The 113,464-nt window shown below is 72.6% G+C and carries 106 protein-coding genes, 1 tRNA gene, 1 pseudogene and 1 riboswitch (2 of these 109 cut by a window edge); of the genes and pseudogenes, 43 read left to right on the top strand and 65 right to left on the bottom strand.

The window, feature by feature from the left end:
* Window positions 1-354: the beginning of a S1C family serine protease gene (locus tag HA073_RS05070; RefSeq protein WP_176722725.1), read on the bottom strand. 951 nt of this gene lie to the left of the window's left edge; 354 of the gene's 1,305 nt are visible here — the first part of the coding sequence; it begins with the start codon at window positions 352-354; its stop codon lies beyond the left edge, outside the window.
* A gap of 211 nt (window positions 355-565) precedes the next feature.
* Between HA073_RS05070 and HA073_RS05065 the strand changes: the two genes are divergently transcribed.
* Complete coding sequence (locus HA073_RS05065) at window positions 566-1,216, top strand: O-methyltransferase (protein WP_255358665.1); 651 nt, start codon at window positions 566-568, stop codon at window positions 1,214-1,216.
* Between the two features lie 22 nt (window positions 1,217-1,238).
* Here the strand turns inward: HA073_RS05065 and HA073_RS05060 are convergent, their stop codons facing one another.
* Complete coding sequence (locus HA073_RS05060; protein ID WP_166455793.1) at window positions 1,239-2,717, bottom strand: M17 family metallopeptidase; 1,479 nt, start codon at window positions 2,715-2,717, stop codon at window positions 1,239-1,241.
* 143 nt (window positions 2,718-2,860) lie between these two features.
* The gene (locus HA073_RS05055) at window positions 2,861-3,028 is read right to left on the bottom strand and encodes a DUF3117 domain-containing protein (protein WP_013283866.1); all 168 of its coding nucleotides are present in this window, start codon (window positions 3,026-3,028) and stop codon (window positions 2,861-2,863) included.
* A gap of 190 nt (window positions 3,029-3,218) precedes the next feature.
* Here HA073_RS05055 and HA073_RS05050 point away from each other — a divergent pair, with 190 nt between their 5' ends.
* Together HA073_RS05050 and HA073_RS05045 are read left to right on the top strand one after the other, a co-directional pair.
* The gene (locus HA073_RS05050; protein WP_043326925.1) at window positions 3,219-4,037 is read left to right on the top strand and encodes a PaaX family transcriptional regulator C-terminal domain-containing protein; all 819 of its coding nucleotides are present in this window, start codon (window positions 3,219-3,221) and stop codon (window positions 4,035-4,037) included.
* Window positions 4,038-4,041: 4 nt separating this feature from the next.
* Complete coding sequence (locus HA073_RS05045; RefSeq protein ID WP_043326927.1) at window positions 4,042-4,833, top strand: enoyl-CoA hydratase/isomerase family protein; 792 nt, start codon at window positions 4,042-4,044, stop codon at window positions 4,831-4,833.
* 41 nt (window positions 4,834-4,874) lie between these two features.
* Here HA073_RS05045 and HA073_RS05040 read toward each other — a convergent pair whose 3' ends face one another.
* The 5 genes from HA073_RS05040 to HA073_RS05020 form a co-directional block, all read right to left on the bottom strand.
* Window positions 4,875-5,627, bottom strand: coding sequence for an SDR family NAD(P)-dependent oxidoreductase (locus HA073_RS05040; protein ID WP_043326929.1), 753 nt, complete (start codon window positions 5,625-5,627; stop codon window positions 4,875-4,877).
* A gap of 67 nt (window positions 5,628-5,694) precedes the next feature.
* Window positions 5,695-6,318, bottom strand: a complete 624-nt coding sequence (locus HA073_RS05035) for a hypothetical protein (protein ID WP_166455792.1) — start codon at window positions 6,316-6,318, stop codon at window positions 5,695-5,697.
* Between the two features lie 36 nt (window positions 6,319-6,354).
* The gene (locus tag HA073_RS05030; protein ID WP_113972362.1) at window positions 6,355-6,939 is read right to left on the bottom strand and encodes a DNA-3-methyladenine glycosylase I; all 585 of its coding nucleotides are present in this window, start codon (window positions 6,937-6,939) and stop codon (window positions 6,355-6,357) included.
* A 51-nt stretch (window positions 6,940-6,990) separates the two neighbouring features.
* Window positions 6,991-7,491 carry an SRPBCC family protein gene (locus HA073_RS05025; protein WP_043326933.1) on the bottom strand — a complete coding sequence of 167 codons (501 nt, stop codon included), beginning with the start codon at window positions 7,489-7,491 and terminating at the stop codon, window positions 6,991-6,993.
* The gene (locus HA073_RS05020) at window positions 7,488-8,102 is read right to left on the bottom strand and encodes a DivIVA domain-containing protein (protein ID WP_104115122.1); all 615 of its coding nucleotides are present in this window, start codon (window positions 8,100-8,102) and stop codon (window positions 7,488-7,490) included. Before HA073_RS05020 ends, HA073_RS05025 begins: the two co-directional genes overlap by 4 nt.
* A gap of 152 nt (window positions 8,103-8,254) precedes the next feature.
* On the opposite strand from HA073_RS05020, the gene folP reads away from it, so the two are divergent.
* A complete protein-coding gene (gene folP, locus HA073_RS05015) occupies window positions 8,255-9,124 on the top strand; it encodes a dihydropteroate synthase (protein WP_166455791.1) in 870 nt (289 codons plus the stop codon).
* Between the two features lie 30 nt (window positions 9,125-9,154).
* On the opposite strand, the gene HA073_RS05010 is transcribed toward folP, so the two are convergent.
* Window positions 9,155-9,532, bottom strand: a complete 378-nt coding sequence (locus HA073_RS05010; RefSeq protein ID WP_030501070.1) for an NADH-quinone oxidoreductase subunit A — start codon at window positions 9,530-9,532, stop codon at window positions 9,155-9,157.
* 188 nt (window positions 9,533-9,720) lie between these two features.
* Here HA073_RS05010 and HA073_RS05005 point away from each other — a divergent pair, with 188 nt between their 5' ends.
* The 3 genes from HA073_RS05005 to HA073_RS04995 all read left to right on the top strand — a co-directional run bounded on the left by HA073_RS05005 (window position 9,721) and on the right by HA073_RS04995 (window position 14,129).
* Window positions 9,721-11,058, top strand: a complete 1,338-nt coding sequence (locus tag HA073_RS05005; protein WP_281605179.1) for a hypothetical protein — start codon at window positions 9,721-9,723, stop codon at window positions 11,056-11,058.
* 196 nt (window positions 11,059-11,254) lie between these two features.
* A complete protein-coding gene (locus tag HA073_RS05000; RefSeq protein ID WP_113972096.1) occupies window positions 11,255-13,102 on the top strand; it encodes a 2-oxoacid:acceptor oxidoreductase subunit alpha in 1,848 nt (615 codons plus the stop codon).
* On the top strand, window positions 13,095-14,129 hold the full coding sequence (locus HA073_RS04995; RefSeq protein WP_043326944.1) for a 2-oxoacid:ferredoxin oxidoreductase subunit beta: 1,035 nt from the start codon (window positions 13,095-13,097) through the stop codon (window positions 14,127-14,129). Before HA073_RS05000 ends, HA073_RS04995 begins: the two co-directional genes overlap by 8 nt.
* A gap of 80 nt (window positions 14,130-14,209) precedes the next feature.
* Here the strand turns inward: HA073_RS04995 and HA073_RS04990 are convergent, their stop codons facing one another.
* On the bottom strand, window positions 14,210-14,857 hold the full coding sequence (locus HA073_RS04990) for an FMN-dependent NADH-azoreductase (protein WP_104115126.1): 648 nt from the start codon (window positions 14,855-14,857) through the stop codon (window positions 14,210-14,212).
* Window positions 14,858-14,943: 86 nt separating this feature from the next.
* Between HA073_RS04990 and HA073_RS04985 the strand changes: the two genes are divergently transcribed.
* Window positions 14,944-15,426 (top strand): MarR family winged helix-turn-helix transcriptional regulator, encoded by a 483-nt coding sequence (locus HA073_RS04985; protein WP_174536704.1) that lies wholly within the window; start codon window positions 14,944-14,946, stop codon window positions 15,424-15,426.
* 24 nt (window positions 15,427-15,450) lie between these two features.
* On the opposite strand, the gene HA073_RS04980 is transcribed toward HA073_RS04985, so the two are convergent.
* On the bottom strand, window positions 15,451-16,464 hold the full coding sequence (locus tag HA073_RS04980; protein WP_043326951.1) for a TrkA family potassium uptake protein: 1,014 nt from the start codon (window positions 16,462-16,464) through the stop codon (window positions 15,451-15,453).
* A 156-nt stretch (window positions 16,465-16,620) separates the two neighbouring features.
* On the opposite strand from HA073_RS04980, the gene HA073_RS04975 reads away from it, so the two are divergent.
* A complete protein-coding gene (locus tag HA073_RS04975; protein ID WP_043330676.1) occupies window positions 16,621-17,262 on the top strand; it encodes a helix-turn-helix domain-containing protein in 642 nt (213 codons plus the stop codon).
* 126 nt (window positions 17,263-17,388) lie between these two features.
* Complete coding sequence (locus tag HA073_RS04970) at window positions 17,389-17,979, top strand: ClpP family protease (protein ID WP_043326952.1); 591 nt, start codon at window positions 17,389-17,391, stop codon at window positions 17,977-17,979.
* Between the two features lie 44 nt (window positions 17,980-18,023).
* Here the strand turns inward: HA073_RS04970 and HA073_RS04965 are convergent, their stop codons facing one another.
* Both HA073_RS04965 and HA073_RS04960 read right to left on the bottom strand, forming a co-directional pair.
* The gene (locus HA073_RS04965) at window positions 18,024-19,811 is read right to left on the bottom strand and encodes an adenylyl cyclase (protein WP_166455789.1); all 1,788 of its coding nucleotides are present in this window, start codon (window positions 19,809-19,811) and stop codon (window positions 18,024-18,026) included.
* A gap of 120 nt (window positions 19,812-19,931) precedes the next feature.
* Complete coding sequence (locus HA073_RS04960; RefSeq protein ID WP_166455788.1) at window positions 19,932-20,708, bottom strand: HAD-IIB family hydrolase; 777 nt, start codon at window positions 20,706-20,708, stop codon at window positions 19,932-19,934.
* Between the two features lie 215 nt (window positions 20,709-20,923).
* On the opposite strand from HA073_RS04960, the gene HA073_RS04955 reads away from it, so the two are divergent.
* The 3 genes from HA073_RS04955 to HA073_RS04945 all read left to right on the top strand — a co-directional run bounded on the left by HA073_RS04955 (window position 20,924) and on the right by HA073_RS04945 (window position 23,301).
* The gene (locus HA073_RS04955; RefSeq protein ID WP_166455787.1) at window positions 20,924-21,661 is read left to right on the top strand and encodes a bifunctional 2-polyprenyl-6-hydroxyphenol methylase/3-demethylubiquinol 3-O-methyltransferase UbiG; all 738 of its coding nucleotides are present in this window, start codon (window positions 20,924-20,926) and stop codon (window positions 21,659-21,661) included.
* Between the two features lie 95 nt (window positions 21,662-21,756).
* Window positions 21,757-22,839 carry a family 43 glycosylhydrolase gene (locus tag HA073_RS04950; protein ID WP_166455786.1) on the top strand — a complete coding sequence of 361 codons (1,083 nt, stop codon included), beginning with the start codon at window positions 21,757-21,759 and terminating at the stop codon, window positions 22,837-22,839.
* 288 nt (window positions 22,840-23,127) lie between these two features.
* On the top strand, window positions 23,128-23,301 hold the full coding sequence (locus HA073_RS04945) for a hypothetical protein (RefSeq protein WP_013283846.1): 174 nt from the start codon (window positions 23,128-23,130) through the stop codon (window positions 23,299-23,301).
* Between the two features lie 108 nt (window positions 23,302-23,409).
* Here the strand turns inward: HA073_RS04945 and HA073_RS04940 are convergent, their stop codons facing one another.
* Window positions 23,410-23,886: a hypothetical protein gene (locus HA073_RS04940; RefSeq protein ID WP_043326959.1), complete on the bottom strand. Its 477-nt coding sequence runs from the start codon at window positions 23,884-23,886 to the stop codon at window positions 23,410-23,412.
* Between the two features lie 686 nt (window positions 23,887-24,572).
* On the opposite strand from HA073_RS04940, the gene HA073_RS04935 reads away from it, so the two are divergent.
* Window positions 24,573-25,145 (top strand): Ltp family lipoprotein, encoded by a 573-nt coding sequence (locus HA073_RS04935; protein ID WP_198033303.1) that lies wholly within the window; start codon window positions 24,573-24,575, stop codon window positions 25,143-25,145.
* Window positions 25,146-25,519: 374 nt separating this feature from the next.
* On the opposite strand, the gene HA073_RS04930 is transcribed toward HA073_RS04935, so the two are convergent.
* A tRNA-Arg gene (locus HA073_RS04930) sits at window positions 25,520-25,595 on the bottom strand.
* Between the two features lie 75 nt (window positions 25,596-25,670).
* On the opposite strand from HA073_RS04930, the gene HA073_RS04925 reads away from it, so the two are divergent.
* Window positions 25,671-26,147, top strand: coding sequence for a hypothetical protein (locus HA073_RS04925; protein WP_147265123.1), 477 nt, complete (start codon window positions 25,671-25,673; stop codon window positions 26,145-26,147).
* 422 nt (window positions 26,148-26,569) lie between these two features.
* On the opposite strand, the gene HA073_RS31085 is transcribed toward HA073_RS04925, so the two are convergent.
* Window positions 26,570-30,022 (bottom strand): M28 family peptidase, encoded by a 3,453-nt coding sequence (locus HA073_RS31085; protein ID WP_375336220.1) that lies wholly within the window; start codon window positions 30,020-30,022, stop codon window positions 26,570-26,572.
* Window positions 30,023-30,132: 110 nt separating this feature from the next.
* On the opposite strand from HA073_RS31085, the pseudogene HA073_RS04915 reads away from it, so the two are divergent.
* Window positions 30,133-32,964: pseudogene (locus HA073_RS04915) on the top strand (LuxR C-terminal-related transcriptional regulator); the annotation flags it as partial.
* Here the strand turns inward: HA073_RS04915 and HA073_RS31240 are convergent.
* The 3 genes from HA073_RS31240 to HA073_RS04905 form a co-directional block, all read right to left on the bottom strand.
* Window positions 32,950-33,069, bottom strand: a complete 120-nt coding sequence (locus HA073_RS31240) for an IS3 family transposase (RefSeq protein ID WP_223201434.1) — start codon at window positions 33,067-33,069, stop codon at window positions 32,950-32,952. The pseudogene HA073_RS04915 and the gene HA073_RS31240 overlap by 15 nt on opposite strands.
* 640 nt (window positions 33,070-33,709) lie before the next feature.
* The gene (locus tag HA073_RS04910) at window positions 33,710-34,861 is read right to left on the bottom strand and encodes a hypothetical protein (protein ID WP_166455784.1); all 1,152 of its coding nucleotides are present in this window, start codon (window positions 34,859-34,861) and stop codon (window positions 33,710-33,712) included.
* Between the two features lie 6 nt (window positions 34,862-34,867).
* Complete coding sequence (locus HA073_RS04905; RefSeq protein WP_231915649.1) at window positions 34,868-35,179, bottom strand: hypothetical protein; 312 nt, start codon at window positions 35,177-35,179, stop codon at window positions 34,868-34,870.
* Window positions 35,180-35,240: 61 nt separating this feature from the next.
* Between HA073_RS04905 and HA073_RS04900 the strand changes: the two genes are divergently transcribed.
* The 3 genes from HA073_RS04900 to HA073_RS04890 all read left to right on the top strand — a co-directional run bounded on the left by HA073_RS04900 (window position 35,241) and on the right by HA073_RS04890 (window position 37,403).
* On the top strand, window positions 35,241-36,092 hold the full coding sequence (locus HA073_RS04900) for a hypothetical protein (RefSeq protein WP_240925517.1): 852 nt from the start codon (window positions 35,241-35,243) through the stop codon (window positions 36,090-36,092).
* A 94-nt stretch (window positions 36,093-36,186) separates the two neighbouring features.
* Complete coding sequence (locus tag HA073_RS04895; protein ID WP_166455783.1) at window positions 36,187-36,753, top strand: hypothetical protein; 567 nt, start codon at window positions 36,187-36,189, stop codon at window positions 36,751-36,753.
* Between the two features lie 2 nt (window positions 36,754-36,755).
* Window positions 36,756-37,403: a nucleotidyl transferase AbiEii/AbiGii toxin family protein gene (locus HA073_RS04890; protein ID WP_166455782.1), complete on the top strand. Its 648-nt coding sequence runs from the start codon at window positions 36,756-36,758 to the stop codon at window positions 37,401-37,403.
* Between the two features lie 138 nt (window positions 37,404-37,541).
* On the opposite strand, the gene HA073_RS04885 is transcribed toward HA073_RS04890, so the two are convergent.
* From HA073_RS04885 to HA073_RS04865, 5 genes are all read right to left on the bottom strand, one after another.
* Window positions 37,542-37,841: a hypothetical protein gene (locus HA073_RS04885; protein WP_166455781.1), complete on the bottom strand. Its 300-nt coding sequence runs from the start codon at window positions 37,839-37,841 to the stop codon at window positions 37,542-37,544.
* A 214-nt stretch (window positions 37,842-38,055) separates the two neighbouring features.
* Window positions 38,056-39,495, bottom strand: coding sequence for an alpha/beta hydrolase (locus HA073_RS04880; RefSeq protein WP_158559964.1), 1,440 nt, complete (start codon window positions 39,493-39,495; stop codon window positions 38,056-38,058).
* A 340-nt stretch (window positions 39,496-39,835) separates the two neighbouring features.
* On the bottom strand, window positions 39,836-41,068 hold the full coding sequence (locus tag HA073_RS04875) for a hypothetical protein (RefSeq protein ID WP_166455780.1): 1,233 nt from the start codon (window positions 41,066-41,068) through the stop codon (window positions 39,836-39,838).
* Window positions 41,055-41,588 (bottom strand): SigE family RNA polymerase sigma factor, encoded by a 534-nt coding sequence (locus HA073_RS04870; RefSeq protein WP_166455779.1) that lies wholly within the window; start codon window positions 41,586-41,588, stop codon window positions 41,055-41,057. Before HA073_RS04870 ends, HA073_RS04875 begins: the two co-directional genes overlap by 14 nt.
* Window positions 41,589-42,294: 706 nt before the next feature.
* Entirely contained in the window at window positions 42,295-42,591 is a 297-nt protein-coding gene (locus tag HA073_RS04865) for a helix-turn-helix domain-containing protein (RefSeq protein ID WP_043326983.1), read from the bottom strand.
* Window positions 42,592-43,292: 701 nt separating this feature from the next.
* Here HA073_RS04865 and HA073_RS04860 point away from each other — a divergent pair.
* A complete protein-coding gene (locus HA073_RS04860; RefSeq protein WP_205796074.1) occupies window positions 43,293-43,784 on the top strand; it encodes a DinB family protein in 492 nt (163 codons plus the stop codon).
* A gap of 17 nt (window positions 43,785-43,801) precedes the next feature.
* Here HA073_RS04860 and HA073_RS04855 read toward each other — a convergent pair whose 3' ends face one another.
* Together HA073_RS04855 and HA073_RS04850 are read right to left on the bottom strand one after the other, a co-directional pair.
* Entirely contained in the window at window positions 43,802-44,371 is a 570-nt protein-coding gene (locus HA073_RS04855; protein WP_166455778.1) for a nucleotidyltransferase family protein, read from the bottom strand.
* A 14-nt stretch (window positions 44,372-44,385) separates the two neighbouring features.
* Complete coding sequence (locus tag HA073_RS04850) at window positions 44,386-45,006, bottom strand: TetR/AcrR family transcriptional regulator (protein ID WP_166455777.1); 621 nt, start codon at window positions 45,004-45,006, stop codon at window positions 44,386-44,388.
* A 111-nt stretch (window positions 45,007-45,117) separates the two neighbouring features.
* Between HA073_RS04850 and HA073_RS04845 the strand changes: the two genes are divergently transcribed.
* Together HA073_RS04845 and HA073_RS04840 are read left to right on the top strand one after the other, a co-directional pair.
* A complete protein-coding gene (locus HA073_RS04845) occupies window positions 45,118-45,804 on the top strand; it encodes an SDR family NAD(P)-dependent oxidoreductase (RefSeq protein WP_166455776.1) in 687 nt (228 codons plus the stop codon).
* Between the two features lie 28 nt (window positions 45,805-45,832).
* A complete protein-coding gene (locus HA073_RS04840) occupies window positions 45,833-46,486 on the top strand; it encodes an NADPH-dependent F420 reductase (protein WP_166455775.1) in 654 nt (217 codons plus the stop codon).
* Window positions 46,487-46,495: 9 nt separating this feature from the next.
* Here HA073_RS04840 and HA073_RS04835 read toward each other — a convergent pair whose 3' ends face one another.
* Together HA073_RS04835 and HA073_RS04830 are read right to left on the bottom strand one after the other, a co-directional pair.
* A complete protein-coding gene (locus HA073_RS04835; RefSeq protein WP_104115843.1) occupies window positions 46,496-46,693 on the bottom strand; it encodes a hypothetical protein in 198 nt (65 codons plus the stop codon).
* A 194-nt stretch (window positions 46,694-46,887) separates the two neighbouring features.
* Window positions 46,888-48,273: a glycoside hydrolase family 6 protein gene (locus HA073_RS04830; RefSeq protein WP_113972108.1), complete on the bottom strand. Its 1,386-nt coding sequence runs from the start codon at window positions 48,271-48,273 to the stop codon at window positions 46,888-46,890.
* 156 nt (window positions 48,274-48,429) lie between these two features.
* Between HA073_RS04830 and HA073_RS04825 the strand changes: the two genes are divergently transcribed.
* On the top strand, window positions 48,430-49,698 hold the full coding sequence (locus HA073_RS04825; protein WP_166455774.1) for a GAF domain-containing protein: 1,269 nt from the start codon (window positions 48,430-48,432) through the stop codon (window positions 49,696-49,698).
* 5 nt (window positions 49,699-49,703) lie between these two features.
* Here the strand turns inward: HA073_RS04825 and HA073_RS04820 are convergent, their stop codons facing one another.
* From HA073_RS04820 to HA073_RS04795, 6 genes are all read right to left on the bottom strand, one after another.
* Entirely contained in the window at window positions 49,704-50,771 is a 1,068-nt protein-coding gene (locus tag HA073_RS04820; protein WP_166455773.1) for a DUF2855 family protein, read from the bottom strand.
* Between the two features lie 94 nt (window positions 50,772-50,865).
* On the bottom strand, window positions 50,866-52,998 hold the full coding sequence (locus tag HA073_RS04815; protein WP_166455772.1) for a radical SAM protein: 2,133 nt from the start codon (window positions 52,996-52,998) through the stop codon (window positions 50,866-50,868).
* A gap of 10 nt (window positions 52,999-53,008) precedes the next feature.
* Window positions 53,009-54,406, bottom strand: coding sequence for a TfuA-like protein (locus tag HA073_RS04810; protein WP_166455771.1), 1,398 nt, complete (start codon window positions 54,404-54,406; stop codon window positions 53,009-53,011).
* Entirely contained in the window at window positions 54,399-55,565 is a 1,167-nt protein-coding gene (locus HA073_RS04805) for a YcaO-like family protein (RefSeq protein ID WP_166455770.1), read from the bottom strand. Before HA073_RS04805 ends, HA073_RS04810 begins: the two co-directional genes overlap by 8 nt.
* Window positions 55,566-55,595: 30 nt before the next feature.
* Window positions 55,596-55,970 (bottom strand): hypothetical protein, encoded by a 375-nt coding sequence (locus tag HA073_RS04800; protein WP_043327003.1) that lies wholly within the window; start codon window positions 55,968-55,970, stop codon window positions 55,596-55,598.
* A gap of 144 nt (window positions 55,971-56,114) precedes the next feature.
* Window positions 56,115-56,477 carry a hypothetical protein gene (locus tag HA073_RS04795; protein ID WP_124778775.1) on the bottom strand — a complete coding sequence of 121 codons (363 nt, stop codon included), beginning with the start codon at window positions 56,475-56,477 and terminating at the stop codon, window positions 56,115-56,117.
* A 334-nt stretch (window positions 56,478-56,811) separates the two neighbouring features.
* Here HA073_RS04795 and HA073_RS04790 point away from each other — a divergent pair, with 334 nt between their 5' ends.
* A complete protein-coding gene (locus HA073_RS04790; protein WP_158629852.1) occupies window positions 56,812-57,591 on the top strand; it encodes a MerR family transcriptional regulator in 780 nt (259 codons plus the stop codon).
* A 7-nt stretch (window positions 57,592-57,598) separates the two neighbouring features.
* Here HA073_RS04790 and HA073_RS30305 read toward each other — a convergent pair whose 3' ends face one another.
* From HA073_RS30305 to HA073_RS04755, 7 genes are all read right to left on the bottom strand, one after another.
* The gene (locus HA073_RS30305; protein ID WP_205796072.1) at window positions 57,599-60,631 is read right to left on the bottom strand and encodes an ATP-binding cassette domain-containing protein; all 3,033 of its coding nucleotides are present in this window, start codon (window positions 60,629-60,631) and stop codon (window positions 57,599-57,601) included.
* Window positions 60,632-60,655: 24 nt separating this feature from the next.
* The gene (locus HA073_RS04780) at window positions 60,656-62,839 is read right to left on the bottom strand and encodes an NHLP family bacteriocin export ABC transporter peptidase/permease/ATPase subunit (RefSeq protein WP_051611255.1); all 2,184 of its coding nucleotides are present in this window, start codon (window positions 62,837-62,839) and stop codon (window positions 60,656-60,658) included.
* Window positions 62,836-63,645, bottom strand: coding sequence for an HlyD family efflux transporter periplasmic adaptor subunit (locus HA073_RS04775; RefSeq protein ID WP_104115851.1), 810 nt, complete (start codon window positions 63,643-63,645; stop codon window positions 62,836-62,838). The genes HA073_RS04780 and HA073_RS04775 overlap by 4 nt, the downstream gene beginning before the upstream one ends.
* A complete protein-coding gene (locus HA073_RS04770) occupies window positions 63,642-65,147 on the bottom strand; it encodes a SagB family peptide dehydrogenase (protein ID WP_166455769.1) in 1,506 nt (501 codons plus the stop codon). Before HA073_RS04770 ends, HA073_RS04775 begins: the two co-directional genes overlap by 4 nt.
* Before the next feature lie 35 nt (window positions 65,148-65,182).
* Complete coding sequence (locus HA073_RS04765; protein ID WP_140946145.1) at window positions 65,183-67,459, bottom strand: TOMM precursor leader peptide-binding protein; 2,277 nt, start codon at window positions 67,457-67,459, stop codon at window positions 65,183-65,185.
* Window positions 67,460-67,598: 139 nt separating this feature from the next.
* A complete protein-coding gene (locus tag HA073_RS04760) occupies window positions 67,599-68,624 on the bottom strand; it encodes a hypothetical protein (protein ID WP_166455768.1) in 1,026 nt (341 codons plus the stop codon).
* Between the two features lie 151 nt (window positions 68,625-68,775).
* The gene (locus HA073_RS04755; protein ID WP_255481348.1) at window positions 68,776-71,640 is read right to left on the bottom strand and encodes a LuxR family transcriptional regulator; all 2,865 of its coding nucleotides are present in this window, start codon (window positions 71,638-71,640) and stop codon (window positions 68,776-68,778) included.
* Window positions 71,641-72,132: 492 nt separating this feature from the next.
* Between HA073_RS04755 and HA073_RS04750 the strand changes: the two genes are divergently transcribed.
* On the top strand, window positions 72,133-73,293 hold the full coding sequence (locus tag HA073_RS04750) for a peptidoglycan DD-metalloendopeptidase family protein (RefSeq protein ID WP_166455766.1): 1,161 nt from the start codon (window positions 72,133-72,135) through the stop codon (window positions 73,291-73,293).
* Window positions 73,294-73,332: 39 nt separating this feature from the next.
* Window positions 73,333-73,773, top strand: a complete 441-nt coding sequence (locus HA073_RS04745; protein WP_064448587.1) for a hypothetical protein — start codon at window positions 73,333-73,335, stop codon at window positions 73,771-73,773.
* Window positions 73,774-73,780: 7 nt separating this feature from the next.
* Here the strand turns inward: HA073_RS04745 and HA073_RS04740 are convergent, their stop codons facing one another.
* From HA073_RS04740 to HA073_RS04720, 5 genes are read right to left on the bottom strand one after another with little or no spacing between them, the layout of a single operon-like run.
* On the bottom strand, window positions 73,781-74,491 hold the full coding sequence (locus HA073_RS04740; protein WP_166455765.1) for an ABC transporter ATP-binding protein: 711 nt from the start codon (window positions 74,489-74,491) through the stop codon (window positions 73,781-73,783).
* Window positions 74,488-75,456, bottom strand: a complete 969-nt coding sequence (locus HA073_RS04735; RefSeq protein WP_166455764.1) for an ABC transporter ATP-binding protein — start codon at window positions 75,454-75,456, stop codon at window positions 74,488-74,490. Before HA073_RS04735 ends, HA073_RS04740 begins: the two co-directional genes overlap by 4 nt.
* Complete coding sequence (locus HA073_RS04730; protein ID WP_166455763.1) at window positions 75,453-76,319, bottom strand: ABC transporter permease; 867 nt, start codon at window positions 76,317-76,319, stop codon at window positions 75,453-75,455. The genes HA073_RS04735 and HA073_RS04730 overlap by 4 nt, the downstream gene beginning before the upstream one ends.
* Window positions 76,312-77,304 carry an ABC transporter permease gene (locus tag HA073_RS04725; RefSeq protein ID WP_043327026.1) on the bottom strand — a complete coding sequence of 331 codons (993 nt, stop codon included), beginning with the start codon at window positions 77,302-77,304 and terminating at the stop codon, window positions 76,312-76,314. Before HA073_RS04725 ends, HA073_RS04730 begins: the two co-directional genes overlap by 8 nt.
* A complete protein-coding gene (locus HA073_RS04720; protein ID WP_166455762.1) occupies window positions 77,301-78,899 on the bottom strand; it encodes an ABC transporter substrate-binding protein in 1,599 nt (532 codons plus the stop codon). Before HA073_RS04720 ends, HA073_RS04725 begins: the two co-directional genes overlap by 4 nt.
* Window positions 78,900-79,104: 205 nt before the next feature.
* On the opposite strand from HA073_RS04720, the gene HA073_RS04715 reads away from it, so the two are divergent.
* Window positions 79,105-80,373: a PP2C family protein-serine/threonine phosphatase gene (locus HA073_RS04715; protein WP_309227986.1), complete on the top strand. Its 1,269-nt coding sequence runs from the start codon at window positions 79,105-79,107 to the stop codon at window positions 80,371-80,373.
* Here HA073_RS04715 and HA073_RS04710 read toward each other — a convergent pair.
* Both HA073_RS04710 and HA073_RS04705 read right to left on the bottom strand, forming a co-directional pair.
* Window positions 80,353-80,694 carry an STAS domain-containing protein gene (locus HA073_RS04710; protein WP_231915651.1) on the bottom strand — a complete coding sequence of 114 codons (342 nt, stop codon included), beginning with the start codon at window positions 80,692-80,694 and terminating at the stop codon, window positions 80,353-80,355. The two genes, HA073_RS04715 and HA073_RS04710, sit on opposite strands and share 21 nt — an antisense overlap.
* Before the next feature lie 104 nt (window positions 80,695-80,798).
* Window positions 80,799-82,079, bottom strand: a complete 1,281-nt coding sequence (locus tag HA073_RS04705; RefSeq protein WP_064448591.1) for an MFS transporter — start codon at window positions 82,077-82,079, stop codon at window positions 80,799-80,801.
* Window positions 82,080-82,187: 108 nt separating this feature from the next.
* On the opposite strand from HA073_RS04705, the gene HA073_RS04700 reads away from it, so the two are divergent.
* From HA073_RS04700 to HA073_RS04685, 4 genes are all read left to right on the top strand, one after another.
* Window positions 82,188-83,606, top strand: coding sequence for a PLP-dependent aminotransferase family protein (locus HA073_RS04700; protein WP_166455761.1), 1,419 nt, complete (start codon window positions 82,188-82,190; stop codon window positions 83,604-83,606).
* Window positions 83,607-83,693: 87 nt separating this feature from the next.
* Window positions 83,694-84,203 (top strand): SigE family RNA polymerase sigma factor, encoded by a 510-nt coding sequence (locus tag HA073_RS04695; protein ID WP_043327033.1) that lies wholly within the window; start codon window positions 83,694-83,696, stop codon window positions 84,201-84,203.
* Window positions 84,200-85,039, top strand: coding sequence for a hypothetical protein (locus tag HA073_RS04690; protein ID WP_064448593.1), 840 nt, complete (start codon window positions 84,200-84,202; stop codon window positions 85,037-85,039). Before HA073_RS04695 ends, HA073_RS04690 begins: the two co-directional genes overlap by 4 nt.
* A 36-nt stretch (window positions 85,040-85,075) precedes the next feature.
* A complete protein-coding gene (locus HA073_RS04685; RefSeq protein ID WP_166455760.1) occupies window positions 85,076-86,668 on the top strand; it encodes a DUF4139 domain-containing protein in 1,593 nt (530 codons plus the stop codon).
* A 68-nt stretch (window positions 86,669-86,736) separates the two neighbouring features.
* Here HA073_RS04685 and HA073_RS04680 read toward each other — a convergent pair whose 3' ends face one another.
* From HA073_RS04680 to HA073_RS04635, 10 genes are all read right to left on the bottom strand, one after another.
* Complete coding sequence (locus HA073_RS04680) at window positions 86,737-87,006, bottom strand: GlsB/YeaQ/YmgE family stress response membrane protein (protein WP_043327037.1); 270 nt, start codon at window positions 87,004-87,006, stop codon at window positions 86,737-86,739.
* Between the two features lie 110 nt (window positions 87,007-87,116).
* Window positions 87,117-88,043, bottom strand: a complete 927-nt coding sequence (locus HA073_RS04675) for an ion transporter (RefSeq protein ID WP_043327039.1) — start codon at window positions 88,041-88,043, stop codon at window positions 87,117-87,119.
* Window positions 88,044-88,175: 132 nt separating this feature from the next.
* Window positions 88,176-89,282 (bottom strand): magnesium and cobalt transport protein CorA, encoded by a 1,107-nt coding sequence (locus HA073_RS04670; RefSeq protein ID WP_043327041.1) that lies wholly within the window; start codon window positions 89,280-89,282, stop codon window positions 88,176-88,178.
* Between the two features lie 58 nt (window positions 89,283-89,340).
* Window positions 89,341-90,021: a response regulator gene (locus HA073_RS04665; protein WP_043327043.1), complete on the bottom strand. Its 681-nt coding sequence runs from the start codon at window positions 90,019-90,021 to the stop codon at window positions 89,341-89,343.
* Window positions 90,018-92,564 (bottom strand): DUF4118 domain-containing protein, encoded by a 2,547-nt coding sequence (locus HA073_RS04660; protein ID WP_166455759.1) that lies wholly within the window; start codon window positions 92,562-92,564, stop codon window positions 90,018-90,020. Before HA073_RS04660 ends, HA073_RS04665 begins: the two co-directional genes overlap by 4 nt.
* 80 nt (window positions 92,565-92,644) lie before the next feature.
* Entirely contained in the window at window positions 92,645-93,526 is an 882-nt protein-coding gene (locus tag HA073_RS04655) for a potassium-transporting ATPase subunit C (RefSeq protein ID WP_166455758.1), read from the bottom strand.
* A complete protein-coding gene (gene kdpB, locus HA073_RS04650) occupies window positions 93,526-95,700 on the bottom strand; it encodes a potassium-transporting ATPase subunit KdpB (protein WP_166455757.1) in 2,175 nt (724 codons plus the stop codon). The genes HA073_RS04655 and kdpB overlap by 1 nt, the downstream gene beginning before the upstream one ends.
* Window positions 95,701-95,720: 20 nt before the next feature.
* Window positions 95,721-97,376, bottom strand: coding sequence for a potassium-transporting ATPase subunit KdpA (gene kdpA / locus HA073_RS04645; RefSeq protein WP_064448599.1), 1,656 nt, complete (start codon window positions 97,374-97,376; stop codon window positions 95,721-95,723).
* Complete coding sequence (gene kdpF, locus HA073_RS04640; RefSeq protein WP_036343797.1) at window positions 97,376-97,465, bottom strand: K(+)-transporting ATPase subunit F; 90 nt, start codon at window positions 97,463-97,465, stop codon at window positions 97,376-97,378. The genes kdpA and kdpF overlap by 1 nt, the downstream gene beginning before the upstream one ends.
* Window positions 97,466-97,649: 184 nt before the next feature.
* On the bottom strand, window positions 97,650-98,069 hold the full coding sequence (locus tag HA073_RS04635) for a hypothetical protein (protein ID WP_240925515.1): 420 nt from the start codon (window positions 98,067-98,069) through the stop codon (window positions 97,650-97,652).
* A 172-nt stretch (window positions 98,070-98,241) separates the two neighbouring features.
* On the opposite strand from HA073_RS04635, the gene HA073_RS04630 reads away from it, so the two are divergent.
* Entirely contained in the window at window positions 98,242-98,493 is a 252-nt protein-coding gene (locus HA073_RS04630) for a hypothetical protein (RefSeq protein WP_166455756.1), read from the top strand.
* A gap of 12 nt (window positions 98,494-98,505) precedes the next feature.
* Here the strand turns inward: HA073_RS04630 and HA073_RS04625 are convergent, their stop codons facing one another.
* Window positions 98,506-98,724 carry a hypothetical protein gene (locus HA073_RS04625; protein ID WP_030503492.1) on the bottom strand — a complete coding sequence of 73 codons (219 nt, stop codon included), beginning with the start codon at window positions 98,722-98,724 and terminating at the stop codon, window positions 98,506-98,508.
* Between the two features lie 84 nt (window positions 98,725-98,808).
* On the opposite strand from HA073_RS04625, the gene HA073_RS04620 reads away from it, so the two are divergent.
* Both HA073_RS04620 and HA073_RS04615 read left to right on the top strand, forming a co-directional pair.
* Complete coding sequence (locus HA073_RS04620; RefSeq protein WP_064448601.1) at window positions 98,809-99,564, top strand: cyclopropane-fatty-acyl-phospholipid synthase family protein; 756 nt, start codon at window positions 98,809-98,811, stop codon at window positions 99,562-99,564.
* 38 nt (window positions 99,565-99,602) lie between these two features.
* Window positions 99,603-100,028, top strand: coding sequence for an ATP-binding protein (locus HA073_RS04615; protein ID WP_043327055.1), 426 nt, complete (start codon window positions 99,603-99,605; stop codon window positions 100,026-100,028).
* Between the two features lie 15 nt (window positions 100,029-100,043).
* On the opposite strand, the gene HA073_RS04610 is transcribed toward HA073_RS04615, so the two are convergent.
* Complete coding sequence (locus HA073_RS04610; RefSeq protein ID WP_166455755.1) at window positions 100,044-100,886, bottom strand: DUF3152 domain-containing protein; 843 nt, start codon at window positions 100,884-100,886, stop codon at window positions 100,044-100,046.
* A 138-nt stretch (window positions 100,887-101,024) separates the two neighbouring features.
* On the opposite strand from HA073_RS04610, the gene HA073_RS04605 reads away from it, so the two are divergent.
* The 3 genes from HA073_RS04605 to HA073_RS04595 all read left to right on the top strand — a co-directional run bounded on the left by HA073_RS04605 (window position 101,025) and on the right by HA073_RS04595 (window position 103,924).
* The gene (locus HA073_RS04605; RefSeq protein ID WP_166455754.1) at window positions 101,025-102,215 is read left to right on the top strand and encodes a DUF2786 domain-containing protein; all 1,191 of its coding nucleotides are present in this window, start codon (window positions 101,025-101,027) and stop codon (window positions 102,213-102,215) included.
* A 99-nt stretch (window positions 102,216-102,314) separates the two neighbouring features.
* Complete coding sequence (locus tag HA073_RS04600) at window positions 102,315-102,677, top strand: YciI family protein (RefSeq protein WP_205796229.1); 363 nt, start codon at window positions 102,315-102,317, stop codon at window positions 102,675-102,677.
* The gene (locus HA073_RS04595) at window positions 102,674-103,924 is read left to right on the top strand and encodes an RNA polymerase sigma factor (protein ID WP_064448603.1); all 1,251 of its coding nucleotides are present in this window, start codon (window positions 102,674-102,676) and stop codon (window positions 103,922-103,924) included. Before HA073_RS04600 ends, HA073_RS04595 begins: the two co-directional genes overlap by 4 nt.
* 64 nt (window positions 103,925-103,988) lie before the next feature.
* Here the strand turns inward: HA073_RS04595 and HA073_RS04590 are convergent, their stop codons facing one another.
* From HA073_RS04590 to HA073_RS04575, 4 genes are all read right to left on the bottom strand, one after another.
* Complete coding sequence (locus HA073_RS04590; protein ID WP_043330702.1) at window positions 103,989-104,162, bottom strand: CsbD family protein; 174 nt, start codon at window positions 104,160-104,162, stop codon at window positions 103,989-103,991.
* 67 nt (window positions 104,163-104,229) lie between these two features.
* Entirely contained in the window at window positions 104,230-106,482 is a 2,253-nt protein-coding gene (locus HA073_RS04585) for a cation-translocating P-type ATPase (RefSeq protein WP_140946139.1), read from the bottom strand.
* A 17-nt stretch (window positions 106,483-106,499) separates the two neighbouring features.
* On the bottom strand, window positions 106,500-107,456 hold the full coding sequence (locus HA073_RS04580; protein ID WP_043327063.1) for a hypothetical protein: 957 nt from the start codon (window positions 107,454-107,456) through the stop codon (window positions 106,500-106,502).
* A gap of 35 nt (window positions 107,457-107,491) precedes the next feature.
* Window positions 107,492-107,698 carry a heavy-metal-associated domain-containing protein gene (locus HA073_RS04575; RefSeq protein ID WP_043330704.1) on the bottom strand — a complete coding sequence of 69 codons (207 nt, stop codon included), beginning with the start codon at window positions 107,696-107,698 and terminating at the stop codon, window positions 107,492-107,494.
* 80 nt (window positions 107,699-107,778) lie between these two features.
* Here HA073_RS04575 and HA073_RS04570 point away from each other — a divergent pair, with 80 nt between their 5' ends.
* From HA073_RS04570 to HA073_RS04555, 4 genes are all read left to right on the top strand, one after another.
* Window positions 107,779-108,078 carry a metal-sensitive transcriptional regulator gene (locus HA073_RS04570; RefSeq protein WP_013283780.1) on the top strand — a complete coding sequence of 100 codons (300 nt, stop codon included), beginning with the start codon at window positions 107,779-107,781 and terminating at the stop codon, window positions 108,076-108,078.
* 125 nt (window positions 108,079-108,203) lie between these two features.
* A complete protein-coding gene (locus HA073_RS04565; RefSeq protein ID WP_043327065.1) occupies window positions 108,204-108,413 on the top strand; it encodes an SHOCT domain-containing protein in 210 nt (69 codons plus the stop codon).
* Window positions 108,414-108,577: 164 nt separating this feature from the next.
* Window positions 108,578-109,861, top strand: coding sequence for a YibE/F family protein (locus tag HA073_RS04560; RefSeq protein WP_064448606.1), 1,284 nt, complete (start codon window positions 108,578-108,580; stop codon window positions 109,859-109,861).
* Window positions 109,862-110,015: 154 nt separating this feature from the next.
* A riboswitch (cyclic di-AMP (ydaO/yuaA leader) is annotated at window positions 110,016-110,147 on the top strand.
* A gap of 3 nt (window positions 110,148-110,150) precedes the next feature.
* A complete protein-coding gene (locus HA073_RS04555; protein ID WP_043327069.1) occupies window positions 110,151-111,176 on the top strand; it encodes a hypothetical protein in 1,026 nt (341 codons plus the stop codon).
* Between the two features lie 61 nt (window positions 111,177-111,237).
* On the opposite strand, the gene HA073_RS04550 is transcribed toward HA073_RS04555, so the two are convergent.
* The gene (locus HA073_RS04550) at window positions 111,238-111,897 is read right to left on the bottom strand and encodes a carbonic anhydrase (protein ID WP_043327072.1); all 660 of its coding nucleotides are present in this window, start codon (window positions 111,895-111,897) and stop codon (window positions 111,238-111,240) included.
* Window positions 111,898-112,056: 159 nt separating this feature from the next.
* On the opposite strand from HA073_RS04550, the gene HA073_RS04545 reads away from it, so the two are divergent.
* Together HA073_RS04545 and mycP are read left to right on the top strand one after the other, a co-directional pair.
* The gene (locus HA073_RS04545) at window positions 112,057-112,398 is read left to right on the top strand and encodes a MarR family winged helix-turn-helix transcriptional regulator (protein WP_043327074.1); all 342 of its coding nucleotides are present in this window, start codon (window positions 112,057-112,059) and stop codon (window positions 112,396-112,398) included.
* Between the two features lie 56 nt (window positions 112,399-112,454).
* On the top strand, window positions 112,455-113,464 hold the 5' portion of the coding sequence (mycP, locus tag HA073_RS04540) for a type VII secretion-associated serine protease mycosin (protein ID WP_233607771.1). It continues 229 nt past the right edge of the window; only the first 1,010 of its 1,239 coding nucleotides appear in the window; its start codon is at window positions 112,455-112,457; the stop codon falls past the right edge of the window.

Raw genomic sequence — 113,464 nt, 5'->3', positions numbered from 1 at the left:
CGGCACGTCACCGCCGCGCAGGAGGGCGTACGTCAGGGCGCTGCCCAGGGAACCGGCCAGCAACGCGGTGACCAGGGAAATCAGCACCATCTGGCGCAGTCCCGGCCGGGTCGGCAGGTCCGGATCGGTGACCGGCTCCGGCTCACCCGCGCCCGGTGTCGGCGCCGCCGGAACGACCACGGCGGCCGGCGCGTACGGGTCCCGCCACGGGTCGGCGAGCGCGTCCGACCACCACGGCGACGTCGCCTGACCCGGGGCGTCCTGCGCGGGTCGTCCCGGCGCCGGTCCACCCGGTGCCGGTGATCCGCCGGGCCGGCGCCAGTCCCAGCCGTCGGTCACGTCGGTGCCTCCCACTCCGTCCCCCTCGCCCCGCGCCGGAGACCGGCGGAGCCGGACGACCGTGACGCGCGGGACGCATCCAGGATTACACGGATGACGCGAATGGAGTCAGGGGTTGCCCTCCGTGACCGCTTCACAGCGGACTCGCGGCTGCGCGGGTACCGGCCCGCCTCTACGCTCACAGTGCATACCGCCCCTCGCACCAGTCCGCCCCCGGAGGTGTCCCATCGCCACGGTCGCCGGTCACGGCAGTTCGACGGCCCAGGCGCTTCACTTCGCCGAGTCGTACGTCACCGAGGACCTCGTGCTGCGCACGGCCCGCGCCCTCGCCCACGAGGTGGGCCTGGAGGCGGTCACGCCCGGGTCGGGAGCCGCCCTGCGGCTGCTCGCCGCCGCCGGCAACGCCCGGGCGGTGGTGGAGATCGGCACCGGCACCGGGGTGAGCGGCATCTGGCTGCTGCGCGGCATGCGCCCGGACGGGGTGCTCACCACGATCGACGTCGAGGTGGAGTACCAGCGCATCGCCCGGCGGCTGTTCCAGGAGGCGGGTTTCCCGTCGGGGCGTACCCGGATCATCACCGGCCGGGCCCTCGACGTGCTGCCCCGCCTCGCGGACGGCGCCTACGACCTGGTCTTCGTGGACGCGGCGGCCACCGGCTTCGCCGCGTACGTGGACGCGGCGCTGCGGCTGCTGCGCCCCGGCGGGGTGCTCGCGCTCAACGGCGCGCTCGCGGCCGGCCGGGTCGGGGATCCGGCCGCGCGGGACGTCGAGACGGTCACCGTGCGGGAGGCCATCAAGGCGATCCGCGAGTCGGAGAACTGGGTGCCCGCGCTGCTGCCGGTCGGCCACGGCCTGCTCGCCGCCGTGAAGAGCTGAATCATGCCCCGGCACGCCTGATTCAGCCCAGCGTCGCCAGCCAGCGCAGCAACCCGCGTACGCCCCAGCCGGTGGCGCCCTTGACCAGTTCGCCGTGCGTGTCGTCGGACCACGACGGCGCGGACATGTCCAGGTGCGCCCACCGGTCCCGCAGGTCACCGGTGAACTCCCGCAGGTACAGCGCGGCCACCACCGAGCCGGCGCCCTGCGCCGGTGAGCTGTGCAGGTCGGCGACGTCGCTGGCCAGGTGTTCGACGTAGTCGTCGGCGAGCGGCATCCGCCAGGCCCGCTCACCGGCCGCGGTGATCGCGTCGAGCAGGTCGCCGGCCAGGGCGTCGTTCTCGCTGTAGAGCGCCGCGTGCCGCTTGCCGAGGGCCACCGCGTTCGCGCCGGTCAGCGTGGCCAGGTCGATCAGCAGGTCGGGCTTCAGCTCGCGGACCGCGTACGCCATCGCGTCGGCGAGGACCAGCCGGCCCTCCGCGTCGGAGTTGGTGCTCTCGCTGGTCAGCCCGCCGTAGTGCCGGATCACGTCGCCGGGGCGGAACGCCGACCCGCTGACCATGTTCTCGGCGAGCGGGGCCAGCGTGGTGACCCGTACCGGCAGCCCCAGTTCGGCAGCGCCGAGCGTCGCGGCGATCACCGCGGCGGCGCCGGCCATGTCCTTGCGCATGAGCTTCATGGCGGGCACCGGTTTGATCGAGATGCCGCCGGTGTCGAACGTGATGCCCTTGCCGACGAGGACCACGTGGGTGCGCGCGTCGTCGGGCCGCCAGTCCAGCTCGACCAGGCGGGGGCCGCTGGCGGAGCCGCCGCCGACGGCCAGGATGCCGCCGAAGCCCTCGGCCGCCAGCTCCTGCGGACCGCGTACCCGCAGGTGCAGGCCGGTCCGGCCGGACGCGGCGCCGGCCACCTGCTCGGCGAACCACTCCGGGTTCTTGGTGGACGAGGGCGTGTTCGTGAGGTCCCGGGCCAGGCGGGTCATCTCGGCGGTGGTCCGGGCGGCGTCGAGCGTGCCCGCGAGCGCCTCCGGGTCGTCGACGAGCACCAGCGCCTCGGCCAGGGCCGGGCGTCCGCCGGACTCGGTGAGGCGGAAGCGGTACGAGCCGAGCAGCAGGCCCTCGGCCAGGCCGCGCAGCGCCTCGGTCGCCTCGCCGGGAAGCGCGATGGTGATCTGCGTCTCATCCTTCGCCGCGCGGGCCAGCGCGGCGCCCGCGGTGCGCCAGTCGCGCTCGTCGCCGGACCCGACGCCGAGCAGCCACAGCCGTGCCGGAGCGCCGCCGGGACGCAGGTGCTCGCGTACCTCACCGGCGGCGCCGGTGAGCCGGGTGGCGGGCAGCAGGGCGGCGGCCTCGGCCCGGACGTCGTCGCCGGGCGCGACGGCGGTCGGGACCAGTTCGGCCGGAGAGCCGGACGAGTCCGCGGAGTCGGGCTTCCCGGGACGGACGGGCAGGACGAGAGCGTCGGACCCCGCGGGCCCACTCACCAGACGAATGACCAGCACGCTGGACCGTACCTCCGAAATGGTTTCAACGGGGACGTTTCATCGCTCACCCGCAGAGGAAGGCCCTGAGCCACCGGCGGTGCCGGTGGCTCAGGGTATGACGAACCGCCCGCGCGGCGGACGCCACGCGGACACTCCTCGAATCAGCCCGCTGCCGCCTTCAGCGCGTCACCCAGCGCGGTGGCCTCGTCGGGAGTCATCTCGACGACGAGCCGGCCACCACCCTCCAGCGGGACACGCATGACGATGCCCCGGCCCTCCTTGGTGACTTCCAGCGGACCGTCGCCCGTCCGCGGCTTCATCGCCGCCATGTTGTCTCCCCTCAGACCTACACCAGGGTCGGTGAGTTGCCCCACAGCCACTTCGCCAACGCCAACCGCAACCATCACGGGAGGCTCGACCAACGATTTTCCCTGATGAACACCGCCGGACCCAAACCGAAGCAGCATTGATGTAACAGCATCTAGCTTATCTTGGATAGGCCTGTCACAATGTGCGGTCATGCAGGCACGGTCGGCACTCTTCGACCTGTACGGCGACCACCTCCGGGCCCGAGGTGGCCGCGCACCCGTCGCCGCCCTGGTCAAGCTGCTCGCCCCGCTCGGGATCGCCCCACCGGCGGTGCGCACCGCGGTCAGCCGGATGGTCCGCCAGGGCTGGCTGGAACCACTCCGGCTCGCCTCCGGACCCGGGTATTCGATCACCCCGAAGGCGGCCCGTCGACTCGACGAGGCGGCGTCGCGGATCTACCGGACCGGACGGCACAGCTGGGACGGACGGTTCGACCTCCTGGTGCTCACCCCGCCCGCGTCCCGCCGCGACCGGCAGCGGCTCGCCGCCAACCTCAGCTTCCTCGGCTACGGCACGCTCGACGACTGCACCTGGGTCGCCACCCGTGCCGGCGAGGACGTCGACCTGCTGCTCGACGAGGCGGGCGTGCGCTACGAGCGCTTCACCGCCGCACACACCTCCGGCACGCCCGGCGCGATGGGCGTGGTCCGCCGCGCCTGGGACCTGGCCGAGATCGGCCGGGCGTACGAGCGTTTCGTCGCCGAGCAGAAGCCGCTCCTGTCCGGCGTCACGGTGCGCAGCAGCGACGAGGACGCGTACGCGGCCCGGTTCCGGCTCGTGCACGCGTGGCGTACGTTCCTGTTCCGGGACCCGCAGCTGCCACCGGCGCTGCTACCCGAGCGGTGGCCGGGCACCAGCGCGGCCAGCTTCTTCGACCGGCACGCCGCCCGGCTCCGGCCGGCCGCCGACCGGTACGTCGAGCAGTGCCTCGACGCGAGCAACCGCCTGGCACGACAGAAGGGTCGTTAGAAACGTGACCGAGCCGCTGCTCGTCGACCGCACCGACGCCGTCGTCACCCTGACGCTGAACCGCCCGACGGCGATGAACTCGCTCGACGTGGCGCTCAAGGAGGCGCTCCGGGACACCCTGGCCGAGCTGGAGACCGACCGCTCCTGCCGGGCCGTGGTGCTGACCGGCGCGGGCGGCTCGTTCAGCGCCGGGCAGGACCTGCGCGAGCACGTGCAGACGCTGGACTCGGCCGACGCCGACCCGCTGGGCACGGTCCGGGCGCACTACAACCCGATCGCCGCCCGGCTGGCCAACCTGCCCAAGCCGGTGGTCGCCGCGGTGCGCGGCATGGCCGCCGGGGCGGGCGCCTCACTGGCCCTGCTCGCCGACTTCCGCATCGGCGGCCCGAAGACCCGTTTCCTGATGGCCTTCGCCGGGGTGGGGCTGGCCGCCGACACCGGCGCGTCCTGGACGCTGCCCCGGCTGGTCGGCCACGCCAAGGCCGTCGAGCTGCTGATGCTCGCCGAGCCGGTGAGCGCCGACGACGCCTGCCGGCTGGGCCTGCTGAACCGGCTGGTGGACGACGACGAGCAGGTGCTCCCGGCCGCGCAGGAGCTGGCCGCGCGGCTCGCCGCCGGCCCGACCGTCGCGTACGGGGCGATCAAGCGCCAGCTCTCCATCGCCGACGCCGGCACGCTCGCCGACGCGCTGGCCGCCGAGGCGCAGGCGCAGGCGATCTGCGGCGCCACCGCCGACCACCACGCCGCCACCAAGGCGTTCGTCAACAAGCAGAAGCCGGTCTTCGAGGGCCGCTGAACCGGGCCGGGGCGGGCGCCGGGCACCCCTCGCGCGCCCGCTCAGCGGGCCACGTAGCCGCCGTCGATGGGGATCGTGTGCCCGGTGACCCAGGCCGCGTCGTCGGAGGCGAGGAAGAGCACCACGCCCGCCACGTCGTCGGCGGTCGGGATGCCGGGCTTCGGGTTGAACGACTCCATCTGCCGGCGCATCTGTTCCGGGTCCGGCGCGTTCGCGATGAAGTGCTCCACGAGCGGGGTCATCACCACTGTCGGGGCGACCGCGTTGACGCGTACGCCCCGGGCGGCGTACTCGACGGCCGCGGACCGGGTCAGCCCGACGATGCCGGCCTTGGTGAACGTGTACGGCGAGATGTTGTCCTGCGCGGTCAGCCCGGCCGTGGACGAGGTGTTGACGATCGCGCCGCCGCCGGAGCGCAGCATCGCGTCGATGCCGTACCGCAGCACGTAGAACACGCCGTCGCCGTTGATCCGGCGGACCTTCTCCCAGTTCGCCAGGTCCATCTCGTGCAGCGCCTGCTGCTGCCCGTCGATGCCGGCGTTGTTGAAGATCACGTCGAGCCGGCCGTACCGCGCGACCGCCTCGGCGATGCCGCGCTCGACGGAGGTGGCGTCGCCGGTGTCCATGGTCACCGCGAGCGCGTCCGGCAGGCTCGACGCCACCCGTTCGGCGCCCTCGGTGTTGATGTCCGCGATCACCAGCTTGCCGCCCTCGGCGGCGAACCGGCGCGCCGTCGCCTCGCCCAGGCCGGACGCTCCGCCGGTCACCAGCACGACCCTGTCCCGGAACCGCATGGCACCCCCTTGCCCACGCCGGCCGGCGCCGGCCCTCGTCCCGGACGCTACCGCCCGGGACGGGGGGTCAGTCGTCCTCTTCGGGATCCTGGTTGGCCTCGACGCCGAGCACGAACGCCTGCATGGCCAGCTCGTCGCCGTAGGGCGAGACGAACGCCGGCAGCTCCCGCGGGCCCAGCTCCTGCACGTAGGACCAGAAGATCCGGACCGCCTCGGCCCGCGACGCCGCCTCGATCGGCAGGTCCAGGCTGACCAGCCAGGTGCTGCGGGCCGGCGGCGGGCCGAGCCGGTCGGCCAGCGCCCGCCAGCGGGCCGGGTCGAGCGCGACCATCGGTCCGTCCGGCGCCGGGCCGTCGACCGGAACCGGCTCGTCCAGCGCCCGCCGGGTGTACGCGACCACGAGCGGCCCGGCCGCCAGGTCGGACTGCGGATCGTCCGGGTCCTCCCGGGTCCCGGACGCCGCGAGCGCGACCCGGCCGAGCGCGACCAGCCGCAGCGGCTCGTCGACCAGCACCGCCACCCGGTCGCCGGGGCGCGGGCGAGCCGCTGCGGCCGGCCCGGTCAGCTCCAGCACGTCGTGGTGCACCAGCCGCTCGGCCTCGAAGCGCTCGGCGGGCAGCAGCACCGCCCAGGCGCCGGTAGTGGTCTCACCGTCGGTCGTCCCGCTCGTACGCGGCTCGGTGTCGGTCATGTCCCAATCCCATCACGCCGGAGGTGGCGCGCTCGGTCACACCCCGGCCCGGTCACCGCTCACGTGACAGTCGGCCAGGTGGTCGTCGACCATGCCGGTGGCCTGCATCAGCGCGTAGGCGGTGGTGGGGCCGACGAACCGGAAGCCCCGCTTCTTGAGCGCCTTGGCCATCGCGACGGACTCCGGGCTGGTGGCCGGCACCTCGGCGAAGGACCGGGGGCGCGCCGCCCGGGGCGGCGGCGCGAACGACCAGAGCAGCGCGGAGAGGCCCTCGGGCAGCTCCGACGCGGCCCGGGCGTTGGCGATCGCCGCCTCGATCTTGGCCCGGTTGCGGACGATCCCCGCGTCGGCCATCAGCCGGGCCACGTCGGACTCGCCGTAGCGGGCCACCGACTCGATCCGGAACCCGGCGAAGGCGTCCCGGAACGCCTGCCGCTTGCGCAGGATGGTCAGCCAGGACAGGCCGGACTGGAACGCCTCCAGCGTCAGCCGCTCGTAGAGCGCATCGTCGCCGCGCAGCGGCCGGCCCCACTCCTCGTCGTGGTAGACGGCGTAGTCGGGGGTGCTCGCTCCCCACGCGCAGCGCGGCAGCCCGTCGGGGCCGTTCACCAGGTCAGTCACGGCGTCCACGATAGGCCGGGCCACCGACAGCCCCGCCGCGCCGACCGCCGGTCAGGGCAGCCGGCCCTGCTCGACCAGCCGGGCGAACTTCTTCAACGCCTGGGTGAGGCTGAACTTCGAGCCGGGCCAGAGCACCGGCCAGGCCACCCGCCCGGCCGGGCCACCCGGCAGGTGGAACCACTCGTGCCAGACCACCTGGGTGCGGTCGCGGTCCATCGGGGTGCAGCGCAGCACGCCGGGGCCGCGCAGCAGCTTGCCGCAGTGCACCACGCCGACCTCGTACGGGGCGTCGACCCGGACCACACGCATCTCGTCCCGGAGCACGGCCGGGCCGAGCGCGGTGACCGCCTCGACCAGGCTGCCCTCGCCGCCGTCACCCTCGACCACCCGGACCCGGGTCAGCGGGATCCAGTCCGACTGGCGTTCCCAGGCGGTGAGCGCGGCGAAGACGCGATCGGCCGGCGCGTCGACGATCACGGTGGCGGTGACCTCGCCGGCGCCGCGCCGGGACGCCTCGGTGAAGTCGTCGGCCGGGCGGCCGGCGCCGGTCACGCGGACTCCGACCGGACCACCGAACCGCGCTCCCGGTCGTCGTCGGCCGAGCCGGCAGCGATCCCGTTCGCCGGGGAGACGGTGTCCTCGGTCGCCGCGGCGGCGGGGGCCTCCGCCACGCCCGGCTCGGCCGGGGTGCCTCCCGGCTGTCCGTCGGCGTCGGTACGGGACGGCTGCTCGGGCGCGGACAGGTCGATCACCACCGGCTCCGGGTCGGACGGGTCGACCGCCTGCTCGGTCTCGGGCCGGGTCGCGGCGGCCTCCTCGCGCGCCCGGCGCAGCGCGTCGGCGTCCTCGGTGCGGCCGTCGCGCAGGGCCGCGTTCTCCGCCTCCAACACGCTGATCAGCTCGGACTTGTAGCCGATGTCGTACGCCGCGCGGCGCAGCGCGGAGTCGACCTGGGCCATCCGGTAGCCGCGCAGCGCGGTGTCGAAGCGGACGCCTGTCACGTCCGACTCGTCGAGCGGACGGCTGCCCGGCAGGGGCACGGCCCGCCCGTCCGGCTCGGCCGGTGTCAGGCCCGGATCCTTGCCGGAGACCAGCACCGTCACGCCGAACACCACCGCCGCGACTGTCAGCGCGACGACCAAGAGGAGCAGAACCTCACCCATGCACAGATCGTGGCATGCGGGCCGGGATCGGGCGAGCCCTCCGGGACGTCCGGTCGGTAAATGCGTCCGACGCACGGGACCGGCAGGGGTGGCGCGCACGGGACCGGATAGCGTCGGACCGGCCGGCGAGCGCGGGCGACGAGGAGGCGGGCATGACCGGGGCGTTGCGGCTGGGCGGACGGACGTTCGGCCCCGGTGAGCTGGTGGTGATGGCGATCGTCAACCGCACGCCCGACTCGTTCTTCGACCGGGGCGCCACGTTCGCCCAGGACAGCGCGCTGCGCGCGGTGGAGCGCGCGGTCGACGAGGGCGCCGAGATCATCGACATCGGCGGGGTCAAGGCCGGCCCGGGCGACGAGGTGGACGTGGCCGAGGAGATCCGGCGGACGGTGGACACCATCGCCGCGGTCCGGTCCGCCTTCCCCGAGGTGGTCGTCTCCATCGACACCTGGCGGGCCGAGGTGGCGGTGGAGGCGGTGGCGGCCGGCGCGGACCTGCTCAACGACACCTGGTCGGGGGCGGATCCGGCGCTGGCCCGGGTCGCCGCGGCGACCGGCGCCGGGCTGGTCTGCTCGCACGCCGGCGGGCTCGCGCCGCGTACCCGGCCGCACCGGGCCCACTTCGACGACGTGGTGGCCGACGTGCTCGCCACGGTGACCGGGCTGGCCGAACGCGCGGCCGGGCTGGGCGTACGCCGGGACGGCATCCTGATCGACCCGGCGCACGACTTCGGCAAGAACACCCGGCACTCGCTGGAGATCACCCGGCGGCTGGCGGAGCTGACCGACACCGGCTGGCCGCTGCTGGTGGCCCTGTCGAACAAGGACTTCATCGGCGAGACGCTCGACCTGCCGGTGCCCGAGCGGTTGGAGGGGACGCTCGCCGCCACCGCGGTCTCGGCCTGGCTCGGCGCCCGGGTGTTCCGCGCCCACCAGGTCCGCGAGACCCGCCGGGTGCTGGACATGGTGGCCTCGATCCGGGGCGACCGGCCGCCGGCGGCGACCCGGCGCGGGCTGGCCTAGGAGGTCAGGTGACGCGCGGCGCCTGACGGGTCAGGTCCAGCGCAGGACGCCGCGCCGCCAGGCGTAGAGGATGCCGAGCGCGACGATCGCCACGAAGACGCCCATCTCGACCACGGTGGTGGCGCCGAAGCCGGGCCGGTCGAACACCAGCGCCCAGGGGAACAGGAAGACCGCCTCGACCGCGAAGAGCACGTACAGGTAGGCGTAGACGTAGTAGCGGATCTGCATCTGGGCCCAGTCGCCGCCGACCGGGTCGATGCCGCACTCGTACGTGGCCCGTTTGCCCCACGGCTCGGCCGGGCGGCTCGGACGTAACACCCGGTTCGCGGAGAACGCCGTCACGAAGAAGAGCACGGCGGCGAGCAGCAGCAGACCGAGCGTGGCGTACGAGCCGAGATATCCGGTCACGAGCGGAGCGTACCGGTCCCGTCCAGATGTCCCGGACACGTTACGAATTCGTTTCCTGGCAGGACTAGTGCCTGATGGCAAGCATCACCGAATAATGGGACACCTTGACCCGCCCCGGAGGACAGATGGCCCGCCTGCGCGTTCGACCCGTTCGGCGGGCCGCGCTCCGTCGTACCCTCGCACTGCTGGTGCCCGCGTTGGTCGCGGCGGCGGTGGCGGTGGTGCCGGCCGGAGCCACGGCCGCCACCGGAGGTCCGGCCGGCCTGGCCCGGGTGATCGAACCCGCCGATCCGGCCGGCGAGCCGACCGAACCGGTCCCCACCGCGGACCCGGGAACCAGCTCGCCCGCACCGCCGCCCACCGAGGCGCCGCCACCCCCGAGCACGCCTCCGCCGCCGGTCACCACCGCGCCGGCCCCGCCGGTCAGCAGCCCGCCCGTCGAACCGGCGCCGACCAGCGCGGCCCCGAACACCACCAGCGCGCCGCCGCCGGTCGTGCCGCCGGTCCAGCCCCCGCCGCCGCCCTCGGCCCAGCCGCCCGGCGGGCCGCTCGGGGTACGGGTGAACACCGAGGACGTGGTGCTCACGCCCGACTACTGGAACGCCGACAGCACGGTTGCCACGCTGCGGGTGACGGTGACGAACACCGGCGGCCGGGCGGAGCGGATCACGCTCGCCTACACGCTGCCGCCCGGGCTGACCGACGCGGGCACGCCGGGCTGCCAGCCGACCGGCGGCGCCAACCACAGCTGCGTCGGGTGGGACGCCGAGCCGGGCGCCCGGTTCAGCGCGACCATCCGGGTACGGGTCGACGGCGACGCCTGGCGGACCATGCCGCTGACCGGTTCCGTGCAGGTCACCGCCGTCGCGCCGGGGGTCAGCGGAGCGGCGTACGACGACGAGGGCTTCCCGGTGCTCTTCCCGCCCGGGCCGCCGGTGCCCGGGATCTCGCTGCGCGCCGACGAGGTGCTGTTCGACATCAGTGGCGCGCCCAGCACGCTCACCGTCCGGCTCGGCAACACCGGCGAGGTCGACGCCGCGGGCCGTGTCGAGGTGCTCCTGCCGGCCGGTGTGACTGCCGGCGACACCGGGAGCGGCTGCGCCGCGGTGACGCCCGACCGGACCCGGTGCGAGCTGGGCGTCCTGCCGGCCGGGCGGACCGCGACCCTGCGGCTGACGCTCGCCGCCTCGGCCGAGGCGCAGCGCCGTGCCCCGCTGGCCGGCGCGGTGATCGGCCGGCTGGACCCGCGCAGCGGGCGGGACCGGCAGGTGCAGATGAGCTTCCGGATCAGCGCCGCCGCGGCGGACGCCACCCCGCCGGTGGGCGTGCCGGGTCCGACCGCCTCGCAGGGCGTGCTCGCCGCCGGTGGCGGGCCGGCCGACGACGACGCCTCGACCCGGCGGACCGCGATCGCGCTGATCGCCGTGTCCGGCCTCCTGGTCGTGCTCGCGCTGACGCTGGCGACCCGCTCGCTGCGCCGCCGCAGTGACATCACGGTGCCGGAGCGGCCGGCAACCGACCGGTGATCATGAATACGTGGTGATCTGGGTTACGGACCCAGGTACTAAACGCTGCAAAGCGGGGCATACAGCGGCCCGAACCAGTCCCATACGTCGGACCTCGACCAAGGTGGCCCTAACGTGGCGACGTAGGCTCTGACGTGAGAATCGGAGCGGGCCGGGCCGGCAGGGGCGACGGCGCTCAGCGAAGCGAGGTGCGGGTGTGACCAAGCAGATCCGTCAACTGGACCGGGTGGTCATCCGGTTCGCCGGGGACTCCGGCGACGGCATGCAGCTCACCGGCGACCGGTTCACGTCGGAGACGGCGCAGCTGGGCAACGACATCTCCACGTTGCCCAACTTCCCGGCCGAGATCCGCGCCCCCGCCGGCACCCTCCCCGGCGTCTCCAGCTTCCAGGTGCACTTCGCCGACTACGACATCCTGACCCCGGGTGACGCGCCGAACGTGCTGGTGGCGATGAACCCGGCCGCGCTCAAGGCCAACCTGGCCGACCTGCCGCGCGGGGCGGACATCATCGTCAACACCGACGAGTTCACCCGGCGCAACCTGGCGAAGGTCGGCTACGCGACCAGCCCGCTGGACGACGACTCGCTCGACGGGTACGCGGTGCACCCGGTGGCGCTCACCTCGATGACGATCGGCGCGCTGGCCGAGCACGACGTCTCCAAGAAGGACGCCGAGCGCGCCAAGAACATGTTCGCGCTCGGGCTGCTGAGCTGGATGTACTCCCGCCCGTACGAGTCCACGCTGCGCTTCCTGGAGCGCAAGTTCGCGGCCCGCCCCGAGCTGGTGGCGGCGAACGTGGCCGCGTTCCGGGCCGGCTGGAACTTCGGCGAGACCACCGAGGACTTCTCCGTCCGGTACGAGGTCAAGCCGGCCAAGATGCTGCCCGGCACCTACCGGAACATCACCGGCAACGCGGCGCTGTCGCTGGGCCTGGTGGCCGCCGGGGTGCGCTCCGGGCTGCCGGTGTTCCTCGGCGCGTACCCGATCACGCCGGCCTCGGACATCCTGCACGAGCTGAGCAAGCACAAGAAGTTCGGCGTGGTCACCATGCAGGCCGAGGACGAGATCGCCGCGGTCGGTGCGGCGCTCGGCGCGTCGTACGGCGGCTCGCTCGGCGTCACCACGACGAGCGGTCCCGGTGTGGCGCTGAAGAGCGAGACGATCTCCCTCGCGGTGGCGCTGGAACTGCCGCTGGTCATCGTCGACGTGCAGCGGGCCGGACCGTCCACCGGCATGCCGACCAAGACCGAGCAGGCCGACCTGAACATGGCCCTGTACGGCCGGCACGGCGAGGCCCCGGTCGCGGTGATCGCGCCGAAGTCGCCGTCGGACTGCTTCCACGCGGCGCTGGAGGCGGCCCGGATCGCGCTGACCTACCGCACGCCGGTGATCCTGCTGTCGGACAACTACGTCGCCAACGGCTCCGAGCCGTGGCTGCTGCCGGACGTCGAGTCGCTGCCCGACCTGCGGGTCGAGTTCGCCACGAAGCCCAACGGCGAGGACGGCACCACCTTCCTGCCGTACCTGCGCGACCCGCAGACGCTGGCCCGCCCGTGGGCGGTGCCCGGCACGGCCGGTCTGGAGCACCGGATCGGCGGCCTGGAGAAGGCCGACAAGACCGGCGACATCTCGTACGACCCGGCCAACCACGACTTCATGGTGCGGACCCGCGCGGCCCGGATCGAGACCATCCCGGTGCCGGCCGTCGAGGTGGAGGACCCGGACGGCGACGCCCGGGTGCTGGTGCTGGGCTGGGGCTCCACGTACGGCCCGATCGGCGCGGCCTGCCGTGGCCTGCGCCAGCGCGGGCACTCGGTGGCCCAGGCGCACCTGCGGCACCTGGCCCCGATGCCGGCCAACCTCGGTGAGGTGCTGGCCCGGTACGACAAGGTGGTCGTGCCGGAGATGAACCTCGGCCAGCTCGCCCACGTGATCCGGGCGAAGTACCTGGTCGACGCGATCGGCTACAACCAGGTCCGCGGTCTGCCGTTCACCGCCGCCGAGCTGGAGACGATGCTGGAAGAGGTCCTGAAGAATGTCTGAGCCCGTCGCCCTCAAGCTCACCGCCAAGGACTTCAAGTCCGACCAGGAGGTGCGCTGGTGCCCCGGCTGCGGCGACTACGCCATCCTGGCGGCCGTGCAGGGCTTCATGCCGGAGCTGAACATCCCCCGGGAGAACATCGTCTTCGTCTCGGGCATCGGCTGCTCGTCGCGCTTCCCGTACTACATGAACACGTACGGGATGCACTCGATCCACGGGCGCGCCCCGGCGATCGCCACCGGCCTGTCGGTGTCCCGGCCGGACCTGTCGGTCTGGGTGGTCACCGGTGACGGCGACGCGCTCTCCATCGGCGGCAACCACCTGATCCACGCGCTGCGCCGCAACGTCAACCTGAAGATCCTGCTGTTCAACAACCGGATCTACGGGTTGACCAAGGGCCAGTACTCGCCGACTTCCGAGGTCGGCAAGATCACCAAGTCGACGCCGGTCGGTTCGGCGGACGCGCCGTTCAACCCGCTGTCGCTGGCGCTCGGCGCCGAGGCCACGTTCGTGGCCCGGACGATCGACTCGGACCGCAAGCACCTCCAGTCGGTGCTGCGGGCCGCCGCCCAGCACGAGGGCTCCGCGTTCGTGGAGATCTACCAGAACTGCAACATCTTCAACGACGGCGCGTTCGACACGCTGAAGGAGCCGGCCACCCGGGACGACTTCCTGATCCGGCTGGAGCACGGGCAGCCGATCACGTTCGGCAAGGACGGGCAGTTCTGCGTCGTCCACCCGCCGGGCGGCTTCGGCCTGGAGGTCCGGGAGACCGCGAACACGCCGGCCGAGGAGATCGTGGTGCACGACGCGGGCGTGGCCGACCCGGCGTACGCGTTCGCGCTGTCCCGGCTGCCCGGCCTGGATCTGAGCAACACCCCGATCGGCGTGTTCCGGTCGGTGGGCCGCCCCTCCTACGACAGCGTGGTGCAGGAGCAGGTCGCGGCCGCCAAGGCGAGCGTGGACAAGACCCCGGAGCAGCAGCTCGCCGCGCTGCTCGGCAGCGGCGACACTTGGACGATCCTCTGATCCGCCGCTGACGCGTCACGCGAGAGGGCGGGCCGTTCCCCCGTGGAGCGGCCCGCCCTCTCGCGTGTGACGCAGCCCGGTCAGGCGGCCGCCGAGGCGGGCACCCACAGGTCGTCGACGGCCCGCTCGGCCGCGGCGAGGCTCTGCTCGAACAGCGGGATCAGCTCGGCCATCGCCGGGTTGACCGGGGCCAGGGTCAGCTCGGCGCAGATGAACCGCGGCTCCAGGCCGGTCAGGGACAGGCCGTGCGGCAGCCACGGCTCGGCGTGGTCCCAGCCCTCGCGCGGGGTGCCCGGGCCGTACCCGCCGCCGCGGCTGACCAGGACGACGAACTGGCGGTCGCCGAGCAGCCCGGCGTTCGTCACCGGGTCGTAGGCGATGCCGGGGGCGATCAGGTGGTCGACCCAGGACTTCACGCTGCTGGGCGCGCCGTAGTTGTAGAGCGGGAGCCCGAGCAGGACCGTGTCGGCCTGCTTCACCTCGGCCACGACCTCCTCGGTCAGCCGCCAGGACGCCGCCTGATCGGGGGTGTGCTGATCCGGTGGCACCATGCGCGCGAGGCCGCTCGCGGTGTTCAGGTGCGGCAGCGGGTTCTGTCCCAGGTCCCGGTAGGTGACGGTGCCGTCCGGGTGGGCGGCGCGCCAGGCGGCGGCCGCGCGGGCGGTGAGCCGCCGGCTGATCGACCGCTCCCCGGTGATGCTGGAGTCGATGTGCAGCAGGTGTGCCATTGGTGATTCCTCCTCCGACGATCGTTCGTGTAGAACCAACTATTTATAGCAGGTCGATGTTCCTCGGAGCGCGTAAACTGGGTCACATGTCCGCCGCACCGGTCGAGGAGTCCGAGCGCCGCTCCGGGCCCCTGCTCGACCACCTGGCCCGGCGGATGCGGCTGCGCTCGGAGTCGGTGCTGGCCCCACTGGGCCTGCGCCCCCGCCACCTGGTGGCGCTCACCGTGCTGCGCGACTCCGGCGGCATCAGCCAGCAGGCGCTCGCCGGCACGCTCCAGCTCGACAGCACGAACGTGGTCGGGCTGCTCAACGACCTGGAGGCGGACGGCCTGGCCGAGCGCCGCCGCTCCCCGGAGGACCGCCGCCGGCACGAGGTACGCCTCACCGAGGCGGGCACGAAGCGACTGCGCGAGGCCGAGTGCGCGCTCGCCGGAGCCGAGGAGGAAGTTCTCGGCGCGCTGGCGCCCGGCGAGCGGGACCTGCTCTACGACCTGCTGCGACGGGCCACCCAGGGCCGGTCGTCGACCTGCGGCGAAGTGATGGCGGAGGGCGGCCCGGGCGCCTGCTGACCGCCGGCGCTCAGCGGAACCGGGTCAGAGCGCCGTGGTGGCCTGCGGCCGGTCGTCGCGGACGTGGACCAGCATGTCGCCGGTCTCGATCACCGCTCCGGCACGGTCGTTGAGCGTAACCACCTTGCCCCGGCGGACCAGCGCGATGACCAGCGACTCCAGCTCACGCGGAGAACGGCCCACCTCGTCGCGCTCGGCCGACCGCATCGCCAGCGCCATGCCCTGCCCCGGGGTGAGCAGGTCCTCCACCACGTCGATCAGGGGCGGGGCCGAGGTGGACAGGCCGAGCAGCCGCCCGGCCGTGGCCGACGAGACGATCACGTGGTGCGCGCCGCTCTGCTTGAGCAGCGGCGCGTTCTCCGCCTCGCGTACCGCCGCGATGATCCGCACCTGACCGGCGGTGAGCTGCCGGACCGTGAGCGCCACCAGCACCGAGGCGTCGTCGCTGTCGGTCGCGATGATGACCGACTTCGCGGTACGCACGTGCGCCTGCTCCAGCACCGACGAGCGGGTCGCCGAGCCCTCGATCGTCACCAGGCCGTTCGAGGTGGCCTGCCGAAGCGCCGGGCCACTGCGCTCGACCACCACGATCTTGGACTTGTCCGTGCCGTTCTCCAGCAGGGCGGAGACCGCGCTGCGGCCCTTGGTGCCGTAGCCGCAGATGATGACGTGGTCCTTCACGGTTCTCCTCCACCGCGACAGGCGACGCCCGGTGCGGTACTGCTCGGTCAGGACTTCCAGGGTGGTGCCGACCAGGATGATCAGGAAGAGCACCCGGGCGGGGGTGACGAACAGGACGTTCGCCAGTCGCGCCGACGAGCTGACCGGCGTGATGTCGCCGTACCCGGTGGTGGAGAGCGAGACCACCACGTAGTAGAAGCAGTCGAGCAGGCTCAGGCCGCTGTCGTCGACGTCGCGGTAGCCGTCGCGGTCGAGCCACACCACGAACACCGTGGCGAAGACCAGGCCGAGAGCGGCGAGCAGGCGCAGGCTCAGCGCGCTCAGCGGCCCTCGCCGCTGCGCGGGAAAATGGATCACCGTCGGTCCTGCTCCGCCACCTGCACGCCCACAAGATAACGGGTACGCGGGGACGCGGCCCGCCGGGTGACGATCGGAACCCGTCGGGGCCGCTGCCGGAGGCGTGGAGAGGGCATGATGGGTAAGTCCGGGGCGCCCGACCGCGAGGAGGCCGGTATGTCGTTGCTGCGACGGGTGATCGGTGGGGTGCTCCGGCGCATCCGCCTGCGCCAGGGCCGCACGCTGCGCGAGGTGGCCCAGGCCGCCGGCGTCTCCCTGCCCTACCTCTCCGAGGTCGAGCGCGGACGCAAGGAGGCCTCCTCCGAGGTGCTCGCCGCGATCTGCCGGGCGCTCGGGATCCACCTCGCCGACCTGCTCGAAGAAGCCCGTGACGAGCTGCGCCGCGAGCGGCCGACGCCGGTCGTCCCGGGAGTCTCGGCGGCCCGGTTCGACCGGGTGCCGGTCGCCCGCACCGGGCCACAGCTGCGGGTCGGCCCGCCCCGGCTGTCCGTCACGCGCCGTCCGGCCGTGTCGTCCCGGCCGCCCGTGTCCCGCCGGCCCGCCGTCTCGCTCCGGCCGCACGTCGCCCGTCGGCCGGTCACCGCCACGCCGCTGCTCGGCGGCACGCTGCGGCCCCTGGGCCCCGGGCCGGCGCCGCTCGGCGCGCCCCTCGGCGCCGCCACGCCGATCGGGTTCGGTGGCGGCATCCGGATCTGGCCGGCTCCCTCCGCCCCGACCGCCCGCCCCCGTCCGCGTACCTCCGTCACGCTGGCCCGGCGGCGGGCCCGCGCGGGCCGGCGGCGGCCGGTCGCCGCGTAGCTTCTGCCGAGGGCGGATCTGCCCCGGGCAGAAAGCCTGGGCCGCGACCGTGCGCCCGGCGGACGCTGGAGACCGCCGGGTTCCCGGGCGGTCCACCGCCCACCGGCGGTACGGAGGTGCGCGGTGATGGGTGGCATCTGGATGCTCGACGATCGGCAGGCGGTGTTCGACGACCGGGTCTTCGAGCGGTTGCTGAAGGAACGGATCATCTTCCTCGGCACCGAGGTCACCGAGGCGTCGGCGAATCAGATCTGCGCGCAGATCCTGCTCCTCGCGGCCGAGGACGCGGAGCGCGACATCTTCCTCTACATCAACTCGCCCGGCGGCTCGGTGAGCGCCGGCATGGCCATCTACGACACCATGCGGTACGTCAAGAACGACGTCGCGACGCTGGCGCTCGGGATCGCCGGCTCGATGGGGCAGTTCCTGCTCTGCGCCGGGACGGCCGGCAAGCGGTTCGCGCTGCCGCACACCCGGATCCTGATGCACCAGCCCTCCGGCGGGATGGGCGGCACAGCCTCCGACATCACCATCCAGGCCGAGAACATGCTGCACGTGAAGCGGACCATGCAGGAGCTCATCGCCCGGCACAGCGGGCGCACGCTGGAGGAGATCCAGCGCGACTGGGACCGGGACCGCTGGTTCACCGCCGAGGAGGCCCGCGAGTACGGCCTGATCGACCAGGTGCTCTCCCGCGTCGACCAGCTCGCCGGGTGAGCCGGGCGGCCCGGCCGGATCACCCGGCCGGGCCGCCGCTGACGTCACGGGTAGCTGATTACCTGGCTGGTGCCGTACGAGCCGACGACCGGGGTGCCGACGTCGTTTATCGTGCGCTCGATCCCGCCGCTGCCGTCGAGGAACACCGTGATGGCGTCGTGGAACCGCACCCCGGCCCGGCGCGGCGCCTCGATCCCCCTGTCACAGCGGATGTCCACGCCCTGGTTGAAGTACGAGTAGACGCCCAGTCCCCACGCCTCGTGCGTGCGGACGTGATCGGCCACCTTGTACGAGGCCCAGCCGTTGCCGGTCGGGCTGCGCCAGGCCGCCTGGCTCGGCGGGTCGTAGGGCAGCTCGCTCTGGTAGAACACGGTCCGGCCGCGCTCGCCGTTCCAGATCGTCTGCCAGCGCTGGTAGTGCTCGACGAAGAGCCCGTACGCGGTCACGTCGTCACCGTTGACGATCACGCCGGTGGCGGCGGTGTTCACGGTCCAGCCGATCGTGCCGGCCCGGCCGTGGTCGCCGCGCCAGGCCCAGATGTTGTCGATCAGCGTGTGCCGGCTATGCACCACCAGGCTGGTCACCGCCCGCCCGGCGTACGGGCCGCCGATGCGGAAGAAGACGTCCTGCAGCGAGATCGGGTTCGTGGCGTGCGACCGGTGGCAGTGCCGCGTACCGACCTCGACCAGCACCGGCGACTCGACCGGCCCGGCGTCCACCAGCACCCCGGCGATGCGGACCCCGTCCACGTCCTCGATCCGCAGCGCCGCGTCCCCGCGGTCCGGCACCAGGCTGGGCATGCCGAGGCCGAGCACGACGGTGTCCGGACGGCGTACCCGCAGGGCCCGGTCCAGGTGGTAGACGCCGGGGGTGAGCAGCAGGTGCCGGCCCCGGGCCAGTTCCGCGTTGATCCGCTTCGCCGAGTCGGTGGGCCGGGCCAGGAAGAACGCGGACAGCGGCAACGACGGCACCGGCGCGCCGCCGGTGGCCCAGGTGGTGCCGGCGGTGTTCCGGCGCAGACGCGGTACGGCGACCCGCCAGGCGCCCCGGGCGTCGACGAACAGGTACGGCTTCTCCCGGGTCACCGGGCTGGTCGGCAGCGTGGTGTACGGCGGGTCGGGGAAGCCCTGGGCGGGCGCGCCGATCACCCCGGAGAAGACCTGGTTCCACACGCCGTTGGTCCACTCGCCGCCGAGTTCGCTGTCGCGGGTGAGCCACTGCTGCTGGGAGCCGTTGATGGTGATGCCGTCCACCTTGGAGTCGGCGATGTAGCCGCCGCTGGAGTAGCCGCCGTTGCCGGGTTCCAGCCACAGCACACCCTTGACGTGCACCCGGCGCATCGGCGACGCCTGGGAGACGGCCCATTGGTTCGACCAGTCGGTCGGGGTGACCGCGAGGTTCTCCGCCGAGCGCCAGAAGTTGGTGAGCGCGGAGATGCCGGCGGGCGAGTTCGGGTCCGGCTGCCCGACCACCCGGACCGCGCCGTGGATCTCCACGTCGTCCGGGTGGGCGCCGAGACCGGCGACAGTCGTGTAGTAGCCGAGCCGGGCGTCCACCTCGTAGCGGCCGGGCTTGAACAGCACGGCGTACCTGTCGAAGCCCATCTCGTTGCGTTCCTGGGCGGTGAAGAGCCGGTCCAGCGTGGACTGGATCTCCTCGACCGGCGTGCCGGGGTCGTACACGAAGACGTTGGGGCCGAAGTCGGGCTCGCGTGCCGGGCGCGCGGCCGGGGACGCGGCGGCGGCGCCGGCCGGGAGGCCGAGGGCGGTGAGCGAGGCCGCGGAGGCGGTGAGCGTGAGGAAACGGCGGCGGGAGGGGTCGGGTGATCGCATCTGCCTGCCTGTTCGGTGATGGGACGGGAGAGCGCTCTCTCGGCTGTTCCTACCTCATCACCGTCGATACCGCCAGAGCCCGCCGGTTCCGGAACCGGCGGGCTCTGCGTCGCACGTCGGTCAGGCGCGCCCGGCGCGCTGCTTCACCAGGTCGTCGACGAGCCGCTCCACGTAGTCGGCGGTGTCCTCCCACCGGGTGACCGCGTGGCAGCGGATGTCCATGGCCTTGACCGGGTAGTCGTTGCCGCCCACGTCGAGCCGGTCGCCCACGAAGAGCACGTTGTCGATGGTCAGGTCCAGGTGCTCCAGCAGCTTCCGCATGCCGTACGCCTTGTCCACACCCTTGCGGGTGACGTCGATCGAGGTCGAGCCGCCGCCACGGACCTCCAGGTCGGGCAGCTTCGCCGCGACCGCGTCCCGCAGCCGCCGCTTCTTGTCGCCGTCCGGGTCCCAGCCGTACTTCTCCGCCGGCGGGGCGGACTGGCCCAGCGCGGAGAACGTGATCTGGCTGCCCCGGTCCTCGATGATGTCGCCCCAGGTCTTCGCCTCCCACAGACCCAGCGCCTGCGCCGACTCGGTGAGCGCGGTGATGACACGTGCCTTGTCGGCCTCGCTCAGATCCTCGGCGTAGACCTGCCGCCAGTCCCCGTCGGACCAGCGGTAGTACCGGGTACCGCAGGTGGGCATCAGGTGCAGCCGCTCGCGCTGCTGCTCGGTGAGGTCGAGGTGGGCCAGCACCTGCGACTGGAACTGCTCGAACCGACCACCGGAGATGATGAGTACGTCCACCTCGGTGAGCAGGTGGCCGAGCAGCTCCGCCATCCGACGATCGATCTGGGACTTGGAAATCGCCAGGGTGTCGTCCAGGTCGAACGCCACCACTCGAAGATCGTTCACGAATACCTCATGTCGTCGCGGACAGGCCAGAACTAGCAGGGTACCGACGCACCCTGGCGCCGACCTGGAGGGCCCGGACCGGAGGGCTCACCAGACCACGCGGCCCTCATGACGGAGCGTAACAGCGGCTCCGCAGCGGGTTCGGGCCTTCCGGAACCGGGCTCGACGGTGAAATGCGGTCGACAGCGTCCGGCGCCGATCGCCATGGTGAGCGGATGCGCCAGGACGAGATCTGGAACGCCGAGACCGCCGAGCGGTACGACACACCGGGCACGGGGATGTTCGCGCCGGAGGTGCTCGACCCGGCCGTGGACCGGCTCGCCGCGCTCGCCGGCGACGGGCCGGTGCTGGAGTTCGCCATCGGCACGGGCCGGGTGGCAGTCCCCCTGGCCGGACGCGGCGTGCGGGTCAGCGGCATCGAACTCTCCGTACCGATGGTGGAGCGACTGCGGACGAAGGCCGATGCGGCGACGATCCCGGTGGTGATCGGCGACATGGCCACCGCCACCTCACCCGGGGAGTACAGCCTGGTCTACCTCGTCTACAACACCATCTCCAACCTGCTCGAACAGGCCGAACAGGTGGCGTGCTTCCGCAACGCCGCCCGCCACCTCAAGCCCGGCGGCCGGTTCGTGATCGAGCTGGAGGTGCCGGAGCTGCGCGTACTGCCGCCCGGCCAGCGGGCGGCGGTCTTCGCTACCGAGCCCGGATACGTCGGCGTGGACACCTACGACGTGCTGCGGCAACACCTCGTCTCGCACCACTTCGAGTTCGGCGACGGCCGCGAGGCGCGCGTCTTCCGCAGCCCGCACCGCTACGTCTGGCCGTCCGAGCTGGACCTGATGGGCGAGCTGGCCGGCTTCACGCTGGAGCACCGGTACGCGGACTGGTCCGGCGCGGAGTTCACCGCCGACTCCCGCTCCCACGTATCGGTCTACCGGCTCCCGGCCTGACCGACGCACCTCGCGCCGCCCTGATTCATTGACTTCGATCGCTCGCCGTCGATAGCCTCGCGTCGACAATTACCTTCATCGATGGAGGCTGAGCGGTGAGATTCCTACGACTGCGCGAGGCGCTCGTCGCCCTCGTGGCGACCGCCCTGGTGACCGCCACGGCGGCAACGCCCGCCGCGGCCGCGCCCGGCAGCGACCTGTCCACGCTGGCGAGTTCGTCCACCTTCCCGCTGGCCGATCCGGACACGCTGCTGGCGAAGGACGGCTCCTACGTCACCTACGGCACCACAGTCGGCGCCGGCACCGGCGCGCGCTGCGGCGCGACCGGCAGACTGTACGTACCCGTCCTCGTCCACGGCTCCGGCAGCAGCGTCGGCATGGCCGACTGCGCCTCGCACGACGCGCTGCCGTCCGGCCCGGGCGCCTGGGCCGAGCCCGGCGGCGCGGTCTGGGCACCCGGCGTCGCCCGCTTCGGCAACCGGTTCTTCATGTTCTACACCGCCTCCCGCAAGGGCTCCGGCCAGAAGTGCATCGGACGGGCCGTCTCCGACAGCGCCCGCGGCCCCTTCCAGAACCAGGGCGAGTGGGCGTGCCCGGACGCCGGGCGGTGGGCACTCGATGCGAACCCCTTCGTGGCCGGCGGGAACCTGTACGTGACCTACCGGGACGACGCCATCGCCTCCGGCGCCGAGACCGGCATCTCCACGGTCCGCACCGACAGTGAGGGCCGCGCGATCTGGGACACCCGCCGGGACATGCTCAAGAGCACCGACATCACCTGGGACACCGCCAAGATCAGCGGCGGTACGCACGTGGTCGAGAACCCGGCGATGTGGAAGGCCGCCGACGGCGACTGGTACCTGATGCACTCGGGCAACAACTGGGACAGCGCGCGCTACTCCACCGGCATCGCCCGCTGCGGCGCGACTCCCCTGCCCGGCTCCCGCTGCACCCCCATCCGCGAAGGCGTGTCCCGGCCCTTCTTCGGCTACACCGGCAGCGCCGGACTCAACCCGATCCGCGGCCTGCCCGGCAACCACCAGGGCCCCGGCGGGATGGACGTCTTCGACGCCGCCGATGGCACCGCGCGCGTCGTGTGGCACTGGTGGAACGGCTCCACCCGCTTCCCGATGACCGGCGTCCTGACCCGCCCCTCCACCGGCTTCCTCGTCTCGTAGTCGGCGCGCTTGCCGACACGACTGCTCACCGTAAGCTTCGGGATGGTCACTTTCGGTAGAACTCGTTCACGGAAAATTGCATTTGGCAAGAGGTGGCACCGAAATTTTCTCGATGCGATGCATCTGCTTGTCAGGTACCCGACAGTGAATTGCCCGCTCTTGTGCTAGCTGTCCGGCGAGAGGATGCTCGAACCGTCGAACGGCACTGCGTCGCCTCACACGGAGGGCGGCGCCCGGCTGCCACCGGACGCCGCATTCGACTCCACCGCTGCAACGGAAGGAGTCACGTTGACTGTAATCCCTCACGGGTCAGACTTCGAGACACCAGAGGACGAGGACGAAACCGTTGCCGAGCCGACCGACCGGCACCGGCTCATCCTGGCGTACATCAAGACGCTCAGTCCGATCATCGCCGCCGTCGTCGCCTGCATCGGGACGCTGGTGGCAGCGCTGGTCCGCTGACCCGCCGGCCCCGCGCTCCGGCTCCGGCCGGACGCGGGGCCGTCCGCGTCACCGCCTCGTCGCCGGTTCGTCGTCCAATGTCGCCGGCGCGCCGCGTCGCGGCCACTGTCACCGGCGGGCTGCGTCGCCGTCCGGCAGCCGCCGGGACCTGACCTCCGCCAGGATCAGGACCGCCAGGAGCACCACGAACAGCCCTGCCGACCCGGCCACCAGGGGATTGACGTAACCGGGCACCAGGTCGGGGCCGCACGTGGTGTCGCGCAGCGGCCACATGCTCGACGACCCGTCAGCCGACGCGCCGATGCGGTGGCTGTAGCCTTCCGGCCGCCGCAGCATGCAAGCGTCATCGGGATCCAGGATCCCGAAGGTCGTCGCCGCCAACCCGCGACCGTAAGCGGCGGCCCCGGTGAACGCCGCACCGGCGGCCAGGAACCATCCCGCCCGCCTCAGCGCCCATGCCCTGCCCCGGAGGTGCGGGTCGCGACGGAGCGCCAACAGTGCGACCACCACGAACACGAGGGCAGCGGCCGCGAACACCGGCCAGGCCAGAGCGAGCAGCACAAGTGCGAAGAAGACGAGAAACATCGACGTGCAACCTACCGCTCCAGGCGTCGTCGTACCGGCCCCGATCACCTCGCCGGATGGTCAGCATGCGCAACTCTTGTCGCCGGGCTCGGACTTGACCGTGTGCGCATCGGCTATCTGGCCGCCCACCTCACCTGGCACCTCGCGACGGGCACTGTCACCTTGCTCGTTTGTGGCCCGGGAGAGTCGCCTACTCGCCGCTGGAACCCCGGGTGAGCACGTGAGCCGGGACGGCCGAACAGAGCGTGCCCCGCCGCCCCGGCCATGATCAGAACCGCGACGAACGGTCGGGAAATGAGTGAATGCAGGCACCGCCGGCAGGGTTTTCACCCGCTTCCGCACTGACCGGCAACGATTCCGAGACGGAGCCCCTTCGCGCGTCCTCTACACGGGTGGACGCTGCCGTCCCGTCGGGAACGAAGTGACGTACGGCAATCGCAACCGCACGTCCCGCGCCGGCCAACTCATGCAGCAGAACGCGTCAGCGGTCGGACGACATTCCACCAGCAACGGCTGAGGAGATCATCGGCTGAAGCGGGGATGGTTATAGATGGCCCGGCTGAGCAGACTCGCCGTATACGCGGTTACGCACAGTCTCCCGAAGGGTCCCATCAGTGAGCTACAGCGCTCCGCCGCCCCCCGGTTACCCAGCTACGCATTTGCAGCAGCCTCCGAAGAAGCGCCCCGTGCGGCTCATCATCGCAGCGGCCGTCGGCGGTGTCTTGGTGCTCTGCTGCGGCGGAGTGACCATCGCTGCGGCAGTCGGCGGTGGCGACTCACCCCCCGCAAGGAGCGCCGCCGCGGAGGCGACCGCTGCCGCGTCCGTCCCGGCAGAAAGCCCTACAGCAGCACCGTCGGTGGAGATCACCACCGCAGCACCCACTACCCCAACACCCACCACCGCAGCTCCTACGACAACAACACCGAAGCCGAAGCCGAAGGCCACCACCAAGGCGCCGACCGAGCCGAAGGTGTCCGTAGAGCAGGAGAACGCCATCAGGGCCGCCTCCGACTACCTGCAATATCAAGCGTTCTCCCGCTCCGGCCTGATCAAGCAGTTGGAGTTCGAGGGCTACCCGAGGAAGATCGCAACCCAGGCCGTGGATTCTCTGAAGGTTGACTACAAGAAACAGGCTGCCAAGATGGCGAAGGACTACCTCGACACCCAGCCGTTCTCTCGTTCGGGCCTGATCAAGCAGTTGGAATTCGAGGGGTACACGCACGCACAGGCCGTCTACGGTGTCGATCAGGTGATGTGAGAAGGGCATGCGGGTGCCTGTTGCGGCTTTGTCCATGGCGGGTGGCAGGCTCTGGCATGGCTCGCCGTGTCACCTACGGTCGACCGCAGACCATGTCAGTCGGTCGTAGGAGCGCCCCGCATCCGGCGCCTGCCTCGCGCCTCCGGCCAGTTCAAGGCCAGGTTCATCTAGTGGCGGCCGTTGGCGTCTGTGCGGAATTCGGGGTCAGCAAGGACGACCTGTTGCAGTTCTTCGAACGGGTCAGCGACGAGCGAGGGTGGCCGCTGCTGTCAGTCCCGCTCACACAACCGCGTTGCTGCAGCAGATCTCGGCGAGGCGATCGGGCACGCAAGCTCCGGAAGGCGGCACAGTGATCGTTGATCAAACACCTGACCTGGTGCCCCCGGCAGGATTCGAACCTGCGACACACGGTTTAGGAAACCGATGCTCTATCCCCTGAGCTACGAGGGCGCGAGTGCCCAGTCTAGCGGCCTGCCGGTTCACCCGGGGTGGCAGGGAGTGGCCCATCTGGGCCCGGTGACCGCGATGACCGTGACCACCACCCTCGTCGTGCAGGACCCCGTCGACGCCTACGAACTGTTCGCCCACGCCCGCACCACGCTCGGGCTGCCCCTGGACGGCCGATGGCACCTGGTCGACCACGGCCATGTCCACATGCTGCAGACTCTGCCCGGACAGGGCGCACCGGCCCTGGCTAGCGTGCACTTCTCCGTCGACGGCAGCCGGCACCCCGGCGAGCCCGACGCCGGGATCCCCGGCGGCTACGCCCTGCTCGCCTTCACCACCGACAGCGCTGACACCAACAGGACCCAGCGCCGGCACCGCGACCTCGCCGGCCAGACCGGCGCGTGGCTGACCCACCGACGGCTTCGCTGGACCTGGTCACACGCCGACGGGCCCTTCACGACCAACCACGCCGGCCCCATCCGCAGGGGCTTTAGTAACGATCTTGCGACCAGGGGCCAAATAGTTGATCTTTTTGGGGGTCTGCGCGGTCCCTGATCGCTGCCACGATGGTTGACCGCTGTGAGTCGATCTCCTCTGAGCATCGGCGAGCTGGTCGAGCACTGGACCCTTGTCCCTGCTGAGCTGGACCTGGTTGCGTCCAAGCATGGCGAGATACGGCCGGGTTCGCGCTGTTGCGGAGGTTCTACGACCGGTACGGCCGCTTCCCGCGAGGTTGGGCAGATCTGCGCCCGGAGGCGATGGACTTCGCCTCTCGCCAGGTCAAGGCGGAGCCGGGTTACTTGGCGTTCTACGGAGACCAGGGCCAGCGGATCCATCACACCCCCAATCGGCTAGATCAACCCGACAACGCACCCAGAATCCAATCCACGGATTCAGGCTAAGGTCCGGTCCGGCAGCGGAACAGGGGCGCAGGACCTGCGGCAGGGTGGGGCGAGCGCCCCACCCTGCCGTTGAACTCAGCCGATCTGCAGGGTCACGTCGTCCAGCACGAAGCTGGTCTGCAGGTAGGCGTCCTCGGTGCCGGTGAAGGTCAGCGTGACCGTCTGGCCGGCGTACGCGCCGAGGTTGACGGTGCGCTGCGTGTAGCCCGTGGCAGCGTTCATGTTGGACAGCGACGCCACGGTGGTGCCGTTGGCCTTGATCGTGAACACGTCGTAGGCGAGCGCCCAGTACTCGCTCGTGTCGATGTGCAGCCAGTAGGTCAGTACCGCACTGGTGCAGCCCGACGGGATGGTGACGGTCTGGCTGATGGCCTCGGTCGCGGTGTAGCCGTTTCCGCCGAGCCACGCGTACCGGGTGCCGCTGCGCGGCACCTGCCCGATAGAGGTGCCGATCACGCCGGTGGAGCCGGTCCACGGCGAGGTGCCGCTTTCGAAACCGCCGTTGAGGATCAGCTGGGCGGCGGTGCAGCCGCCCGGCCCGCCGGTCACGGTCAGCGTGTACGTGGTGCTGTGCGACACCGAACCCGCGCCGGTGATGGTGATGGTGTAGGTGCCGCCGGCCACCGACGAGCCGACCGCGATGGTGGCGGTCGACGAGCTGCCGGAGGTGACCGACGACGGGCTGAACGAGACCGTTACGCCCGTGGGGGCGCCGCTGGCGGTCAGGGTAACCGTCTGGGCGCTGCCCGAGGTGGTGGCGGTGCCGACGGTGGTCGTGGTGCTGGACCCCGCGTTCACGGTGCCCGACGCGGGGCTGGCCGAGATCGAGAAGTCGTTGGTCGGCGTCGAGGTGCCGACCGCCCGGTTCCACAGCGTGTAGGCGATGCCGTCGGCAGCCCGGTTCAGCGCGGTGGCGTCGATGTTGCTGAGGGTGTCGCACGAGGAGTGGTAGCAGGAGTCGTAGGACTGACCGGCCGTGCCGCCCCACTTCGACGCCTGGGCCGACGTCTTGGTGGCGCTGGCGCCCATCGCGTAACCGGAGGTCGGGATGCCCGCGTTCTGGAACGAGTAGTCGTCGGAACGGCCCTGGCCCTCGACGTTCTCCTCCGGCTGCAGGCTGAGGGAGTCCCAGTACGCCTTCATCGGCTGCGACGCGGTCGAGGTGATGTTGTTGATGAAGTAGCCGCCGTTCTTCGACGCGATCATGTCGAAGTTGTAGTAGGCCTTGATCGCCGTTCGCTGGGTACTGGTCAGCGAGTTGACGTAGAACTTGGAGCCGTTGAGGCCCTGTTCCTCGTCGGTCCACCAGCCGAAGCGGACCTTGTTCAGCATGGTCGGGTTCTGCGCGGCCAGCGCGAGGGCGACCTCGAGCAGCGCCGCCGAGCCGGAGCCGTTGTCGTTCATGCCCGGACCGGCCGAGACGCCGTCCAGGTGGGCGCCGAACATGTAGACGTTGCTCGCGTTACCGCCCGGCCACTCGGCGATCAGGTTCGGGCCTGCACCGCTGGTGCAGCCGGAGGTGCAGGGCTGCTCGGTGACGGTGAAGCCGGCGGCCTGCAGCTTGCCCTTGACGTACGCCACCGACTGCAGGTAGCCCTGGCCGGTCGAGCGGCGGGTGCCGCCGTTGTTGGTGGCGATGGTGCTGAGCTGTGTCAGGTGCGCCTGCACGTTGGCGACGTCGATGTCCGGCGCGGTGCCACCGGGGGTGCCGCCGTTGACCGTCAGCGTGTACTGGGCCGTGTGGGTGACCGACCCGGTGCCGGTCACGGTGATGGTGTACGTGCCCGCGGCCGCGCCGGACGTGGTCGCCACCGTCATCGTGGAGCTGCCGCCCGAGGTGACCGACGACGGGCTGAACGACACGGTGACCCCCGACGGGGCACCCGAGGAGGTCAGCGACACGGTCTGCGCGCTGCCGGAGACGGTGGCGGTGTTGACCGTCGCGGTCACCGAGGAGCCCGCGTTGACGCCGCCCGAGGTGGGGCTGATCGACATCGAGAAGTCGGTGCTGGTCGCGGTGCAGGTCGGGTCGCCGGTCTGGGCCGGGACCGCGACCGCGTTCCACGCGTCCTTGGTCCGGTTGAACAGGACGCACGAGGAGTCCAGGTTCTTCGCGGCGGTCAGGGTCGCGGTGCGGTACTTCTTGTGGGTCATGCCGGAGGTCTTGAGCAGCATGCCGCCGTAGAAGATCTTTCCGGCGGACTGGATGCCGACGCCGGTGACCGACGACGGGCCGCCCGAGCAGATGGGGCTGTTCGGCTTGCCGCCGCCCGGCGCGCTGCCCTCGGCGAGCAGGTAGAACCAGTGGTTGAGCGGGCCGGCGGCCGCGTGTACCTCGGTGTTCGGGATCGACGAGGAGTAGCAGTTCGGGTGGCCACCGACCAGCGAAGGGTTGTACATGTTGCGGATCGGGCCGCTGCCGACGAGGTCGATCTCCTCACCGACCAGGTAGTCCGGGTCGTCGTAGGTGGCGGACTGGTTGGCGTATGCCTCGGTCAGGGCGCCGAAGATGTCGCCGGTGGCTTCGCCGAGGCCGGCTTCGGAGCTGGTGCCGCCGGGGGTGTTCTGGTCGAGGCCGTGGCCGAACTCGTGGCCGACCACGTCCATCGACGAGATCCAGTTGCCTGCCGAGTTCTTGCCGATCGTGATCGTGGAGCCGTCCCAGTAGGCGTTCTGCTCGTTCAGGCCGACCTTGATCGGCCAGCTGCCACCGTTGCCGTTGTGCCCGTTGCGGCCCAGCCAGGCCGACAGCATGTCCCATTCCTTCTGCGCCGAGTACAGTGCGTCGACGCAGCCGGTCTCCTTGCTGGTGCCCACCCCGTTGCCCCAGCTGTCGTCCGCGCCGGAGAAGACGGTACTGGTGCTGTAGTCCTGGCAGTTCAGGCCGGTGCGCGTGGTGTCGCGCAGGTAGTACGTGCTGCCCGACTGCGACGTGGTGATCGACAACGGGCTGGGCCCGTTCCACTTGCCGGTGCCGGAACCGGCCGCGGCGTCCTCCTGCTTGGCCAGCACCTGGCCGGTGCGCGCGTCCACGAAGACATGCAGGTGGCTGGGCGCCGAGGCGGTGCGCCCGGCGACGACGACCTCCCACGCGAGGCGGGCGGTGCTGTCCTTGACGTGCACCACCAGGGTGCGCGACTCGACCCGGTCGACCTTCGCGAGCAGGCTCTTGGCGGTCTGCTCGGCACGGTCGACGGCGACCGTCGGCACCACCGACACGTTGATCTTCGTCTTGGTGGCGGCCGAGATCGCCCGGATCGCGCCCCGGCCGTCGGCGAGTACGGCGGCGTCGCCGCCGACCACCGGCAGGCCCCGGTAGGTGCGCTCGTAGGCAATGGAGAACAGGCCGTCCACCCACGGGATCACCATGCGACGGTCGTACTGCTCGAAGGGGCCTTTCGCCAGCGCGTCGTGACCGCCGTCGGCAGCGCGGTCGGCTGCAGAGATCGCCAGCGACAGCGGGCTCTGCGCAACCGTGGGTGTAGGGGGCGGGGTGGCTGCGGTCGACTGGGTGGCCACCCCGGTCACGGTGCCCAGGGTAAGCGCAACCGCGACAGCGGCCGCCATGGCAGTTCTTCGATACATCGCAATCCTCCCGCCGAGATGGGTTGAGGGGTGTGGCAGCAGGGCCCGTGTTGATGGGATCTCCGGCAACCGGTGACAGCTCGGCTTTGGCGATGACACTAGGAACGGCGGAGGCTGGCCGAAATCAGGGCAACCCCTTGCTCTGGTGCGCGAAGGACCGTCGGGCGCACTATGATCCGGTGCCAGATTCTGCGACGGCAGTGAATGCGCATCAGGGGGCCACCGGCACCATGCTGCCGGTGGTACCGGGCGTCGTGCGCGGCGCCCGTCGGGTGGTGCTGTTCGGTCCGCCCGGGATCGGCAAGACCGCTGCGGCCGGTGTACTCGGGCAGCAGCTGGGCATGCCTGTCCTAAGGCTGGCTCCGAGCCCACAGGACGCCCAGGTCCCCTACACCGGACTGCTCGAACTCGCACTGGCCCTCCAACCGCTGCCGGCCGCGCGGGAACTCGCGACCGGAATCGACAAGGCCGTCGGAGTGCCGGGCTCTGCCGATCCCGCCGGGACCGCTCTACGGCTGCGCCGGTTGACCGCCACCCTGCTGCTGGACACCCCGCCTCTGACACTGGTGGTGGACAACGCCCAGTGGCTGGATACGGCCAGCGCGGCCGTCTTGCGTTGGGCACTGCGCCTGGCTCCCGACCTTCCCGTCATAGCCGCAGAGCGAATCTGGCGCCCGGGGAGCGAAGGCCACTGGTGCGGCGAGGACCCCTGTGCGGTACGCATCCCGGCGCTGACACCCGATCAGGTCGCAACCCTGCTGTCGCCGTACCGGCTAACCCCCTACGAGGTCACGCAGACCCACATCCGCAGCGGAGGGAACCCGGCCCTAGCCCTCGCATTCGCCGGGGCCCGCAGCCGCGCCACCGACCTGCCGGCCGCTCAGGGTCTCGTAGACGACCTGGTCCTGCCGCCGGCCGCCCGCCGACTGGTGAACGAATGGCTGGGCACTGTGTCGGCCGAAGTTCAGGAACTGTTGACGGTCGCCGCACTCGACGACCGGCCCGACCGCGAACTGCTGAGCCGCCTCGCCGGCCCGCCCGCCGAAAACCTTCTCGCAGAGGCCGAGGCAGCCGGACTGATCAACATCGGGCAGGTCGACGGGAAGATCCGGTTCGCCGCCGCCGCGATCGGTGCCGAACTCGCGGCCCGACCGCCGGTCGCCACACGCAGGCTCCTGCACGCCCGCCTGGCCGAAGCCAGCCGCGACAGCATCCGCCGCGACCGTCACACCACGCTGGCGGCCGACACCAACGACCCGCAGTCGGCCGACTGCGCCGACCGCGCCGCCGCCCGCGCCCGGCTGCGCGGAGAACCCGCACTAGCGGCCGAGCTCTCCCTGCTCGCCGCCGAACGTACCCCGGAGACCGACGCCGACCTGCTCACCGAACGGGCGCTGACCGCCGTACGCGACGCCGCCCACAACGGCGACCTGCCCCGCGGCCAGGCTGCCGTCCGCCTCGTCCTGAACCACGACAGCAGCCCCGCCAACCGCGTCAACGCCCTCATCGCCCTGATCGACTCAGGCGGACAGCACCTGTACAACGGCGACAAGCTGTTCGCCGACGCACTTCACGAAGCGGCCGGACATCCGGACCTGACCGCGCAGATCCTCGTCCGCCAGGCGATCTGGGCCAACGTCAACGGCGATCCCGACCGGGCGTGCGCCCAGGCTGCCCGGGCCGCCAGCCTCGCCCGGAGCGCTGGCGACACCGCCACCACCGCCATGGCCCTCACGATGCAGGCCCGCATCCAACGCATCCTCGGCCGCCCCCAAGCCGAGACCACGCTCGGCCACGCCCTGTCCCTGCCACGCAGCACTCACATCCCCGTCAACGCCAGGCCCGAACAGCTCTCCGCCCGGCACGCCATCTTCGACGACCGTCTGGACGAAGCCCGCAGCGCACTGCTGCCTCTGCTCGTCGAAGCCGAGCGGACCGGAGACGCCGAAGCCACCGTGGATGTCCTGCGCAGCCTCGCCGAAGTCGAGATCCGCGCCGGACGGTGCGGACTGGCCCTCGACTACGCCGGCCGCGCCCTGTCGCTTACCGACAGAGCCGCCTTGGACCCCGCACCAACGTGCTACACCTCCGCCCTGGTCGAGGGCACCGCCTCGTGCACCGACTCCGCCCTCGCTCACGCACGCCGCGGGGCGGACACCTCCCGCCGGGAGGACAACAAAGTCTTCCTCTCCCGAAACCTCTTCGTCCTCGGACATCTTCTCCTGGTCACCGGGCGTCCGAAAGAAGCCCTGGAGGCGCTGGAAGAGGTCCGTACGCTTGAGAAGCGCCAGCAGGTCCGCGACCCGTCCGTCCTGCGCTGGCACGCCGACCTCGCCCAAGCCCTCATCTCCCTCGGCTACCTCGACCAAGCCCGCAAACTGCTGACCGATACCCGTCGCACCGCGACTGATCTAGATAGAAGCTGCGTCCTCCCCGTGCTCGACCGCTCCCAGGCACTCCTGGAAGCCACCCTGGGCAACTACGATGCGGCCGCCGACCTCCTCACCGCAGCAGCCGACCACCTCCGCCACCTGCCCATCGAACACGGTCGAACCCTCCTGGCCCTCAGCCACACCGAACGACGCGGACGCCGACGCGCCAGCGCCCGCACCGCGGCGCAGAGCGCCGCCGACCTCTTCAGCACGCACCAGGCACACCCCTGGATCGAAGCCGCCACCCGCACCCTCCACCAACTGGAGCCCGTCCCCGCGCACAGCAGTACGCTCCCCTGCCTCACCTCCGCCGAACAGCGCTGCGTCGAGCTCGCCGCCAGCGGAGCGACCAACCGCGACATCGCCACCGCCCTCACCATCAGTGTCAAAACAGTCGAAGCAAACCTCACCCGCGTCTACCGGAAGCTCGGCATCCACTCACGCGTCCAACTCGCGCACCTTGCAGCCCTGACGGCAGCGCCGGCAGAAGCCCTGCAGCCCGGCCTGGCGCATCAGCCTGGCAACGCGTTTGCGCCCACTTCCGACTCCGGTGCCCAGGCGTAACTCGGCGTGCGGCGTAAAGGAGCGGGTTGGGCGAGGATCGCACGTGCTTCCCCGGACAGCATCCTCGCTACGTCAAGTCGCAAAATGCCGTGACGAGGATTTAGAATCGAGAAAGTTGACACAAAAAGCAACAGAGGCGGCCGGTTTGCTACTGTAACCGCCAGCAACGGAGCGCAGCAGCTATCCAATGCGACCAACAAACAGAGGTAATGAACGGCTGAATCGCAGGCAGTCGGCCTACCGACATGCATAGATGACGGTCTTAGGAAACCGATGCTCTATCCCCTGAGCTACGAGGGCGCGAGGGCACAGTCTAGCGACCTGGGGTTCACCTGGGGTGGCAGGGAGTGGCCCCCGTTCACCCACGTTCCCCGGACCGCCGTTCTCCCAGCCCAGGAGCACACCTGAGCACACGAACCCCGGTTTGCGGCCGGCGGTCGGCCATGGTGACCCTCGTTGGCACCGGTCCACCCCGGTCGGCATCCGCTGGAGGAGTCTCCAGGTGACTCTGGTTGATCTTGGCGGGCAGGATGAAGTGGCCGGCGTCGACTGTCTGGGGCGTCACGCTGACACGCCGCACCGGCCCTCCACGATCCTTGCCACACCTTGGCGACGGTCAGCGAAGAACCATGCGTCAGGTGTCGAGGCCTGCGAGGTTGAGGCGTTCGAGCAAACTGGGCTTGCGGGCATGCGCCGCCCGGAGCTCGGCCAGCCGGTGCTGGAACGACGAACTGTCCCCGTCGCGTTCGCTGAGTTCGCGCAGGTCGATGAGGAGTTGCACGGCGGTGTCGTACTCGCGGGGTTTCTTGGTGGCGATGAGCTCGTCGACTCGCTGCCAGGCGGCGGGTTGGTCGACTGCGAGGGTGTCGAGGTGCCGTTGCCGGGCTGCTGCGGCGGACCGTTCGCGGCGGATCCGGTCGCGTTCGCGTTGCTCAGCGTCCCGTCGTTCCCGTTCGGCGCGCAACCCCGCGGCGGTGGAGAGCAGTTCCCCGGCGGTACGGGCGGCTGCCGGGGTGGGCGTATCAGTGCGGTGTGCGTCGCGGTAGCGGCGCAGCAGTCGGTTGCGCAGGTGGCTGTCGCCGCCGGTGATCAGGTCGGTCAGGATGGCGTCCTTGTCCCGAGCGGGCAGCCCGACGACCCAGGTGCGTAGTTGCGCAGCGGTCGGTTCGCCGGAGGTGGCCGGCGGCGGTCCGGCCGCCGCGGCCGCGATCAGGTCGGGGTCGATGCGTAGGAACTCGGCGACGGCGGTGAGGGACGCGTCGAGGGTCCCCAGCCGGGCGGGGACGGGCGGTTCAGGCTCGTCGTCGGCGATCTCGGCGGACTGTACGCAGCGCAGCCAGGCCAGGTACAGCAGGCGCAGGTCGCCGGCGGCGAGGCGGGCCCGGACCGGGATGACGGAGGCGAGGAGGCCGTGGCCGTCGAGGTCCCACTCGTCGGTGCCGTCCTCGTCCTCGTCGTGCAGGTCGATGATGACGTGCTTGCCGGTGGTCCACGCGGATGCGCTGTCCCCTTGGCAGCACTGGGAGACGGTGGCGGGGTCGAGCACGTGTTTCGGTAGCCGCAGCATGAGCTGGCGGGTGCCCCAGTTCGTCAGGTACAGGTGCGCGTCGAAGTACCGCTCCATCAGCGTGCGCGGGTCGCCCTTGAAGTCGCCCCACTCGTAGGTGTTGACGAAGCTGGTGGCGGTGATGTCGGCCCGGGTCGACAGCGACCGAAGCTCGGCCCGCTCCCGGCCGGTGAGGGGCCGGTCGACGGCGGTGAACTCGTAGTACTGGTACTCGCTCACCGTGGCCTACCGTCCGGCCCAGTGCCGGTAGGCGTCGATCCACGCGGCGCCGTCCGGCGCGGGGGTGAGCAACGGCAGGTCGAGGAGATCGATCCTCTGCCGGTGGCGACCTCGGGCGCAGACCGCGACGATGTTGTCCGCCGCCAGCTCGGCCTTCCGTACGGTGGCCTCGACGCCGAGGACGGTGGTGGTGAACGGCACCGCCAGATGCTCCTCGATCATGGTGAACAGGCCGGCGCGCTCGTCCTCATGACCGTCCGTGTCGGCGGTGGCTTCCTCGATCATCGCCTCCAGCGCGGCGTTGTCCTTCGATGCCATCGGCGGAGGATAGCGGACCGGTGCCGGGATGTTCGACGCCCGATGCGCGAGGATGGTCGGCATGGGTTCGGTGGCCGAGTTCGTCGATCTTCGGCGGGAGGTGGAGCGGTTACGGGCAGAGAACGCCCGACTGGGACGTCTGCTGGAGCTGCGCGGCCAGGACACGACTGCGGCGCCGGAGCAGTTGTCCGCGCCGGTTGAGCCGCCAGGGCTGGTCACCATGGCTTCGCCGACTCGGGACAAGCTGGCGTTGTTCGCCGACCGGTTCCGGGCCCGGGCCGACGTGTACGCCGTGCGGTGGGACAACGCCCGTACCGGCGCTGCCGGGTGGATGCCCGCAGTCGCCGGTGGCTGGCGTAAGGGTATGGACCGGCGCGGTGCCACCTACCTGCCCCGCACGACGGAGGTCGTCGCGGCGCATCTGGTCGGCGACGTGTTCATGGGCCTATACCCGCTGATGCCCGGCAACACCTGCCACTTCGTCGTGGCCGACTTCGACGGGCCGACGGCGATGCTCGACGCCCTCGCGTACGTGAAGGCGGCGCGAGCCAGCGCGGTGCCGGCCGGGTTGGAGATCTCCCAGTCAGGCCGTGGTGCCCACGTGTGGGTCTTCTTCACCGGTGCTGTTGCCGCGGCCACCGCGCGGGCCGTCGGCACGGTCCTGCTCGTCATCGGCACCACGCCGTTCATCGGTGAGGGCTTCGACGCCCCCGCCCTCGACACCCTCTTCCTCGCAGGCCCGATCTCCTACGACGGCCTACTCGTCCAATGCGCCGGCCGCGTCATCCGCGCCGCGCCCGGCAAGGACCTCGCCGAGGTCCACGACTACCACGACCCGGCCACTCCCATCCTCGCTGCCTCACTCCCACGCCGCATGCCCGGATACCGGGCCCTCGGCTTCACCAGAACATGAGTACATCCCCTCGCGATCATCATGACTGGTCCGCCGGCTTCCAAAGAATGACGTACGCCAAGCGTGCTGGGCCTAGCCTGGTAGGCTAAAGGCCATGGGCCGGTTCTCCGAGGATGAGCTGCAGGCGGTTGTCTCCCGGTATGAGGCGACGCGGGCCGCCGCGCTGACCGAGCGGGACGAGCAGCTACGGGCGTTTCACGCGGCCGGATGGCGGCCGGTGGATCTGCAGCGCGTCACCGGGTACAGCCGGGAGACGATCCGTCAGGCGCTACGACCGGAAGTCCGGCGGGCGACGAACCTCAGCCGGCGCAGGATGTCACCCCAGCCGCCAGCGGACTACCAGCCCTACGGCGACCGGAGGCCCTACGTGGTGGCCGAAACCCTCGCCGATCTGCACGGCCCGACCGACGGCTCCGTGACGCTTCCGCGTCACCTCGACTGGTCCGGGCATGCCGAGTACGACCTGAACCGGCCCGCACGCCTGGCCAGCATGTACAAGGTGGTGCTCACCGAAGCCAGCACCGTCGAGGACCTGCACACCTGGCTCGATGCCGACCTCCTCCGGCGACTCTGGCCCACTCTCTGGCTGCCATCCCAGCTCCGCCAACGCTGGGAGGACGCCTTCCCCGAACTCGCCGCCACACGCAGCAACGCGGCATAGCGGTGGACCCCTTCCACGAACGCCTCGCCCGTACCGGGCTCGCGGCGGCCGACCGATACGGCTTCGCGCTGGCCGGCGGTTACGCGGTCCAGGCCACTGGGCTCCTGGAGCGGCCCAGCGAGGACGTCGACCTGTTCACCGCCTGGGACCGCCGCGACGAGTTCACCGCCGCGGTTACCGCTGTCGTACACGCCTACCGAGACGACGGCCTCACCGTCGAGACCGAGCGGCAGTACGACACCTTCGCCCGGCTCACAGTCACCGATGGCGCGCGGGTTTCCAAGGTCGAACTCGGCGTGGACTGGCGCGCCAACGAACCGATCCTCATGGCGATCGGACCCGTCCTCCACCCCGACGACGCGGTCGCGAACAAGATGAGCGCCCTCTACGGACGAGCGTTCGCCCGCGACTTCATCGACATCGACGCCACGCTCCGATCCGGCCGCTACACCCGCGACGCCCTCCTCGCCCTCGCGCAGCGCGCCGATCGTGGTTTCGACCCGCGCATCTTCGCCGACGCCCTCGCACAAGCCACCCAGCTCGATCCCGACGACTTCACCCAGTACGGCGTCACCGGCCCAGCGCTGGACGATCTCTTAAGCCGATTCGCCGAGTGGCGCCGCGAACTGCTCGACTACGAGGAAGGGTGACTCGGCTTCCGATTCACGGCAACGTTGAGCCTGCACCCGCAGTACCCACCCGGGTTGCGACCGGCGGTCGGTCGCGGTGACCCCCGTCGGCACCGGTTGACCCGGGTTGGCATCCGCTTGAGAAGTCTCCATGTGACTTCAATTGATCTCGGCGGGCAGGGTGGGCCGGCTGGCGCGGATGGGGTTGCGTCGGCGGCGAGCAGCCTGGTTCAGGCTGCGGCCTTGCTCGCGCGTCCACCCATCAACATCGAGAGATCGGAGTGTGTAATCGCCGAAATGCCGGTCCGTTCGGTTGTCCCGCGACCGGCCCGGGCTGGCTGCGCGACCGGCAGCCTGGCCGATGGCGGTTACCGCATCGGACTCGAGGCCCGGGACACCGTCACCGGCCAGATCCTCGGCCGGGCCGACGTTACGCACGGGCGGGAACAGCGGGCCCACACCACCTCAAGGTGATCAACCAGCGCGCGTACTCCGGCGGTATCTACCGTGGCGCGGGCGCAAAGTGCGCTGGGCACGGCGACCTCCAGGTCGCCGTGCCCGCGGGTCTGCGCGCCGTGGAACAGATCCACCACCTGGCCAGCCGTGACGTACCACGGAACTGCGGAGGCGTTCGGCCAGAACGGCGCGGATGTCAAGCCCTCACGCGTCGACATCAGGAGGGCGCACGACCACCAGCCTGAAGCGGACGAGGGATCCGGCCAGACAAGAGAGTCGTCTGCTCGTCGAGGGACGGGCGGTCGCCCTCACCCACCCGCGCCGAACCATCCGTCGGAACCTCGGGGACCGGCGTTCCCTCGCACTCCGCTCCCCGTTTCGGCAGCTTTCCGTTCAGCAGGTAGTCGTCGATGGCGGCGTCGACGCAGGCGTTGGTGCCGTGGACGACGTGGTAGCCATCGCGCGGAACGCTGAGGAGCCGGTGCCCGAGCAGGTCCGCCATCGCCCGACCGCCCTCGTACGGCGTCTGCGGGTCGAACTCCTCCTGCACGACCAGCCCTGTCGGGTAGCCGCTGCGGCGCAGCTTCACCAGCGGCTCGACCCGCTCCACCGAGCCGAAGGTGCACTCACGCGGAGAAACCGCCGAAGCACCCCAGCCGTAGGGGAAGTGCTCGGAGAAGTAGCGCATGTCCGCGTAGTACACCTTGAGGTCGGCGGGCCATTCGGCCTCGCAGTTGACTGCCTCCCAGACGCCATTGCTGGTCGGCGGCGGGTCGGCCTGGATCTCTTGCTGAAGAGCCAACGCCCGGCCCAGGTCACCCGGCACGTCCGAGGGTGTCTCGACCTGCTGACGCAGCCGGCTCGCCGTCGCTGCGAAGAAGTCCCAGTACGCCACCTCGTTGGTGGCCCCGACGAGGCCGTCGAACTCGGTGCCGTCGTACACGAAATCACCCTGGTCGATCGGGCGTTGCTCCAGCTTCGCCCGGGTCCGTTCGATCGTGGTGCGCACCTGCGACCGGGTGGTTCCCAGCCCGTAGATTCCGTTGCGCTCGGCCACCCACGTCATCCAGGCGTCGGCGGTCCTACGTTGGGCGATTGCCTGTTGCTTCCACGCCTCCCGCCATATCCATTGCGGGTGGATCGCGGAGTCCAGGACGTTGCGGTTCAGTCGCTTCGGAAAAAGCGTGCCGTAGACGGCCGTCACGTACGTGCCGTAGGACTTCCCCATCAGGTTCAGCTGACGCTCACCCAGGACCGCGCGGACGATGTCGAGATCTCTGGCGTTGTTGGCGGTGGTGAAGTAGGGACGCCGGGCACCGTCCGCGCGTTCGCATTGCTGATCACGCCTGCGGAACTCCTCGGTGTACGCCCGCATCTGCGCGTCGGTGAAGCGCGTCCTACCGGACACCTGCACGCTCGTGCCCTCGCACAGCAGAGGCTGCGACTGCCCGACACCGCGCGGGTTGTACCCGATGATGTCGTACCGCGTTGACAGCGCCTCGTACGCCGGGTCCTCCGGCGCGTAGATTCCCTGCCCGCCCGGCCCGCCGGGGACCTCGACCAGTACGCCGAGCCGGTTCGGCTGATCGCTCGCCAGGCGCCGGGAGAGCTCGACGGTCTCCCGGGGGCCGTCCGGTCGCCGGTAGTCCAACGGCACCCGCACAGTCGTGCATTCCACCGCCGGGGACGCGCTCCCGGCACGGGGGAGCGCGGACGCCGAAGCATCCGGTGACCGCCTCGGTGGCACCGGCGGGCGGGGGCAGGGTCCCCACGCAGGACGCTGCGCGTAGAACTCCGCCAGTCCGACCGGCACCGCGTCGGACTTCGGCGCGGTGTTCGCCTCGGCGAGAGGCACCACCTGTACGCACAGAGCCGCTGTTGCCGTGGCAATCAGACCGGCCTTTGCTCTGCGTCTCATCCCAAGCCTTCATTCTTCGCGACAGGAGCCGCTGAAGCGGCCCTGCGGAACAGCACCGTCGTGGTGCCGGCGCTGGCCGTCATGGCCGCAGGGCGGTCGCGGCCGGAGTCCAGGTCGACTCGTCCTCGACGTCGGCGACCGTGATCCCCTTGGCGATCTTCTCCAGCTCGACCCGCGGCAGCGTGTTACCGACACTATCGGGGCTGACCTCGACTACGACTGCGCCGTCGGCGCTCCGGAACTGGCACCAGATGTCGACCTGCGGGCCGTCCCACCCGGGCCGGTCGGGTACGTCGTAGCACTTCGTCACACCGGGCTCCGGCGTCTGGTTCGCGCTGCTGCTCGGGATGACCGAGATGTGGAACCCGTCTTTGATGCCACCCTCGCTCGCCTCGTACGGTGCGGTCAGCCCGGTGGTGGGCGCGGCGGATCTGGTGTACGTCGCGCCGCCGTAGTCGCCGCCGCGGGCCGAGGCGATGCCGCCGAGGCCCGCCGTGGCGTGGGTGCCGATCTGCAACGGCACGTAACCGTCCGGCAGGTAGCCCACCGTGAAGGGCACCAGGGCCGGCGTCGGCCTGCTGGGCTTCAGGCCTTCGACCAGGCCGCCCAGCTCCTCGAAGCTCGGCGTGGCCTTGTCGCCGGAGTACGACGTGACAGCCGCCCAGGCGTTGTCGGCGTATTCCCAGGCGAAGAGCTTGTTGCCGCCATCCACCGGGCGCTGCGGGTCAAGGCCGACCGGCAGCGTCGCCTGCACGGCCCTGCGCCCGGCCACGGTGACGTTCGCGCCGTCCTTGATCCCGGCCGGGTCGAAGGCACCGGGCCGGTAGACGGTCAGGTACGCCAAGAGGGCCGGCTTCCCGTTTTCCTTGTTCCGCAAGAACGCGTCGCCCTGCTCCTCCACCTCCTGGCGGGTCATGGGCTTGTCGTTCGAGGTGTGACCGTCGGAGTAGACGGGAGCGATCTGGTACGCGGTGGACGCGACGATCGGGTCCTGCACATGCAGCGTGCCGGCGTCGTACCCGGTGAAGGTGAAGGTGAACGACGCGGGGTCGGGCCACTCGGCCCCGGCCGGCTCGGACGCCGCCGCGCCGGCCACGAACGGCGCGGCCGGGGAGCTCTGCTGCGCGCCCAGGGCCGGTACCACGAACGCACCGGCGACCACGGCCACGACGAGGCCCGCCGCGCCGGCTGACGCGAATCCGGCCCGACGGCGGCGCTGCGCTCGCCGCCCTGCCGTGATGATGTCGTCGACGGTGCGGGACATCGGCGGCTCATCGCCCGTTACCGCGTCCACGAGATCATGCAACCGCATGGGTCCACTCCTTTATCGATGGTCCGTTGAGATCGGTACGGTCGCCGCCGAGTGACTCGCGCAGCTTCGCCAGGCCACGGGACACCTGACTCTTGGCCGTGCCCACCGTGCAGTTCAGGACGCTGGCGGTGTCCTCCAGGCTCAGATCCAGGTAGTGCCGGAGCACGACTGCGGCTCGCTGCCGGGGTGGCACCGAGTCGAGCGCCGCCCGCAGGCGCATCCGCTCGTCGCTCGCGCCGGCGGGGTCGCGCAGCGCGATGTCCGGCATGGCGTCACCGGCCGACCGCTCGCGCCGCCACGGCCGACGGGTCTCGTCGACCGCGGCCCGGTAGACCATGGTCTTGACGTAGAGATCGGGCCGGTCCAGCTTCCGCCAGCGGGGATAGAGCTTGACCAGAGCATTGGCCACGGCGTCCTCCGCCGCGTGCCAGTCGCCGCAGGTCACGTACGCCAACTTGCGCAGTGACGCCATTTCTGACGTCACGAACTCGCGGAATGCTTGCTCGTCTTCGGCTTTCAAGTGCGCTGCCTCCTCGTGACGGAGGTAGAACGGAACCGCCCACCCGGAAAGTTGCACCGCTCGAAGAAGTTGGCGGATCGACAGGATGATCGAGCGGGTTCTACGGTCGCGCCGACGCGCTCTGAAGAGAGCATCGTCGCGGTCGAGCAGGTAGTGGTACGGGGCACTCCGAGGACCGAGAGGGCGTGGTCTGCTGATCTTCAGCACCGGGCGCGAGGTGCCGGTTCGGGGTCCGGCCGACGGCGCTGGTTCAGTGGCTCCGAACGCGACATCAATACCTGCGTGGCGAGTAGCTTGCGTATGCGGGTGAGGGCGACTGTCCCCACCCGGTCGTAGGGCAACTCCAATCGCAGCCCCTGGTCTGCGCTGCGAAGGTCTGCCGTGATCTCGTCTGGACGGAACGTGCCGCCCCAGCCGTTGAGTCCTCCGCGCTGGTTGGTGCTGAGGGAAGCCATGCCGGAGATGCAGGCGCCGTCGGCCAGGATCAGCCTCGCAGGACCGGAGTCACTGAGCTTGCTTCCCTGCGGAGGCGCGCCCGGATCCACGCCGTGCTCGGCCACCGGCGGCCGACAGCCGCCTCGACCGCCGGTTACGAACAGCAACATCCCGGCCGATGGCCGGGATACGAAGAGGCGCGCAAGCAGGAGTACGTGCTACCAGGACCGAGCCGGGAAGCGGGCCGGCCAGTCTGCCGCCGTGGCCCGCGCTACTGCTTCTCGTTCTGCCGCAGGGCTTCCTCGAGCTGGTCTTCCAGGATGATGATCCGACAGGCGGCTTCCAGTGCGGTGCCCTGATCCACCATCTCGCGGGCCCGGGCGGCCAGGCGCAACTGGTAGCGGGAGTAGCGGCGGTGCCCGCCGGCCGAGCGGTGCGGGTTGATCAGTTTCGCCTCGTCCAGGCGGCGCAGGAAGTCCTGCGTGGTGCCGAGCATCTCTGCGGCCTGACCGATGGTGTAGGCCGGAGTGTTCTCGTCGCCGAACATGTCATCGGGGTTTCGCCCCATGTCACCTCCACATCGAGGGCCCCGGCGCATAAGCGCCGGGGCCCAGGGTTAACGGGTCAGAACACCATCTACCGACAGGAAAGTCGGCTTGTCGTATCCGCACCAGCCATCGAAGGCTTCGGGTGCGAGGATCGCATATGCGTGACCGGAGACCACCTCTCGTTCGATGGAAACTGCGGTGTCCGCCGAGCCTGGAATGACGGCTGCTGGCGGGCGATCCAACGGTGTACGGCCCTCCCTTTCCTCTGCTACTTCTCACCCTTGCGGTCGTACGGTCCGCCGGCGCCGGGAGCCCACGCGACTTCATGGCCCCGACACGTGCGGCGAACATCAGCTGGAGCCCTGAGCAAGCCTTGGCCCCACCTGCGTGCCCCATCGTGCGTCACACGTTGGGGCTGACGTGCTCCTACTGCCGTTCTACGCGGAACGAATTCCGCTTTTCACCGTCCGTCGTGACCTCACGGCCGGGCGGCCCCGTCTGCGTCGTGACGGATCTTCTCTCTCGACTCGAAGAAGATTATTCCACGCCGCCGAGGATGTCTAGTCGTTCCGACCCAGATTTTCTGGTCGACCGCCGTCAGGGTCAGCGGCGAACCCCAGCAGGCACGTGCGGGGCCGCGCCGACAGCTGAGCCCCACCGCACACCTCATCGAAGACCATGACGCCCCGAAAGTGTCGGCGTCGGTCGCTAGCCTGCCGGCGTGACGAAGATCGATGCAGAGAAGGCCGCGCTGTGCGACTTCCTCGGATATCAGCGAGCCAGCGTCCGAGCCATCCTGGCTGATCTGGACCCGACCGCGCTGCGGACGTCCGTCCTGCCCTCCGGATGGTCGCCGCTCGGCTTGGTGGAGCACCTCGGTCACGCGGAGCGCCACTGGTTCCAGGAGGTCTTTCGCGGTTCGGTGGAGCCACTGCCCTGGCCGGACGAGAACACACCGCTGCGCACGTCTCGATCGCCGGACCAGGTCTTCGACTTCTATCGCGACCAGTGCCGGATCTCCGACGCGATCATCGCCGCGGCGCCGTTGACGGCGGAACCAGTCGGCCGGCACCCGGAGGAGCCGCTGGCGTCGCAGACGACGGACCTGCGGCGGATCGTTCTGCACGTCATCGAGGAGACCGCCCGACATGCCGGCCACCTGGATGTCGTGCGCGAACTCGTCGACGGGCGAACCGGGCTGGGCCCGCGCTGAGCCGGGCGAGCACCGGCTCAGGTAACGACGCGGACGCCGGGCCAGCGTTCGGCGGGGCGGTGACGGGCCAGTCGTTGCCGGGAGACCTCCGGGCTGACCCTGGTCGGGTTGCGTCGCCACACGCCGTCGAGCAGGTCGTCGAGGCCGTGCGGCGCACACACCGCGATCTCGTCGTACGTGTCGAGGCGTACGGCCACGGCGGTGGCGTACTCGGGCCAGGTGGCGACCGCGTCGGCGACGGTGCGCAGCGGTGTCACCGGACCGCCGCCGAACTTGGCGGGATACCAGGTGTGCACGGCGGCCTGGTTCTTCGCCTCCCACGGCGGATCCGACCATCCCGCCACCAGTCGCCGGGTGGCCCGGTCGTCGTTGTCGCGGCTCAGGTCCGCCGGGTCGAGGAAGACCACGTCGACGTCGCGCACGGACGAGGGGTCGAATCCGTGGCCGTACCGCTCGCCCCAGACGAGGTCGCGGATGACGCCCGCGCCGATCCAGGCGTCCGGGAGGCCGCAGTCCCGAACGACGCCCAGCGCCCGGATCAGCCAGGGGCTGCGCCGCACCAGGTCCCGCAGTTCGTCCTCCCGCATCGGTTCTCCTGAGATCAGGTGGGGGTCGCCGGGCCGGGTACGAGGTTGAGCACCCGCAGCGCGACGTCGACCGAGGCCTGGAGGTCTTCGCGGCTCGCGCCGGCTGCGGCGTGCACGGCGTGGCCCTCGCTGAGCGCCATCACGAACCGGGCGAGTGCCCGGCTGTCGACGCCTTCCGGGAGGTCGCCTTCCTTCGCCGCGCGGGAGAGCCGCTCCTCCAGGGCGGTCTCGGTGGCGGCCCGGCCGGCGGCCAGCATCTCGGAGATGCGGGTGTTCTCCGGGGAACAGGAGAGCCCTCCTTGGATGGAGAGGCAGCCGGCGGGGTGGTCGTCGGCGGTGAGCGCGTCGGCGCTGGCGCGCAGGAAGCTCTCCACGGCGGCGTACGCGGTGGGTTGTTCTAGTGCGGCGCGGGCGTTGGCCAGGTTGGTCTCGTGGTAGCGGGCGAAGGCACGCCGGAACAGCTCCTCCTTGCTGCCGAAGGTGGCGTACAGGCTCGGCCGGTTGATGCCCATGGCGCTGGTGAGGGAGCTGAGCGACGCGCCTTCGTAACCGTGCCGCCAGAAGACCTCGGCGGCCCGGTCGAGGACCGTCTGCTCGTCGAAGGCTCGCGGCCGTCCCTGTGTCGAAGTGCCCATGCACCTACTCTACCGCTCGGTACAGAAGTGACGCAGCGCACCAACCGATCGGTACAGAACCTTGCTACGGTGACGTCACAACCGATCAGTACAAAAGACCGAGGGAGACGCATGACCGTCACGTTGATCACCGGCGCGAACAAGGGCATCGGTTTCGCGACCGCCGGGCAGCTTCTGGACCTGGGGCACATCGTCTACGTCGGGGCGCGCGACAAGCGCAAGGGCGAGGAGGCGGCAGCGACGCTCGGCGCACGGTTCCTGCACCTGGACGTGACCGACGACGCCTCGGTGACCGAGGCCCTGTCGACCATCGACGCGGCCCACGGCCGGCTCGACGTCCTGGTCAACAACGCGGGCATCGCCGAGAACGGCACCCTCGACGGACCCACCGCGCTGCGCGTGTTCGACACCAACGTGGTCGGGATCATCCGGGTCACCGAGGCGGCACTGCCCCTGCTGCGCAGATCCGCCAACCCCACGGTGGTCACGGTGTCGAGCAGCGCGGGCTCCTTCTGGGCGACGAACAACCCCGACCGGCCGGAGTTCGATCTGGGGTTCCCGCTCTACTCGGCGTCCAAGGCGGCCGCCACCATGATCACCGTCAAGTACGCCCGGTCCCAGCCGGGCATCAAGTTCAACGCGGTCGAGCCGGGCTTCACCGCCACCGACATGACCGCCGCGCTCGGCGGTGGCAGGTCACCGGCCGAGAGCGCCCGGATCGTCGTACGCCTGGCGACGCTGCCCACGGACGGCCCGACCGGGACGCTCCAGGACGAGTTCGGGCACCTGAACTGGTAGCCGCGACCGACAGCCGGGAGGGGAACCCATGACAACCATCGGCATCATCGGCGCGGGCGAGGTCGGCAGCCAGATCGCACGGGCGGCGATCGCGGCCGGGTACTCGGTCGTCATCGCCAACTCGCGCGGGCCCGAGACATTGGCGGGCCTCGTCACCGCGCTGGGTCCGTCGGCGCGGGCGGCGTACGCCAGGGAGGCCGCGGCGGCGGGCGACTTCGCCGTCGTCGCCGTACCTCTGAAGGTCGTCAACGACATGCCGGCCGAGGAACTCGCGGGCAAGATCGTCCTGGACACGAACAACTACATGGTCTGGCGTGACGGGCACATCCCGGTCCTCGACTCGGGCGAGAAGACGGTCCACGAGCTACGCCAGGAACAGCTTCCCGCGTCGAAGGTCGCCAAGGCGTTCACCCACATCCAGGCGCCCCGCCTGCTCACCTCCGCCCGGCCCGCGGGCGCCCCTGACCGGCTGGCGCTCTCCGTCTCCAGCAACTTCCCGGAGGCGGTTGCTCTGGTGACGCGGCTGTACGACCAGTTCGGTTTCGACACCGTGGACAACAGCCCGCTGAGCGAATCGTGGCGCACCGGCCCGGGTCAGCCCGCGTGGATCCGGCACGCGCACCAGAACCGCGAGGAGCTGGCCCTCAACCTGAGGAGAGCGCGGCGACTCGCGCAGCCGTGACTCTCGGCGTCAGCGCCGCGTGCGCTCACCGGCCCGCTCGCGGGCGGGCTCCTCCGCGGCGAACGGGCTGCGCAGGCGGGTCATGGAGGCGGCGCTGATGTCCGCGGCCGGACTGCGCTCCTCGTCGGTGGCCTTGCCCCCCTCGATGCTGAAGGGGTTCAGGGCGAACGTCTTGTCGGGCACGTCGTGCTCCAAGGGAATCTGCACGGCAGCACTCGACTCAGTCGTCGCGGCTGGGAAACCGTGGGAAGGGCAGGGGGTCGGCGATCAGCCGTCGATACCCCGCATCGACAGCCTAACCCTCGCCGGCCGCCTGGGCGAGCCGCGTCGACCAGGAGCACGGGGACGGGCCCGGCGCGGAGGAGTGTTCCTCCGTGCCGGGCCCGCAGGTGTCGTGCGGGTCAGGCGGCGCAGGTGGCCGTCGCGCCCTGACCGGTGCCGGTGCCCTGGAAGCCGAAGTTGGTCGTCTGACCGGCGCCGACCTGGCCGTTGTAGCCGACGTTCGTGAACCGGACAGTGCCGCTGGTGCCGCTGGCCTGGGCGTTCCAGGTGCCGGTGATCGCCGCGCCGCCGGGCAGCGCGACGGTCACGGTCCAGCCGTTGATGCTCGCCGAGCCGGCGGTGACGTTCACGCTCGCGGTGAAGCCGCCGTTCCACTGGTTGATCGCGACCGAGGCGGAGCAGCCGTTACCGGCCGGCGGCGGCGTGGTCGGGGGCGCCGTGGTCGGCGGGGCGGTCGTCGGCGGCGCGGTGGTGGGCGGAGCAGTGGTCGGCGGGTTGGTCGTCGGCGGCGCGGTGGTGGGCGGGTTGGGCGCGCCGTTGGCCAGGCTGAAGGCCAGGTCCGGCTGGAACGAACCGGCCGTGTAGCGGCAGCCGTCCGCCTCACCCGGCGGCTTCACCCAGAGGTACGCATCGATGTTGGCGTCGCCGGTGTTCGTCGTGGGGTACTGCCCGATGCGCCGGTCGGTGTTGTCGTCGGCGCACCAGTCCCCGGCCGCTCCGCCGTTGCGGCTGGTGTCGATGACCTGCCGCTTGCCGGAGATGCCCATGCCGTTGAGGGCGGAGATGACGGCCCGGCCGAAGTTCGCCTCGCTGGACGTGGGGTTGAAGTTCGACACGTTGGTGAAGAAGCCGTCGGCGTACTGCACGCCGGCCGCACGGAGCCGGTTGGCCGTGTCGTTCGCGCTGTTCCAGGTGGAGTGGCCGCCGTCGAGGTACACCTTGGCGTTGGGGTTGCCCGACTTGATGGTCTGGGTCGCCGTGGTGAGCGCCTGGTTGCGGGCGTTCAGCTCGCTGGCGCTCAGGCAGGTCTGCAGGGCCAGCGAGTCGGTCTCCAGGATGATCAGGACCGTCTGGTTGCCGAGCCCGCGGGCGAAGTTGGACACCCAGGTCTGGTACTGGTTGAGGTCCGGCGCGCCACCGGCGCTGGCGCCGCCGCAGTCGCGGTTGGTGATCTCGTACACCGACAGCACCGGGATCTGCTGCGCCGCGTTGGCGGCGCCGATGAAGCTGGAGACCTCGGACTGGATGGTCGACGGGTTGAAGTTGGCGTACCAGCGGGCCTGCGGCTGGCTGGCGATCTTGTCGCGGATGACGGCGGCGCGGGAGTCGCCCGGGTTGGCGGCGACCCAGCGGACGACTGCCGAGGACGGGTCGCGGTAGAGCGATCCGGACACGGTGCCGGCGGACGCGCCGCCGACGGCGAGGCCGACGCCGGCGGCGGCGAGACCCGCTACGGCCGCCACGCTGATGGCCGCTGACCTGCGGCGGGCGGAGAGGATAGCCACGACGTGTTTCCTCCTGATCACATCGACGTATCTAAGTTCGTGGGAGCGTTCCCACGACGGTAACGGAGGCGGACGTCGATGCCAAGATGTGAACGTCGGTCACTGACCCGTAATCTTGCGACGGTCGACGAAGCGGGCGTGGGAGGAAGACCAGGCATGACGGCGCTATCAGGCCAGGACCTGCCCAGGCCGGCGGACGAGGACCTGCGGACGCTGTTCGGCAAGTCCATCGCCGTCTTCGCGGCGCTCGCCGGGCCGACGCACGTGGTGGAGGCGGCGAACCCGGCATTCTTCGCCGCCATCGGTGAGGAACGCGCACGTACCGGAGTTCCGCTCGCCGAGTTGATGCCGGAACTGGACGGCCAGGGCTTCATCGCCCTGCTGGACGAGGTCTACCGGACGGGCGAGTCCTACACCGGTCACGACGCCCGGATCATGCTGGGCACCGGCTCGCAAGCGCGGGAGGCGTTCTTCGACTTCACCTACGAGGCGCGCCGTGACGCCGCCGGCACGGTGACCGGGATCCGCGTGATCGGAGTGGAGACCACGCAGGTCAAGCACGCGCAACGGCTGATGGCCGAGCACCGCGCCATGCTGGAGCAGATCGCCCGGCAGGCGCCCCTGACCGAGGTGCTCGACGGGATGGCCCGCTGCATCGAGAACCTCGCGCCGCAGGAGGTGCTCGTCTCCGTCCTGCTCGCCGACGCCGACGGCCGGCACCTGCGCCACGGCGCCGCGCCCAGCCTGCCCGACTTCTACAACGAGGCCATCGACGGGATCGCCACCGGTGAGGGCGTCGGATCGTGCGGCACCGCCGCGCACCGGCGGGAGCCGGTCGTCGTCACCGACATCGCCACCGACCCGTTCTGGGCCGACTTCCGCGATCTGGCCGAGCGGGCCGGACTCGCCGCCTGCTGGTCCACGCCGATCCTGGCCCGCGACGGCAGCCTGCTCGGCACGTTCGCCATGTACCACCGCACCCCGCGCGTCCCGCGGGACACCGATCTGGCCCTCGCCCGGGTCTTCACCGGCACCGCCGCCCTGGCCATCGAACGTCACCACATCGAACAGGCGAAGTCCGAAGCGGACGCCCGCGCGCGAGCCGCCCACGACGAGCTGGCCCGGGTGGTGCGGGCGGAGCGGGAGCTACGGGCCGAGGCGGAACAGCGCGCCGCCGCGGCGGCGGAACTCACCGCCCGGCTGCGCGCCGCCGCCGCCGCGCAGGCCGCCACTCCCCGCCCCGAGCGGTGTCAGCTCGGCGGCAGCGACGGCTGCGCCGCGCCCGCCGAGATCAAGGTCGCCGACTCGTGGGGCGACTCGGCGTGGGGCTGCCCGGCGCACGTCGAGGAAGCCGTCATCAACGTCCGTTCGGTCTTCATCGCCAACGAGGAGCTCGGCGGCCTGTCCGCCTACCTCGACCGCTGACGCTCTCAGAGCTGCACGACGTGGCCCACCCGGGGCGGCGTACGGCCGGCGAGGACGTCGAGCCAGGCGTCCCGCAGCGCCTCCGGACCGGCGCCGGCCCGCACGTCGAGCCATCCGCTCACCACCTGCGAGAACCGCTGCCAGGCGTCGGCGAACCGGGCGTCGAGGCCGTCGCGGCCCCAGTCCCGGCTGCGCTTGCGCATCTGGACCGGCGCGAAGAAGACCTCCTCGGCGGCGTCGGCGTTCGGCGTCTGCCGGGTCAGGCCGACGGCGATGTCCCGGACGAGCCGGTCGCCGAGGTGGGCCCGCAGGGCGGCCCGGTGCGCGGGAGCGCCGGACAGGTCGAGGTAGACCGTCGGCACGACGTCGAGCGCCGCGATGTCGTCGTACGCGAGGACATCGTCGTAGCAGCCGAGCGACCTGGTGAAGGCGAGGTTGCCGGGTGAGGTGAGACCGATCAGGCGATGGCCGCGGCCGTGCAGCTCGAACGCGGCGGCGTACGCCGTCTTGCTCGACGCCGACGACAGCACAAGCGATTCCGCGCCGTACCAGTCGTTGTCGACGACCTGGTCGGCGAGCATGAACGAGGTGAAGAACAGCGGCCGGAACAGGATCAGCAGGTCCTCCTGCTCCGCCCGGTACGCGGGGTCGCCGGTGGTCGACCGGTAGGAGTTGTACGGCGAGGGCAGCCCGACCCGGTGCGGGCTGGCGTCCCGGAAGCCGGTCCCGTCCACCCGCTCCGGGCGTACCACGAGGTGGCCGGCGGGCGGCAGGTAGCCGTAGACCCGCACGCCCGGCTCAACTCCTGACACTGTGGATGCAACCACCTCAGCGAAGCCCCACAGCGGCGGCAGTCCCCACCGCCGGTCGAGCCCGCGCGGCTCGGGCGGGAAGAACTCCCAGTAGCGCATCGCCTCGCCGAGCACCGCGTACGTCACGTTGTTGGCGGTCAGGCCGACCCGGTCCACGCGCAGCAGCGCCTCCCCGTCGGCGAGGGCGGGCGCCGCGCCGTCGGCGAGCGTGGTGCGGGCGAGGTCGTCACGGGCCACAGCGAACGTCCACGAGTCAGCCATGGCCTGACGCTAGGCAGCAGCGAAACCGGAAACAAGTGCACTGGGAGTGCAAAATCCCACTCGGCGGGGTGCGCCGGCCCGACCGACGCTCGGGTCACCGCGTCGGCCGGGCCGGGGCCGGGAGCTGGTGCCGGCGGATCAGCCGCTGCCCGATGAACGTGCGCCAGACCCGGTCGGCGACCGCCGGTTCGACGATCCAGAGCCGACGCTGCGCCTCGGCGAGCGTGAGCGGCGTGCTGAACAGGTCCAGGAACAGACGGCTGCTGCGGTTGAGCGCGAACACCTGGCCGTCGGTGCGGCGGAACAGGTGCCGGTTCGCCGGCAGGTCGCCGGGGACGCCCTCCTGCTCGTCGGACCGGATCCGCCGGTACGCGTCCCAGACCTGCTCGTCGTCGCGGTCCACGAACGCGCCGTTGGCGAGGAACTCGGTCCGGTCGTCGGTGTCGTGCCGCACCCGGTCGTGGGCGAGCACACCACGTACCGCGGTGCCGTACCGGTCGTGGTAGAAGAACGTGTGCGGGGTGTCGGTGCTGCCCAGCCAGGGACGGTGGAAGTGTCCCGGGTTGAGGTCGGCCTTGGCCCGGGCGACCTCGGCCTGCGCCGCCTCGGTCACCGGCTCGTCGTACCGGAGCATCCGGACGATGTCCGAACCCTCCACCGGCCGCACGTTCGTGATGCCGAACCGGTCCGGCTCCTTGGCGACGATGGCGCCCGGGGTCAGCATGAAGTCGCCGAGCCCGCCGAGGGTCCACAGGTCGGGGTTGTCGCGCAGGAACGCGATGCTGTCCAGCGCCTCCTCGCGGGTCTCGGTGGGAAAGCCGGTGAAGCCCATCATCTGCACGCCGATGTTGGCCTTCGTCATCGCGGTCATGGTGCGCCGTACCTGCTCCGGTCTGGTGCCCTTGTCGATCAGGTCGAGGATGCGCTGGTTGCCGGACTCGAAACCGACCGACACGGCCACGCATCCGCTGCGCCGCAGCAGCTCGCAGCGCTCGTCCGACCAGTACTTCTCCAGCCGGATCTCGGCGCCCCAGCGGAAGTCGAGCCCGCGCTCCACGACCTGCTCGGCGAAGCGCAGGATGGTCGCGGGAGCGAGCACGTCCACGGAGAAGTAGATGAACTTGGCGAACTTCGACAGCTCGGTGACGTCCGTGATCATCTTGCCGACCGTGTCCTGCCGCCACGGGCTCGTCGGGCCGTCGGTGTTCAGGCCGTAGTCGCAGAACGTGCACTTGTTCCAGTAGCAGCCGCGGGTCGGCGAGTAGTAGACGAACCGTTCCGGGCTGAGGTAGAGGTCCCAGGGCAGACCGGAGAAGTCCGGGACCGGCACCTGCGCCAGACGCTCGTAGCGCAGGGGCAGCTGGCGCTGGCGGCCGTACTTGGGGTGCAGGCGGACGTTGGGGTGCCCGGCCGGCAGGGTGCCGGCCGCCACCGCGTCCAGGATCTCCGTGTACGCGCTCTCCCCCTCCCCGACCACGATCGCGTCGAAGTCGGCGAGCACCTGGAAGACGTACTCGGGTCTGCTGGCGCACTTCCAGACGTCGGAGATCTCCGTGCCGCCCGCGACGAGGAAGACGCCCGGGCAGGCCCGGCGGACGAGCCGGGCGATCCAGAGCGCGAACGGAAGCTGCCACTGATAGGTGGCGCTGATCCCGATCACCTGGTGGCCACCGGCGGCCAGCCGCGGGATCAGCACGTCCTCGTAGTACGGCTGGAAGGGCTTGTTGAGCCGGCCGAGCAGCGCCTCGTCGGTGAGCGCGGCCACCGAGCCGATCGAGATCATCGGCGGTGGCTGCAGCCGGAAGCCGGCGCGGAACTGCCCGGGGAACCCGACCGCGCCGAGCGCGTCCATCCAGGAGATCACGCCTTCGACCGCGTCCTGGTAGTGCCGGTAGTCGTAGAACAGGTTCGGATCCTGCAACACCCCGATCGACCGGCGCAGCCGCTCCGGATCGGGGTCGGGCAGGCCGAGGTGGTTCGCCCGGGCCATCAGCGCGTCCGGGCCGCTGAGGTCGTCGGTCGAGGACCGGGACAGCTCCCGTCGCAGCCACTCGTACGCAGACGGCGTGTACGAGTGGTGGAACGCCTCGATATTGGCATCGATGATCTCCGCCGGCCGGTGCCCCTGTGCCCGGGCGTACGAGTCGAGGTAGTTCAGGGAGTGGTACCCCGAGGTGGGGTCGGTCAGCGGGGGGTAGACCAGTGCCGCCTTCACCGTTCCGCTCATCGACGCCTCCTCAGCCGACCCGGGCCGTGCAACCGGCCGGAATGTCCTCCTGCGCGCCCTGCGCCACCGCCGGCAGTCGCGGGGCGCCGAACGCCTTGACGTACGCCACGAGCGGCTCGGCGGCGTACCGGAACGACGCCAGGCCGTCGAAGCCCCGGTCCCACGCCGCCGACTCCAGCCCGTCGGCGTCGCAGCCCCACAACCGCGCGAAGCACTCGTCGACCACCTCGGTGCGGAAGTGGAGCCGGCCGCCCGGGCGGCGGTGTCCCGTCGTACGCGGGACGAGCGTCTCGTTCAGCGACGCCGCGGTCGCCGCGACCTGCCGCGCCGCGGCGAGCAACGCGGGGGTACGCAGCGGCGCCGCGACCATCCACAGCGCCAGGCTGCGGTACGGCGTGGTGCCGAACGCCCGCACCAGCACCCGCAGCACCGCCTCGCGGTCGCCGATGCCCCGTTCCCGGTCGGTGAGCCAGTCCCACCCACCCGGCGCCGTGCCGGTCAGGCCGCGCTCGCACGCCGCCTGGTGGGCGCGTTCCTCGACCGCCGGGTCGGCGATGTCGACCTCGGCCAGCCCGGCCAGCACCCCACGCCGGTGCCAGGCCGGCGCCTCGGGGTGCAGCAGCATCAGCACCGCCGCGGCGTCCCGGTCGCTGACCCAGTGCCCACCGACCGGCTTCCCGGCGAACCGCGACCGCCAGCTGTCGAGGAAGCGGGTGTGGAGGTTGTCGATCGGCTGGTCGCCGGCGTGCGCCGGGCACAGCTCCGGCGCGTCTGCCGCCGCCATCGACAGCAGCAGCCGCGCATCGGCGCCCTTGGCGTCCCAGGGGTCGTGCCGGCGCCAGGTCAGGAACCGGTCCACCACGGCCGCGGCCCCGGGTGGCGCGGTGCGCTCCAGCGCGCGGTACGACCGCCGCCGGAACGGCAGGTCCCGGGCGACGTCCAGCAACAGCGTGGCCTCGGCCTGGCCGAGCACCCCGGCGGCGACGGCGCGGCGCAGCTCGACCCGGATGTTCACGAGCGGCTCGCTCAACGTGCGGTGGCCCTCCTCGGCGGGCCCGTGCACCACCGCCACCTCGTCGTCGCCGGTGACGACACCGTCGCGGTAGAGCTGGAACACCTCGCCCACGCCACGCATGCCGAACGGCCACAGCTCGGCGGCGCGCAGCGCACCCATGCTGGCCGCGCCGGCCACTGTCACCCCGCGGTCGAGCAGGTCGAGGATCTCCCGGTGGCGTACGGGCGGGTGTTGCAGGAAGAACCCGTCGACGACGAGAACCCGGTCGCCGGGGCCGACGTCCAGGCGGAGCAGGTCGCCGTGCGCGACGGGCGGCAGCACCACCGCGTCGGGCAGCAGCCGGCCGACCTCGTCGGCCGGCAGGCTCGGACCGATGAAGACGACGTCAGTCACGGGGCACTCCTGGTCGGGTACTCAGGGCCCGCTCGTCGAACATCCGCAGGCCGGGGGCGAACACCTTGCTCACCGGGATGCCGATGTCGTCGTGCGTCAGGTCGACGCTGAACGGCTCGACGCCGGTTATCCGCTGCACCCGCGACGCGAGCTCGCACAGCACCTGGGTCACGTCCCCGGCGGGCGGGGGGTCGCGGCGGACCGCCCGGACCGGCCGGTCGACGGTGGGTGGCGGCACCGGCGGCGCGCCGACGTCGTGGTACGCGGTGGCGTCGATGTCGTCCCGGGCCCCGGAGACCATGACCAGCCGCGACTGTGCCGCCTCCGACATGGCCCGGCCGACAGCGATCTCCGGATCCACGTGGCAGCCGAAGCCGCCGAAGGTGACCGGCAGGTCGGGGGACCAGATCGAGGCGGCGTAGCAGGGCACGCCGACCGCGTTCGTGATGTCGCAGACCTCCACCCAGCAGCCGGCCCGCACCAGCGCCTCGTGCACGGTGCGGGTCATCGCGTTCGTGGCGGTGCCCGGGTCGGTGTAGGTGCGCTCGGCGAGCGGCGAGGTGCAGTAAGGGGCGATGCAGTCGCGCTCGACGACCTCCAGCAGGGCGTGCAGGCTGGCCTCGGCGAAGGTGTTGCCGGTGGCCAGCCCGTTGCTGCTGGGGGTGAACAGGGCGCGGTCCCAGCCCCGCCGGACGGTGAAGTCGAGTTCGATCGTGGCGCGCGGCACCAGGCAGGGCGCTCCGGTCACCAGCCCACGGCCGGCCACCCAGTCGAGTTCGACGGCGGGGGTCAGGGGCGACCGCTCCGCCAGGTGCAGCCACCGGACGTCGTACGGCAGGTCGAGCGCCTCGGCCGGGGACCGGACGGCGGTCCCCGGCCGGAGGTTCTCGGCATGCCAGGACTCGATGCTCTCCATCACCGCGCTGACCCGGGACTGCGTCGCCGTGGCGCCGGTGCCGACGCTCACCGCCATGGTGGCTCCGACCGGCCGGTAGGCGACGTGCACCGGTAGGCCGATCTCGTCGAGCCGGGTGATGTCGGCGACCCGGGTGATCCGGAACCGGTCGAGCATGCCGCCGACCCGTGCCCAGGTCTGCTCCACAGTGGCCGTCCGGTAGGTGCCGGATCGGAACGCGATGGTCTCGGTCGTGTCAGTCATCGAGGCTCCCGGCGGGGTGCGGAGGGGAACTCAGACGATGAGGACGGCGATGATGTTGACGTTGTTGTCGGCCGCCGGCGCCACGCCACCGGCGACGGTCTCCAGTTCGGCCTCGGTCAGCTCGTTGAGGTCGACCAGCGGCACCTCGGGCACGTGCAGCACGTGCCGGCCGGGCGTACCGGACCAGTCGGCGACGATCTGCTCCTTGGTGTAGAGCGTGGCGGGCTGGGCGCGGTCGACCTCGACGGTGGCGCCGGGGGCGACCGGCAGGCCGGCCGCCGTCGCGTAGCCGGTCGGGTCGGCGAGGAGCCGCTGCAGTTCCTCGTCGCTGCGCCACACCGCGGTGACCAGTTCCGAGTACTTGGTCACGAATCTCGCGCCGTATTCCTGCTCGTCGTTGCTCATCGTTCGGTCCTTTCCTGGGGCTGCGGGCCGGGCGGTTAATTGCTGTGGCGAGAACGCTAGGAAGATCGAGGTTCGGCAATCAAGGATTTCCGCTGACTGCCATCAGAATCTGCCGCGCCGACCGGCGGGCGGCAGACATCGGTGTCAGGTGCAGCAGCACGGGCAGCAGCACGCGCAGCTGGAGTCCAGGCCGGCGACGACGCTGTCCAGCTCGTCCTCGGCCAGCTCCGCCTCGGCCACCGGCAGCAGCGAGGGCACGAAGAGCACGAAGGCGCCGCTGGACTCCGCCAGCTCCCACGACTTGACCTGCACCTCGAGGTCCGGATCGGCGTCGGCGACGTCCCGGACCACCCGGACCTGCACCTCTTCGGGCAGGTGAAGGCCGTAGCCGGCGAGGAACCCCCGCGGGTCCCGGTCGAGCGCCTGCTCCTTGGCCGGGTCGGCCCAGACGTCGGCGACCAGCCGGCTGTACGCGGCCACGAAGACCGCTCGATCGACATTTGTCACACCCCTGCTCCCTTCGACGGTCGGCCGCCCACGACGACACCGGGGGCGGCGACAGGCAGCGCGGGAGGGTCCGGGCCGCCGGTTCCGATTCATCGTGGGCCACCGGCCGTTCCGGCCCGCCCGACGAGTGGGAATTTCATCGAATGCGGCCGCGACAGGTCCGCGCCGCGGCGAAAGCCGGGTAATGGAAATCAACGGCGTGACGCGGATTGGCGATTCTAATGATTGTCATCAGTGTGAACAAGTAGTAATTCCTCGCCTGTCACCCGCGCGGCGCCCGCACCTACGCTGCGATCGTCGGATCGCCCACCGTGACAGCGGTCCGGCGGCTGCCGTGTTCCGTCACCGAGTGCTGCCGGAGGCCACCGTGACCATCGACGAGGTGACGACGACACCCGGCGGCCCGGCCGGGTACAGCGTGGACGAACTCGCCCGCAAGGTCGGCATGTCGCCGCGCAACATCCGCGCCCACCAGGCCCGGCGGCTGCTGCCCCCACCGGTTCGGCACGGCCGGGCCGCGCTCTACGACGACTCCCACGTCCGCCGGCTGGACGCGATCCTCGCCCTGCAGCGGCAGGGCTTCAACCTGGTCTCGATCGAGGCCATGCTCGGGGTCCGGGCCGGTGACGAGGCGCCGGACGGGCTGACCGCGATGCTGCAGCGCCTGGCCGCCGACCGTCCCGCGCTGGCCCATGCGCTGACCCGGCACGGCGTGATCGGACGGGCCGACGACGGCACCGTCCGCACCTCCCGGCCACGTCCGCTGCGCGCCGCCCTGGACCTGCATCGGGTACGGGTGGGCACGGTGCCGGCGTTGCAGACCCTCAGCGAGGTGCTGGACAGCCTCCGGCCGGTCGCCGACGATCTGGTCGCCGCCGTCACCGCCCGGCTGCTGGCCCTCGCGCCGGAGCTGGTGCGCAGCGGCAACCGATCGTCCTGGGCCGACCTCGACCGGGAGACCCTGCTGTTGACCCAGGGCGTGGTCGGCGTGCTCACCGAGGCGTTCCGGCTGGCCGTGGAGAACCAGGCCGAGGCGCACGTCGCGGAACTGCTGGAGAACCACCTCGGCACGGACGTGTGCGTGGAGGACGGCGCGGTCATCGACAACGGCTGACCGGGCCTCAGCCCGTCGCGGGCTGCCCGTCCGGCTGCCGGCTCTCCACCACGGCGTCGGACCGTTCCGGCTGGTCCACGAGTTGCCGTCGCGCCAGCCGGTGGAACAGCCCGTCGGGCTGGTCCATCAACTCGTCGTAGGTGCCCCGCTGGACGATCCGCCCCGCTTCGAGCACCACGATGGTGTCCGCCGCGCGGACCGTGGACAGCCGGTGGGCGATCACCAGCCGGGTCGCGGCCAGGTCCGCGGTGCTCCTGGTGACCACCTCCTGGGTCCGGTTGTCCAGCGCGCTCGTCGCCTCGTCGAGGAAGATGATCCGGGGCCGGGGAGCCAGCGCGCGGGCGATCAGCACCCGCTGACGCTGCCCGACGGAGAGCGTCCCGCCGCCGAACGGCACCATGGTGCTCATCCCCATCGGCAGCGCCTCCAGGTCGTCCGCGAGGCCGGCCATCCGCGCCGCCTCCCAGACCTGGTCCAGCGGGAAGCTGCCGGCGCCGCAGATGTTGTCCCGCACCGAGCCGGCGAAGAGCTGGCCGTCCTGCAGGACCACCCCGCACTGCCGGCGGACCGCGTGCACGTCGAGTTCGGCGAGGTCCTGGCCGTCGTAGAGCACCGCGCCCTGCTGCTGGCGTTCGAAACCGAGCAGCAACCGGAGCAGTGTGGACTTCCCGCAGCCGCTCGGCCCGACGATGGCGACGAACTCACCCGGGCGCACGTGCAGGTCGATGTCGACGAGCACCGGCGGCTCGTCCGGCTGGTAGGCGAAGGTGACCCGGTGCAGTGCGACCTCACCGCGCAGCTCGCCCGGGTCCACCCGGTCCGGCCGGGCCTCGGGGTCGGCGCGCAGGATGTCCCGCAGGCCGCCCAGGCGGGGCACCGCCGCGATCACTTCGACCCCGGCCGACACCAGCACGAGCAGCGCGCCGAGCAGCATCGCGAAGCTGACGTTGAGGACGAAGAAGTCGGCCGGCGTGACCCGGCCGGCGAGCGGTCCCATCAGCACGGCGAACAGGACCAGTTGACCGGCGACCGGCAGCACCGTGGCGAACGCGACCAGGCCCGCCTGGCTCTGCCGGACCCGTTGCAGCGCCGCCCGGGCCACCGCGGCCACCTCCGACCAGCGGGCGTGCGCCCGGGCCTCGGCGGCCGCCACCTTGATCTTGACGATTCCCCCGAGCAACTGGTTGGTCATCGCCGCCGCCCGGTGCTCGGCCGGAAGCGCGATCCGTTGCCGGCGGACGATCAGGACGGCGAACGCGCCGAAGGCCAGCATGGTGACGGCGACGATCCCCGCCCCCCACAGCCCGAGCACGGGCTCGACCACCAGGAGCAGGCCGAGGGTCACCGCGACGGTCGCGGCCGCGGAGACGAGCTGCGGCAGCAGCGCGCTCAGCGCCTCGCCGACGAACGAGATCCCCAACATCGAGTTGGCGATCTCACCACTGCTGCGACCGGTGAAGAACCGGGCGGGCAGCCGCATGAGCCGGTCCCAGAGCGCCAGATGCGCGCCGGACTGCAACCGGCCCTCCAACCGCAGCAACCGCAGGTTCTGCACCACGCCGACCAGTCCCGCGACCACAGCGGCGCTGAGCATCAGCGCGAGGAAACCGAACAGGCCGTCCACCTCGCCCTGCCGGGCCAACTGGCCCAGTACCTCGCCGGTGGCCAGCGGCACGCCCAGGCCCAGCAGCGCCACGCAGGCGGCGGAGATGAGCAGCCCGCGCACGTCGCGGGCCGCACCGACGAGCCCGGCCCGCAGCAGGTGGCGCATCCGGGCGGCCTGCGGCAGCGGCGCCTGCACCTGGGTCGCCTCGGCGGCGAACGTCGCGGCGACCGTCGCGTCGATCGGCCCGTACGCCCGGGTCTCCGGGTCGACGTGGTGGTAGCGGCCCCGGCGGAACACCAGCGGCACCGCGACGGCCCGGGACGGGTCGTCGCCGGTCCGCCACCCCACGAGCGGCCCCAGGTCCCGCCGCCACCACCGGTCCGGAAGCCGCACCTCGCGCAGGAACAGGCTGGACGCCCGGGACACCGCACGCACCGCCACCCGGTCGTCAAGTGGCGCGCCGCTGCGGTCGGCCGGCTCGTTGACCGGGCTGCCCATCCCCTCGGTGACCACCCGGACCACCGAGGCCGCCCGCCCGTACCTGTCGAAGCCGGCCTCGGTGTCCGGAACCGGGAGCGCACCGCCCGCGCCGATCACCCCGAGCGACCGGCGGGCCGCCGCGGCGAGCACCTCGGCGTCGATCTGCCGGCGCCGCTCCACGCCGCTCAGCAGGGCCGCGTCGGCCTCCTCGACGCGGGTCTCCACCATCCGCAGCAGCCGCACCACGTGCTGGTCGACCGCCGACCGGAGCTGACCGCTGACCAGCAGGTCCCAGCTGCCGTGGCTCTCCACCGCGCACGGCGACTCGGCCACCACCCAGTCCCGCTCGGCGACCAGCAACAGCTCCCGCTCCCCCGACATCTCCGCCGGACCGCCGTCGTTGCGGCGCAACTGCCCGCCGGCGCTGCGCAGCCACCAGGCACCGCCGGTGGAGACGAGGGCGCTCCCCTGCGCCAGCGACACGATCTCGCGCCCGCTCAGGGTGGACGCCTCCCGGGGCGCCTGCCCGCGGCGCAGCGCGTCGGCGACGGCCACCAGCACCAGGTCCACCGCCGCGACCAGCTCCGCCGCGGCGCGCCGCGCCCGCGGCGACACCTCCTCGTCCGCCGGGAGGCCGGGCCGTACCTGCCGCTCCAGCAGCGACAGGTGGGGCCGGGACAGCCCGCGCAGGTCCGTGCCGGGCAGCGGCACCAGGATCAGCTGCCACACACCGATCGCGGTGGACGTCGGCACCAGGCCACCCGCCGGCAGCCGGGCCACGTGGTGCCGGCGCGACGGGTTCGTCCCGGCCCGGCGCACCGCGAACAGGTCGGCCTCGCCGCCGGTCACCAGCCAGCCCGCCACCGTGTCGTCGAGCCGGCAGACCTGGCGTACGCCGTCGGCGCAGAAGCCGATCAGATTGCCGGGCGAGGGATTCTCCACCGCGCCGCTCATCAGCGTCTCCTCGGGTCGTCGTGGTCAGTGGTCCCGGACCAGGCGCGCGTACGCGCCGTCGCGGGCGACCAGTTGCTCGTGGGTGCCGCGCTCCACCTCCCGGCCGCCGTCCAGCACGACGATCAGGTCGCAGTCGCGGACCGTGGACAGGCGGTGGGCCACGATCAGGCAGGTCGCCCCCCGCCGCCGCAGGTGCCTGTCGATCTGGCGTTCGGTCTCGGCGTCCAGCGCGCTGGTCGCCTCGTCGAGCACGAGAACCCGGGGATTGCGGACGAGCGCGCGGGCGATCTCGAGCCGCTGCCGCTGCCCGCCGGAGAAGTTGCGGGCGTTCTCCCGTACCGGGCTGGCCAGGCCGCCCGGCCGGGCCGCCACCTCGTCGTAGAGGCAGGCGTCGGTCAGCGCGGTGACGACGTCCTCGTCCGCGACGGTGAGGTCCCACATGGTGACGTTGTCGCGCACCGTGCCCTCGAACAGCCGCTGGTCCTGGTCCACCATGGCCACCGTGGCCGCCCAGAGGCCGTCGTCGGTCCCCGGCCGTTCGAGGCCGTCCACGGTGACCCGCCCGGTCCACGGGCGGTAGAGCCCGGCCACCAGCCGGCCCACTGTCGACTTGCCGCTGCCCGACCGCCCGACGAGCGCCACCCGGGCACCCGGCGGCAGGTCCAGGCTGAAGTTCTCCAGCAGCGGCCGGCCCAGCGGGTTGTAGCCGAAGGTGACGTCCTCGATGCGCAGGTGCCCCTCCATCGGCGCCAACGGCCCGGCGGGCCGGTCCCCGGCCGACGGCAGCGGGTACCGCTCCACGTCCCGCAGCCGGTTGAGGTCGGCGCTCATGTCCTGCAGCCGCGAGCCCAGCGCGGTCAGGTTGCCCAACGGCCGGTTCATCGCGGCGGCCAGGCTCTGCATGCCGACCAGCACGCCGACGCTCATCGCCTCCGCCACCACCTGCCGGCTGCCCAGTCCCAGCAGCACGGCGGTGGTCCCGGAGGCGAGGAACGCGGGCAGGACGGAGAGCACAGCGGTGGGCACCCCCAGCCGCTGCTGGCGGGTGGCGACTGTGGCGTGGCGCGCCGCGAACCGGGCCACGGCGCGTTCCTCCTCGCCGCCGGCCTTCACCGTCTCGATCATCTGGACCGTGGTGTAGACGGTGGTCACCAGCTTGCTGCGGTCCGCCTGGAGCCCGGCGACGGCTGTCGACCGGGTCGAGGCGACGTAACGCAGCACGCTCACGTTCAGCCCGGCGAGGACCGCCGCGCAGAGTCCGAGCAGCAGGTCGTACTGGCAGAGCAGCGCCCCGTACGCCAGCACCAGGCCGGTGTCCACCACCGTGGTGGCCGCGCGGCGGGTGAGCACCTCGGCGACCACCTCGTTGCCCCGGACCCGCTGGCTGAGGTCGGCGGCCTGCCGCTGGTCGAAGAAGGCCGGCGGCAGCCGCAGCAGATGTCGGAAGAACCGGGCCGCGCTGCTCAGGGCGAGCGCCGTCTCCGCGCGTACGGTCAGGCGTTGCTGGAGCAGGCCGGCCAGGAAGGTCAGCACGGTGGCCACCGCCACCGCCGCCACCAGGCCGGCGAACGCGGCCCGGTCCTCCTGGAGCAGCACCCGGTCGACGAAGACCTTCGCCATCACCGGGATGGTCAAGCCGACCACGGCGATCAGCAGGCCGAGCAGCAGCATCTGCGCGATCGCCGAGCCCGGGCCGCGCCACCGTTCGGCCAGCGCCCGCACCAGCCGGTAGCGGGTGCCGCCCGGCCGGAACTCCGGGCCGGGCTCCATGGTGAGCGCGATGCCGGTGAAGGCGCCGTCGAACTCCTCCCAGCTCACCGCGCGGGGGCCGGTGGCCGGATCGTTTATGAAGACCTTGCGGCCGAGCCCCTCCAGCACCACGAAGTGCTCGAACCGCCAGAACAGCACCGCCGGAAGCGCCACCGTGGCCAGGCCGGCCAGGTCCATCTGGAAGCCCTTCGCCACCATCCCGTACCGGCGGGCGCCCCGGAGCACAGTGGCCGCTGTGGAGCCGTCCCGGCTCACCCCGCACACCCGGCGCAGCTCCTCCAGGGGTACGTGCCGGCCGTGGTGGGCGAGCAGGATGCCGAGCGCGGCGGCGCCGCACTCCACCGCCTCCATCTGGATCAGGGTGGGCGTACGGACCCGTCGACGCCGGATGCGGGGAGGCTCCGGCGTTCCGGTGGCGGCGGTCGGGGGCGCGCTCATCGTCCCAGCAACCAGTCGATCGGGTGTTCCTGGTCCACGGTGAACCAGGCGGTGACCTCGCTGGCCGAGTTGAGCTGGAACGGCGGCGGGGACTTGGTCCAGCGCAGGCCACCCGGGGCCGCCGGGTCGGGCTCCAGGGTGACTGTCACCCGGACCACGCTGCCCCGGGCGAGCAGCCGCCGGACGTCCGGCCCGGTGCCCAGGAAGGCGCGCAGCGAGGCCTCGGTCTCCGGGAAGGCGCCGATGGTGGTCACCCGGCCGGCCAGGGTGCCGAACACGTTGCGGGGCGCCGCCGCGGCGGCCACCTCGACGGGTACGCCCGGTTGCAGCAGGGGCGCGGCGACGGCGGGAGCGTAGACGACGGCCTGCAACGCGTCCCCGGCGGCGTCGAGCCGTTCCAGGTCGGCCAGGTGCGTGCCGGGGGTGACGATCTCGCCCTCCGAGACCAGCCAGGCCACGACGTACGCGTCACCCGGCGCGTTCTCCACCCGCACCTTGCCGTCCATGGTGCGCAGGCTGTAGAGGGGCGTGCCCTTCGTGACCCGCTGGTGCGGCGACGCCCACACCTTGGTGACCTGGCCGCTGTCGAGCGCGTCGAGGGCGGAGATCCCGTTGGAGTGGATCAGCACCCCGGCGGCCTCGACGGTCCGGGGCACCACGGTGCGCACCGACCAGACCCCGGCGGCCACCACGACGATGACCAGCGCCACGGTGGCCAGCCAGTTCGGCACCGTGGTCAGCCGGACCGCGCGGTCGAGCTGCTCGGGCGCCTCCAGCTGACGCAGCGCCTGCCGCCGGAACTTCACGGCCGGGCCCCCGTGTCGGCGGGACGGCGGGAGCCGAGCAGGAAGTCGGCCACGCTCGGTTCGACGAGCGGATCGAGCCCGGACAACTCGGCGAAAGCCTGGGAGTCCCCGGCGCCGAGGGCGCACGGCGCCAGCCCCATGGCGGTGGCGACGAGGTACATCTGCTGGGTCAGCACACCCGCGTCCTTGAGAATCATGGCGTAGCTCATCCCTTCGTACTTCCACATCAGCCGCTGGACCCGGGCGGTGACCACCAGGACCGTCTGCGGCGGCCGGGGCATGGCGCCGGCCGCCCGGGCGTACGCCAGCAGCCGGTCGGCGGCCGCGCCCCAGCCGGCGACCGGCTCCAGCCGGTGCCCGACGCCGTCGTAGTGGTAGAGCCCGGGGTCGAGCCCGGCGCAGCGTGCGACAAGCGGATAGATCTCCAGCTCGTAGACACCGCCGCCGCCCGGGTAGGGCCGGTGGCCCACCTCCTGTCCACCGGCCTCGCCGACGACTGTGGTGTGCTGCGACCGGTACAGGAACTCGGCCAGCCGTTCCAGGGGCAGCGGCGCCGTGTCGTCGTGTTCGCGCACGCTGCGCCGGTCCGCGACGACCTGACTGAACGCGGGATCCGCCTTGGCGATCGTCGCCAGGTCGGGCAGCGGCAGCTCGACCGCCCGGCCCCCGTCGTACGGGCGGCGCAGCGGCTGCGGCGCGAAGCGTTCCCGCATCCGGTAGGTGCCGCCCACCGGCAGCGCGTGCCGGCCGGCCCGGGAGCGGTGGTGCAGCCGCAGCTCCTCCGGCGACCAGTAGGCGAGCGGCGCGTCGTCGTGCTCCGCCTCGTACTCGGCGTCGGTGACCAGGATCCGGGCGGTGGCCAGCTCGTCGAGCACCCGCCCGGCGGCCTCCGGCGGCACGCCGAGCATGCGGGCCACCGTGTCGGGTCCGAGGCCCGGCACGGCGGCGGCCAGCACCGCGCCGACGGCGGCGTCGGCGCAACCGACGGTGAGGGTGCTCAGCGACGACGCGGCCACCAGCATCCCCCGATCGTGCTGGAGGGTGGCGAAGCGGGAGAGCCGGTAGCGGACCCCCGGGGTGTGCGGGCGGCTCTCCGGCAGGCTGCCCCGGCCCAGCCCGGTGGGCACGAGGTCGAGCAGCGCCCGGTCGTCGACCTGGACGCGGCGCTCCAGCCAGGAGTGGGCGAGCAGCCGGCGCAGCAGCAACTGCGCCGGCAGCACCCGGCTCTCCCCCTCCAGGCCGCTGATCAGCCGGCCGACCTCGACGTCGCCGACCCAGTCGGCGGCGAGGCGCAGCAGCAGCGCCCGCCGGCCCATGCCGGGTCGCTCCAGGGTGAGCCGGAAGCGGGTCTGCCGCAGCAGCAGCGAGCCGTCCTCACCGAGTCGCAGCTCCGCGTCACGGCGCAGCCGGTACGACTCCTGGACCGGAGGACCGCCGCCGGCGCCGTTCACGACGACCGCCGCCGACCGGTCGGGTCCGCCACTGTGGTCATCCCCCACCATCCCTTCCACGTTCACCGGCGGGCCGGGAGCGCCGGCTAGAAGAACACGTTCAGCGGGTTGGCCGACGTCTCGTCGGCGGCCAGCGGGTCCCGGCCGAGGCGGCCCGGCACGTCCCACAGCCGACCGGGGCCGAGCCGGCGCCAGAAGTGCCGCAGGCCCGGCACGACGACCTTCACCACGGCCAGGTCGACGTCCGGGCGGGACTGGTCGACGACGATCACCTCCAGGCCGGCCCGCTCCGCCCGGCGTACGCACCGGCGCACGTCGTCGCCCACGTCGCCGGTGGTCAGCGTCGGGTGGTCGGCGGCGGTGCGCGGCGGCCGGGTCGGATCCGGGGACAGCCACTGCTGGTCGGCGACCCGCACCGTGCCGAACCAGCGCGCGGTGTCCGGGTCGTCGCCGCCGTACCGGTTGCGCTCGGAGGTGGGTCCGGGCACGGCGGGCAGGAACTGGTTCACCTCGGTGAGCGCCCGGGTCAGCGCGACCCGCGCGTCCAGGTGCGCGCCGAAGCCGACCAGGACGTCCTCCGTCCCGCCGTCGGCCCGCCGGGACACCGCGGCGAACGTGGGTACGCCGAGGTCGGCGGTCAGATCGAGGGCCCACAGCTCGCGGCTCAGGGCGGTGGCGTGGTGGTCGACGCAGGCAGTGGTCCACGGGTCGGCGAACGAGGCGAGGTCCACGCCGGGCATCCGGGAGCGGTGGTACCACCACAGGGCGACGCTGTCCCGCTCCACGAGTTCGCAGAAGCCCTGCAGGATCGCCTCGGACAGGTTGCCGCCGGCCGCGCAGCCGTTCGAGTCGGCCGAGCACACCCCCAGCCCGGTCAGCTCCGGGTGGCCGTACCAGCAGTACGCGGCGGGCAGCTCGCGCGGCGTCTGCCGGGTCAGCGACCAGCCCGTCGTCCAGTCCAGCTCCACGTCGTCGGGCAACGGGCGGGGAACGCGGTGCAGATGGCCGAGGTCGCGGTTGAGCCGGTCCCGGTCGGCGTACTGGCGGTCCGAGAACAGCAGCAGCTCGCGCAGGTGCACCGCGCGGTCCGGACCGAGCTGCCGGTAGGTCGCCCGGTGCACCGGTCGGTCGCCACGCCACACCCCGCAGTAGCGCTCCACCGCCTCCCCGATAGCGCTCATCCGGGCCTGGAGGTCGGTCCGGCCCTTGCCGCCGCTCTGCCCGCGCAGGTTGCGGCGCAGCCCGGCGAGCTCGCGGGGCTGGGCGAAGTTGTGCCCGGCGGAGTAGGTGTGGGTGACGCCGTTGTCGGTCGCCTCCAGCGGGGTCAGCCGGCTCACCACGCCCAGGTACCGGCTGACGTGGTGGGCGAGTGCCGCGTACGTCTCGGCGGGTTCCCGGGTACGGGAGTCTCCGGCCCGGCTGGGCTGGGCGCCGCTCGGTGGCAGGTCGATCCGGGGCTCGGCCTTGCGGACGAGGTCCGGGTCGCCGCACGCGGGGCACTGCGGTTGGCGTACGAGCTGGTGGCTCTCCGTGCTCAGGTCCCGGGTGTCCAGGGCCACCATCCGGCCGGTGAGGCGGGGCGACGTACCCCGCACGGCGAGCACGGCGAGTTCGGCGGCGAGCAGGCCGGCGGCGGTGGTGGCCAGTCCGGGCAGGACCGCCCGTCCGGGCTGCGGCAGCGGACCGGCCAGGTCCTGCCCGCCGAGGAACGCGTTCACCTGCTCGTTCTCCTGCCAGCGTTGCCGCAGGCAGGCCCAGCAGCCGGTACGGCCCGGCACCAGGTGCGGGCCGAGGAAGACGACGTTGCCGTGCGGCCGGGCCAGGGTCCAGGCGCGACCGGCGGCCAGGTGGCGGTCGTTCATCGACGCCAGCCGGGGGTCGAGCATCGACGACGGCAGCACCAGCACCTGGGCGTCGTCCGGGCCGGGGTCCGGTCCGTCCGGCCCGACCACTGTCACGGCGAGTCCGAGGGCGCGCAGCGCGTCGGCGGTCTCGGCCACCCGGGGCGCCCCGAGGTCCACGACGGTGACCGGGCCACCGGCCATCCACCGCCGCCCCGCCTCGGGCGGGACGCCCCGGGCGTCCCAGCCGGCGGCCTCGGCCGGCGAGGTGTGCGCCGGGCCGGACGTGAGCAGGCCGTGGTCACGCAGCCGGGCGAGGGCGGTGGCGACGGCGGCGACCGGGTGCCGGGTGGCCAGCCGGGCCACCACGTCGGCCAGCGGCGCGGCGCCGTCGAGCTGGTCGGCCAGGTCCGCGGCGACCGGATCGTCGACGAGCAGGCTGCGGGTCTCCCCCAGCACCACGAGCGGGCCGTCGGGCAGCCGCACCGGCACGTAGTCCGATCGGAAGCGCGGACGCCACATGGTTCCTCCCGAGCCTGGTGGCCGGGCCGCGGGTACCACCGGCCCCGCCGGCGATCACGGCTGCTGTCATCGTCGCGGTCCGCGGCCTCCGATCCCGAGTGATGCCACCGGTTTCTGCCGTCGGCGGGTCGGTGCGCGGTCAGCCGGCGGTGACCGTCAACGCGGTGTCGTTGAGTCCCAGCACCGACGTGCCGGTGGTCTGCTCCGGTACGAGCAGCAGGAATGTCTCCACCCGGTTGACCCGGATGGATTTTCCGCTCACCGCCGTGCGATGACCGGTGGCGATCAGGTCCGGGCTCTGCGGCACCATCCGGACGGTGGCCGGACCGCCGGGCGCCGGGCGCAGCGTGTCGGTGGCGTGGACGGTCAGGAAGGTCAGCGTGCCGGTCGGCGTCGTGACCGCGCAGTCCGACCACTCCGCCCGGTCCAGGGTTCGCCGGACCTCCGCGCCGACGCCGGCGAGTTGCTGCCCGTAGACCTCCCAGCCGCCGGCGAACTGGCCGTCGAGCAGCGGGCTGGACGCGATCAGGGACCGGTTGCCGGTGGTCGACCCGATGCTGCGGGCGAACACCTCGGCGGCGAGCGCCCGGCGGCTGGTCTCGTCCAGGGCGGTGCCGCCCTCGGTGGCCGGCCGGCCGTCGATGCTCCGGGCGGCCACCAGCGCAGGCTGGGTGACCTGGACGTTGTGGCTGAGCTTCCACTGGCCGTCCGTGCCGAGCACGAACTGGCTGACGTCGGTGGGGGCCAGCTCTGAGCCGGCCAGCTTGAGGGTGGCCGTGACGAGGAAGCACGCCGGGTCGCCGGGGGGCACCGCGAACGCCGGGTTGATGTGCTGGAACGACGGTTGCGCCTGCTGGTTGTAGGCGGCCCGGCGGACCGCGGCGACGCTGAGGTCCAGCGAGGGCGGAACCTCCTGGGTCCGCAGCGTCTCGATGTCGCCGGCCACCGAGGCGGCCGAGTCGGCCTGGTCGAAGGCGGTGAGCACCAGCGCGGCCCGGTCCCGGCCGAAGCCGGCCGAGCCCTCGGGCGCGGGGGTGGCCGCGTCCACCGGTTCGCCGCCACAGCCGGTCAGCATCAGCAGCGCCGCAGCGGCGGCGGCGAGCGGCATCGCCGGCACCGGCGCGGCGAGGGTACGCGGGCTCCTGACGGATCTTCTGCCCAGCATCTCGTCCTCCATCCACAGCCGGTGCGCGGGAATCGCGCCCGATGCAGTCGAGTATGTGAGCGACCGTCGGCCCGGGCCGGTGGCGGCGCGGCCTCGTGCTACCCGGTCCGCGGGCGTTGCACGGAACGATGTCATCCGGCCCGGACAGCGGTCACCGATCGGTGTCGTCGAGCCGGGCGACCCAGGCGACCAGGCCCGACCGGGACGCGACGCCCGCTTTGCGGTAGATCCGGGTCAGGTGCGCTTCCACCGTGCGCGGGCTGATGTTGAGCTGCCGCCCGATCAGCCGGCTGGTGACTCCGGTCGTCGCCAGCCGCGCGATGTGCCATTCCCGGTCGGTCAGCGCGGCGGCCTCGCGCGGGCCGACCGGACGCGCCAGTCGCAGGGCGACCCGTTCCGTACCGCACCACCCGGCCAGTTCCAGCGCCCGGCGGCGGGCCCGCGCCGCCGGGCCGGGCTGGTCCGCGGCTTCGGCCGCCCGGGCCAGGGAGGCCAGCGCGAGGCTGCGCCGCAGCGCCATGCCGCCGGAGCGGAACAGGTCGGCAGCGGCCTCCAGGTGGAGCTGCGCCGCCGGGACCTCGCCGCGGGCGAGCAGCACCTCGCCGTACGCCGACTCGGCGAAGCCCCGCTGCCCCGGCAGGCCCACCTGCTCCGCCTCGGCCATCGCCTGCCGGGCCTGCCGCTCGGCGTCGTCCACCTCGCCCGCGGCGAGCGCGGCGGCGCAGAGCAGCTCGTGCCACATCGGACGGAGGGTGGTCTGGAGGCGGCTGAGCCGGCTGTCGCCGCCGGCCGAGCGCACCAGTTCGGCACAGGTCGCCGGATCACCGGCCAGCAGCGCCGCCGTCGCCAGCGCGGTCGCGGCGGTACGACCGCACCAGGTGGCGGGGTCGGTGGCGATTCCGACGGCGCTGCGGGCCAGCGCCACCGCCCGGTCGTCGTCCCGAGGACCGCCACGCCAGGCGGTCGCCTCCGCCTCGAACGCCAGGGCGAAGCTCAGCAGGTGGCGGCTGCCGATGCGCCGGGCGACGATGCCGGCCTCGGTGGCCAGTCCGATGGCCGTGCTCAGCCGGCCGGCGTGGTACGCCACCTCGGTGCGCGCGAGCAGAAGCTGACACAATCCGTCGTCGCGGTGCGAGGCGCGGACGAGCGTCAGCCCGCGGTCGAGGTGCCGCACCGCGTCGGCCTGCCGTTCGAGGTACAGCTCGGTCAGGCCGAGCGCGGTGAGGCAGTCGGGGTGGTCCCGCAGGTCCCGGTCCGGCAGCGAGTCGACGATCCGGGCGCCGGCGTCGAGCAGCCCACGGGCGTCGTCGAGCGCGCCGTCGTGCACGGCGGCCAGGCCGCGTACGGCCAGGAGGCCGGCCCGGTCCACGCCCGGGCCGCCGGGATCCGCGGTGAGCGCGTCGGGCAGCCCGGCCACGGGGCGGCCGGCCAGGATGCCGGCGACGCCGATCTCGGTGGCGAGCCGGTAGCCGCCGGTGGGCCCGGTGCCGGCCGGCAGCGCGGCCAGCTCGCGCCGGCTGATCGCCACCGCCTCCGCGTAGTTGCCGAGCAGGCGTTCCACGCGCGCCCACAGGGCTACCGCCTGGGCCCGTCGTCCCTCCGGGTCGGCGGGGAACAGCGGCACGATCTCCTGGAGCAGTGCCCGGCTCTCGGCCAGGTCGCCCGCCTCGCCGGTGACCTGGGCCAGCGCGAGTGACACGTCGCGGCGACGTTGGGCTTCACCGGCCGTCGGCCGCAGCGCCCGCAACGCCAGCCGCAGCCAGCGGATGGCCAGGTCCGGTGTCTCGCGCCGGATCTCCTGGGCGGCCCGGGAGAGCACGTCGACGCAACGTCCGGCCCAGCGGCCGTTCGGCAGGGCAAGCAGGCGCTCGGCGTAGCGGGCCCGGTCCGCGGCTGGCGCGCCCAGGTCGACGAGCGCGGTGAGCGCTCGCGCGCAGGCGTCCACCCGCCACGCCGGGTCGGTGTCCTGGGCGACCGCCATCCGCAGCACCGGGTGCCGGAAGGCGAAGCGTCCGGTGCCGGGGACGCGGCGGATCAGGTCGAGCCGGGCCAACCGCCAGCCGGCCGCGACCGCCAGTGCCGCCGGCACCTGCGCGACCTCGGCCAGCAGGTCCGGGGCGAAGGGCGCATCCACTATCGCTCCGGCTCGCAGGCAGGCCAGTTCGACGGACGGCAGGCCGGCCCACTCGCGGCGCAGCACGGCCACCGCCGCGTCGGGCAGCCGAACACCAGGCGCCTCCCGGAGCGGGTCGGCGGCGGCCGGAGCGGGGCCGGCCGGGAGCGCCGCCAGGTAACCGGGGTTGCCGCCGGTCAGGTCGTACCGGGCTCGCAGCTCCGCCTGGTCGACGTGGGGGTGCAGGAGCGCGACCTCGGCGAGGCCGAGCGGGCGGAGTTCGATCCGGTCGCGGGACGTCGGTTCCGGATCGGCGTTCTCGTCGGATTCCGGTGGGCCGAACGGCATCGGGGTCGCCATCTGGCGCGGGCGGTAGACGAGCACGAGCAGCAGCGGCGCGGGCACCGGATACCTCAGGAGGTGGGCGATCAGGCCGGTGGAGGGGGCGTCCGCCCAGTGCAGGTCGTCGAGGACCAGCACCAGTCCGTCCCGGGCGGCCAGGCCGATCAGCCGGCGGGCCGCCTGGTAGGTCCGGAACCGCCGGGCGTCCGACGCCGGTGGCACCGCGCCCGCGGGCTCCGCCCAGGTCGGTGCGGGTCGCCCGGCACGCAGTCCGCGGCGGGGTGGCTGGCCCTTCGTGAGGGCGTGCCGGAACACATGGAAGGGAACTCCTCGCTCGTCCGGCGCGCACGTCCCGACGGCCCACGGGACCGTGGGGGCGCATCGTTCCAGGGCCTCGCGGACGAAGCGGGTCTTGCCGATGCCCGGCTCTCCGACCACTTCGCAGACCATCTGCCGGCCGTGGCCGAGCGCGGCGGCCTGGGCTTTTCCGATACGCGCCAACTGTGCTCCCCGCCCGACGAAGCACGGGCCCGTTGGCGCATTTTCCAGCCCAGGTGTCATCACGCAGATCAGACGCTTTCCGGCACTCCATAGGGGATGGTCGCACTATACCGGCGGAGCATCGGGAGATGTCGAAGATCTCGAATGCGGCAGGCCTTTGTTTCACCGGATGTCGGAACGCCGATTCTTTCCGACATCGCACCACAACCCACAGAAAGGGACTGGTCACCACAATGGCGGAACGATGCCGACATCACTACGATTACGTGCGGCCGCGCGAACCACCCGAAGCGGTCAAATCTCTACTCAACCGTCGGCCGGCATTGTCACTTCCGCCAATCTTTGAAGGCGGATTAGAAATGGCGACCGGAAACGGATGCCGCGCCGTCGAGCCGCGCGCGACAGCGCCGGCCTCGGAACCCCGCCACCCGGAAGATCCACTTCCGGGTACCCCCGATGCATAGATCCTTCACCGTCGCATCGATAGTCGTAGACAACTTTCACCACCGTCGATAGCCTCCATTCAGTGACACATGTCGATAAGGAGGCTCCATGCGACGGCTCATGCTCTCCTGCGCCCTGGCGGCCATCGGCGCCTGGGCAACAGCCCCGGCACCCGCGACCGCCGCTCCCCGCCCGGCACCCGGCCCCGTCGCCGACGCCGTGACCGTGAAGCTTCTCGGCTCGGCCGACGCCGCCGCCCGTACGGCGGACGCGCAGCAGGCCCGGATCAGCGTCACCCGCTCGAACGGGCGGTGGGCCTTCGGCACCGCGGTGCTGCCGGCGGACCGGTCCGCCGACGCGCACCCCACCGGCTCGGTCTTCCTCGCCCGGGCCGACGCCCGGGGCTGGACCGTCGCGTTCGACGGGGAGGCCGCGTTCGGTGACCTGGCCGCCACGTCGCCGCTGGTGAGCGAGACCGAGAAGGCCGTCTTCACCACGCCCGTCACACCGACGTACGCGGGCAGCGACTTCCGTACCGGCATGGCGCTGCCGTTCGCGGTCGGGCAGACGTGGACGCTCACCTCCGGGCCGCACGGCTGGGGCGGCGCCGCCGCGCCGTGGAGTTCGGTCGACCTCGCCGGCGGCGACCAGGTCGTCCGCGCCGCGCGGGCCGGCACCGCGTACACGATGTGCACCGGCTGGATCCGGGTCATCCACGACCGGGGCTACTCGACGGACTACTACCACCTGTGGAACAGCATCTCCGTCAACGGCGCGGGCGTCGCCCAGGGCGCGTTCCTGGGCAACACCGGCACCGATGTCACCTGCGGCGGCTCCGCCACCGGCCGGCACGTGCACTTCGGACTGCGACAGAACTCGGCGTACGTCCCGATCGCCGGGCACGGCATCGGCAAGTGGGACTTCGTCAGCGGCGCGGCGGCGTACCAGGGCGGCGCCCGGCACGGGTCCGCCTACGTCGGCGCGGGCGGCGGCGTCTACAACTACGGCGCGCTCGGCTTCAACCAGGGAGTCGTCGACGCCAACGGCGGCGGCACGCTGACCCGGCGCTCCGGACCGGGCACCGGGTACGGCGTCCTCGGGTCGGTCGCCGACGGCGCCACCGTCACCGTCTCCTGCTCCGCCAACGGCACCTCGCACACCGGCCGCTACGGCACCACGGCGCTGTGGGACCGGCTCAGCGACGGCAGCTGGGTGTCCGACGCCTACCTCTCCACCGGTGTCAACGGGCCGGTAAACGGCTGGTGCTGACCCTGCGCGTGGATCATGGCACTGCTACCTTCCGGACGCATGGACGACTCCCCTCGCTGGTACCGCCCGGCCCCCGACGTGCTGCTCCTGGTCGGCAGCGCCACCGCGCTGCTCGGCTACCTGGTCCCGTGGTTCCGCGCCAGCCGCATGCACCAGTGGTCGTACTCGGGCTGGGCCTATCTGGAGACCGAGGGCGGCTGGACCTGGCTGGTCGTGGTGGCCCTGGCGATTGCCGTCCTGGCCGGCCTCTGGGCCGGGCGGAGCGTGGCGTGCGCCAAGCTCTCGGTCGGCGCGGCGGTGGCCGGGATGTTCCTCGCCGGCGCGGTGGTCGCGGTGAGCCTGGGCGCGCTGCCCGAGCGCGACAGCATCAACTGGGTCGGTGAGCTGCCGTTCGAGATGGGGATGCCGCTCATGGCGGTCGGATTCGGGACCGTCGTCGCCGGGGCGCTGGGCACCGTACGCCGCCCGGTGCGGGAGTGACGCGACGTCACGCCGCCGGCAGGTCCACCACCCGGGTGGCCCAGCGGGCCATGAGCGCCGGGTCGTGGGTGATGACCAGGACCCCGGCGCCCTGCCGGCGCTGGTAGTCGCCGATGACGGCGGCGACGTGCGCCTGGGTGGAGGCGTCGAGCATCGCGGTGGCCTCGTCGCAGAGCAGGTAGTCCGGCCGGTGCACCAGGGCGCGGGCGAGGCAGGCGCGCTGCAGCTGCCCGTCGCTGACCGCGTGCGGGCGGCGGGTCAGCAGGTCGGTTGTCAGCCCGACCAGGTCGGCCAGTTCCGCCGTACGGGCGGCGGCCTGCTCGCGCGGCGTGCCGGTGGCACGTAGCGGCTCGGCGACGATGTCGGCGAGGCTGAGCCGCGGGTCGGTGGCGGCGCGCGGGCTCTGGAACAGGATCGCGACACGCGTGCGGACGGAGGCGGGCAGCCGGTGCCGGGTGCCCGGGACGGGACTCCCGTCGAGCGTGAGGTGCCCGCTGTCCGGTGCGTGCAGCAGGGCGAGGACGCGGGCGAGTGTGGACTTGCCGCTGCCAGACGGTCCACGTAGCCCGACCGTCTCGCCGGGGGCGATGCGCAGGTCGACCCGGTCGAGGACGCGCTGCCGGCCGTACGCGACGGAGACCTGGTGCGCGGCGAGCCCGGCGGCCGGCGCGGCGCCCGGGGCGACGGCGTCGGTGGCGTCCGGAACCGTGACCGTCATGCCGGTACCTCCTCGCGCAGCGGATGGTGGCAGGCGACCCGGCCCGCGCCCTCGGCGTCGAGGCGGGGCACTGTCGCGCAGGTGTCGGTGGCGCGGGCGCAACGCGGGGCGAAGGCGCAGCCGCCGGGCAGGTCGGTGAGCGCCGGCGGGTGGCCGGGTACCGGCACGAACGCGCGGTCGGGCAGCGCGTCGAGCAGCCCGGCGGTGTACGGGTGGGCCGGGGCGTCGAACAGCGCCCCGGCCGGGCGGTGTTCGACGATGCGGCTGGCGTACATCACGGCCACGGTGTCCGCGACGCGGCGCGCGGCGGCCAGGTCGTGCGTGATGAGCAGGACGGCCGCGCCGGTGTCGCAGCGGCGGCGCAGCAGGTCCAGCGTGTGGTCGACGAGCGGCCGGTCCAGGCCGGTGGTGGGTTCGTCGGCGAGCAGCACCGGCGGGTCGGGTGCGAGCGCCAGCGCGGTGGCGAGCCGCTGGGCCATGCCGCCGGACAGTTCGTGCGGGTACCGGTCCAGATCGGCCGGGTCGAGGCCGACGTCGGCGGCGATCCGGTCGGCGGCGGCCGGCGCGTCGCGGCGGGCGTGCCCGTGCGCGCGCAGCGTCTCCTCCAGCAGCTTCCGCCCGGTCCGCACCGGGGTGAGCGCGGTGGCGGGACTCTGCGGGACCAGCCCGACGCCCCGGCCGCGTACGTGCCGGGCGAGGTGCCGCTCCCCCGCGCCGATCAGGTCGACCTCGTCGCGTCCCGGCGCGCGCAGGCGGGCGTGCCCGGTGACTGCGGCGTTGCGCGGCAGCAGGCCGAGCAGGGCGTGCGCGAGGACGGACTTGCCGCACCCGGACTCGCCGACCACCGCCAGCAGCTCGCCGGGCCGCAGCGTGAGGCTGAGATCGGTGACGGCGTGCACGAGCGCGTCACGCAGCCGGAAGCGGACGGTCAGCCCGTCGACGGTCAGCAGCGCCGGGGCGGTCACAGCTGCAGCTCCGCCCGTACGCGCGGGTCGAGGCGGTCGCGCCACCGGCCGGTGAGCACGGCGAGCGCCAGCGTGGCCGCCACGAGCAGGAGGCCGGGGACGATGCTGGCCCACCAGGCGCCGGTGAGCAGCGACCGCTGCCCGTCGTTGATCATGTTGCCGATCGAGGCGAGGTGCGGCGGCAGGCCGAGGCCGAGGAAGGACAGCGCGGTCTCGTGCCAGACGGCGTGCGGCACCATCAGCGTGGTCGCCAGCGCCAGGCGCGGCAGCACGTGCGGCAGCAGGTGCCGGGTGAGCACCCGGGCCCGGTTCGCGCCGCCGGAGATGGCGGCGTCCACGAACGGCCGGTTGCGCAGGCTGAGCAGCTCGGAGCGGACGATCCGGGCGGTGGACAGCCAGTGCGTCAGCGCGATGGACGCGATCACCGCGCCCAGGCTGGGGCGCAGCATCGCCACGATGAAGATGCCCAGCAGCAGGTGCGGCAGCGCGGCGACGGTGTCCACGACGCGCATGAGCGCCCGGTCGACCCAGCCGCCGACGCTGCCGGCGAGCGCGCCGACCAGCCCGCCGATGACCGCGGCGACGAGCGCCGCGACCGCGCCGACAAGCAGCGAGACGCGCAGGCCGTAGAGGCTGCGCAACGCCACGTCGCGGCCGAGGTCGTCGGTGCCGGCCAGGTTGTCGGCCGACGGCGCGAGCCGGGTACGGGAGAGGTCGACGGCGCTCTGGTCCAGCGGCCACAGGACCGGGGCGAGCAGCGCGGCGGCCACCACACCGGCGAGCACCACGACGGCGACAGTCGTGCCCACGCTGCCGGGGCGGCGCAGGCGCCGGACGCGCGCGGGGAGGGCGAGGTCAGTCATCGAGGCGTACCCGGGGGTCGGCGGCGGCGTAGGCGAGGTCGGTGAGCAGGTTCGCGGTCAGCACCACGACGGCGGTGGCCAGGGTGGTGGCCGCGAGCAGCGGGAAGTCGGCGCCCAGCGCCGCCTCGACGGTGACCGCGCCGAGGCCGGGCAGCGAGAACACGGTCTCCACCAGGACCGCGCCGCCGACGAGTTCGGGCAGGTGCGTGCCGACCAGGGTGAGGAACGGAAGCAACGCGGTACGCAGCGCGTGTCCGAACAGGACGACCCGGCCGGGCAGTCCCCGGGCGCGGGCGGCCAGGACGTGGTCGTCGCGCAGGCTCTCGGCGACCGCGTCACGGACGAACAGGACGAACCACGGGGCCTGGGAGATCGCCAGCACCGTCACCGGCAGCACCAGGTGCCGGGCCACGTCGGCCGGGTCGGTGCTCGTGGCGGTGATGTCGGTGAGCCCGCCGGCGGGCAGCCAGCCGAGGCTGAGCGCGAACACGGCGATCGCTGCGAGGCCGATCCAGAACACCGGCATGGACTGCACGGCGTACGCGACGGCGCGCAGCGCCCGGTCGAACCAGCCGCCACGCCGGTACGCGGCCAGCGTGCCCAGCAGCACGCTCGCCACCAGCACCAGGGCCAGCGCGGTGCCGACGAGCAGCAGCGTCCATCCGGCCCGGGAGGCCAGCACCGAGGTGACCGGCTCGTGCCGGCTCGTCGACCAGCCCAGGTCGCCGCGCAGCAGGTTGCCGACCCAGCGGGCGTACTGCACCGGCAGCGGGTCGTCGACACCCCAGTTGGCGCGGATCTGCGCCAGGTTCTCCTCGCTGGTGGTGAACGCCGCCGCGCCCGCGTACTGCTGGGCCGGGTCGATCGGGGAGGCGGCGCCGAGGGCGAACATGCCCATGCTGGTGGCGGCCAGCACCGGCACGGCGACCAGCAGCCGCCGCCGGACCACTGTGCCCGCCCCGGCCAGCCGCCGCCGGCCGGTCACGATTCCTTCGTCCAGGTGTGTACGTTCCACCAGATGCTGTTGGCGACGTCGTGCTCGTGCGGCTCGACCCGCGGCGTCACTCCGGTCACGGCGTCCTTCAGCACGTAGGTGTGCTGGAGGTAGGTGAGGAACACCCACGGCACGTCGGCGGCGAGCTGCTTCTGGAACGTGGCGTACGCGGCCTTGCGGGCGGCCGGGTCGGCGTTGTCCCGGCCGGCCTGCAACGCGGCGTCGGTGACCGCCGAGCGGTACGAGCCGGGGTTGAAGAAGCCCTGCCCGGCGAAGGCCGAGCTGAACAGCTTGTAGGAGACGAAGTCCGGATCGTACGGCGTGCCGTAGCCCATGATCAGCGCGTCGCGCTTCATCCGCGGCGTGATCGCGTCCCAGGTCAGGCCCTCCGGAGTGACAGTGATCCCGACCTTCTTCGCGTCGGCGGTGACGGCCAGTGCGAGTTCCTTGCGCAGGCTGTCGGTGGCCGGGTACAGGATCGTGAACGCGGCCTGCCGCCCGTCCTTGACCCGGATGCCGTCCGGGCCGGGCTTCCACCCGGCGGCGTCCAGCTCCGCCGTGGCGGCGGCGACGTCGGCGCCGGGCTTGCCGGCGATCGTCGGCTCGGCGTACTCCGACGTGGGCGGCACCGGCCCGAACGCGGGCTCCCCCGCGCCGCCGAGCACGCCGGTCACCATGGCCTGCCGGTCCACCGCGACGTTCAGCGCCTTCCGGATCGCGGGGTCGCCGGTGACCGGGTTGCCCATCGGCAGCATGACGCCCCGGTAGTCGGCGGTCGGCACCTTGTGCACCCGGTAGCCGTCGCGGCTCTCGAAGCCGGAGGCGAGCTTCGGCGCAAGCTCCGCCGCGTCGAACTCGCCGGCCCGCATCCGCTGGGCGCGGACGTTGTCGTCGGCGACGAACGCCACCACCACGCCCGAGTTCGCCGGTTTGCCGTCCCAGTACGTCTCGTTCGCCGCGAGCACGAGCCGGTCACCCGGGGTCCAGGAGGTGAACCGGTACGGGCCGGTGCCGACCGGCTTGCGGTTGAAGGCCGCCTTGTTGATGTCCTGCCCGGCGAACGCCTTCGCCGGGACGATCCCCAGCGCCAGCCGTTGCAGGAACGGCGCGTACGCGTACTTCAGCGTGAACACGACCGTCGCCGGGCCGGGCGCGGTGACGGAGGCGAGCATGTCCAGATCGGACCGCAGCGTGGAGTCGACGGCCGGGTCGAGCACCGCCTGGTAGGTGAACACCACGTCCTGTGCGGTCAGCGGGCTGCCGTCGTGGAACAGCACGCCTTCGCGCAGCTTCGCGGTGACTGTCTTCCCGTCCGCCGAGACGGTGGGCAGCTCGCGGGCCAGGGCGGGCACCAGGTCGTTGCGGGCGTCCCGGGCGACCAGCCCGTCGAAGATCAGCGACGCGCCGTCGACGCCGTAGTTGAGCACCGGGTTGAGCGTGTCCGGCTCGCCCGCGGTGGCGACCACGAGCGTGCCGGAGTTGCCCGGGCCGCCGGTCGACGCCGTGGGTGACGAGCAGCCGGCGGCGACGAGCAGGGCGGCGGCGAGCACCGCTGCCACGCGTACGGGCTTGGGTCTGATCGCCACCGGCAACCCCTCGAACACTCGTCTGCGGATGGCAGCCGGGCGGGCGCTCCGGCGAGGATCGATCATCGCGTGCCCGAGCGCCCGCTACCGCCACTCTTCTGTAGTTGCCAACTATATGCAATACCGGCCGGTCGATGGCGGTGACCCGCCGGCCCCCGGTCTCGCTCACAAGGCGGCCGTGCTGCCCGCTGAATATGCTCGAGGGGTGGAGTACAGCGAGCAGGCGGTGCTGACCGGGATGTTGCAGTCGGCGGAGGACGCCGCCCCGGTGCAGGCGGTCGAGGCCGTCACCGGCGTCATCGCCACGGCGCTGAACGCGCGCGGCGTCTCGCTGCTGATCGCCGACCTCAGCGGTCGCGCGCTGGTCCGGCTGACCCACCAGCCGGACGGCGGCGGCGCCGGGCGACGCCACGGCGAGGAGGAGGCCGAGGTCCTCCCGTTCGACGGCGGGCCCTACGAACGCACCCTCCGTCAGCAGGCCCCCGAGGTCGTCCCCGGCGACGGCACGTGGACCGTGCTGGCGCCGGTCACCGACCGCGGTGAGGCGATCGGCCTGCTGGAGATCGACCTGCCCGACGAGCCGGACGGCGACGTGGTGAACTGGGTCGCCCGTACCGCGCACGCGCTGGCGTTCGTGGTCATCGCCAACCGCAGGCACACCGACCTGTTCGAGTGGGGACAGCGCACCACCCCGTTCACCCTCTCCGCCGAGATCCAGCGCCGCCTGCTGCCCGCCTCGTTCACCTGCGAGGCCGGCGCCTTCGCTCTCTCCGGCTGGCTGGAACCCGCCGCGAGCGTCGGCGGCGACACCTTCGACTACAGCCTGGCCCGGGACCTGCTGCACCTCAGCGTCACCGACGCGATGGGCCACGGCGTGGCGAGCGCGCTCACCGCCACCCTCGGCGTGGGCAGCCTGCGCAACACCCGCCGGCGCGGCCTCGGTCTCGTCGCGCAGGCCGAGGAGGCCAACCGGGCGGTCGCGGAGCACGCCAACGTACGCGGCGCGTACGTCACCGCCGTGCTGGGCCGTATCGACCTGACCACCGGGCGCTGCGAGCTGCTGAACGCGGGGCACGTCCCGCCGCTGCTGGTCCGGGACGGCCGGGTCGTACCCGTGGAACTGCCGGGCAACTTCCCGTTCGGGATGTTCCCCGGCGAGAGCTACCGCAGCGCGGAGCTACCGCTGCTGCCCGGCGACCGGCTGGTGGTGGTCACCGACGGCATGCGCGAACGCAACGCCGCGGACCTCGACCTGGCCGCCGCCCTGCTCCGCCTCGCCCACCTGCATCCCCGCGAGGCGGTCCGGGCACTGTCCGACGCGATGCTGGAGATCGCCGGGCCGGCTCTGGCCGACGACGCCACACTGCTCGTCGTCGACTGGTACGGCGGCCACGGGCCACGCCGCAGCACCGCCGGCGCGGACAGCGCCCGCGTCAGCCCGGACGAGGAGCGCTCAGCGCACCGCCGTCGGTGAGCCGTCCTCGGCCTCGCGGACCGTGCCGAAGAGCGGGATGACGCGGTCCACCGAGGTGATCGAGAAGACGTTGCGGATCGACTGGCGTACGACGGCCAGACCGAGCCAGCCGTCGCGCTCCCGCAGGTTCTTGTAGACGAGCACCAGCGCGCCCAAGCCGCTGGAATCCACGAATCCGACCTGGGTCAGGTCGACGACCACCGTCCGCGCACCGGTCTCCACCACCTCGAGCAGCCGGTCACGCAACTGAGGCGCGCTGGCCATGTCCAGATCGCCGACGACCTCGATCACCGGGCCGACGCGCCCCTGCCGGGTCGTCACCGAGAACTCCACCACGCCCCCTCTACCGCGCCGCCGACGGCACCACACTTCTACCCACCGTGCCAGATATCCGCCCTGATCGCCTCCCGTAGGTGCGCGACGGCTCAGCGGCCTCGCCGCAACGTGGTGGAGGACCCCTCAGTGCCGGTCGAGCCCGGTACCGGAGCGGGGATCCACACCTCGGCGGCGGCCCGGCGGCGCTCGGCGAGGCGTACCGCCGGCCGCATCGCCAGGCCGGCGAGCACGAACAGCCCGCCGAGCACCAGCCAGCCCGGGGTGCCCCAGCCGAGCAGCAGCGAGGTCAGCAGCACCGGGCCGAGCATCCGGGCGAGCTGCGGCGCCATGCCGAAGAAGCCCTGGTACTGCCCCTGCCGGTCGGGTCGGGCCAGGGTGAAGCCGACCTCCCAGCCGCTGGCCGCCTGCACCATCTCGCCGAACACCTGCACCAGTGCCGCGCCCAGCAGCACCGCCGAGGCCACCCACGCGCCGCCGACCATCCCGGAGACCGCGTACGCGCCGCAAGCGACAAGCAGCACCCAACCGGCGTGCCCGCTGGCCCGCGCCGCCGTGCCCGGATCGGTCACCCGGCGGGCCACCCGGACCTGCCACAGCACCACGCACAGCATGTTCACGGTGAGCACGATCGCGCCCATCGGCGCCGGGGCGTCGGTCCGTTCCGCGATCCACAGTGGCAACGCCAGGCTGAGCAGCGGCATGTTCAGGCACATCACCGCGTTCAGCAGGGTGATCAGCGCGTACGGGCGGTCGCGCAGCACGGCCAGCCGGCCCGGCTCGGGTCCGGCCGGGACCGGCGCCGCCGCCTCGGGCAGCCGGCGCACCAGCAGGGCGGCGGCCAGGAAGCTCGCCGCGTCGAGCGCGAAGGCGGACAGGTACGCCGGGCGGCTGTCCGCCCAGAGCACGAGCGCGCCCAGCCCGGCCCCGGCGGCCAGGCCGGCGTTCGAGACCGACTGCAACCGGGCCCGTACCGCGGTGCGCCGCGCGGGCTCGATCAGCCCGACCAGCAGCGCCTGCCGGCTGGCGGTGAGCCCGGCTTGGCAGGCGGCGTAGCAACATGCGAGCAGCACGAACAGCGGGAAGGAACGGATCACGAGGAAGCCGCTGAGTGCGGCGGCGGTGGCGACGGCGAAGACGACTGTCATCCGCCGCGCGCCGTAGCGGTCTGCCAGCTGGCCGGCGGGCACCCCGGCGAGGATGCCCGTCGACCAGCCCACGGTGAGGGCGATCCCGACCTGCGCCGGGGACAACCCGACCACCCGGATGAAGAACAGCGCCGAGCAGGCGTAGAACGCGCCGTCACCCACCGAGTTGGCGAGCTGGGCCAGGGCCAGCACCCGGACCCGGCGGCCGGTGTCGACATCGGTCATTGCTCGTCCCCCGTTCGCCGTGCTCCTTCCTCCATCCAAGACCTGCGGATTGGCTCACAGAAGCGCCGATTCCAGGCGATTCGATTGGGCCAATGTAGGGTCGTCGCGGTGGACGTACACGTGAGCCTGGCCGGCCCCGGCGACCGCGCCACCCGGATCCACAGGCAGTTGCTGGAGGCGATCCTGGACGGCCGGCTGCGGCCCGGCGAACGACTGCCACCGACCCGCGAGCTGGCCCGGCGGCTCGACGTCTCCCGCAACACGGTCGCCGTCGCCTACGAGCGGCTGACCGCCGAGGGCCTGCTCACCGCCCGGGTCGGCGCGGGCACGTTCGTCGCCGGCGAGCCGGTCGCCCGCGCCCGGCCCCGTCCGGCACCGGCCGGTGGCGTACGCCCCCGGGGGTTCTGGGCGTCCGCCGCGCCGGCCCCCACCGCCGCGCCCCGACCGGGCCACGACTTCCGGGCCGGCACCCCTGACACCGGGCTGTTCCCGCTGGCCACCTGGCGGCGGCTGGTCGCCGGGGAACTGCGCACCGCGACGATCCGGGGCGGATACGCCGACCCGGCCGGGCACCAGGGCCTGCGTACCGCCGTCGCCCGTTACGTGGGACTCGCCCGCGCGGTACGGGCCGCGCCCGAGGACGTCGTCGTCACCCACGGCGCCCAGCAGGCGTTGGACCTGATCGCCCGGGTGGTGCTCGAACCGGGCGACCGGGTGGCGGTGGAGGAGCCCGGCTATCCCCCCGCCCGGCGGCTGTTCGCCGGCCACGGCGCGCGGGTCGTGCCGGTGCCCGTCGACGACCAGGGCCTCGACGTTCGCGCGCTACCAGGCGACGCGCGGCTGGTCTACGTCACCCCGTCCCACCAGTTCCCGCTGGGCGTCCGGATGTCCCCGGCCCGCCGGGCGGCGCTGCTGGACTGGGCGGCGGCCCGGGACGCGGTGGTCGTGGAGGACGACTACGACACCGAGTTCCGCTTCTCGGCCCGCCCGCTGGACCCGTTGCAGACGCTGGACCGGGCCGGGAAGGTCGTCTACGTCGGCACGTTCTCCAAGACCCTGCTGCCCATGCTGCGCCTCGGTTTCCTGGTCGCCCCGGCGTCGCTTCGCCCGGCGCTGCTGGCCGCCCGGCAGCTCACCGACTGGCACGGCGACCACACCACTCAGGCCGCGCTGGCCCGGTTCATCGACTCCGGCGAACTGGCCCGGCACATCCGCAAGGCGACCCGGGTGTACGCCGAGCGGCGCGACCTGATCGACGCCGCGTTGCGATCCGACCTCGCCGACTGGCTCGACCCGGTGCCGTCGACGGCGGGCCTGCACCTGTGCGCGCGGCTGCGCCCGGAGACCGGCGTCGACCTGCCGGAAGTCGTCGCCCGGGCGGCGGAGGCCGGCGTCACGGTACGCGAGATCGCCGGTTACCGGGCGGGCCCGCCCGGCCCGACCGGTCTGGTGCTCGGCTACGGCGCCGTCGGCACCGCCGACGTGCCCGACGGGCTCCGGTTGCTCGCGCGCAGCTTCCGCGGCTGACCGTCGGCGACGCGGATTCCTCCGGGCTTCGAGCAACCCCGGGAGCCCCACCTGGCGTGACTATCCCGAATCTGATCGGAGGTCCGGATGAGTGATCGCGACACGGCGTTCGCGGAGTACTTCTCGGCGAGGCACCGTGCCATGCGCGCCACCGCGTATCTGCTCTGCGGTGACTGGCACCGCGCGGAGGACCTGGTCCAGACCGGGTTCACCAAGCTGTACCTGGTCTGGAACCGGGTCGACCGGCACGACGCGCTCGACTCCTACGTGCGCCAGATCATCGTCCGGTCCTTCCTCGACGAACGGCGGCGGGGCTGGTGGCGGCGGGAACGGGTGGGCACGCCCGACGCCGATCCACCGGCGCCCGCGAGTCCGTCCGAGGACCGGCTCGTGGTGCTCCAGGCGCTCGCCGCCGTACCGCCCCGGCAGCGCGCCGTCCTGGTCCTCCGCTACTGGGAGGACCTGCCGGTCGACGAGGTGGCGGCGCTGCTGAACTGCTCGCCGGGAACGGTGAAGAGCCAGTCCGCCCGGGGCCTGGACACGTTGCGCGGCCTCCTGTCACCCATGCACTCATCGAGCGAGAAGGGGCAACGATGAACGGAGACCAGCTGCGCGAGGCGCTTCGCGACGAGATGCTCGGCGTCGCCGCGCCGCCGCGACCGAGCACGGACGGCATGCTGCGCTCCGCCCGCCGGGCACGCAACCGGCGCCGGGTCATCCGGGCGTGCGCCGGATCGGCGACGGCGGTACTCGCCGTCGCGGGTGTCGTGGCCCTCGCCACCCCGGACGGCGGCGACCGACGCCCGCCCGCCGCGCTGCCGCAGACCGCCCCGTCGCCGGACGACAGCGCCGAGCCGATGCCGACCGGGCCCGACGGCCTGCCCCAGGAGGACCGCACCGCGCGGGCGGGCACCCGGTACCACAAGGCCGTCCTGCTGCTCGACCAGCTCGTCACAGTGGTGCCCGCCGGCTACACCGCTGAGAAGACCGTCTCCAGCAAGACCGGGAAGGAGACGCTGGGCACGCACGAGGCCAACTTCATCGGACGGGCCGACGGCGCCGAGCTGTGGAGCTACACGGCCTCGGTCGACGTGGCGAAGGGGACGTGGAGGGGACGCCTGCTCACCGAGGTGCACACACCGGGGAACCCGCTGCCGACCGAACCGTGTGGCCTGGCGCGCGCGTTCTGGGGCATGGGGGGCATGGGGGGCGAGTGCCAGCCGATGACCGTCGGCGACGCGACTGTGGGTGTGGTGGTTCGTCCCGGCGCGGACGACCGGTTCGACCAGTGGGCGGCCTACCGGCACCCCGACGGCATGGTGGTCTTCGTGGCGCAGGGCGCGTACGACAGGCAGACATCCGCGTCCCCGCTGCCGTTCACCGCGCGCGAACTGGCGACGCTCGCCGTCGACCAGCGGCTGCACCTTGGGTAGCCCCGAGGTGGGCGCGGCTGAACTACCCTCGCGCCCGTGAACACTGTGGAGATCGATGCGCCAGTCGTCGGTGTGACCGTCTACCCGGACCGCGCGCGGGTCACTCGCCGGGGTGGTCTCCGGCTCGCCGCGGGGGAACATCGGGTACGCGTCGCGCCGCTCCCGCTGGGCCTGCGGCGGGACTCGATCCGGGTGGGCGGTCACGGCCCGGCCACCGTGCTCGGTGTCGACGTGACCGCCCACCGGCAGGCCCGCAGCACCGACGCGCAGGTCGTCGAGCTGGAACGGCGGCGGCGGGAACTCGCCGACGAGGTGGCCGAGGTCGAGGACACGGACGCGATCGAGGCCCAGCGCGGCGAGTTCCTCACCCGGCTGGCCGAGCGCGCCGGTGGCACGTACGCCCGGGCCCTGGCCGCCGGCGACGCGGCCCCGGCCGACGTCGCGGCCTTCACCGAGTCGGTGTCCGGTCAGCTCGCCGAGTCCCGGGCCCGGCGGCGCGGGCTGGCCCGGCGGCGCACCGACCTGGCGGAGGAGCTGGCCGCCGTCGACCGCGAGCTGGCGGCGGCGCGCGGCAAGCGGACGCCGGACCGGCTGGCCGCCGAGGTGTCGGTCTCGGTGGACGCCGACGACGCCGAGGTGGAGCTGGAGCTGACCTACCTGGTGGACGGCGCCCGCTGGACCCCCTCCTACGACCTGCGGCTGGTCGGCGACACCATGACCGTCACCTGGTTCGGGCTGGTCAGCCAGGACACCGGGGAGGACTGGCCGGAGTGCGAACTCCTGCTCTCCACCGCCCGCCCGGCGGCGGCGAGCGGCGTCCCCGAACTGTCGCCCTGGTATCTCGACCGGCTCCGCCCGCAGCCGCCGATGGCCGTGTCGGCCGCGTCGTTCGACGGCACGTTGCCACCCCCGGCGCCCGGCGCGGCGCCGCCGCCGGGCCGGGCCGGCGCGGCCCGGTCGGCGGCGGTCCGGCCGGCCGTGCGGGAGAACGTGGCCGAGGTCGAGCAGGGCGTCACGGCGGCGACCTACCGGCCCGCCCGGCCGGTGGCGGTGCCGGCCGACGGCAGCGCGCACCGGGTGACGGTCGCGGCGCTGGAGCTGCCGGCCCGGCTGGACCACGTCAGCGTGCCGGTACGTGCCGCCGAGGCGCACCTGCGGGCGACGGTACGCAACACGTCCGACCACACGCTGCTGCCCGGCCCGGCGTCGGTGTTCCACGGCGCGGACTTCGTCGCGGCGACGCGGTTGACCATGTGGGCGCCGGGCGAGGAGACCGAGCTGGCGCTGGGGGTCGACGACCGGGTACGGGTGGAGCGGAAGCTGCACCGGCGCACCGAGAGCAGGGCGACGCTCGGGTCGACGCGGCGGCGGGAGGTGGAGTACCGGATCACTGTCGCGAACCACACGCCCCGCCCGGCCACTCTCGAGGTGCGCGACCAGTTGCCGGTGTCCCGGGACGAGTCGGTGGTGGTACGCGAGACGATGCTGACGCCGCCGCCCGCCGAGCGTACGGAGCTGGGCGAGCTGACCTGGCGGCTGTCGCTCGCGCCGGGCGAGAGCGGCGAGATCGCGCTGGGCTTCCGGGTGGAGCTGGCCAAGGGCGTCGAGCTGACCGGCTGGCGGGAGTAGCCGCAGGCGTTAGGAAGGGCCCCTTCTTATGCAGAATGCGTTAAGAAGGGGCCCTTCCTTCGGTCCGGTCAGACGCGGCGACGACCGTACAGGCCGGCGAAGATCGCGACGCCGATGGCCGCGAAGCCGACCTGGAGCGCCAGCTCGATCCAGTCGATGCCGGGAGTGTCGGCGACGCCGAACGCACCGGCCACCAGGGTGCCGACGAGCGCGGCGACCACACCGATGAGCAGGGTCAGCCAGATCGGGATGTTCTGCTTGCCCGGCACCACCAGGCGCCCGAGCGCACCGATGACCAGGCCGATGATGAGCGCGGTGAAGAAGCCCGTGATCTCCACGAGAGGCGTCCCTTCCCTCGGATGTGTTGGCGCCTCGCTGGTTGCCCCGATCAACCGTCCGGCCAAACGTACGGTCCGATTTCGTCACAGAACTGTCATGACCGGGCCGGTCAGTGCTCCGAGTGCTGGCGGCGGCGCGGCGCGCCGGGCGGCTCGTCCCGGTCGATGCGCAGTTCCCGCTCCAACTCGGCGATGACCATGCGCAGGTCGTCCAGGCGCTGACTGATCGCGATCCGGTCCACCTCGTCAGGTATCCCGTCGCCGTCTTCGTCGTAGTCCGGCGCCAGCCCTTCGGTCATCTCCAGCCGGCGCGCCTCCTCCATCGAGTTGACGATGACCGCGATGAGGATGTTCAGCAGCAGGTTGACCGCGATCATCACGAAGCTGACGTAGTAGAGAAGCGTCCACGGTGACACCTCAAGGCCCTGTTCCAGCAGGTCCGGCAACGTCTCCAGGGACAGCAGCACGAACAGCGTGACGAGGGAACGGCCGATGTCGCCGTACTGCTCGGGGTAACGGTCGCCGAAGATCAGCCATCCGGCCATGCCGTACACGTAGAGCGTGACGGCGGCGAGCGCGAGGAACCCGGCGACGCCGGGCAGGCTGCGCCACAGCGCCGTGACGATGGTCCGCAGGCCGGGCGAGAAGCGGACCAGCCGCAGCACCCGGGCGACCCGGATGAACCGCAGCACGCCCGAGTCGCCGTGCAGTCCCGGGATGAAGATGGCCGCGGTGACCAGCAGGTCGAAGACGTTCCAGCCGTGCCGGAAGAAGTCCTGCGGACGGCGGCCGTACGCGAGGATCCGGATGGTGATCTCCACGACGAAGGCGGCCCGGAACATCAGCTCCGTCCACCGCAGCACCGGCCCGGCGGCGCCCAGGTTCGGGTACGTCTCGATACCCAGCACCACTCCGTTGGCCATGATGAGCACCACGATGGCCACCTCGAACGGCCGGGACGCGACGAGCCGGGCACAGTGGCCCGCCAGCCCTCGCCTCCCCGTGCTCGTCCGGCGACCGCCGCGCGGGGTCGGCACCGTGTCCCCGATCAGCGCCTACCTCCACGACACGAGGTCCGGGCAACGTACGGACGACGGGGGGTAGTCACCCGGACACTTTAGTGGATCACCGACGGCGCGCGGTCACGGCCGAGGCCCGGCCGGCCCGGCTCACAGCCAGCCGCGGCGCTTGAACAGCAGATAGAGCGCGCCGCAGACGGCGAGCATCAGGGCGAGCGCGAACAGATAGCCGTACCGCCAGCCCAGCTCCGGCATGTGCCCGAAGTTCATCCCGTACACGGTGCCGATCAGGGTCGGCGCGAACAGGATGGCGGCCCAGGCGGAGACCCGCTTGATCTCCTCGTTCTGCTCGAAGCTGGCGGCGGTCAGGCTGCGCATCTCCTCGTTCTGCGCCTGCGAGACCAGCGTGGCGTTGACGGTGAGGATGTTCTGGAGCAGGTGCCGGAACCCGTCCACCCGCTCCACCACCTGGGTGAGGTGGTCGGCCACATCGCGCAGCCGACGGCGCAGCTCCTCGTCCGTGCCGTACTTGTCGAACCCGTGTGCCAGCTCGTCCACCACCTTCAGCAGCGGGCGGGCGGCCCGCTGGAACTGGATCACCTCGCGGCTCAGCTCGTAGATGCGGCGGCTGGCGTTCGGGTCGCCGCCGAACACCTCGGTCTCGACCTCGTCGATGTCGTTCTCCAGCCCGGCCACCACCGGCGCGTAGCCGTCCACCACCCGGTCGAGCACGGCGTAGAGCACCGCTTCCGGGCCGAGCGCGAGCACGTTCGGCTCGGCCTCCAGCCGCCGTCGTACGCCGGCCAGGTCGGGCGTGCCGCCGTGCCGCACGGTGATCACGAATCCGGGCCCGAGGAACAGGTGCAGCTCGGCGAACTCGACCGCGTCCCGCTCGTCCAGGTATCGGGCGGCGCGCAGCACCACGAACAGGGTGTCGCCGTAGCGTTCCAGCTTGGGGCGCTGATGGGCGTTGATCGCGTCCTCGACGGCCAGGTCGGGGAGCTGGAACTCGGCGGCGAGCGAGGCGATCTGCTCGCGGCCCGGCCGGAGCAGCCCGATCCAGGCCATCGCGTCGTCGAGCTGCTGCAGGCAGCGGTACGTGTCGGCGAGGCTGACCGGCGACGCCCGCCGTACCCCGCCGACGTAGACGCCGCTGTCGACCAGCCCGTCGGGGCGCTCCGGCTCCGCCGCGCCGGCGTCGATGGCGTGTTCGTCCAGTTGCCGGCCGAACCCCTCCGAGGACCGGTTGCCCGCCATGCCCCTCCCCCGCAGCCCGACCGGCTCGCCGAGTCCCCCGCCGAGGCGGTCGCAAACGTCAGGGGCGGTAGCGGTAGCCCATCCCCGGCTCGGTGATCAGGTGCCGGGGCCGGGCCGGGTCGTCCTCCAGCTTGCGCCGCAACTGGGCCATGTACTGCCGCAGGTAGTTCGTCTCCTGGTGGTACTCCGGCCCCCACACGTCGTGCAGCAACTGGCGCTGGCTGACCAGCTTGCCCGGGTTGCGCAGCAGCTTCTCCAGCATCGCCCACTGGGTGGGGGTCAGCTTGACCTCGACGCCGTCGTCCCGGGTGACGGTCCGGTCGGCCAGGTCGACCGTGTTGCGGCCGATCCGCAGCGCGGGCACGGCGGGCGTGGCCGGGGCGAGCCGCCGGGTCACCGCCCGGATGCGGGCCAGCAGCTCGTCCACCCCGAACGGCTTGGTGACGTAGTCGTCGGCGCCCGCGTCGAGCGCGGCCACCTTGTCCTCGCTGCCGGCCCGGCCGGAGAGCACGATGATCGGCACGGCGGTCCAGCCGCGCAGGCCCCGGATCACCTCGGTGCCGTCCAGATCCGGCAGGCCCAGGTCGAGCACCACCAGGTCCGGCGGGTGCCCGGCGGCGGCCTTGAGCGCGGCGGCGCCGCTGCCTGCGACCTCCACGTCGTAGCCCCGGGCGCGCAGGTTGATCCGCAGGGCGCGCAGGATCTGCGGCTCGTCGTCGACGACCAGGATCCGGGTCATTCCTGCGGCCCTTCCGCGTGCGGGGCGGCCGGCAGCCGCAACACCATGGTGAGTCCGCCGCCGGGCGTGGTCTCCGGGGTGATGCTGCCACCCATCGCCTCGGCGAGACCCCGGGACAGCGCCAGCCCGAGGCCGACGCCGGTCTGGTTGTCCCGGTCGCCGAGGCGCTGGAACGGCAGGAAGACGTGCTCCCACTGGTCCTCCGGGATGCCCGGCCCGGTGTCGATCACCCGCAGCTCGACCTGCCCGGCGTGCGCGCTGCCGGTGATCGTCGGCGGGCGGCCGGGCGGGCTGTGCCGCAGCGCGTTCGACACCACGTTGACGAGCACGCGCTCCAGCAGGCCCGGGTCGGCCAGCGCCGCCGGCAGGTCGGCCGGGATGTCCGTGGTCACCTCGGCCGCCGCCGGGCCCAGTTCGTCGAGGGCCCGGGGTACGGCGTCCTCCAGCCCGATCGCGGTGGTGGTGACGCCCAGCGCGCCGGCCTGCAGGCGGCTCATGTCGAGCAGGTTCGCCACCAGCCGGCCCAGCCGGTCCAGCGACTCGTCGGCGGTGGCCAGCAGTTCCTCCCGGTCGTCCGGGTCGAACTCGACGTCGTGGCTGCGCAGGCTGCTCACCGCGGCCTTGGCCGACGCCAGCGGCGTACGCAGGTCGTGGCTGACCGCCGCGAGCAGCGCGGTGCGCATCCGGTCGGCGGCGGCCAGCGGGCGGGCGGTGGCGGCCTCCTCGGCCAGCCGTTCCTGGCGCAGCGCGACGGCGGCCTGCGCGGCGAACGCCTCCACCACCCGGCGGTCGGCCGCCTCCAGCCGCCGGCCGGCGAGCACCACGCTGAGCCGGTCGTCGACCGGCACCACCGTCTCGCCCGCGCCCGGGCTACCGGGCGGCCGCTCGCCGACGCTCGCCACCACCCGCCAGGCGTCCGCGTCCCGGGCGCGCGCCGGGCGTCCGCCGGCCTCGTCGGTCAGCTCCAGCACGCTCACCGCGCGCAACCCGAACGTCTCCCGCAGCCGGTCCAGCAGGGCGGGCAGCGGCCGCTCGCCGCGCAGCACGCTGCCCGCGACGGTGGCCAGGGTCTGCGCGTCGGCGGAGGCCCGGGCCGCCTCCCGGGTACGCCGGGCCGCCACGTCGACCACCCAGCTCACCGCGATGGCGACACCGACGAACACGCCGAGGGCGAGCAGGTTGTCCGCCTCGGCGATGGTCAGCGTCCGGTACGGCGGGGTGAAGAACCAGTTGAGCAGCAGCGAGCCGCCGAGCGCGGCGACCAGCGCCGGCCAGAGCCCGCCGACCAGCGCCACGCCCACCACACCGGCGAGGAACAGCAGGATGTCGTTTGTGAGCGTGAGGTCGGGCAGCGTCCGCAGCAGCAGCGTGAGCAGGGGCATGCCGAGCACCGCGAGCGCGTACCCGATCAGTCGCCGGCGTCGCGACAGCGCGGCGGGCACCGACGTGCCCCGGCGCCCGCGGCCCGCCTCGGGGTGGGTGACCAGGTGCACGTCGATCGGGCCGGACAGCGCGGTGGTGGTCACCCCGACGCCCCGGGCGAACACCTGCGCGAACCGGCCCCGGCGGCTCGCGCCGAGCACGAGCTGGGTGGCGTTGACGCCCCGGGCGAAGTCCAGCAGTGACGCCGGGATGTCGGTGCCGAGCACCTGGTGGTACGTGCCGCCGAGGCTCTCCACCAGCACCCGCTGCCGGGCCAGCTGGGCCGGGTCGGCGCCGGCCAGCCCGTCGCTGCGGGCGACGTGCACGGCGAGCAGGTCGGCACCCTTGCTGCGGGCGGCGATCCGGGCCGCCCGGCGGATCAGCGTCTCGCCCTCCGGGCCGCCGGTCAGCGCGACGACCACCCGTTCCCGCGCCTCCCAGGTGTCGGAGATGCCCTGCTGGGCCCGGTACGCGTCGAGCTGCTCGTCGACCTTGTCGGCCAGCCAGAGCAGCGCCAGTTCGCGCAGCGCGGTGAGGTTGCCGACCCGGAAGTAGTTGCCGAGCGCGGCGTCGATCTTGTCGGGCCGGTAGATGTTGCCGTGCGCCATCCGGCGGCGCAGCGCCTCCGGCGTCATGTCCACCAGCTCGACCTGCTCGGCGGCGCGGACCACCTGGTCCGGCACGGTCTCGCGCTGGGTGGTGCCGGTGATCTGCGCGACCACGTCGTTGAGCGACTCCAGGTGCTGCACGTTGACCGTGGACAGCACGCTGATGCCGGCGTCGAGCAGCTCCTGCACGTCCTGCCAGCGCTTCTCGTGCCGGGAGCCGGGCACGTTGGTGTGGGCCAGCTCGTCCACCACGACGACCTCGGGCCGCCGGGCCAGCACGGCGTCCAGGTCCATCTCGGTGAACTCGACGCCCCGGTACGTCATCGCCCGGCGCGGCACCACCTCCAGGTCGCCGATCATCTCGGCGGTGTGCCGGCGCCCGTGCGTCTCGACCAGGCCGATCACCACGTCGGTGCCGCGCTCGGCCCGGCGCTGGGCCTCCTCCAGCATCGCGTACGTCTTGCCGACGCCCGGGGCGGCCCCGAGATAGATCCGCAGTTCACCCCTGCCCACGCCCCCATCCTCCCTGAGTGCAAGGAAGGGCCCCCTGTTAACGCCTCGCGAGGTGAAGGGGGCCCTTCTTAACACTTCCGTCAGCGCGCCGGGAACGCCTCGTCCAGCGCGAGGTTGAGTTCCAGCACGTTCACCCCCGGCTCGCCCATGAAGCCCAGCGCCCGGCCGGTGGTGTGCTCGGCGACCAGCCGCCGTACCGCCGCCGGGTCCGCACCGCGCTCCCGCGCCACCCGGGCCACCTGGAGCCGGGCGTACGCCGGGGAGATGTGCGGGTCGAGGCCGCTGCCGCTGGCGGTGACCGCGTCGGCCGGTACGGCGGGCCGGGCCGGGGCGTCCCCGCGGACCGGGGTGACGATGCCGCCCTCGGCCACGTAGTCGTGACCGGGCTGCGCCGCCTCCACCGGTACGCCCTGCCAGGTGGTGACGAACGGCGTCGCGGGCGCGGCCTGGTTGACGCTCACCACGCGGGTGATCCGGCCGGTGAGTCCGTCGGCGCGGAACACGGCGAGCACCGCGCCCACCCCGTCCGGCGTGCAGTACGGGCGCCGCCCGTCCACGCCGTCCAGTTCGCCGATCGCCTTGCTGCGGGCGCAGACCTGGGTGAGCAGGCTCGACGTGGAGTCGGCGGGGTCGGCGGAGAGCGTGTCCACCACGCTCTCCGGGCCGAGGTTGCTCGCCGCGGTGGCGGTCGGGTCGTAGCCGTCCCCGGCGGCCGACGGGCGGGACTGGAAGTAGCGCGGGATCGGGTTGCCGTCCGCGTCGGTGAACGACTGGCCGATCAGCGAGCTGCCGACGGTACGGCCGTCGACGGTGAGCAGTGACCCGTCGGCCCTGCCGTCGAGGCCTGGGAGCCGGCCGGCGGCGACCAGGGCGAGCGGGTAGAGCAGGCCGAGCAGCACGGTGAAGACGAGCACCGCGCGCAGGGCGGCCAGGTGCTGGGAGAGCCAACTGGGAAGGCGCATCACGAGATCCCCGGGACGAACTGGACGAGCAGGTCGATGAGCTTGATGCCGACGAACGGCACCACGATGCCGCCGAGGCCGTAGAGCCACAGGTTGCGGCGCAGCAGCGCGGACGCGCTGGCCGGGCGGTACCGCACGCCGCGCAGGGCCAGCGGGATCAGCGCCACGATGACTATCGCGTTGAAGACGACGGCGGAGAGGATCGCCGACTCGGGGCCGGCCAGCCGCATGATGTTCAGCCGGTCCAGCGACGGGTAGATGCCGGCGAACATGGCCGGGATGATCGCGAAGTACTTCGCGATGTCGTTGGCGATGCTGAACGTCGTCAGCGCGCCCCGGGTGATCAGCAACTGCTTGCCGATCTCCACGATCTCGATCAGCTTGGTCGGGTCGGAGTCGAGGTCGACCATGTTGCCGGCCTCCTTCGCCGCCGACGTGCCGGTGTTCATGGCCACGCCGACGTCCGCCTGGGCCAGCGCGGGCGCGTCGTTCGTGCCGTCGCCGGTCATGGCGACGAGCCGGCCGCCCTCCTGCTCCTTCTTGATCAGGGCGAGCTTGTCCTCCGGCGTGGCCTCGGCGAGGAAGTCGTCCACGCCCGCCTCGTCGGCGATCGCCTTCGCGGTACGCGGGTTGTCGCCGGTGATCATCACGGTGCGGATGCCCATCCGGCGCATCTCGTCGAAGCGCTCCCGCATGCCGGCCTTCACCACGTCCTTGAGGTGGATGACGCCGAGCGCCCGGGCCGGTTCGCCCGTCACGTGCTCGGCCACCACCAGCGGCGTACCGCCGGTGCCGCTGATCGCGTCGACCAGCTCACCGACCTGTTCGGTCGGGTGACCGCCGTTGTCGCGTACCCACTTCATCACCGCGGCGGCGGCGCCCTTGCGGACGTGCCGGACGCCGCCGCCGGCGTCGAGGTCGACGCCGCTCATCCGGGTCTGCGCGGTGAACGGCACGAACGTGGCGTGCGGGATGAGGCCGGGCTCGCGCTCGCGCAGCCCGTACTCGTTCTTCGCGAGCACCACCACCGAGCGGCCCTCGGGGGTCTCGTCGGCCAGGCTGGACAGCTGCGCCGCGTCGGCGAGCGTGGCCGCGTCGACCCCGGTCACCGGCAGGAACTCGGCGGCCTGCCGGTTGCCGAGCGTGATCGTGCCGGTCTTGTCCAGCAGCAGCGTGTTGACGTCGCCTGCCGCCTCGACCGCCCGGCCGCTCATCGCCAGCACGTTGCGCTGCACGAGCCGGTCCATGCCGGCGATGCCGATAGCGGACAGCAGCGCGCCGATGGTGGTCGGGATGAGACAGACCAGCAGCGACACGAGGACGACGCCGGTGACGCCGGAGTCGGTGATCGCCGCGGTGTCCGGCGCGGCGGCCTGGTAGCCCTTCGCGAAGATCGCCATGGGCTGGAGCGTGACGACGGCGAGCAGGAAGACGATCGTCAGCGCGGCCAGCAGGATGTTCAGCGCGATCTCGTTCGGCGTCTTCTGCCGGTTGGCGCCCTCGACCAGCGCGATCATCCGGTCGATGAAGCTCTCGCCCGGCTTCTGGGTGATCCGCACGACGATCCGGTCGGAGAGCACCCGGGTGCCGCCGGTGACCGCGCTGCGGTCGCCGCCGGACTCCCGGATCACCGGGGCGGACTCGCCGGTGATCGCCGACTCGTCGACGCTGGCGATGCCCTCCACCACGTCGCCGTCACCGGGAATGACCTGCCCGGCCTCGACCAGGACGACGTCACCCTGGCGCAGTTGCGGCGCGGGCACCGCCTCGTCCCGGTACGCGTTCGCGGCGGCGCCGGGAGTCCAGCCGACCAGTCGGGTGGCGACGGTGTCCTGCTTGGCCCGGCGCAGCGTGTCGGCCTGCGCCTTGCCGCGCCCCTCGGCGACCGCCTCGGCCAGGTTCGCGAAGATCACCGTGAGCCAGAGCCAGACCGTGATCGCCACGGCGAACACCGACGGGTCGGTCACCGCGAGCACAGTGGTGAACAGCGCGCCGATCTCCACGATCAGCATCACCGGGTTGCGCCACAGCGTGCGCGGGTCGAGCTTGCGCAGCGCGTCCGGCAGCGACGCGATCAGCTGGCGAGGGTCGAGCAGCCCGCCGCCGACCCGGTCGTCGCGGCGCCCCGGCGTACCTGCCACCGGCGCGTCGGCGGTCTGCACAGGTGCTGTCATGTCCTTGTCTCTCATGGTGGTCACAGCCCTTCGGCCAGCGGGCCGAGCGCGAGCGCGGGAAGGAAGGTGAGCGCGACGAGGACCACCGTGACGCCGACGACCATGCCGACGAACAGCGGCCGGTGGGTCGGCAGGGTGCCCTCGGAGGCGGGTGTGGGTTGCTGGCGGGCCAGCGAGCCGGCCAGCGCGAGCACGAAGATGATCGGCAGGAACCGGCCGAGCAGCATGCAGAGCCCGAGCGCGGTGTTCCACCACGGCGTGTTCACGGTGATGCCGGCGAACGCGGAGCCGTTGTTGTTGCTGGCCGAGGTGAACGCGTAGAGCACTTCGGACAGCCCGTGCGGCCCGACGTTCAGCGCTGTCGAGGCGTTGCCGGTGGCGAACGCTGCGGCGGTGCCGGTGAGCACCAGCGCCGGGGTGATCAGGAAGTACATCGAGGCGAACTTGATCTCGCGCGAGCCGATCTTCTTGCCCAGGTACTCCGGGGTGCGCCCGACCATCAGCCCGGCCACGAACACCGTGATCACCGCGAGGATCAGCAGCCCGTACAGGCCCGCGCCGACGCCGCCGGGCGCGACCTCGCCGAGCATCATGTTGCCCAGCGTCATCATGCCGCCCAGCGCGGTGTACGAGTCGTGGAACGAGTTGACCGCGCCGGTCGAGGTGAGCGTGGTGGCCGCCGCGAACGTGGCCGAATTCGACACGTCGAAGCGCACCTCCTTGCCCTCCATCGCCGCGCCGACCGCCTGCGGCACCGTGCCGTCGCCGGTCAGCTCGAAGACGTTGGTGAGGGTGATGCTGGCGAGCGCCAGGATCGCCATCACGGCGACGATCGCGTAGCCCTGCCGCTTCTGCCCCACCATCCGGCCGAAGACCCGGGGCAGGCTGAACGGGATCACCAGGATCAGGAAGATCTCCAGCCAGTTCGTCCACGCGGTCGGGTTCTCGAACGGGTGGGAGCTGTTGACGTTGTAGAAGCCGCCGCCGTTGGTGCCCAGCTCCTTGATGACCTCCTGGCTCGCCACCGGTCCGCCGGTGACGGTCTGGGCGCCGCCGGTCAGCGTGGTCACGTCGGTGCCGCCGGAGAGGTTCTGCACCACGCCGCCGAGCATCAGCGCGAGCGCGCCGAGCACCGCGATCGGCAGCAGGATCCGCAGCGTGACCCGGGTCAGGTCGACCCAGAAGTTGCCCAGCTCGCCGGTGCGGCTACGGGCGAAGCCCCGGACCAGCGCCACCGCCACGGCGATGCCGACGGCGGCCGAGACGAAGTTCTGCACCGCCAGCCCGGCCATCTGGACCAGGTGGCCCATCGTCGACTCACCCGAGTACCACTGCCAGTTCGTGTTGGTCACGAACGACACAGCGGTGTTCCAGGCGCCGTGCGGCACCACCGGGTCGAAGCCCAGCGAGAGCCACAGGTGGTTCTGCAGCCGCTGGAACGCGTACAGGAACAGCAGGGAGACGGCCGAGAAGGCCAGCACCGAGCGGGCGTACACGCCCCAGGTCTGCTCGGCGGCCGGGTCGACCCCGACCAGGCGGTAGATCCCCCGCTCGACCCGGGACGACCGGGTTCCGGCGACCACCCGGTACATGTGGTCGCCGAACGGCCGGTGCACGGCGACCAGCGCCACCACCAGCGACAGGACGAAGAGCACGCCGGCTGTGGTCATGCTCATCAGAAGCGCTCCGGGAACAGCAGGGCGACGACCAGGAACACGCCCAACCCGATCGCCAGCACCAGGCCGACGGCGTTGACGGCGCTCACAGCTTCTCCACGCCCCTCACCACGAGGGCGAGAGCCGCGAACAGCCCCACCGTCAGCAACACGAACAGCACGTCAGACACGGCTGATCTCTCCTAGCGGAAGATGTCCTCGCGACCGCCTCCCGGCCGCGCCGGGCAATCACAACGCCGTATCCGCCGGACCGACAGGGGTCTTGACGCGACCATCACGCGCGACGGCGGTTTCTTGACGCGCTTTTCACGCCGCCTCCGTGGGCGGTGATCCGGGTCACCGGACGGGCCTCGGCCCCGATCGACCGGAGGTGCCGGTAGCCGGTGCCGAGCACCGCGGCGAACCCGATCGGCACGGCCTGGGACCAGGCGTCACCCGGGCCGGTCAGCTCGCCGTAGCGGTGGGCGAGGAACCCGACGAAGACCGCCGCACCCAGCGCGGCCACCGCCGCGACCGCGCGCAGATCGGCCACCACAGCGGCGTACGCCCCGACGACGCCCGCCATCACCAGGACCCGCCCGGGTCGCTCGTCGGGTGTGAACACCCCGGCCGCCACCAGCGCCGCGCCGACCACCACGACGGCGCCGGTGGCCACCCGGAATCCGGTGCACCCGTCCGCCCGTTCTCGTCCCATGTCCGCCTCCCGCGTCGGTACGTCCCTCGCGGGCCATACCAGCCGGGCCGGGTGGGCACGGTCGACGGCTTTGACGGATCCGGTACGGGCGGGCCGGGACTTTTCACGCCGCCTTCACGGACCGCCCGGCGCGGGGACCGTGACGGGCCGGTCCGCCGCCTACGCTGGCCCGGTGACCACCGAACTGACAGAGCTGTCGGACGAGCTGGGCGCCGACCTGATCGTCCGGACCGCCACCGGTTACCGGCTGCCGCTCACCGACGCGCAGGTGGACGTGAAGGCGGTGCTGCGGGTGCTCGACGACTGCGAGCAGGGTGGTGCGAGGCGTCGCGGAGCCCGTGACGGCCGGCGGGATCAGCGCGGTTTCACGACGGTTTCACGCCGCCGGGTCACCCGTCGATCGCGCGGTGCACTGGCCTCGTGACTGAGCGCGCGGTCAGCGGGGCATCGCCCGCCAGCCGGAGCCGCTCGCCCGCCACGCCCCGGCGAGGATGCTCGCCGAGCCGCGGCTCGGGCACTGCTGGATGCGGGACCGGCCGCTGGCCCCACCGATCTGCGCCTGGACCTGCCACTGGCTTCCGTCGGTGCGGATGTAGACGTCGCGCCGTCCGCGAGGGTTGCTGACGCCGTTCCACCAGTGTTCCTCGACCACCATGCCGTGACCGTACCGCAGGAGACCCGGAGCAGCACAGACGCAAATTGGTTGCCACCGCCGGCCGTACGGCGGGACGCTCCCCGGATGACAGCACCGGACCTGCCGCGCCAGTTCACCATCCGCGAGGGCGACCTGCGGATCCTCAACCCGTTCGACGACGTCAAGCTGGCCACGCTGGGCCGCGCGATCCGGCTGCGCCCCGGTGACGAGCTGCTCGATCTGTGCAGCGGCAAGGGCGAGCTGCTCTGCACCTGGGCCCGCGACCACGGGATCACCGGCACCGGCGTCGACATCAGCAGCGCCTTCACCGCCGCCGCCCGGGAACGCGCCGCCGAACTCGGCGTCACCGACCGGGTACGTTTCGTGCACGGCGACGCGGCTGCGTACTCGCCGGAGCGGCCGGTCGACGTGGCCGCCTGCGTCGGCGCCACCTGGATCGGCGACGGGGTGCCGGGCACGCTGGAGCTGCTGGGCCGGGCGTTGCGGCCGGGCGGCATGGCGCTCGTCGGGGAGCCCTACTGGCGGCGTGACCCGCCGGACGAGGAGGCCGTCACCGGGTCGCACGCCCGGTCCCGGGACGAGTTCCAGGATCTGCCCGGTCTGGTCCGGCTCTTCGGCGAGTGCGGCTGGGACCTGGTCGAGATGGTCCTCGCCGACCAGGACAGCTGGGACCGGTACGCCGCGGCGCACTGGCTGAACCTGCGTCGCTGGCTGGACGCCAATCCGGACGACGAGCTGGCCCCGGAGCTGCGCCGGGAGCTGACCGAGGATCCGCTGCGATACGTCCGTTTCCAGCGCGAGTACCTGGGGTGGGGAGTGTTCGCGCTGCTGCGCCGGTGAGCTGCTTAACGAACGGCTACGCAGGGTAAAGACAGATCATGGGACAGTTGCGCACCTCGCCTCCGCCGCCGGAGGCCACTGAGCTGGAGCAATGGGTGCTGGACAGTCCCGAGGATCTACGCGGTCTGCGCGCCTCGCTGCGGGACGCGCTGAACCGGCACGGGCTGGTGCAGGGCGAGGACCTGGACGAGGTCCCGCACCTGGTCGTGCTGGTCGCCACCGAGCTGGCCAGCAACGCGCTGCGGCACGGACGGCCGCCGACCATCGTCACGCTGCTCGCCACCGACGACCGGTTCCTGCTGGACGTCGCCGACCACGACGTCAGCTCGGTGCCGGAGCTGACCGACATCAGCCCGACCGACTCGGGCGGGCGCGGGCTGTTCCTGGCCCAGTCGGTCTCGCTCGACGTCGGCTGGTACGCCACCGACGCCACCAAGAACATCTGGGCCGCGTTCTCCCGCTGACGGCCCGCCGCCGGTTCAGCGGTCGCCGGCCGGGACGGGGTCGTCGTACTGGCCGGGCGGTCCGGTGAGCGGTTCGGCGCCCACGATCGGCCACGGGTTCGGCGTGCACCCGTGCAGCCCGAGCGTCTGCTGCACCATCACCGGCGCCGGACCGCCGGCCCGGGGGCACAGCTCGTGTCCCCGGCCCAGCCGGTGGCCGACCTCGTGGTTGAGCAGGTACTCCCGGTAGCGGGAGAGGTCGGCCACGTGCGGCACCCCGTACACCCAGCGGGCCACGTTGATCACCACCCGGTCGCCGTTGCGGCAGGACGTGTAGGTGTCGCTCGGGTCGCCGCAGAGCCGTCCCCGGGTCACCGGCGTGGTGAGCAGCACGGTGAAGTCGGCCCGGTCGTCGCGGCCCACCCGTTGCAGCCGCCACCGGCCGTCGCCGGTCCAGCCCCGCCGGTCGGCGAGCGTCGCCGCCACCTCACTGGCGAAGCGCTCCACGTCCACGTTGCGGATGCCGTCCTCGACGGCGACCCGGTAGCGCAGCAGTTCGCCGGAGCGCCCGGCCACCGCGCCGACGGTGTCGGCGGTGCGGAAGGTGCCGCCGCCCCGGGTCGGATAGACGATGCCGGGTACCACCCGCCTGGCCGCCGGGACCGGCGTCGGCACCGTCGTCGGCGCGGGACGCGCGTCCGGCGGGGTCGGTGCCGCCGCCTGCACGGTCCGCCGCACGTCCACGCGGTCCAGCAGGTCCGGGTGCCGGGCGGCGTACCCGCCGGCGGCGAGCGCGGCCCCGACCAGTACCACCGTCAGGATGCGCAGTGATCGCGGCCTCCGCCGTCGCCGGTGCAGCCCTCGGTCGTACCCGCCCACGTCGATCTCCGTCCGTCGCCCCCACGCGCTCGGGCAGGAGTACGGACGGCAGGCCCGGACGGTTGAACGGGCCGGCCGGGTACCGTCGGTGCCGGGGTGAGCGAGAGGCCGCCTGCCGGAGTTCAGGGAGAGCCACCCGTGTCACCAGCCGACCGACTGCTCGACGACGCCGTCGCGACGGCGCGCGGCACCGACGTACGCGCCGCCGAGCGGGCCCTCGACGGGCTGGTGGTGGCCGACGGCGCGGCGGTGGACGCGGCGCTGCTCGCCCGGCTCACGCGGGACGTGGGCCGGCTCTGGCCGCGTGGCTGGCAGCCCGCCGACCTGGACCGGCTCGCCGTCCGGCGGCTCACCCCGCGCGGTGCCCGCCTGCTGCGCGACGCCATGGCCGCACAGCGGCGCACAGTGCCGGCGCCGGTCCCGGACTGGTTCGACGCACAGCTCACCGACCTGGGCGCGACCTGGGACGGCGACGCGGGCTGGCTGGACCGGCGCGCCGACGGCGACCGGATCACCACGTTGCGGGACGCGGTCGACGCGCTCGTCCTGGTGGCGGGGCTGCCGCCGATCGCGGCGCTGCGGCCGCCGCCCGGCTCGGCGGGCACCGCACCCGCCGCCGCGACGCCGAGCGGCTCCCGGATGCTCGACCGGGTACGCGCGCTGCTCGCCAAGGCCGAGTCGACCGCCTACCCGGCCGAGGCGGAGGCGTTCACCGCCAAGGCGCAGGAGTTGATGGCCCGGCACAGCATCGACGCGGCGCTGCTCGACGCCGCCGCCGAGCGCTCCGGCGGTCCGGGCGGCGTCCGGATCGGGGTCGACGCCCCGTACGCGGCGGCGAAGGCGCTGCTGGTCCAGGAGGTGGCGGCGGCGAACCGGTGCGAGTCGGTCTGGTCCGACGACCTGGGCTTCGCCACAGTGCTCGGCTTCCCGGCCGACCTGGCGGCGGTGGAGTTGCTGCACACCTCGCTGCTGGTGCAGGCCACCGCCGCGATGCTGCGCGGCCGGCGCGAGCGCGGACAGGCAGGCGGGCGGCGCACCAAGGGCTACGACGAGTCGTTCCTCAACGCGTTCGCGCTGCGGATCGGCGACCGGCTGCGGGAGGCCAGCGCGGCGGCGGCCGGACAGAGCGACGACGACCGGCTGCTGCCGGTGCTCGCGGCCCGCTCGGACGCCGTCCGGGAGCGGGTCGACCAGCTCTTTCCCGGCACCACGCGGCACCGGCTCCAGGTGCGCGACGAACAGGGCTGGGTCTCCGGCACCAGCGCGGCCGACCGCGCCTCGCTCGATCCGGGCCGCCCGGCACGCCGCCCGGTGCGCGGTTCTCGCTGACTTCCTGGCCGATGATGTCGGTTCGGGCGGACCGGCTCCGACCCGTCTGCGAGGCGCCACCGACGGTGGCCCGAACCCGAGGAGTGCACGGTGAAGTACATGCTGCTGATCTGGAACCGGCCCGGCTTCGTGGAGGAGCTGTCCGAGGCGGAACGCAACGCGATCTTCGGCGAGGTCGACGAGATCATGAAGGAGCTGTCCGAGTCCGGTGAGCTGGTCGGCGGTGAGGCGCTGGCGCACCCGTCGCAGGCCCGTACGGCCCGTCCGGCCGCCGGTGGCGGCACCGAGATCACCGACGGGCCGTTCGTGGAGAGCAAGGAGCAGTTCGCGGGTTACCTGACCGTCGACTGCGAGACCCCGGAGCGGGCTGCCGAGATCGCCGCGCGCTGGCCGGACGTGCGGCACGGTTTCGGCGTGCTGGAGGTGCGCGCGGTGATGGAGCAGGCCGGGACGGAGATGTGACCTCACCTGCGGTCGAGGACCTGCTGCGCACGCTCGCGCCGCAGGTCCTCGGCGTGCTCGTGCGCCGGCACGGCCAGTTCTACGCCTGCGAGGACGCGGTCCAGGAGGCGCTGCTGGCTGCCGCCGTCCAGTGGCCGGAGCAGGGCCTGCCGGACCATCCCCGAGCGTGGCTGGTCACCGTCGCCACCCGCCGGCTCACCGACGAGTGGCGCGGTGAGCACGCCCGCCGGGCACGCGAGGTCGCGGTGGCGGTCCGGCAGCCCGCGTACGCGACTGTCGCGCCGCCCGCCGACGAGGAGCCGCCCGGCGGGGACGACACGCTGAGGCTGCTGTTCCTCTGCTGTCATCCGGCGCTGCCGGTCAGCGCGCAGGTGGCGCTCACGCTGCGTGCGGTGGGCGGGCTGAGCACCGCCGAGATCGCCCGCGCGTACCTGGTGCCGGAGGCGACCATGAGCCAGCGGATCCGGCGCGCGAAGCAGCGGATCGAGGCGGCCGGCGCGCGTTTCACGCTGCCCTCGCCGGCCGACCGGGACGAGCGGCTGGGCGCGGTGCTGCGCGTGCTCTACCTGGTCTTCAACGAGGGGTACGCGGCGTCGAGCGGCGAGGCGCTGCACCGGGCGGAGCTGACCGCCGAGGCGATCCGGCTGGCCCGGGAGCTGCGCCGGCTGCTCCCGGACGACGGCGAGGTGGCCGGGCTGCTGGCGCTGATGCTGCTCACCGACGCGCACCGGGCGGCGCGTACCGGGCCGGACGGCGAGCTGGTGCCGCTGGCCGAGCAGGACCGCGGCCGGTGGGACCGGGCTGCGATCGAGGAGGGGGTGGCGCTGGTGACCGAGGCGCTGACCTGGTCGTCGCCGGGCCCGTACCAGGTGCAGGCGGCCATCGCGGCGGTGCACGCGGAGGCGCCCACCGCCGGGACCACCGACTGGCCGCAGATCGTCTCGCTCTACCGGGTGCTGGCCCACCTCGCGCCGAACCCGATGGTCACGCTGAACCAGGCGGTCGCGGTGGCCATGGTGGACGGCCCGCGCGCCGGGCTCGCGCTGCTGGAGCCGCTCGACGCCGACGGCCGGACCGCCGGCCACCACCGGCTCACCGCTGTCCGCGCGCATCTGCTCGACCTGGCCGGGGACCGGGCGGACGCGCGGGCCGCGTACCTGGCCGCCGCCCGGGCCACCACGAGCCTGCCGGAACGGCGGTACCTGCAGGCCCGCGCCGCCCGCCTGGCCGGTGACGGGCCGCGCTGATCCGCGCCCGGACAGCACGCCGGGCCGGCCCGTGGGCCGACCCGGTGGGTGTGCGTCGCGTACGTCAGCTCTTGAAGGCGTCCTTGATCTTCTCGGCGGCCTGCTTGAGCTTGGCGCCGGCCTGGTCGTTGCGGCCCTCGGCCTCCAGGCGCTCGTTGTCCGTGGCGCGGCCGACGCCCTCCTTGACCTTGCCGGAGACGTCCTGCGACGTGTTGTCGATCTTGTCGTCGAGACCCATGATGACCTCCACTGATGCGATTGCCTGACGACAACTGGTTACCCCATCGACCGCCCGCCCAATCCCCTCACCCGATCGGGCGGAAGCGCCGCAGCCGCAGGCTGTTGCCCACCACGAAGACCGACGAGAAGGCCATCGCCGCCCCGGCGAGCATCGGGTTGAGCAGCCCGGCGGCCGCCAGCGGCAACGCCGCGACGTTGTAGGCGAACGCCCAGAACAGGTTTCCCTTGATGATCGCCAGCGTGCGCCGGGAGAGCCGGATGGCGTCCGCGGCGGCGGTCAGGTCACCCCGGACCAGCGTCAGGTCGGCGGCCTCGATGGCCGCGTCGGTGCCGGTGCCCATGGCCAGCCCGAGGTCGGCCCGGGCCAGCGCGGCGGCGTCGTTGACCCCGTCGCCGACCATCGCGACCACCCGGCCCTCGCCCTGCAGCCGCTCGACCACCGCGACCTTCTCGGCGGGCAGCACCTCCGCGATCACCTCGTCGATGCCGACCTCGGCGGCCACCGCCTTCGCCACCGTGGCGTTGTCGCCGGTGAGCAGCACCGGGGTGAGCCCCAGTTCGCGCAGCCGCGCGACCGCCGTCCGGCTGGTCGGCTTCACCGCGTCGGCCACCGCGAGCACGCCCCGGGCCCGCCCGTCCCAGCCGGCCAGGATCGCCGTCCGGCCGGCGGCCTCCGCGCCGGTCGCGGCCCGCGCGATCTCCTCGGGTACGTCGAGACCCCGCTCGCGCAGCAGCCGTGCCCGGCCGACCACCACGGTCCGGCCGTCCACGGTGCCGGTCACGCCCAGCCCTTCGGCGTTGGCGAACCCGCCGACCGGCGGCAGCGGTCCGGCTTCGGCCGCGGCCTCGGCGACGGCCCGCGCGATCGGGTGCTCGGAGGCGGCCTCCAGCGCGCCGGCCACCCGGAGCAGTTCGTCGGCGTCCTCGCCGTCGGCGGGCAGCACCTCGGCCAGCGCCATCCGGCCGGTGGTGACGGTGCCGGTCTTGTCCAGCACCACGGTGTCGACCCGGCGGGTGGACTCCAGCATCTCCGGCCCCTTGATCAGCACCCCGAGCTGCGCGCCGCGTCCGGTGCCGACGAGCAGCGCGGTCGGCGTGGCCAGGCCGAGCGCGCACGGGCAGGCGATGATCAGCACGGCCACCGCGGCGGTGAACGCGGCGGTCGCACCGGAGCCGGTGCCGAGCCACCAGCCGAGCGTGCCGGCGGCCAGCGCGATCACGATCGGCACGAAGACGCCGGAGATCCGGTCGGCGAGCCGCTGCACGGCCGCCTTGCCGGTCTGCGCCTGCTCCACGAGCCGTGCCATCTGGGCGAGCTGGGTGTCGCCGCCGACCCGGGTGGCCCGGACGACCAGCCGGCCACCGGCGTTCACGGTCGCGCCGGTCACGGTGTCGCCCGTCCCCACCTCGACCGGCACCGACTCGCCGGTGAGCATGCTGGCGTCGACGGCCGAGGTGCCCTCCTCGACCACGCCGTCGGTGGCGATCTTCTCGCCGGGCCGGACCACGAACCGGTCGCCGACCGCGAGCCGGTCGACCGGGACCCGGACCTCCTGGCCGCCGCGCAGCACCGCGACGTCCTTGGCCCCGAGTTCGAGCAGGGCGCGCAGCGCCGCCCCGGCGGTGCGCTTGGAGCGGGCCTCGAAGTACCGCCCGGCCAGGATGAACACCGTCACCCCGGCGGCGGCCTCCAGGTAGATGTTGCCGGCGCCGTCGCCCCGGGTGATGTCGAGGCTGAACGGGTGCTTCATCCCGGGCATGCCGGCGTCGCCGAGGAACAGCGCCCAGAGCGACCAGCCGAACGCGGCGAGCGTGCCCAGCGAGACGAGCGTGTCCATGGTCGCCGCGCCGTGCCGCAGGTTGACCAGCGCGGCGCGGTGGAACGGCAGCCCGCCCCAGACCACCACGGGGGCGGCCAGCGTGAGCGAGGCCCACTGCCAGTAGTCGAACTGCCAGGCCGGGACCATGGCGAGCACGATCACCGGCAGCGTGAGCACGGCGGAGACCCAGAGCCGGGTACGCGCGACGCGCAGCTCGTCCGCCGGCTCCCCGGCCGCTGCGGCCGCCTGCTCGGGCGGGGGCGGCACCACGGCGGTGTAGCCGGTCTTCTCGACGGTGGCGATCAGGTCGGCCGGCGCGATGTCGTCGGCGTACCGGACGGTGGCCTTCTCGGTGGCGTAGTTCACTGTCGCCTCGACGCCGTCCATCCGGTTGAGCTTCTTCTCGATCCGGGCGGCACAGGACGCACAGGTCATCCCGCCGATCGCCAGTTCGATCAGGTTCGGCGCGGTGGGCAGCGTCTTTCCCGTGGCAGTCATCGCGGCACCTCCGGCGCTCAACTGTGCCCGTGCCCCGGCGTGCCGTGTCCGGCGTCCGGGGTCGGTGCGGTGGTGGATACCGGCGCGGTCGGGTCGCCGGCCAGGACGGTGAATTCGGCGGTGTGCACCGCGTCGCCGTGCCGGAAGTCCAGGTAGAGACGGTACGCCCCGGCCGAGGGCACCTCGGCGGCGAACGTGATCGCCGGACCGGCGGGGGTGCGCCCGTCGCCGGGTGTGCCCTCCGGGTGCACGTGCAGGTACGCCAGGTCGCCCTGCCGCAGCGCCACCAGGTGCCCGTACGCGCCGAGGTAGGGCTGAAGGTCGGTGACCGGTCTCCCGTCGCGGCTGACGGAGAGCGTGAGCCGGCTGGTCCGGCCCGGCTCCGGCGTGCCGGTCAGCGTGACTGTGTAGCCGTCGACGGTGGTGCTGGTCACCGGCGCCGGCAGCGGCCGGGCGGCCAGCTCGCCGGGGACCGTGACGTCCAGGCCGAGGGTCAACGGCTCGCCGCCTTCGGGCGTGAAGTCGGCGAACGCCCGCCACACCCCGGGGCCGTCGAGCGGGGAGGCGACCCGCCAGGTGCCGTCGCCGGCCATCTCCGGGTGGACGTGCCGGAAGCCGGACAGGTCCCGGCGCGCGACGATCAGGTGCATGCGCTTGTCGTGGGCCACCTCGAAGCGGGTGACCGGCGTGCCGTCCGGGCCGGTGATCCGGAAGGCGAACTGCCCGGCCGGCGCGGTGGCGGGCTGGAGCGTGTAGCCGCCTTCGGAGACGAGCAGCCCGCCGGGCAGGTGCGCGTCGGCGCCGTTCTCGTCACCGTGACCGGTGTCGCCGGTCCCGTGGTCGCTGCCGCTGTCGTCGTGGCGGGTCTCGGCGGCCGGGGCGACGGGATCGGCCAGGTTGCCGATCCCGTACGCCGCGCCGAAGACCGCCACGAGGCCGAGCGCGAAGCCGCTGAGCTTCGTCGCCGTGTTCATGGTTTCTCCTCGGTTCTGCGGGTCCCGTGGACCCGTCACGCACCGACGAGGTCGTAGCCGGCCTCGTCGACCGCCGCGCGGACGGTGTCCGTGTCCAGCGGGTTCTGACTGGTGACGGTGACCCGGCCGGTGGCCAGGTCGACCTGGACGCCGGTGACGCCCGGAAGCGCGCTCAGCTCGGTGCTCACCGAGTTGACGCAGTGGCCGCAGGTCATACCGCTCACCTGGTAGGTGCTCTCCATGTCGCCCTCCGATCTCATACCCCCTGGGGGTACAGCCGGAACGTTAGCATACCCCCGAGGGGTACGCTATCCTCGTTCTCATGACCGCTCCGTCCAGCCCGACCCGGGGCTACACCGCCAGCAAGGACCAGCTCCTCGCCCGGCTCCGCCGGATCGAGGGTCAGGTCCGTGGCATCGAGAAGATGGTCGAGGACGACCGTTACTGCATCGACGTGCTGACCCAGATCTCGGCCATCCAGGCGGCGCTGGACAAGGTCGGCCTCGGCCTGCTCGACGGGCACGCGCGGCACTGCATGCACGAGGGCGCCGCCGAGGGCCGGGCCGACGAGATGGCGACCGAGATGATGGCCGCCGTCGGCCGCCTGATGAAGCGCGGCTGAACGGGACCTCCGCCCCTCCGAGCAGGGCACATCGACCCGCGCCGACGCGCCCGTGCGGCCGTACCGTCGAAGTGGCGGGCAGGCCGGCCCCGGCGGACCCGCAGTGACGGACGGAGGGCGGCCCGATGATGTGGCAGAGCCCGATGATGGGCTGGATGTGGATCTGGTCCCTGGCGGTGCTGGCGGTGCTGGCAGGGCTCCTCTGGCTGGCCGTGCGGTGGACCGGCCCGCAGCGGTCCGGGCCGACGGCGGCCCGGCGCATCCTCGACGAGCGGTACGCCCGCGGCGAGATCGACGAGGACGAGTACCGGCGACGCCGGGCCGGACTGGCCTGACCCGCGCGGGGCGCGCGTCACCGGTCACGGTGTCCGGGAGCACCCAGCCGGGCTGCCTACCATGTCGGGGCGACGACCCGGACGTGGTCGACACGTCCGCGCCGGCCCGGTGACCAGACCGGTCCGGCGGACCAGGCGTCGCCGCGACCGTTGGGAGAGACGCCTTGGGTGCCGACCACACCCGCCCCGCACCGCCCACGCCACCGGGCGTACGGCGGCTGCTCGTCGCCGTGGTGGTGCCGCTGTTCGCGCTCACCGTGATCGCCGCGCTGGTGCTCTGGCCCCGGCAGGACCGGGAGCCGGTCGGCGGCGCGGACGTCCCCCGCTACCACGGCACCGTGACCCGGGTGGTCACCGAACCCTGCCCGCCGACGCCGGAGGCCCCGGAGGGCGCGGGCGGCCCCTGCGGCACCGCGACCGTCGCCGCCGAGCAGGGCCCGGACGCGGGACGGCAGGTCGAGACGCCGCTCCCGGCCGGACCGGGCGCGCCCCGGGTCGAGGTCGGCGACAAGATCGTCCTGGTCGAGCTGATCGACCCGGCCGACCCTTCGATGAAGTCCTACAACATCGCCGAGCACCAGCGCGGCACACCGCTGATCTGGCTGCTGGTGCTCTTCGCCGCCGCGATCGTGGCGTTCGGCCGCTGGCGCGGGCTCGCCGCGCTCGGCGGCCTGGCGGCCAGCTTCGCCATCCTGCTCGGCTTCGTGCTGCCCGGCATCGGTGGCGGCCAGCCGCCGCTGCTGGTGGCGATCGTGGGCGCCGCGTTGATCATGTTCGTGGTGCTCTACCTGACGCACGGGATCACCGCGCAGACGTCGGTGGCGGTGCTCGGCACGCTCGGCAGCCTCGTGATCACCGGCGTGCTCGGCCTGCTCGCCACGTCCGCCACCCACCTGACCGGCTTCGGCAGCGAGGACGCCACCACCCTGTCCATGTTCCAGGGCGACGTGGACCTGCACGGACTGCTGCTGGCGGGCATCATCATCGGCTCGCTGGGCGTGCTGGACGACGTCACCGTCACCCAGGCGGCCACCGTCACCGAACTCGCGCACGCCAACCCGGGGCTGTCCCGGCGGCAGCTCTACCGGGCGGCGACCCGCGTCGGCCGGGCCCACATCGCGTCCACCGTCAACACCATCGTGCTGGCGTACGCGGGCGCGTCGCTGCCGCTGCTGCTCCTGCTGGTCGCCGACTCCCGCCCGGTGAGCCAGATCCTCACCAGCGAGTTCCTCGCCCAGGAGATCGTCCGCAGCGCGGTGGCCACGCTCGGCCTGATCGCCGCCGTACCGCTGACGACCGCACTGGCCGCGATCGTGACCACCGCCGGACGGCGCGCGCCCGGTCCGGAGCCGGCGTCGCCCGTACCCCCGCCGCCCCGTCCGCCGGCCGGACGCGACGACGCGCTGGAGGCGCTCGGCGGCGGAAAGAGTACGGAGGCGACATGGTGACACTCCGCACGGTGACCATCGATTTCAAACGCGACGCTGGTCACGGTGCGCCACGGCGAAATCTCGCTATTGGTCGGCTTCCGGACGTAGATCCGCAGGAGTGCTGTCGGGTAACCTCGCTGCCGGTCACCGCCGAAGGCGCGCACCGGCGCCAGCGGTGCCGCCGCCCAATCGCCTGCGGGCGAGCCGGGGAACCAGGTACATGGGGTGAATCCGCGCGAGCGGTAGGGGCCACTTCCGTCCCGAACCCGTCAGCTAACCCGGTCGGCGGCCGACGGAAGGGAACACTGTGACGCCACCCCTGCGCCGCTGGCTGACACCCCTGGTGGCCGTGCTGGCCTCGCTGGCAGTGCTGGCCGGGCCGAACTCGGCGACGGCGGCCCCCGCCGCGGCGGCCCCGAAGCCGTCCGGGCACGAGGAGGACGGCGAACCACCGCTCATCACCGAGGCGATCGACAGCGCCAACCGGAACTTCCTCCAGGCGAAGGCGAAGCTGGCCAAGTCGCAGGACCGCCAGCGGCGGCTGGCCGCCGAGGTACAGGCGGCACAGGCCGAACTCGAGGCGCTCAGCCCGCAGGTCAACCAGCTCGCCGCCCAGTCCTACCGGACCGGCCGGATGGGCGCGATGGCGATGCTGCTGGAGAGCAACTCGCCCGACTCGTTCGTCCGCCGCGTCAACGCCCTGGACGAGCTGAACCTCCTCAACGCGCAGCGCCTGGCCGCCATCAACGCGGTCAAGAACCGCGCCGAGACGGCCAAGATCGCGCTCGACGCCGAGGTGCGCGAGCAGGAGAAGCAGAAGAACGCGATGGAGCGCGAGAAGGTGCAGGCCGAACGCGCCCTCAAGCTCGTCGGCGGCCTCGGCTTCACCGGCGGCCTGGTCGACGCCACCTCACCGGTCGCCAAGATCGGCCCCGGCCGCACCGCCGACGGCGGCTGGAAGGCCGAGTCGTGCAGCGAGAACGACCCGACCACCTCGGGCTGCATCACGCCGCGGACGCTGCACGCCTACAAGGAGGTCCGGCGCGCCGGCTACACGCGCTTCGTGGGCTGTTACCGGCCGGGCGGGCCGTGGGAGCACCCCAAGGGCAAGGCGTGCGACTGGTCGCTGCAGAACAGCGGCTTCTCACCCTGGCACAACAACGACACCCGCAAGTACGGCAACGACGTGGCCGCCTTCCTCATCCGCAACGCCGACCGGCTGGGCATCTACTACGTGATCTGGAACCGGCAGATCTGGTTCCCGGCCACCGGCTGGAGGTCGTACAGCGGGCCGTCGAACCACACCGACCACGTCCACATGTCGATGCTCTGACCTGGACGCAGCAAGAAGGGGCCGCCCCCGTGGGCGGCCCCTTCGTCGTCCGGCGCTCCGGTCAGCCGGCCAGCGCCGCGTCCGCGTCCGCCGGCGACGAGGGAGCGGGCAGTGACGCCGGGACCTGCGCCACTGTCCGCACCTCGCCGCCGGAGAGCCGGTACGACATCCCCGCCACCGTGCACCGGCCCGCCGCGACCCGCTCGGCCAGCACGGAGGACCGGGCCAGCAGCGTCTCCACGGTCTGCGCGATGTGGACGTCGATGATGCCGTCGAGGTCGTCGATGCCCTGCCGGGCGGCGCGCAGCAGGCTGGGCGAGACCGCGTCCACCACCGCTCCCAGGTGCCCGGCCGGAGCGGCGCCGGTCCGGACCCCCTCCCGGGCGGCCTGGACCGCGCCGCAGGAGTCGTGCCCGAGCACCACCACGAGCGGCGTGCCGAGCACGGTGACCGCGTACTCGACGCTGCCGAGCACCTCGGGCCCGGCGGTGTGCCCGGCGGTACGCACCACGAAGAGGTCACCGAGACCTCGATCGAAGATGATCTCCGCGGCGAGCCGCGAGTCGGAGCAGCCGACGATCACCGCGAAGGGGTGCTGGCCGTCGGCCACCGCCGCCCGGTGCCCGGCGTCCTGATTCGGATGCTGCGGCACACCGGTGACGAACCGGTGGTTGCCGGCACGCAGCTCGGCGAGCGCCTGCTCCGGGCTTCTCGGCGTCATCTGCCTCACCTCGTCTACCTGCGGAACGACCAGGCCGGACGGCCTCGCGACTTCACGGTCACACGGCGTCAGGGGCACGTCAAGATTCGTGATACGCATTTCATACTTTCCCGTGCCGGCCCGCGTCCGATTCGGGTCGGCAGCGTCGATGGCCATAGCATGGCCACCATGGCGACGACACCAGGTGAGGACGGGAGCCGCCGCAACTGGACCTTCCTCACCAATCACGGACATGTGCTGCTGGCGATCGCGCGCAACCCCACGGCGCGGCTGCGGGACGTGGCCGACGAGGTGGGCGTCACCGAGCGGGCGGCCCAGGCCATCGTCGCCGACCTGGAAGCCGGGGGTTACCTGCGGCGCACCCGCGTGGGGCGGCGCAACGAGTACACGATCAACCCGAAGGGACGCTTCCGGCACCCGGCGGAGGCCGACCAGCAGGTCGGCGCCCTGCTGGCCCTCTTCGCCGCCGAGCCGGCCGGGGACGTCACCGCCGACCGGTGACCGGTTCCCGCGACCGCGTGCGCCCGCGCGGGCCGGCGCGACGGTAATCTCACCGCGTGCGCGACAGCTTGCGGCCGGGCGCGACAAAAGGGCGCGCCCGGGCCGGACACCCGATCCGGACCGTCCTCTCGGCAGCGGCGGCAGCCGCTCTGCTCGGCGGCGCGCTGGCGGTGCCCGCGCCCGCCGTGGCCGCCCCGAAGTGCGGGCCGACCGGCGGCCCCGCGCCCACCGAGACGCCGTGGGCGCTGAGCCGCCTCGACCCGGCCTCCGCGTGGCGGGTCGGCAAGGGCGCGGGGATCACCGTCGCCGTGATCGACTCCGGGGTCTCACCGTCGCATCCCCTGCTGCGCGGGCGGGTGCTCCCCGGCGAGGACTTCAACCAGCTCGTCCGGCTTCAGGGCCAGTGTGACCTGGTCGGGCACGGCACCATGGTGGCCGGCATCATCGCCGGGCGGGAGGGCACCGGCTCGCCGTACACCGGCATCGCGCCGGAGGCCCGCATCCTGCCGCTGCGTGTGCTGGCCGAGAACAAGGAGAACTTCGACCCGGACGTGCCGGGCGAGATCGGCAAGGCGATCCGCTGGGCGGTCGACAACGACGCCGACGTGATCAACCTGTCCCTGGTCACGCTCGACGACCCGCAGCTGAAATCGGCGGTGCAGTACGCGCTCGGCAAGGACGTGGTGGTCGTCGCCTCCGCCGGCAACCGGCAGGAGAACCGGGAGGACCGGCCGGCCTATCCGGCGGCGTACCCGGGGGTCATCGCCGTCGCCGGTGTGGACGAGCAGGGCGGCCACGTCGGCAGCTCGGTCAGTGGGGACTATGTGGACATCGCCGGCCCCGGGCTGAACATCCTCGGGCCCGCGCCGCAGGGGTCCGGCTACCGGGCCGAGCCGCAGGGCGGCACGAGCTTCGCCACCGCGTACGTCTCCGGTGTCGCCGCGCTGGTGCGGGCCGCGCACCCCGACATCAGCGCCGACGAGGTCGCCTACCGGCTGACCCGCACCGCCGACAACCCGCCCGACGGGCACAACGCCGACGTCGGCTACGGGATGGTCAACCCCTA

This window comes from Micromonospora sp. CMU55-4 (genome assembly GCF_011602315.1).
Classification (GTDB): domain Bacteria; phylum Actinomycetota; class Actinomycetes; order Mycobacteriales; family Micromonosporaceae; genus Micromonospora; species Micromonospora chalcea.
The sequence above is the reverse complement of the archived record's forward strand: the minus strand, read 5'-3'. Positions and strand labels throughout refer to the sequence as shown.

Excerpts from the sequence above, each read along its gene's own strand:
- HA073_RS05055 (WP_013283866.1), bottom strand. The coding sequence starts at position 3,028 with ATGGCGGCGATGAAGCCGCGGACGGGCGACGGTCCGCTGGAAGTCACC.
- HA073_RS05050 (WP_043326925.1), top strand. The coding sequence starts at position 3,219 with ATGCAGGCACGGTCGGCACTCTTCGACCTGTACGGCGACCACCTCCGG.
- HA073_RS05040 (WP_043326929.1), bottom strand. The coding sequence starts at position 5,627 with ATGCGGTTCCGGGACAGGGTCGTGCTGGTGACCGGCGGAGCGTCCGGC.
- HA073_RS05035 (WP_166455792.1), bottom strand. The coding sequence starts at position 6,318 with ATGACCGACACCGAGCCGCGTACGAGCGGGACGACCGACGGTGAGACC.
- HA073_RS05020 (WP_104115122.1), bottom strand. The coding sequence starts at position 8,102 with ATGGGTGAGGTTCTGCTCCTCTTGGTCGTCGCGCTGACAGTCGCGGCG.
- folP (WP_166455791.1), top strand. The coding sequence starts at position 8,255 with ATGACCGGGGCGTTGCGGCTGGGCGGACGGACGTTCGGCCCCGGTGAG.
- HA073_RS04995 (WP_043326944.1), top strand. The coding sequence starts at position 13,095 with ATGTCTGAGCCCGTCGCCCTCAAGCTCACCGCCAAGGACTTCAAGTCC.
- HA073_RS04990 (WP_104115126.1), bottom strand. The coding sequence starts at position 14,857 with ATGGCACACCTGCTGCACATCGACTCCAGCATCACCGGGGAGCGGTCG.
- HA073_RS04985 (WP_174536704.1), top strand. The coding sequence starts at position 14,944 with ATGTCCGCCGCACCGGTCGAGGAGTCCGAGCGCCGCTCCGGGCCCCTG.
- HA073_RS04975 (WP_043330676.1), top strand. The coding sequence starts at position 16,621 with ATGTCGTTGCTGCGACGGGTGATCGGTGGGGTGCTCCGGCGCATCCGC.
- HA073_RS04970 (WP_043326952.1), top strand. The coding sequence starts at position 17,389 with ATGGGTGGCATCTGGATGCTCGACGATCGGCAGGCGGTGTTCGACGAC.
- HA073_RS04965 (WP_166455789.1), bottom strand. The coding sequence starts at position 19,811 with ATGCGATCACCCGACCCCTCCCGCCGCCGTTTCCTCACGCTCACCGCC.
- HA073_RS04955 (WP_166455787.1), top strand. The coding sequence starts at position 20,924 with ATGCGCCAGGACGAGATCTGGAACGCCGAGACCGCCGAGCGGTACGAC.
- HA073_RS04940 (WP_043326959.1), bottom strand. The coding sequence starts at position 23,886 with ATGTTTCTCGTCTTCTTCGCACTTGTGCTGCTCGCTCTGGCCTGGCCG.
- HA073_RS04925 (WP_147265123.1), top strand. The coding sequence starts at position 25,671 with ATGACCGTGACCACCACCCTCGTCGTGCAGGACCCCGTCGACGCCTAC.
- HA073_RS04905 (WP_231915649.1), bottom strand. The coding sequence starts at position 35,179 with ATGGCATCGAAGGACAACGCCGCGCTGGAGGCGATGATCGAGGAAGCC.
- HA073_RS04900 (WP_240925517.1), top strand. The coding sequence starts at position 35,241 with ATGGGTTCGGTGGCCGAGTTCGTCGATCTTCGGCGGGAGGTGGAGCGG.
- HA073_RS04895 (WP_166455783.1), top strand. The coding sequence starts at position 36,187 with ATGGGCCGGTTCTCCGAGGATGAGCTGCAGGCGGTTGTCTCCCGGTAT.
- HA073_RS04875 (WP_166455780.1), bottom strand. The coding sequence starts at position 41,068 with ATGCGGTTGCATGATCTCGTGGACGCGGTAACGGGCGATGAGCCGCCG.
- HA073_RS04865 (WP_043326983.1), bottom strand. The coding sequence starts at position 42,591 with ATGGGGCGAAACCCCGATGACATGTTCGGCGACGAGAACACTCCGGCC.
- HA073_RS04855 (WP_166455778.1), bottom strand. The coding sequence starts at position 44,371 with ATGCGGGAGGACGAACTGCGGGACCTGGTGCGGCGCAGCCCCTGGCTG.
- HA073_RS04850 (WP_166455777.1), bottom strand. The coding sequence starts at position 45,006 with ATGGGCACTTCGACACAGGGACGGCCGCGAGCCTTCGACGAGCAGACG.
- HA073_RS04845 (WP_166455776.1), top strand. The coding sequence starts at position 45,118 with ATGACCGTCACGTTGATCACCGGCGCGAACAAGGGCATCGGTTTCGCG.
- HA073_RS04840 (WP_166455775.1), top strand. The coding sequence starts at position 45,833 with ATGACAACCATCGGCATCATCGGCGCGGGCGAGGTCGGCAGCCAGATC.
- HA073_RS04825 (WP_166455774.1), top strand. The coding sequence starts at position 48,430 with ATGACGGCGCTATCAGGCCAGGACCTGCCCAGGCCGGCGGACGAGGAC.
- HA073_RS04820 (WP_166455773.1), bottom strand. The coding sequence starts at position 50,771 with ATGGCTGACTCGTGGACGTTCGCTGTGGCCCGTGACGACCTCGCCCGC.
- HA073_RS04815 (WP_166455772.1), bottom strand. The coding sequence starts at position 52,998 with ATGAGCGGAACGGTGAAGGCGGCACTGGTCTACCCCCCGCTGACCGAC.
- HA073_RS04805 (WP_166455770.1), bottom strand. The coding sequence starts at position 55,565 with ATGACTGACACGACCGAGACCATCGCGTTCCGATCCGGCACCTACCGG.
- HA073_RS04800 (WP_043327003.1), bottom strand. The coding sequence starts at position 55,970 with ATGAGCAACGACGAGCAGGAATACGGCGCGAGATTCGTGACCAAGTAC.
- HA073_RS30305 (WP_205796072.1), bottom strand. The coding sequence starts at position 60,631 with ATGAGCGGCGCGGTGGAGAATCCCTCGCCCGGCAATCTGATCGGCTTC.
- HA073_RS04780 (WP_051611255.1), bottom strand. The coding sequence starts at position 62,839 with ATGAGCGCGCCCCCGACCGCCGCCACCGGAACGCCGGAGCCTCCCCGC.
- HA073_RS04770 (WP_166455769.1), bottom strand. The coding sequence starts at position 65,147 with ATGGTGGGGGATGACCACAGTGGCGGACCCGACCGGTCGGCGGCGGTC.
- HA073_RS04765 (WP_140946145.1), bottom strand. The coding sequence starts at position 67,459 with ATGTGGCGTCCGCGCTTCCGATCGGACTACGTGCCGGTGCGGCTGCCC.
- HA073_RS04760 (WP_166455768.1), bottom strand. The coding sequence starts at position 68,624 with ATGCTGGGCAGAAGATCCGTCAGGAGCCCGCGTACCCTCGCCGCGCCG.
- HA073_RS04755 (WP_255481348.1), bottom strand. The coding sequence starts at position 71,640 with ATGACACCTGGGCTGGAAAATGCGCCAACGGGCCCGTGCTTCGTCGGG.
- HA073_RS04750 (WP_166455766.1), top strand. The coding sequence starts at position 72,133 with ATGCGACGGCTCATGCTCTCCTGCGCCCTGGCGGCCATCGGCGCCTGG.
- HA073_RS04745 (WP_064448587.1), top strand. The coding sequence starts at position 73,333 with ATGGACGACTCCCCTCGCTGGTACCGCCCGGCCCCCGACGTGCTGCTC.
- HA073_RS04740 (WP_166455765.1), bottom strand. The coding sequence starts at position 74,491 with ATGACGGTCACGGTTCCGGACGCCACCGACGCCGTCGCCCCGGGCGCC.
- HA073_RS04730 (WP_166455763.1), bottom strand. The coding sequence starts at position 76,319 with ATGACTGACCTCGCCCTCCCCGCGCGCGTCCGGCGCCTGCGCCGCCCC.
- HA073_RS04705 (WP_064448591.1), bottom strand. The coding sequence starts at position 82,079 with ATGACCGATGTCGACACCGGCCGCCGGGTCCGGGTGCTGGCCCTGGCC.
- HA073_RS04695 (WP_043327033.1), top strand. The coding sequence starts at position 83,694 with ATGAGTGATCGCGACACGGCGTTCGCGGAGTACTTCTCGGCGAGGCAC.
- HA073_RS04690 (WP_064448593.1), top strand. The coding sequence starts at position 84,200 with ATGAACGGAGACCAGCTGCGCGAGGCGCTTCGCGACGAGATGCTCGGC.
- HA073_RS04670 (WP_043327041.1), bottom strand. The coding sequence starts at position 89,282 with ATGGCGGGCAACCGGTCCTCGGAGGGGTTCGGCCGGCAACTGGACGAA.
- HA073_RS04665 (WP_043327043.1), bottom strand. The coding sequence starts at position 90,021 with ATGACCCGGATCCTGGTCGTCGACGACGAGCCGCAGATCCTGCGCGCC.
- HA073_RS04655 (WP_166455758.1), bottom strand. The coding sequence starts at position 93,526 with ATGCGCCTTCCCAGTTGGCTCTCCCAGCACCTGGCCGCCCTGCGCGCG.
- kdpB (WP_166455757.1), bottom strand. The coding sequence starts at position 95,700 with ATGACAGCACCTGTGCAGACCGCCGACGCGCCGGTGGCAGGTACGCCG.
- kdpA (WP_064448599.1), bottom strand. The coding sequence starts at position 97,376 with ATGAGCATGACCACAGCCGGCGTGCTCTTCGTCCTGTCGCTGGTGGTG.
- HA073_RS04635 (WP_240925515.1), bottom strand. The coding sequence starts at position 98,069 with ATGGGACGAGAACGGGCGGACGGGTGCACCGGATTCCGGGTGGCCACC.
- HA073_RS04625 (WP_030503492.1), bottom strand. The coding sequence starts at position 98,724 with ATGGTGGTCGAGGAACACTGGTGGAACGGCGTCAGCAACCCTCGCGGA.
- HA073_RS04620 (WP_064448601.1), top strand. The coding sequence starts at position 98,809 with ATGACAGCACCGGACCTGCCGCGCCAGTTCACCATCCGCGAGGGCGAC.
- HA073_RS04615 (WP_043327055.1), top strand. The coding sequence starts at position 99,603 with ATGGGACAGTTGCGCACCTCGCCTCCGCCGCCGGAGGCCACTGAGCTG.
- HA073_RS04600 (WP_205796229.1), top strand. The coding sequence starts at position 102,315 with ATGCTGCTGATCTGGAACCGGCCCGGCTTCGTGGAGGAGCTGTCCGAG.
- HA073_RS04590 (WP_043330702.1), bottom strand. The coding sequence starts at position 104,162 with ATGGGTCTCGACGACAAGATCGACAACACGTCGCAGGACGTCTCCGGC.
- HA073_RS04585 (WP_140946139.1), bottom strand. The coding sequence starts at position 106,482 with ATGACTGCCACGGGAAAGACGCTGCCCACCGCGCCGAACCTGATCGAA.
- HA073_RS04580 (WP_043327063.1), bottom strand. The coding sequence starts at position 107,456 with ATGAACACGGCGACGAAGCTCAGCGGCTTCGCGCTCGGCCTCGTGGCG.
- HA073_RS04575 (WP_043330704.1), bottom strand. The coding sequence starts at position 107,698 with ATGGAGAGCACCTACCAGGTGAGCGGTATGACCTGCGGCCACTGCGTC.
- HA073_RS04570 (WP_013283780.1), top strand. The coding sequence starts at position 107,779 with ATGACCGCTCCGTCCAGCCCGACCCGGGGCTACACCGCCAGCAAGGAC.
- HA073_RS04565 (WP_043327065.1), top strand. The coding sequence starts at position 108,204 with ATGATGTGGCAGAGCCCGATGATGGGCTGGATGTGGATCTGGTCCCTG.
- HA073_RS04550 (WP_043327072.1), bottom strand. The coding sequence starts at position 111,897 with ATGACGCCGAGAAGCCCGGAGCAGGCGCTCGCCGAGCTGCGTGCCGGC.
- HA073_RS04545 (WP_043327074.1), top strand. The coding sequence starts at position 112,057 with ATGGCCACCATGGCGACGACACCAGGTGAGGACGGGAGCCGCCGCAAC.